This is a genomic window from Variovorax sp. P4_B11, assembly GCF_056402355.1.
In genome coordinates this window covers 54747-166888 of the sequence record NZ_JBFUHO010000006.1, presented here as the reverse complement: position 1 = coordinate 166888, position 112142 = coordinate 54747, and the positions used below count along the sequence as shown (strand labels likewise).

General features: G+C 68.8%; 101 protein-coding genes, 2 tRNA genes, 1 pseudogene and 1 riboswitch (2 of these 105 cut by a window edge). Of the genes and pseudogenes, 52 read left to right on the top strand and 52 right to left on the bottom strand.

Annotated features, from left to right (window positions below):
* The 4 genes from AC1DYD_RS08955 to AC1DYD_RS08940 all read left to right on the top strand — a co-directional run.
* Positions 1–139, top strand: the final stretch of a protein-coding gene (locus AC1DYD_RS08955) for an MFS transporter (RefSeq protein ID WP_478172388.1). The gene continues 1553 nt to the left of window position 1, outside the view; only the last 139 of its 1692 coding nucleotides appear in the window; its start codon lies beyond the left edge, outside the window; its stop codon occupies positions 137–139.
* 241 nt (positions 140–380) lie between these two features.
* On the top strand, positions 381–6179 hold the full coding sequence (gene uvrA, locus AC1DYD_RS08950) for an excinuclease ABC subunit UvrA (RefSeq protein WP_478172387.1): 5799 nt from the start codon (positions 381–383) through the stop codon (positions 6177–6179).
* 500 nt (positions 6180–6679) lie between these two features.
* Positions 6680–7726, top strand: a complete 1047-nt coding sequence (locus tag AC1DYD_RS08945; RefSeq protein ID WP_478172386.1) for a histone deacetylase family protein — start codon at positions 6680–6682, stop codon at positions 7724–7726.
* Between the two features lie 107 nt (positions 7727–7833).
* Positions 7834–8790, top strand: coding sequence for a Bug family tripartite tricarboxylate transporter substrate binding protein (locus AC1DYD_RS08940; RefSeq protein ID WP_478172385.1), 957 nt, complete (start codon positions 7834–7836; stop codon positions 8788–8790).
* Between the two features lie 9 nt (positions 8791–8799).
* Here AC1DYD_RS08940 and AC1DYD_RS08935 read toward each other — a convergent pair whose 3' ends face one another.
* The gene (locus AC1DYD_RS08935; RefSeq protein ID WP_478172384.1) at positions 8800–9642 is read right to left on the bottom strand and encodes a GNAT family N-acetyltransferase; all 843 of its coding nucleotides are present in this window, start codon (positions 9640–9642) and stop codon (positions 8800–8802) included.
* A gap of 51 nt (positions 9643–9693) precedes the next feature.
* On the opposite strand from AC1DYD_RS08935, the gene AC1DYD_RS08930 reads away from it, so the two are divergent.
* Positions 9694–9912, top strand: a complete 219-nt coding sequence (locus AC1DYD_RS08930; protein WP_478172383.1) for a SlyX family protein — start codon at positions 9694–9696, stop codon at positions 9910–9912.
* A gap of 88 nt (positions 9913–10000) precedes the next feature.
* A complete protein-coding gene (locus AC1DYD_RS08925; RefSeq protein ID WP_478172382.1) occupies positions 10001–10858 on the top strand; it encodes a DUF4399 domain-containing protein in 858 nt (285 codons plus the stop codon).
* Here AC1DYD_RS08925 and AC1DYD_RS08920 read toward each other — a convergent pair.
* The 3 genes from AC1DYD_RS08920 to AC1DYD_RS08910 form a co-directional block, all read right to left on the bottom strand.
* A complete protein-coding gene (locus tag AC1DYD_RS08920; protein ID WP_478172446.1) occupies positions 10845–11633 on the bottom strand; it encodes an HAD-IIB family hydrolase in 789 nt (262 codons plus the stop codon). The genes AC1DYD_RS08925 and AC1DYD_RS08920 overlap by 14 nt on opposite strands.
* 86 nt (positions 11634–11719) lie before the next feature.
* Entirely contained in the window at positions 11720–13345 is a 1626-nt protein-coding gene (locus tag AC1DYD_RS08915) for a peptide chain release factor 3 (protein WP_478172381.1), read from the bottom strand.
* A 96-nt stretch (positions 13346–13441) separates the two neighbouring features.
* A complete protein-coding gene (locus tag AC1DYD_RS08910) occupies positions 13442–14080 on the bottom strand; it encodes a hypothetical protein (protein ID WP_478172380.1) in 639 nt (212 codons plus the stop codon).
* Positions 14081–14175: 95 nt separating this feature from the next.
* Positions 14176–14245, top strand: a riboswitch (S-adenosyl-L-homocysteine riboswitch).
* A 63-nt stretch (positions 14246–14308) separates the two neighbouring features.
* Here AC1DYD_RS08910 and ahcY point away from each other — a divergent pair.
* The 4 genes from ahcY to AC1DYD_RS08890 are packed head-to-tail and all read left to right on the top strand — an operon-like array spanning position 14309 to position 18015.
* Complete coding sequence (gene ahcY, locus AC1DYD_RS08905; protein ID WP_478172379.1) at positions 14309–15748, top strand: adenosylhomocysteinase; 1440 nt, start codon at positions 14309–14311, stop codon at positions 15746–15748.
* 8 nt (positions 15749–15756) lie between these two features.
* Positions 15757–16554, top strand: coding sequence for a TlyA family RNA methyltransferase (locus tag AC1DYD_RS08900; RefSeq protein WP_478172378.1), 798 nt, complete (start codon positions 15757–15759; stop codon positions 16552–16554).
* Positions 16532–17365: a methylenetetrahydrofolate reductase [NAD(P)H] gene (gene metF, locus AC1DYD_RS08895; protein ID WP_478172377.1), complete on the top strand. Its 834-nt coding sequence runs from the start codon at positions 16532–16534 to the stop codon at positions 17363–17365. Before AC1DYD_RS08900 ends, metF begins: the two co-directional genes overlap by 23 nt.
* A complete protein-coding gene (locus tag AC1DYD_RS08890) occupies positions 17362–18015 on the top strand; it encodes a septal ring lytic transglycosylase RlpA family protein (protein WP_478172376.1) in 654 nt (217 codons plus the stop codon). Before metF ends, AC1DYD_RS08890 begins: the two co-directional genes overlap by 4 nt.
* Here the strand turns inward: AC1DYD_RS08890 and AC1DYD_RS08885 are convergent.
* A complete protein-coding gene (locus AC1DYD_RS08885; protein ID WP_478172375.1) occupies positions 18012–18962 on the bottom strand; it encodes a 23S rRNA (adenine(2030)-N(6))-methyltransferase RlmJ in 951 nt (316 codons plus the stop codon). The two genes, AC1DYD_RS08890 and AC1DYD_RS08885, sit on opposite strands and share 4 nt — an antisense overlap.
* Positions 18963–19203: 241 nt before the next feature.
* On the opposite strand from AC1DYD_RS08885, the gene rplM reads away from it, so the two are divergent.
* From rplM to erpA, 3 genes are all read left to right on the top strand, one after another.
* Positions 19204–19635 carry a 50S ribosomal protein L13 gene (rplM, locus tag AC1DYD_RS08880; RefSeq protein WP_158723893.1) on the top strand — a complete coding sequence of 144 codons (432 nt, stop codon included), beginning with the start codon at positions 19204–19206 and terminating at the stop codon, positions 19633–19635.
* Between the two features lie 12 nt (positions 19636–19647).
* Entirely contained in the window at positions 19648–20040 is a 393-nt protein-coding gene (rpsI, locus tag AC1DYD_RS08875; RefSeq protein WP_162569459.1) for a 30S ribosomal protein S9, read from the top strand.
* A gap of 117 nt (positions 20041–20157) precedes the next feature.
* Positions 20158–20529 carry an iron-sulfur cluster insertion protein ErpA gene (gene erpA, locus AC1DYD_RS08870; RefSeq protein WP_478172374.1) on the top strand — a complete coding sequence of 124 codons (372 nt, stop codon included), beginning with the start codon at positions 20158–20160 and terminating at the stop codon, positions 20527–20529.
* 226 nt (positions 20530–20755) lie between these two features.
* Here the strand turns inward: erpA and AC1DYD_RS08865 are convergent, their stop codons facing one another.
* Together AC1DYD_RS08865 and AC1DYD_RS08860 are read right to left on the bottom strand one after the other, a co-directional pair.
* A complete protein-coding gene (locus AC1DYD_RS08865) occupies positions 20756–21862 on the bottom strand; it encodes an anhydro-N-acetylmuramic acid kinase (RefSeq protein WP_478172373.1) in 1107 nt (368 codons plus the stop codon).
* A gap of 39 nt (positions 21863–21901) precedes the next feature.
* Entirely contained in the window at positions 21902–23254 is a 1353-nt protein-coding gene (locus AC1DYD_RS08860; RefSeq protein WP_478172372.1) for a peptidoglycan DD-metalloendopeptidase family protein, read from the bottom strand.
* 157 nt (positions 23255–23411) lie between these two features.
* Between AC1DYD_RS08860 and tyrS the strand changes: the two genes are divergently transcribed.
* Entirely contained in the window at positions 23412–24644 is a 1233-nt protein-coding gene (tyrS, locus tag AC1DYD_RS08855; protein ID WP_478172371.1) for a tyrosine--tRNA ligase, read from the top strand.
* Between the two features lie 135 nt (positions 24645–24779).
* Here the strand turns inward: tyrS and AC1DYD_RS08850 are convergent, their stop codons facing one another.
* Entirely contained in the window at positions 24780–25388 is a 609-nt protein-coding gene (locus AC1DYD_RS08850) for an OmpA family protein (RefSeq protein ID WP_478172370.1), read from the bottom strand.
* Positions 25385–25888 (bottom strand): FecR family protein, encoded by a 504-nt coding sequence (locus tag AC1DYD_RS08845; protein WP_478172369.1) that lies wholly within the window; start codon positions 25886–25888, stop codon positions 25385–25387. Before AC1DYD_RS08845 ends, AC1DYD_RS08850 begins: the two co-directional genes overlap by 4 nt.
* A gap of 140 nt (positions 25889–26028) precedes the next feature.
* Here AC1DYD_RS08845 and AC1DYD_RS08840 point away from each other — a divergent pair, with 140 nt between their 5' ends.
* Positions 26029–26949, top strand: a complete 921-nt coding sequence (locus tag AC1DYD_RS08840) for a cation diffusion facilitator family transporter (protein WP_478172368.1) — start codon at positions 26029–26031, stop codon at positions 26947–26949.
* The gene (gene dtd / locus AC1DYD_RS08835; protein ID WP_478172367.1) at positions 26946–27383 is read left to right on the top strand and encodes a D-aminoacyl-tRNA deacylase; all 438 of its coding nucleotides are present in this window, start codon (positions 26946–26948) and stop codon (positions 27381–27383) included. The genes AC1DYD_RS08840 and dtd overlap by 4 nt, the downstream gene beginning before the upstream one ends.
* Before the next feature lie 57 nt (positions 27384–27440).
* Here the strand turns inward: dtd and ybeY are convergent, their stop codons facing one another.
* Positions 27441–27893 carry an rRNA maturation RNase YbeY gene (ybeY, locus tag AC1DYD_RS08830; protein WP_478172366.1) on the bottom strand — a complete coding sequence of 151 codons (453 nt, stop codon included), beginning with the start codon at positions 27891–27893 and terminating at the stop codon, positions 27441–27443.
* A 1-nt stretch (position 27894) separates the two neighbouring features.
* Positions 27895–28842: a PhoH family protein gene (locus AC1DYD_RS08825; RefSeq protein WP_478172365.1), complete on the bottom strand. Its 948-nt coding sequence runs from the start codon at positions 28840–28842 to the stop codon at positions 27895–27897.
* Positions 28843–28878: 36 nt separating this feature from the next.
* Here AC1DYD_RS08825 and ruvA point away from each other — a divergent pair, with 36 nt between their 5' ends.
* Complete coding sequence (gene ruvA / locus AC1DYD_RS08820) at positions 28879–29451, top strand: Holliday junction branch migration protein RuvA (RefSeq protein WP_478172364.1); 573 nt, start codon at positions 28879–28881, stop codon at positions 29449–29451.
* A gap of 181 nt (positions 29452–29632) precedes the next feature.
* Here the strand turns inward: ruvA and AC1DYD_RS08815 are convergent, their stop codons facing one another.
* Complete coding sequence (locus tag AC1DYD_RS08815; protein ID WP_478172363.1) at positions 29633–30067, bottom strand: hypothetical protein; 435 nt, start codon at positions 30065–30067, stop codon at positions 29633–29635.
* Positions 30068–30153: 86 nt separating this feature from the next.
* Here AC1DYD_RS08815 and ruvB point away from each other — a divergent pair, with 86 nt between their 5' ends.
* Entirely contained in the window at positions 30154–31209 is a 1056-nt protein-coding gene (gene ruvB, locus AC1DYD_RS08810; protein WP_286525515.1) for a Holliday junction branch migration DNA helicase RuvB, read from the top strand.
* A gap of 12 nt (positions 31210–31221) precedes the next feature.
* Here the strand turns inward: ruvB and AC1DYD_RS08805 are convergent, their stop codons facing one another.
* Positions 31222–32943 (bottom strand): lysoplasmalogenase family protein, encoded by a 1722-nt coding sequence (locus AC1DYD_RS08805; protein ID WP_478172362.1) that lies wholly within the window; start codon positions 32941–32943, stop codon positions 31222–31224.
* A 112-nt stretch (positions 32944–33055) separates the two neighbouring features.
* On the opposite strand from AC1DYD_RS08805, the gene AC1DYD_RS08800 reads away from it, so the two are divergent.
* Complete coding sequence (locus AC1DYD_RS08800) at positions 33056–33934, top strand: UDP-2,3-diacylglucosamine diphosphatase (protein WP_478172361.1); 879 nt, start codon at positions 33056–33058, stop codon at positions 33932–33934.
* A complete protein-coding gene (locus tag AC1DYD_RS08795) occupies positions 33931–35100 on the top strand; it encodes a glycosyltransferase (RefSeq protein ID WP_478172360.1) in 1170 nt (389 codons plus the stop codon). Before AC1DYD_RS08800 ends, AC1DYD_RS08795 begins: the two co-directional genes overlap by 4 nt.
* 82 nt (positions 35101–35182) lie before the next feature.
* Here the strand turns inward: AC1DYD_RS08795 and AC1DYD_RS08790 are convergent.
* Positions 35183–36888, bottom strand: a pseudogene (locus tag AC1DYD_RS08790) (PhoX family protein).
* A 609-nt stretch (positions 36889–37497) separates the two neighbouring features.
* Here AC1DYD_RS08790 and AC1DYD_RS08785 point away from each other — a divergent pair.
* Positions 37498–38592: a hypothetical protein gene (locus AC1DYD_RS08785; protein WP_478172359.1), complete on the top strand. Its 1095-nt coding sequence runs from the start codon at positions 37498–37500 to the stop codon at positions 38590–38592.
* 288 nt (positions 38593–38880) lie between these two features.
* On the opposite strand, the gene AC1DYD_RS08780 is transcribed toward AC1DYD_RS08785, so the two are convergent.
* A tRNA-Met gene (locus AC1DYD_RS08780) sits at positions 38881–38957 on the bottom strand.
* 59 nt (positions 38958–39016) lie between these two features.
* Here AC1DYD_RS08780 and AC1DYD_RS08775 point away from each other — a divergent pair.
* Positions 39017–40564, top strand: coding sequence for a sigma-70 family RNA polymerase sigma factor (locus AC1DYD_RS08775; protein WP_478172358.1), 1548 nt, complete (start codon positions 39017–39019; stop codon positions 40562–40564).
* A gap of 3 nt (positions 40565–40567) precedes the next feature.
* Here AC1DYD_RS08775 and AC1DYD_RS08770 read toward each other — a convergent pair whose 3' ends face one another.
* The 4 genes from AC1DYD_RS08770 to AC1DYD_RS08755 are packed head-to-tail and all read right to left on the bottom strand — an operon-like array spanning position 40568 to position 45033.
* On the bottom strand, positions 40568–41347 hold the full coding sequence (locus AC1DYD_RS08770; RefSeq protein ID WP_478172357.1) for an enoyl-CoA hydratase: 780 nt from the start codon (positions 41345–41347) through the stop codon (positions 40568–40570).
* Between the two features lie 38 nt (positions 41348–41385).
* The gene (locus AC1DYD_RS08765) at positions 41386–43179 is read right to left on the bottom strand and encodes a M61 family metallopeptidase (RefSeq protein WP_478172356.1); all 1794 of its coding nucleotides are present in this window, start codon (positions 43177–43179) and stop codon (positions 41386–41388) included.
* The gene (locus AC1DYD_RS08760) at positions 43179–43901 is read right to left on the bottom strand and encodes a DsbC family protein (protein ID WP_478172355.1); all 723 of its coding nucleotides are present in this window, start codon (positions 43899–43901) and stop codon (positions 43179–43181) included. The genes AC1DYD_RS08765 and AC1DYD_RS08760 overlap by 1 nt, the downstream gene beginning before the upstream one ends.
* Before the next feature lie 16 nt (positions 43902–43917).
* Entirely contained in the window at positions 43918–45033 is a 1116-nt protein-coding gene (locus AC1DYD_RS08755; protein WP_478172354.1) for an FAD-dependent monooxygenase, read from the bottom strand.
* A gap of 75 nt (positions 45034–45108) precedes the next feature.
* On the opposite strand from AC1DYD_RS08755, the gene AC1DYD_RS08750 reads away from it, so the two are divergent.
* Positions 45109–45990, top strand: coding sequence for an MOSC domain-containing protein (locus AC1DYD_RS08750; RefSeq protein ID WP_478172353.1), 882 nt, complete (start codon positions 45109–45111; stop codon positions 45988–45990).
* A gap of 19 nt (positions 45991–46009) precedes the next feature.
* On the opposite strand, the gene rbsD is transcribed toward AC1DYD_RS08750, so the two are convergent.
* From rbsD to AC1DYD_RS08720, 6 genes are all read right to left on the bottom strand, one after another.
* Entirely contained in the window at positions 46010–46408 is a 399-nt protein-coding gene (rbsD, locus tag AC1DYD_RS08745; protein ID WP_478172352.1) for a D-ribose pyranase, read from the bottom strand.
* Positions 46405–47364 (bottom strand): ribokinase, encoded by a 960-nt coding sequence (gene rbsK / locus AC1DYD_RS08740; protein ID WP_478172351.1) that lies wholly within the window; start codon positions 47362–47364, stop codon positions 46405–46407. Before rbsK ends, rbsD begins: the two co-directional genes overlap by 4 nt.
* Complete coding sequence (locus AC1DYD_RS08735) at positions 47361–48446, bottom strand: LacI family DNA-binding transcriptional regulator (protein ID WP_478172350.1); 1086 nt, start codon at positions 48444–48446, stop codon at positions 47361–47363. The genes rbsK and AC1DYD_RS08735 overlap by 4 nt, the downstream gene beginning before the upstream one ends.
* Before the next feature lie 166 nt (positions 48447–48612).
* Positions 48613–49614, bottom strand: coding sequence for an ABC transporter permease (locus AC1DYD_RS08730; protein ID WP_478172349.1), 1002 nt, complete (start codon positions 49612–49614; stop codon positions 48613–48615).
* Positions 49611–51194: a sugar ABC transporter ATP-binding protein gene (locus AC1DYD_RS08725; RefSeq protein WP_478172348.1), complete on the bottom strand. Its 1584-nt coding sequence runs from the start codon at positions 51192–51194 to the stop codon at positions 49611–49613. The genes AC1DYD_RS08730 and AC1DYD_RS08725 overlap by 4 nt, the downstream gene beginning before the upstream one ends.
* A gap of 25 nt (positions 51195–51219) precedes the next feature.
* Positions 51220–52173, bottom strand: a complete 954-nt coding sequence (locus AC1DYD_RS08720; protein ID WP_478172347.1) for a substrate-binding domain-containing protein — start codon at positions 52171–52173, stop codon at positions 51220–51222.
* Between the two features lie 203 nt (positions 52174–52376).
* Between AC1DYD_RS08720 and ychF the strand changes: the two genes are divergently transcribed.
* Both ychF and AC1DYD_RS08710 read left to right on the top strand, forming a co-directional pair.
* Positions 52377–53468 carry a redox-regulated ATPase YchF gene (gene ychF, locus AC1DYD_RS08715; RefSeq protein WP_478172346.1) on the top strand — a complete coding sequence of 364 codons (1092 nt, stop codon included), beginning with the start codon at positions 52377–52379 and terminating at the stop codon, positions 53466–53468.
* An 8-nt stretch (positions 53469–53476) separates the two neighbouring features.
* Positions 53477–54151 (top strand): glutathione S-transferase, encoded by a 675-nt coding sequence (locus AC1DYD_RS08710; RefSeq protein ID WP_478172345.1) that lies wholly within the window; start codon positions 53477–53479, stop codon positions 54149–54151.
* Positions 54152–54158: 7 nt separating this feature from the next.
* Here AC1DYD_RS08710 and AC1DYD_RS08705 read toward each other — a convergent pair whose 3' ends face one another.
* Positions 54159–54632 carry a YqaA family protein gene (locus AC1DYD_RS08705; protein WP_478172344.1) on the bottom strand — a complete coding sequence of 158 codons (474 nt, stop codon included), beginning with the start codon at positions 54630–54632 and terminating at the stop codon, positions 54159–54161.
* Between the two features lie 167 nt (positions 54633–54799).
* Here AC1DYD_RS08705 and dusB point away from each other — a divergent pair, with 167 nt between their 5' ends.
* The 3 genes from dusB to purH are packed head-to-tail and all read left to right on the top strand — an operon-like array spanning position 54800 to position 57725.
* A complete protein-coding gene (dusB, locus tag AC1DYD_RS08700) occupies positions 54800–55858 on the top strand; it encodes a tRNA dihydrouridine synthase DusB (RefSeq protein WP_478172343.1) in 1059 nt (352 codons plus the stop codon).
* A 52-nt stretch (positions 55859–55910) separates the two neighbouring features.
* On the top strand, positions 55911–56147 hold the full coding sequence (locus tag AC1DYD_RS08695) for a Fis family transcriptional regulator (protein WP_028249493.1): 237 nt from the start codon (positions 55911–55913) through the stop codon (positions 56145–56147).
* Positions 56148–56153: 6 nt separating this feature from the next.
* Positions 56154–57725: a bifunctional phosphoribosylaminoimidazolecarboxamide formyltransferase/IMP cyclohydrolase gene (gene purH / locus AC1DYD_RS08690; protein ID WP_478172342.1), complete on the top strand. Its 1572-nt coding sequence runs from the start codon at positions 56154–56156 to the stop codon at positions 57723–57725.
* Here the strand turns inward: purH and AC1DYD_RS08685 are convergent.
* The 3 genes from AC1DYD_RS08685 to thiD form a co-directional block, all read right to left on the bottom strand.
* On the bottom strand, positions 57722–58195 hold the full coding sequence (locus tag AC1DYD_RS08685) for a hypothetical protein (protein WP_478172341.1): 474 nt from the start codon (positions 58193–58195) through the stop codon (positions 57722–57724). The genes purH and AC1DYD_RS08685 overlap by 4 nt on opposite strands.
* Positions 58196–58200: 5 nt before the next feature.
* Positions 58201–59487 carry a glutamate-1-semialdehyde 2,1-aminomutase gene (gene hemL / locus AC1DYD_RS08680; protein ID WP_478172340.1) on the bottom strand — a complete coding sequence of 429 codons (1287 nt, stop codon included), beginning with the start codon at positions 59485–59487 and terminating at the stop codon, positions 58201–58203.
* A 258-nt stretch (positions 59488–59745) separates the two neighbouring features.
* Positions 59746–60711, bottom strand: a complete 966-nt coding sequence (thiD, locus tag AC1DYD_RS08675; RefSeq protein WP_478172339.1) for a bifunctional hydroxymethylpyrimidine kinase/phosphomethylpyrimidine kinase — start codon at positions 60709–60711, stop codon at positions 59746–59748.
* Positions 60712–60822: 111 nt separating this feature from the next.
* Here thiD and AC1DYD_RS08670 point away from each other — a divergent pair, with 111 nt between their 5' ends.
* The 6 genes from AC1DYD_RS08670 (at position 60823) to AC1DYD_RS08645 (ending at position 70835) form a co-directional block, all read left to right on the top strand.
* Entirely contained in the window at positions 60823–60993 is a 171-nt protein-coding gene (locus AC1DYD_RS08670) for a rubredoxin (protein ID WP_081781356.1), read from the top strand.
* A gap of 76 nt (positions 60994–61069) precedes the next feature.
* Positions 61070–61465, top strand: coding sequence for a response regulator (locus tag AC1DYD_RS08665; RefSeq protein ID WP_286370044.1), 396 nt, complete (start codon positions 61070–61072; stop codon positions 61463–61465).
* Entirely contained in the window at positions 61465–61830 is a 366-nt protein-coding gene (locus AC1DYD_RS08660; RefSeq protein WP_028249487.1) for a response regulator transcription factor, read from the top strand. The genes AC1DYD_RS08665 and AC1DYD_RS08660 overlap by 1 nt, the downstream gene beginning before the upstream one ends.
* Positions 61831–61849: 19 nt before the next feature.
* Positions 61850–62392 carry a chemotaxis protein CheW gene (locus tag AC1DYD_RS08655; protein ID WP_478172338.1) on the top strand — a complete coding sequence of 181 codons (543 nt, stop codon included), beginning with the start codon at positions 61850–61852 and terminating at the stop codon, positions 62390–62392.
* Positions 62393–62431: 39 nt separating this feature from the next.
* On the top strand, positions 62432–64753 hold the full coding sequence (locus AC1DYD_RS08650) for a methyl-accepting chemotaxis protein (protein WP_478172337.1): 2322 nt from the start codon (positions 62432–62434) through the stop codon (positions 64751–64753).
* Positions 64754–64769: 16 nt separating this feature from the next.
* Entirely contained in the window at positions 64770–70835 is a 6066-nt protein-coding gene (locus AC1DYD_RS08645) for a hybrid sensor histidine kinase/response regulator (RefSeq protein ID WP_478172336.1), read from the top strand.
* 127 nt (positions 70836–70962) lie between these two features.
* Here AC1DYD_RS08645 and AC1DYD_RS08640 read toward each other — a convergent pair whose 3' ends face one another.
* The 8 genes from AC1DYD_RS08640 to AC1DYD_RS08605 all read right to left on the bottom strand — a co-directional run bounded on the left by AC1DYD_RS08640 (position 70963) and on the right by AC1DYD_RS08605 (position 79297).
* Positions 70963–71634 carry a GntR family transcriptional regulator gene (locus AC1DYD_RS08640; protein WP_478090393.1) on the bottom strand — a complete coding sequence of 224 codons (672 nt, stop codon included), beginning with the start codon at positions 71632–71634 and terminating at the stop codon, positions 70963–70965.
* 44 nt (positions 71635–71678) lie between these two features.
* Positions 71679–72962 carry an FAD-dependent oxidoreductase gene (locus AC1DYD_RS08635; protein ID WP_478172335.1) on the bottom strand — a complete coding sequence of 428 codons (1284 nt, stop codon included), beginning with the start codon at positions 72960–72962 and terminating at the stop codon, positions 71679–71681.
* Between the two features lie 154 nt (positions 72963–73116).
* Complete coding sequence (locus AC1DYD_RS08630) at positions 73117–73383, bottom strand: (2Fe-2S)-binding protein (protein WP_478172334.1); 267 nt, start codon at positions 73381–73383, stop codon at positions 73117–73119.
* Complete coding sequence (locus AC1DYD_RS08625) at positions 73380–74483, bottom strand: NAD(P)/FAD-dependent oxidoreductase (protein ID WP_478172333.1); 1104 nt, start codon at positions 74481–74483, stop codon at positions 73380–73382. Before AC1DYD_RS08625 ends, AC1DYD_RS08630 begins: the two co-directional genes overlap by 4 nt.
* A gap of 10 nt (positions 74484–74493) precedes the next feature.
* The gene (locus AC1DYD_RS08620) at positions 74494–75429 is read right to left on the bottom strand and encodes a 4-hydroxyproline epimerase (protein ID WP_478172332.1); all 936 of its coding nucleotides are present in this window, start codon (positions 75427–75429) and stop codon (positions 74494–74496) included.
* Positions 75430–75440: 11 nt separating this feature from the next.
* Entirely contained in the window at positions 75441–76574 is a 1134-nt protein-coding gene (locus tag AC1DYD_RS08615; RefSeq protein ID WP_478172331.1) for a branched-chain amino acid ABC transporter substrate-binding protein, read from the bottom strand.
* 47 nt (positions 76575–76621) lie between these two features.
* Positions 76622–77536, bottom strand: a complete 915-nt coding sequence (locus AC1DYD_RS08610) for a dihydrodipicolinate synthase family protein (protein ID WP_478172330.1) — start codon at positions 77534–77536, stop codon at positions 76622–76624.
* Between the two features lie 240 nt (positions 77537–77776).
* Complete coding sequence (locus AC1DYD_RS08605) at positions 77777–79297, bottom strand: cryptochrome/photolyase family protein (protein ID WP_478172329.1); 1521 nt, start codon at positions 79295–79297, stop codon at positions 77777–77779.
* On the opposite strand from AC1DYD_RS08605, the gene AC1DYD_RS08600 reads away from it, so the two are divergent.
* From AC1DYD_RS08600 to AC1DYD_RS08575, 6 genes are all read left to right on the top strand, one after another.
* Complete coding sequence (locus tag AC1DYD_RS08600) at positions 79296–79895, top strand: YqgE/AlgH family protein (protein WP_478172328.1); 600 nt, start codon at positions 79296–79298, stop codon at positions 79893–79895. The genes AC1DYD_RS08605 and AC1DYD_RS08600 overlap by 2 nt on opposite strands.
* Positions 79896–80021: 126 nt before the next feature.
* Positions 80022–80459 (top strand): Holliday junction resolvase RuvX, encoded by a 438-nt coding sequence (gene ruvX, locus AC1DYD_RS08595; RefSeq protein ID WP_478172327.1) that lies wholly within the window; start codon positions 80022–80024, stop codon positions 80457–80459.
* Positions 80456–80953 (top strand): bifunctional pyr operon transcriptional regulator/uracil phosphoribosyltransferase PyrR, encoded by a 498-nt coding sequence (gene pyrR / locus AC1DYD_RS08590; RefSeq protein WP_478172326.1) that lies wholly within the window; start codon positions 80456–80458, stop codon positions 80951–80953. The genes ruvX and pyrR overlap by 4 nt, the downstream gene beginning before the upstream one ends.
* Before the next feature lie 248 nt (positions 80954–81201).
* The gene (locus AC1DYD_RS08585) at positions 81202–82164 is read left to right on the top strand and encodes an aspartate carbamoyltransferase catalytic subunit (RefSeq protein WP_478172325.1); all 963 of its coding nucleotides are present in this window, start codon (positions 81202–81204) and stop codon (positions 82162–82164) included.
* A gap of 138 nt (positions 82165–82302) precedes the next feature.
* A complete protein-coding gene (locus AC1DYD_RS08580) occupies positions 82303–83574 on the top strand; it encodes a dihydroorotase (protein WP_478172324.1) in 1272 nt (423 codons plus the stop codon).
* The gene (locus AC1DYD_RS08575; RefSeq protein ID WP_478172445.1) at positions 83571–84317 is read left to right on the top strand and encodes a lysophospholipid acyltransferase family protein; all 747 of its coding nucleotides are present in this window, start codon (positions 83571–83573) and stop codon (positions 84315–84317) included. The genes AC1DYD_RS08580 and AC1DYD_RS08575 overlap by 4 nt, the downstream gene beginning before the upstream one ends.
* Before the next feature lie 168 nt (positions 84318–84485).
* On the opposite strand, the gene AC1DYD_RS08570 is transcribed toward AC1DYD_RS08575, so the two are convergent.
* A complete protein-coding gene (locus AC1DYD_RS08570) occupies positions 84486–85550 on the bottom strand; it encodes an NUDIX domain-containing protein (RefSeq protein ID WP_478172323.1) in 1065 nt (354 codons plus the stop codon).
* A 119-nt stretch (positions 85551–85669) separates the two neighbouring features.
* Between AC1DYD_RS08570 and AC1DYD_RS08565 the strand changes: the two genes are divergently transcribed.
* Positions 85670–85978 (top strand): cell envelope biogenesis protein TolA, encoded by a 309-nt coding sequence (locus AC1DYD_RS08565; RefSeq protein ID WP_478172322.1) that lies wholly within the window; start codon positions 85670–85672, stop codon positions 85976–85978.
* Between the two features lie 411 nt (positions 85979–86389).
* On the opposite strand, the gene AC1DYD_RS08560 is transcribed toward AC1DYD_RS08565, so the two are convergent.
* The 13 genes from AC1DYD_RS08560 to AC1DYD_RS08500 all read right to left on the bottom strand — a co-directional run bounded on the left by AC1DYD_RS08560 (position 86390) and on the right by AC1DYD_RS08500 (position 100806).
* Positions 86390–86842, bottom strand: coding sequence for a chromate resistance protein ChrB domain-containing protein (locus AC1DYD_RS08560; RefSeq protein WP_478172321.1), 453 nt, complete (start codon positions 86840–86842; stop codon positions 86390–86392).
* Positions 86839–87753 carry a Fe-Mn family superoxide dismutase gene (locus AC1DYD_RS08555; protein WP_478172320.1) on the bottom strand — a complete coding sequence of 305 codons (915 nt, stop codon included), beginning with the start codon at positions 87751–87753 and terminating at the stop codon, positions 86839–86841. Before AC1DYD_RS08555 ends, AC1DYD_RS08560 begins: the two co-directional genes overlap by 4 nt.
* A gap of 10 nt (positions 87754–87763) precedes the next feature.
* Positions 87764–89122, bottom strand: coding sequence for a chromate efflux transporter (chrA, locus tag AC1DYD_RS08550; protein ID WP_478172319.1), 1359 nt, complete (start codon positions 89120–89122; stop codon positions 87764–87766).
* Entirely contained in the window at positions 89119–90063 is a 945-nt protein-coding gene (locus AC1DYD_RS08545) for a chromate resistance protein ChrB domain-containing protein (RefSeq protein WP_478172318.1), read from the bottom strand. The genes chrA and AC1DYD_RS08545 overlap by 4 nt, the downstream gene beginning before the upstream one ends.
* Positions 90064–90232: 169 nt before the next feature.
* Positions 90233–90547, bottom strand: a complete 315-nt coding sequence (locus AC1DYD_RS08540; protein WP_478172317.1) for a hypothetical protein — start codon at positions 90545–90547, stop codon at positions 90233–90235.
* 80 nt (positions 90548–90627) lie between these two features.
* Positions 90628–90702: transfer RNA gene (locus AC1DYD_RS08535), tRNA-Arg, on the bottom strand.
* Positions 90703–90873: 171 nt separating this feature from the next.
* A complete protein-coding gene (locus AC1DYD_RS08530; RefSeq protein ID WP_478172316.1) occupies positions 90874–94947 on the bottom strand; it encodes a translocation/assembly module TamB domain-containing protein in 4074 nt (1357 codons plus the stop codon).
* Positions 94948–96831, bottom strand: a complete 1884-nt coding sequence (locus tag AC1DYD_RS08525) for an autotransporter assembly complex protein TamA (RefSeq protein WP_478172315.1) — start codon at positions 96829–96831, stop codon at positions 94948–94950.
* Between the two features lie 60 nt (positions 96832–96891).
* The gene (locus tag AC1DYD_RS08520) at positions 96892–97800 is read right to left on the bottom strand and encodes a 2OG-Fe(II) oxygenase (RefSeq protein ID WP_478172314.1); all 909 of its coding nucleotides are present in this window, start codon (positions 97798–97800) and stop codon (positions 96892–96894) included.
* 113 nt (positions 97801–97913) lie between these two features.
* On the bottom strand, positions 97914–99101 hold the full coding sequence (locus tag AC1DYD_RS08515; RefSeq protein WP_286525477.1) for a vWA domain-containing protein: 1188 nt from the start codon (positions 99099–99101) through the stop codon (positions 97914–97916).
* A 6-nt stretch (positions 99102–99107) separates the two neighbouring features.
* Positions 99108–99719: a GNAT family N-acetyltransferase gene (locus AC1DYD_RS08510; protein ID WP_478172313.1), complete on the bottom strand. Its 612-nt coding sequence runs from the start codon at positions 99717–99719 to the stop codon at positions 99108–99110.
* 2 nt (positions 99720–99721) lie between these two features.
* A complete protein-coding gene (locus AC1DYD_RS08505) occupies positions 99722–99967 on the bottom strand; it encodes a hypothetical protein (protein ID WP_478172312.1) in 246 nt (81 codons plus the stop codon).
* Complete coding sequence (locus AC1DYD_RS08500) at positions 99964–100806, bottom strand: AAA family ATPase (protein ID WP_478172311.1); 843 nt, start codon at positions 100804–100806, stop codon at positions 99964–99966. Before AC1DYD_RS08500 ends, AC1DYD_RS08505 begins: the two co-directional genes overlap by 4 nt.
* Positions 100807–100936: 130 nt before the next feature.
* Here AC1DYD_RS08500 and AC1DYD_RS08495 point away from each other — a divergent pair, with 130 nt between their 5' ends.
* Positions 100937–101617 (top strand): c-type cytochrome, encoded by a 681-nt coding sequence (locus AC1DYD_RS08495; protein WP_478172310.1) that lies wholly within the window; start codon positions 100937–100939, stop codon positions 101615–101617.
* A 326-nt stretch (positions 101618–101943) separates the two neighbouring features.
* On the opposite strand, the gene AC1DYD_RS08490 is transcribed toward AC1DYD_RS08495, so the two are convergent.
* Positions 101944–102378: a DUF1841 family protein gene (locus AC1DYD_RS08490; RefSeq protein ID WP_478089330.1), complete on the bottom strand. Its 435-nt coding sequence runs from the start codon at positions 102376–102378 to the stop codon at positions 101944–101946.
* Between the two features lie 337 nt (positions 102379–102715).
* Here AC1DYD_RS08490 and AC1DYD_RS08485 point away from each other — a divergent pair, with 337 nt between their 5' ends.
* The 10 genes from AC1DYD_RS08485 to AC1DYD_RS08440 all read left to right on the top strand — a co-directional run.
* Entirely contained in the window at positions 102716–103666 is a 951-nt protein-coding gene (locus AC1DYD_RS08485; RefSeq protein ID WP_478172309.1) for a LysR family transcriptional regulator, read from the top strand.
* Between the two features lie 149 nt (positions 103667–103815).
* Positions 103816–104325, top strand: a complete 510-nt coding sequence (locus AC1DYD_RS08480) for a cupin domain-containing protein (RefSeq protein WP_478172308.1) — start codon at positions 103816–103818, stop codon at positions 104323–104325.
* A gap of 18 nt (positions 104326–104343) precedes the next feature.
* Entirely contained in the window at positions 104344–105351 is a 1008-nt protein-coding gene (locus AC1DYD_RS08475) for a hydroxyquinol 1,2-dioxygenase (RefSeq protein WP_478172307.1), read from the top strand.
* A gap of 58 nt (positions 105352–105409) precedes the next feature.
* Positions 105410–107152: an FAD-dependent oxidoreductase gene (locus AC1DYD_RS08470; protein ID WP_478172306.1), complete on the top strand. Its 1743-nt coding sequence runs from the start codon at positions 105410–105412 to the stop codon at positions 107150–107152.
* Entirely contained in the window at positions 107149–107523 is a 375-nt protein-coding gene (locus AC1DYD_RS08465; RefSeq protein WP_478172305.1) for a c-type cytochrome, read from the top strand. Before AC1DYD_RS08470 ends, AC1DYD_RS08465 begins: the two co-directional genes overlap by 4 nt.
* Positions 107524–107539: 16 nt before the next feature.
* Positions 107540–108010, top strand: coding sequence for a nuclear transport factor 2 family protein (locus AC1DYD_RS08460; protein WP_478172304.1), 471 nt, complete (start codon positions 107540–107542; stop codon positions 108008–108010).
* 76 nt (positions 108011–108086) lie between these two features.
* The gene (locus tag AC1DYD_RS08455; protein ID WP_478172444.1) at positions 108087–109550 is read left to right on the top strand and encodes an aldehyde dehydrogenase family protein; all 1464 of its coding nucleotides are present in this window, start codon (positions 108087–108089) and stop codon (positions 109548–109550) included.
* A gap of 5 nt (positions 109551–109555) precedes the next feature.
* On the top strand, positions 109556–110623 hold the full coding sequence (locus AC1DYD_RS08450; protein WP_478172303.1) for a maleylacetate reductase: 1068 nt from the start codon (positions 109556–109558) through the stop codon (positions 110621–110623).
* Positions 110624–110681: 58 nt separating this feature from the next.
* The gene (locus tag AC1DYD_RS08445) at positions 110682–111941 is read left to right on the top strand and encodes an ABC transporter substrate-binding protein (RefSeq protein ID WP_478172302.1); all 1260 of its coding nucleotides are present in this window, start codon (positions 110682–110684) and stop codon (positions 111939–111941) included.
* A 5-nt stretch (positions 111942–111946) separates the two neighbouring features.
* Positions 111947–112142, top strand: the 5' end (the start) of a protein-coding gene (locus tag AC1DYD_RS08440; RefSeq protein ID WP_478172301.1) for an ABC transporter ATP-binding protein. 524 nt of this gene lie beyond the right edge of the window; the window shows 196 of its 720 coding nt (coding positions 1–196); its start codon is at positions 111947–111949; its stop codon lies off the right edge, out of view.

Sequence of the window (112142 nt, the reverse complement as noted above, 5' to 3'; positions counted from 1 at the left end):
CGCCTTCGCGATCGTGGCCAGCACCGGCAACATGTACAACGGCCTCTGGTACCCGATCGTCATCGCCGCGATGACGCTGGTGGTCGGCACGATCTTCGTTCGCGAGACCAAGGACGTGGACATCTACGCGAACGACTGACCGTTCGCAGGCTCGAGGGCCTCGGCCCTCGGTTCAACAAAGAGGCTTCCCGCCCACCCGGCGCGAGGCCTTTTTCTTGAACAGCGCAGGAGACTCGATCCTGCGAAACAGCCCGGCCTGTTTCCGCATGTAAGTGGATCGTCCGCGCCGGAAGTCCCTGCGCCAGCGTGGACCATCCGGGGCTGGGCGCCCCGGCCCCGCCGGTGTTCCTAGAATGTCTGCCCCACCCCCCAAGGCATTCATGACACAGGGCTCCATCCGGATTCGCGGTGCACGTCAGCACAACCTCCAGAATCTCGACCTCGACATCCGCACCGGCGAGATGACGGTGGTCACCGGGCCGAGCGGCTCGGGCAAGTCGAGCCTGGTGTTCGACACCCTCTACGCCGAAGGCCAGCGGCGCTACGTCGAGACCTTCTCGGCCTACGCGCGCCAGTTCCTCGACCGCATGGACAAGCCGGCGGTCGACAAGGTCGAGGGCGTGCCGCCCGCGATCGCCATCGACCAGACCAACCCGGTGCGCTCGTCGCGCTCGACCGTCGGCACGATGACCGAGCTCAACGACCACCTGAAGCTGCTGTTCGCGCGCGCGGCGCAGCTGTTCGACCGCGAGACCGCCTTGCCGGTGCGGCACGACTCGCCCGATTCGATCTATGCCGAACTGCTGGCACGCGCCGCCGCGGCCGGCGATCCGCGCGTGGTGCTGACTTTCCCGGTCGAGCTGCCGGCCAGCACCACGACCGAAGAGGTGACGCAGTGGTTGTCTGCCAGCGGCTTCACGCGGGTGCAGGCCGAGCGCGAAGTGGCGACGCCGACTGGCCCGCGCAAGGTGCTCGATGTGGTCGCCGACCGCTTCCGCATGGCCAACGCCGAGCGCGCGCGCGTGGTCGAGGCGATCGAGGTGGCGCTGAAGCGCGGCAGCGGACGGCTGACGGTGTATGCGTTGCCTGCGCAGGAGGGCGCCGAGCCCGAGATATGGAAGTTCTCCACGGGACTGCATTGCCCCGAAAGCGACATCCGCTACGCCGACCCGATCCCGTCGATGTTCTCGTTCAATTCCGCGGTCGGCGCCTGCGAGACCTGCCGCGGCTTCGGCCGCGTGATCGGCGTCGACCTCGGCCTGGTGATCCCGAACGAGAAGCTCACCCTGCGCGCCGGCGCGATCAAGACCATCCAGACACCGGCCTGGAAGGAAGCCCAGGACGACCTCATGCGCCACGCCGAGGCTGCCGGCATTCCGCGCGACACGCCATGGAACAAGCTCACGCCGGAGCAGCAGCACTGGGTGATCGAGGGCTCGCCGAACTGGAAGGGCAAGTGGAACCAGCAGTGGTACGGCGTGCGCCGCTTCTTCGCCTACCTCGAGAGCAAGGCCTACAAGATGCACATCCGCGTGCTCTTGTCGAAGTACCGCAGCTACACGCCGTGCCCGGCCTGTGCGGGCGCGCGGCTCAAGCTCGAGAGCCTGCTGTGGCGCATCGGCAGCAAGGAAGACGCCGACGCCGTGCTGGCGCCGGAGAAGCGCTTCATGCCGGTCGGCGTGAAGTGGTCGCGCGAGCAGTTGGAGGCGCTGCCGGGCCTCTGCCTGCACGAGCTGATGCTGCTGCCGATCGAGCGATTGCGGCGCCTCTTCGACGGCATCGAGAGCCATGGCAACAGCAGCACCGCGAGCGAAGGCGACGTGCAGGCGCTCAAGCTGCTGTTCGATGAGATCACCACCCGCCTGCGCTACCTGCACGATGTCGGCATCGGCTACCTCACGCTCGACCGCCAGAGCCGCACCCTGAGCGGCGGCGAGGTGCAGCGCATCAACCTCACGACCGCGCTCGGCACCTCGCTGGTCAACACGCTGTTCGTGCTCGACGAGCCCAGCATCGGCCTGCATCCGCGCGACATGAACCGCATCACCGAGGCGATGCTGCGCCTGCGCGACGCCGGCAACACGCTGGTGGTGGTGGAGCACGACCCGGCCGTGATGCTGGCCGCCGACCGCGTGATCGACATGGGCCCGGGGCCGGGCGTGCGCGGCGGGCAGATCGTGTTCGATGGCAGCACCGACGCGCTGCGCGACGCCGACACGCTGACCGGCCAGTACCTGGGCGGGCGCAAGCAGATCGGCATGGGCTTCCGGCGCATGGTGAGCGACAACACGCCGCGGCTCATCCTCGAGGGCGTGCGCGAGCACAACCTGCAGGACATCACGGTCGAGCTGCCGCTGTCGCGGCTGGTCTGCATCACCGGCGTCAGCGGTTCGGGCAAGTCGACCCTGGTGCAGGACGTGCTGGCGCCCGCCCTGATGCGCCACTTCGGCAAGGCGACCGAAAGCCCGGGCGCGCATGACCGCATGCTCGGCGCCGATCACCTGAGCGACGTGGTCTTCGTCGACCAGTCGCCGATCGGCAAGACGGCCCGCTCCAATCCCGCGAGCTACGTCGGCGCCTGGGACGCCATCCGCGAGATCTTCGCCACCGCGGCGCTGTCGCGGCAGCGCGGCTACACGGCCTCGAAGTTCAGCTTCAACAGCGGCGACGGCCGCTGCCCGACCTGCGGCGGCTCGGGCTTCGAGCATGTCGAGATGCAGTTCCTGTCGGACGTCTACCTGCGCTGCCCGGACTGCGACGGCAAGCGCTACCGGCCCGAGATCCTCGAGGTGACGATCGAGCGTGCCGAGCGCAACCTGAACGTCGCCGACGTGCTCGACCTCACGGTGGCCGAGGCGGCCGCGGCCTTCGGCAACGACCGCGAGGTGCTGCGCGTGCTGCAGCCGATCGTCGACGTCGGTCTCGACTACGTGAAGCTGGGCCAGCCGGTGCCGACGCTCTCGGGCGGCGAGGCGCAGCGCCTCAAGCTCGCGGGCTTCCTGGCCGAGGCCGCCAAGAGCGGCAGTGCCAGCAAGCAGCCGCTGGCGCGCAAGGGCACGCTGTTCCTGTTCGACGAGCCGACCACCGGGCTGCACTTCGACGACATCGCGCGCCTGATGCGGGCGCTGCGCAAGCTGCTCGACGCCGGCCACTCGCTGGTCGTGATCGAGCACAACCTCGACGTCATCCGGGCCAGCGACTGGATCATCGACCTCGGCCCCGAAGGCGGCGAGGGCGGCGGCCAGGTGGTTGCGATCGGCACGCCCGAGCAGGTGCGCGAGAACCCGGTCTCGCTGACCGGCGCGGCGCTGGCCGACTACGAACTGGCGGTCGGTCCGGGCGCCTACAAGGTGGCCGAGCGCGCCGCCCGCAGCTATGCGGCGCGGGTGCAGCCGCAGCAGGGGCGCGAGGCGATCCAGATCGTCAATGCGCGCGAGCACAACCTCAAGAACCTCTCGGTCGACATCCCGCGCGGCAAGTTCAGCGTGGTCACCGGCGTGAGCGGATCCGGCAAGTCGACGCTGGCCTTCGACATCCTGTTCAACGAAGGGCAGCGGCGCTACCTCGAATCGCTCAACGCCTATGCGCGCAGCATCGTGCAGCCTGCGGGCCGGCCCGAGGTCGACGCGGTCTACGGCATTCCGCCGACCGTCGCGATCGAGCAGCGCCTGTCGCGCGGCGGCCGCAAGAGCACCGTCGGCACCACCACCGAGGTCTGGCACTTCCTGCGGCTGCTCTACGTCAAGCTCGGCATCCAGCACTGCATCCACGACGGCGCGGCGGTGCAGCCGCAGACGCCCGACAGCATCGCCGCGCAGCTGCTGAAGAACTTCAAGGGCCAGCACATCGGCCTCCTGGCGCCGCTGGTGAGCAACCGCAAGGGCGTCTACACCGAGCTGGCCGACTGGGCGCGGCCACGCGGCTTCACCCATCTGCGGGTCGATGGCGAGTTCCTGCCGACCACCGGCTTCCCCCGCATCGACCGCTTCAAGGAACACAGCATCGAGCTGCCGGTGGCCAGCCTCGACGTGCTGCCGGCGCAGGAGACCGAACTGCGCCAGGCGCTGACCCGCGCGCTCGAACACGGCAAGGGCGTGGTCCACGTGCTGAGCAACCTGACCGGCCTGCGCGCGGCGATGATGGCCGGCGCGCCGACCGTCGGCATCGGGCACGCGCACGTGTTCTCGACCCTGCGCGCCTGCCCGGTGTGCAGCACCAGCTACGCCGAGCTCGATCCGCGCCTGTTCTCCTACAACAGCAAGCACGGCTGGTGCCCCGATTGCGTGGGCACCGGCGTCAAGCTCACGAAGGAGCAGCGCAAGGTCTACGACGACTCGGTGATGGCCGACGACCAGAAGGGCCGCGAACAGACCTTCGCCGAGCCCGAGGCGGAAGACGTGGGCGAGGTCGTGTGCCCGACCTGCGAAGGAACGCGGCTCAATGCGACCGCGCGTGCCGTGCTGTTCGGCGAGGGCGGCGGCATCGGGATCACCGAGCTGGCGCGCATGAGCGTGACCGACATCCGCGTCTGGTTCGAGAACGTCGTGCTGAGCGGCCGCCAGGCAGAGATCGCGCGCGACCTGGTGCCCGAGATCAAGAGCCGGCTCGAGTTCCTCGAAGAGGTCGGGCTGGGCTACCTCACGCTCGACCGCGGCGCGCCGACCCTGAGCGGTGGCGAGGCGCAGCGGATTCGGCTCGCGGCCCAGCTCGGCAGCAACCTGCAGGGCGTCTGCTACGTGCTCGACGAACCGACCATCGGTCTGCACGCGCGCGACAACCAGATCCTGCTCGACGCACTGCACAAGCTCGGCGACAAGGGCAACACGCTGGTGGTCGTGGAGCATGACGAGGACACGATCCGCCGCGCCGACCACATCATCGACATCGGTCCGAGCGCGGGCAAGCGCGGCGGCCGGCTGGTCGCCGAGGGCAGCGTCGCCGACATCGAGGGCGCGAGCGATTCGCAGACCGGCCGCTACCTGCGCGACGCGATCCGGCATCCGCTGCAGGCCCGGCGCAACGTGCCGGCGCCGGAGCCCGGCGCGCCCGATTGGCTCAGCGTGCGCGGCGCCGACCTGCACAACCTGAAGGATGTCGCGGTCTCGCTGCCGCTGCACCGGTTGGTCGCGGTCACCGGCGTCAGCGGCTCGGGCAAGTCGACCCTGGCGCGCGACGTGCTGCTGGCCAACGTGTATGCGGTGGTGGTGCAGCGCATGACCAAGGCCGGCCGCGATGCCGATGCCGCGGGCAAGCATCCGAAGTGGGTGGGTTGCAGCGCGGTGGATGGCTACGAGACCATCGACCGGGTGCTCGAGGTCGACCAGACGCCGATCGGCAAGACGCCGCGCAGCTGCCCGGCGACCTACATCGGTTTCTGGGACACGATCCGCAAGCTCTTCGCCGACACGCTCGAAGCCAAGGCGCGCGGCTACGGCCCGGCGCGCTTCAGCTTCAACACCGGCGAGGGCCGCTGCCCGGGCTGCGACGGCGCCGGCGTGCGCACCATCGAGATGAGCTTCCTGCCGGATGTGAAGGTGCCGTGCGAGGTCTGCCACGGCGCGCGCTTCAATCCCGAGACGCTGGCCGTCAGCTGGCGCGGCAAGAGCATCGGCGACGTGCTGCAGATGGAAGTCGACGAGGCGGTGGCGTTCTTCGCCTCGATGCCCAATATCAGCCATCCGCTGCAGCTGCTGAAGGACGTCGGGCTCGGCTACCTGACGCTGGGCCAGCCCTCGCCGACGCTGTCGGGCGGCGAGGCGCAGCGCATCAAGCTGGTGACCGAGCTCAGCAAGGTGCGCGACGACGTCACGCGGCGCGGCAACAAGGCGCCGCACACGCTGTACGTGCTCGATGAGCCGACCGTCGGCCTGCACATGGCCGACGTCGAGAAGCTGATCCACGTGCTGCACCGGCTGGTCAACGGCGGCCACAGCGTGGTCGTGATCGAGCACGACCTCGACGTCATCGCCGAGGCCGACTGGCTGATCGACCTGGGGCCGGAAGGCGGCAACGGCGGTGGGCGTGTGGTCGCGGCGGCGCCGCCTGAAGAGGTGGTGAAGCTGGGGACGCACACGGGCGTGGCGCTGGCGTCGGTGCTGGCGCGTTCGCGGGAACGGCATGAGGTGCTGACGCTGCCGGTGCGCGAAGCGAAGTCGGAGCCGAAGCGGCGCGAAGCGTGATTGCGTCGGCTTGTTCGTTCGGGGGCGCCCGGCACGCGGTACGGGCCGGTCGACCCCACTGCGCCGGCCCTTCGGGCTGCCTTGCGGTGCTCGCTTCAGGCGGGGTCCGCGCAAACTCGCTGCGCTCAAACACGCGCGGCCCTTGATCCGCCTGAAGCTGCGCTCCTCAGCGGTGCAGAGGGGATCGCCCGTCCCGCACCGCATGCCGGGCTTCGGGGTGTGCGAGCAGCCCCCTGCGCTTCCAGCGTCGCAATGCAACCCCAACCTGTCCACGGCGGTGGGCGGTATGCCCCGGGCCGGCCGTTGAGGCACCGCCGAGCAGCGCAGCGGTACGCGGATCAGGGCTCGCGACTGTTTGAGTGGAGCGCAGCGGAGCGAGTTTGAGCGAGACCCCGCGTACCGCGAGCAGCGCAGGGAAGCCCGAAGGGCCGGTGACGTCGGCCGGCCCGGGGCATACCGCCCGCCGCCGCCCCCACGCTCTTCCGCGTTACCCTAGCGCCATGCTCACGATCTACAACGACCGCCACGCCCTGCACCACGGCAAGGTCGAGATGTTCCGCGGCGAACTCGTGCCTTGCTTCGAGGTCCCTGCGCGTGCCGACTATGTCCTGCAGGAACTCAAGCAGCGCAGGCTCGGCGCGATCGAAGCGCCTGAGGCCTTCGACGACGCCGCGATCGCGCGCGTCCATGCGCCGCGCTACCTCGATTTCCTGTCGACGGCATGGGACGAATGGGTCGCACTCGACCCGGCCAACGCCACACGCGACGCGCTGCCTTCGTACTGGCCGATCCGTACCTTCCGCTCCGACGTGCTGCCCGCGAGCTTTCCCGCGCGCATGGGCCTGTTCTCGTACGACGCCGGCACGCCGCTGACCGCGGGCACCTGGACCGCGGCGCGCGCGGGCGCCTGCTGCGCATTGACCGCCGCGGCACGCGTGCTGCAAGGCGAGCGTGCCGCCTTCGCGCTCACGCGCCCGCCGGGCCATCACGCGGGCACTGACTTCTTCGGCGGCTACTGTTTCCTCAACAACGCGGCGATCGCCGCACAGAGCCTGCGCGATGCCGGCATCGACCGCGTCGCCGTGCTCGACATCGACTATCACCACGGCAACGGCACGCAGGCCATCTTCTACGAACGCGCCGACGTCCAGTTCACCAGCCTGCATGGCGATCCGCACACCGAGTACCCGTACTACCTCGGTTATGCCGACGAGCGCGGCACGGGAGAGGGCCTGGGCTTCAACCACAACCTGCCGCTGGCGCGCGGCAGCGGCTTCCCGCTCTGGCGCGAAGCGCTGGCGACCGCGCTGCGGGGCATTGCGGACTTCAGGCCCGGCGCACTGGTGGTCTCGCTCGGGCTCGACACCTTCGCGGGCGATCCGATCGCCGGCTTCACGCTCGCCACGCCCGACTACCTGCGGATCGGCGAGGACCTTGCCCGCGCCGGATGGCCCACAGTGTTCGTCTTCGAGGGCGGCTACGCGGTGGCCGAGGTCGGCGCCAATGCGGTCAACGTGCTCGACGGCTTCATGCAGCAGGCCGGCTGAGGGAGCGCGCTGACGCACCGGCGACTCGACCGGGGAGATACCCGCTTGCCCCGCGAAAGTCCCTGCGGCCCAATGCGGCCATTCGAATCCGTTCCGGAGTGCTTCCCATGTTTCGTCGTTCCCTCCTGTGTGCCGCGCTGCTCGGCGTGGCCGCCACCGCGGTCCACGCCCAGACCTTCCCGACCCGGCCGATCAAGCTGATCGTCGCCTTCCCGGCCGGCGGCCCGACCGACATCACGATGCGGCAGCTGGCCGACAACGCCTCCAAGATCCTCGGCCAGCCGATCGTGGTCGACAACAAGCCGGGCGCCGGCGGCACGCTGCCCGCGCAAGCGCTGCAGACCGCGCCGGCCGACGGCTACACCATCGGCCAGATCCCGCTCGGCGTGTTCCGCCTGCCCTACACGACCAAGATCAACTGGGATCCGGTCAAGGACATCAGCTACGTGATCAACGTCACCGGCTACGCCTTCGGCATCGCGGTGCCGGCCGACAGCCCCTTCAAGACCTGGAACGATTTCGTCGCCTATGCCAAGGCCAATCCGGGCAAGCTGACCTACGGCTCGACCGGCAATCTCACCAGCCCGCACCTGACCACCGAACTGGTGGCGCAGCAGCTCGGCATCCAGTTGCAGCACGTGCCCTACAAGGGCAGTGCCGACCTGGCGCAGGCGGTGCTCGGCAACCACCTGATGGCGATCGCCGATTCGACAGGCTTCGCGCCGCTGGTGGAGTCCGGCAAGCTGCGGGTGCTCAACACCTGGGGCGAGAAGCGGCTGGCCAAGTTCCCCGACGCGCCGACGCTGAAGGAACTGGGCATCGACATCGTGCAGAACTCGCCCTTCGGCATCGGCGCGCCCAAGGGCACGCCGCCCGCGGTCGTGAAGAAGCTGCACGACGCTTTCAAGCAAGCCATGGAAGAGCCCAGCTATGTGGCCGCGCTGGGCCGCTACGACATGCTGCCGATCTACATGAGCTCGGCCGACTACGCGAAGTTCGCGCAGACCACCTTCACTCGCGAGAAGGCGCTGATCGAAAAGCTCGGGCTGGGCAAGCCGCAATGAGCGGGCGGGCTACCCGAGCTCGAAGCTCGTGAGCCCGTAGACCCGCTGCAACTCGCAGGCCGGCGCAGCGCCGGCGTACATGCGCGCGGTCTCGAACACGCTGCGCATTCCCGCGGCCTGCGCCATGGCCACTGCCTCGGCGTTCGGCAGCGGGACGTCGAGGTAGACCGCGTCGCCTGCCGGCACCGCCGCGCACAAGGCCACGAAGAGGGCGTGTGCGACCTTCGGGTCGTCCGCGACCAGTGGCGCGATCTTGTGGCCCTCGCGGCAGCGCCGGATCAGACCCCATCCCGCAAGCCGGCCGCCGTCGAGCCAGGCCAGGCCGATCGCATCGGGCACGCGGATCCAGGCGCGCAGGAAGGCTTCGCGCGCTGCCGGGAACACGCGGCGGTCGTCGGCCTGCAGCAGGGCGTCGTCGACGCTGGCCAGCGGGGCGACCTGCGGCGGCGTGGCGCTGCCGCCGCGGGCCACGCCAGCGAAGCGGGCGTTGTTCCAGGCCAGTTCGAAGCCGCTGCGGCGGTAGTTGTCCTGCTGTGCGGGCACGCCGTCGAGTCCGACCACCTGGCCAGCGAGCCGCGCCATGCCCGCGCGCCAGAGGCGGATGCCGAAGCCCCGGCCGCGCCAGGCCGGCGCCACGATGTAGAGGCCGATGAAGCCGAAGCGACCCGCATACGACACTGCGCTGATGCAGCCCACCGCCTCCCCGCGATGCTCGGCGACCAGGAACCCGCCGGGGTCCGCGGCGTGGAAGCAGGCGGCGTCGTGCAGGCCGGGGTTCCAGCCTTCGCGGGCGGCCATCTCGGTCACGAGCGGCATCTGGTCGAGGTCGAGCGGGCGAATCGCGAGGTCCATGCGCGGCATTCTGGCCGATGCGCGCGTCGGCTTCCTGTCCAATAGCGCCCCATGGACACCTCGCAAGACACGCAACGCCGGCTGACCGACCTCGAGATCAAGGCGAGCTTCACCGAAGACCTGCTGGACCAGCTGAACCTGACCATCTACCGCCAGCAGGAGCAGATCGACAGCCTGCTGCGCCAGGTCGCGCAACTGCGCCAGCAAAGCCCCGATCCGGGCGCAGGAGGGGCGCGCAGCCTGCGCGACGACTTGCCGCCGCACTACTGAAGACCTATTTCACGCCGCCGCCATTCATGCCATCCTCGTCGCTGTACGTCCTGAAACACAATTGAACAAAGCACTGAAGGAGTGGGGAATGCGACATCCAGAGCGTCACCGAAGGCGGGCCGCGGGCGTGGCGGCGGCTGCCGCGCTGCTGCTAGGGGCGGGTGGCGCCGGCGCCCAGGCGTCCGATGCGCCGCCGGCCTCCGCCGCCGCGCCGGCCGACGGCACGGCCCTGGCGGTCCACCCCTGGGTGGTCCCGCCGCCCAATTGGTCGCCCGAGGCCTACTTCACCAACCTCAAGGACGGCAGCACGCTGGAGGCTCCGTTCGTGGCGCGATTCGGTCTCTCGATGCGTGGCATCGTGCCGGCCGGCAGGTCCGCGGGCACGGCGGGCCACCACCATCTGCTGATCGACCAGCCGCTGCCGCTCGATTTCACCAAGCCGCTGCCTTTCACCGAGCACTACATCCACTTCGGCAAGGGCCAGATGGAGACCGTGGTCGATCTGCCGCCGGGCAGCTACACGATGCGGCTGGTGCTGGCCGACCAGGGCCACATTCCCTATTTCGTCTATAGCAAGCCGCTCAAGTTCACGGTCAGCAAGCAGAGCAAGGGCATCACGCCGGCCGTCCTGCTTGGGACGCCGCGCATCGAACTGCTGAGCCCCGCGGACCGGAGCACGGTGCAACTGCCGTTGCGCGTGCAGTTCCACGCCAGCGGCCTGAACATCTCGAGCGCCGCGCCCAAGGTGCCGGACACCGGCCACTTCCGCCTGGTGCTGGAGCGCCAGGGCCAGAAGACCGAGGTGATCGAACTCGATGGCGGCCAGACCGAGCTGTGGCTCCATCCGCCCAAGGGCAGCTACAACGCGCGGCTCGAACTGATGAGCAACACCGCGGCCGGCAACGTGGTCGCCCGCGCCAGGCCGGTCGCCTTCACCGTGCCCTGAGCACCGCGGCCGCCACCTCGGCGAAGCCGGCGCCGCGCTCCTGCTGCGTGACATAGCGCGGCAGGTGGGACAGGGCGGCCTCGAAGCGGCGGACATTGGCGACGCCGATGCTGTGCTCGAAATGCTCGAACATCAGCGCATCGTTGGTCGAGTCGCCGACATAGGCCCAGCGCGGCATCTCGTCGTCGAGCCGGCGGCCCCACAGCGCGCGCACGATCCAGCGCGCGCCCTCGAGCTTGTCGTGCTCGCCGTACCAGCCGTTGACGTGGATGCTGCTGACGGTGGCGTGCATGCCCTCGCTGCGCATCAGGGCGGCCACGGCGGCGATCTGCGCGTCGTCGAGCCGCGTGAATTCGCTGTGGTCGATCGCGATGTCGCACTCGCGGCCCGCCGAGTCGGTGGCGCGCCGGGCGCCGGGGATCTCGCGCTCGATGCGGTCCAGCACGGCCTGCATGCGGGCGAAGTTGCGTGCGCGCGTGGACGCGTCCTGCTGGTAGCGCTTCTCGATCGCGCCACCGGGCAAGGGCAGCAGCGCGACGGCGCCGTTCTCGGCCACGATGGCGTCCACCGGCCAGACGCTGGCGAAGGGCTCGCTCCAGCCGACCGGGCGCCCCGTGATCGCCACGCGATGCAAGCCCGCGGCTCGAAGGTCGGCGAGACCCGCGAGCGCATCGGCGCTGATCGCGCCCTCGGTCGTCAGCGTGTCGTCGATGTCGGTGAAGACGCCGACCAGCGCGCGCCGCGCCGCCGGCGGCCACTCGGTCAGGGCCTGCATCAGCTGGCCGCCGGGCCGCCCCAAGGGCGGCTGCGCCCCCTCGGGGGGCAGCGAGGACACGTCAGTGCCGAGCGTGGGGGCGGACATCAGGACGTCTGAAGCGACAGCCCCGCATGCTCGCGCAGCGGATGGAAGTGGATCTTCGGGAAGCGCTCCTGCGCCAGCCGCACGTCGTAGGGCGAGGTGCACAGGTAGGCCAGCGTGTTGGCGGCGTCGAGTGCCATGCGCTGCGGATAGGCATCGACGAAGGACCGCAATTCGGCCGGCGTGTCGGCCGTGATCCAGCGCGCGCCGGTGTATTGGCAGCCCTCGAGCCGGATGTCGGCGTCGTACTCGGTCTTGAGCCGATGCTGCACCACTTCGAATTGCAGCTGCCCGACCGCGCCGAGCAGCATCGGGCCGCCGACCTCGGGCCGGAACACCTGGATCGCGCCTTCTTCGCCGAGCTGGGCCAGGCCCTGCTGCAGCTGCTTGGTGCGCAGCGGATTCTTCAGGATCACGGTCATGAAGAGCTCGGGCGCGAAGAAGGGCAGGCCGGTGAACTGCAGCGAGGCACCATCGGTGATGGTGTCGCCGAGCTGCACGCCGCCGTGGGTCGTGAAGCCGACGATGTCGCCGGCATAGGCTTCCTCGACCGCCTCGCGCCGCTGGCTCATGAAGGTCACGACGCTGGTCGGCCGCAGCTCTTTCGCGGTCCGCTGCACGCGCAGCTTCATGCCCGGCGTGTAGCGCCCCGAGGCCATGCGCACGAAGGCGATGCGGTCGCGGTGGTTGGCATCCATGTTGGCCTGCACCTTGAACACCACGCCGGCGAAGTCCTTGTCCTCGGGCTGGATTTCGCGCACCACCGGCTGCCGGTTGACCATCGTGGTGCTGGTGCGCGGCTGCGGCGGCGGTGCCAGGTCGACCAGCGCGTCGAGCACTTCCATCACGCCGAAATTGTTGACGCCGGAGCCGAAGAACACCGGCGTCTGCTTGCCGGACAGGAAGGCCTCGCGGTCCCAGCTCGGCGAGGCGCCGGTGGCCAGTTCCATGCTCTCCATCGCGTGGTCGAACTCGCGGCCGAAGCGCTTGTTCAGCGCCTCGCGGTTGGTCAGCGGGATGGTCTCGAAGTCCTGTGGCAGCTTCTCCTGGCCCGACTCGAACACCGTCATCGCCTGCGTGCGCAGGTTGATGATGCCGCCGAAGGTCTTGCCCTGGCCGACCGGCCAGGTCATCGGCACGCAGGGCATGCCGAGCTCGCGCTCGATCTCGTCGAGCAGCTCGAGCGGCTCGCGCACCTCGCGGTCCATCTTGTTGACGAAGGTGATGATCGGCGTGTCGCGCTGCCGGCAGACCTCGATCAGCCGCCGGGTCTGGGCCTCGACGCCGTTGGCGGCATCGATCACCATCAGCGCCGAGTCGACCGCCGTGAGCACGCGGTAGGTGTCTTCGGAGAAGTCCTTGTGGCCGGGCGTGTCGAGCAGGTTGATGACGTGGTCGCGGTAGACCATCTGCATCACCGACGAGGCGACCGAGATGCCGCGCTGCTTCTCGATCTCCATCCAGTCGGAGGTGGCGTGGCGCGAGGCCTTGCGCGCCTTCACCGAGCCGGCGATCTGGATCGCGCCCGAGAACAGCAGCAGCTTCTCGGTCAGCGTGGTCTTGCCGGCGTCGGGGTGGGAGATGATCGCGAAAGTGCGGCGGCGTTTGGTTTCGGAGGCGAAGTTCATGGTGAACGCGGTGCGCGCTCACGGGCGCGGGCTGCTGGAAGCAAAGCCCGCAATTTTACCGGCCGTGCCGCCGCCGTGCCGGCCGGCCCCTTCGATTCACATCGGCGGCGTGAAGCCGTTGCGGCCCACCAGCACGCTCGAGGCGGTCGGCTTGCCGTCCTTGACCCGGGCCGTGACCACGACCTGGGCGCCCTGAACCACCAGCGCCGCCTGGTCGTCCTGCGCCGGGTTGAAGGCGACGATCGGCGTGCCGCGCGGAACGATCAAGGTCTGTTCGCCGCCCTTGTACCTGAGCACGATCTTCCGTCCGCCGGGCGTCGACGCAGGCGCCGCCGCGAGCGTGGCGACGGTGGCGTTGGTCATCGTGCCGTTGGGCACCGTGTCCCAGGCACGGAAGCCCTCGCCGGTGCCGCGCATGGCCTCCGGAAACACATGGACTTCCACCGCGCGCTGGCTGCCGTCGGGCTGCGGCGTCGCGCCGGCGCCGATGAAGCTGTGGGGCTTGATGTCGCTGAGGCTGATCGGCCGTACTTCGGTGACCCGCATGTCGGTGGGGCGCGCCATCGTGACGACTTCGCCGCTGCGGTCCTTCACGGTCAGCGAATCGGCATCGACATGCGCGATGACGCCACGCACGCGTACCGGCGGCGCATCGGCTTGTGCCGCGGCGCCGGAGGACAGCGCGACCGACGTGGCCGCCGCGAGTGAAAGGGCGAGGATTCTGGCTTTGGGCATGGCGGGGATGCGGTGCGGCGGTGATGGGAAGGGCAGTCTAGGGCGATCCGCCGGACCCTGCTGGCGGGCCGGCCGCGCGACGCGCTAAAATGCCCCGTTCCGAGGAGCGTTGCAGCGCCGACAGGCGTGAGGCTCGGACCATCATCGCAACCACGCTCACCCGCTGTTCTCGCGGTGAGTCTCTTCCCCGAACGCAGTGGCCACTGTCAAACCTGCTTTGGAGCCAACATGAGCGCTGTTCTCAAACCGTCCCCCGTTTCGACCGCCGACCAGGCGATCGCCGACCTGTCCCTGGCCGCCTGGGGCCGCAAGGAAATCCGGATCGCCGAAACCGAGATGCCCGGGCTGATGGCGATCCGCGAGGAGTTTGCCAAGGGCCAGGCCCTGAAGGGCGCGCGCATCACCGGCTCGCTGCACATGACGATCCAGACCGCGGTGCTGATCGAGACGCTGCAGGCGCTCGGCGCCACCGTGCGCTGGGCCTCGTGCAACATCTTCTCGACCCAGGACCACGCCGCCGCCGCCATCGCCGCCAGCGGCACGCCGGTGTTCGCGATCAAGGGCGAGTCGCTGACCGACTACTGGGACTACACCCACGCCATCTTCGAATTCGGCCCCAAGGGCGCGAAGGACGAAGGCCCGAACATGATCCTCGACGACGGCGGCGACGCCACGATGCTGATGCATCTGGGCCAGAAGGCCGAGAAGGACCTGGGCGTGCTGGCCAACCCGACCAGCGAAGAGGAGCGCATCCTGTTCGCCGCGATCAAGGCCAAGCTGGCGGTCGATGCCACCTGGTACAGCCGCAAGTCGGCCCAGATCATCGGCGTGACCGAAGAGACCACCACCGGCGTGCACCGCCTGAACGAGATGTCGGCCAAGGGCACGCTGCAGTTCCGCGCCATCAACGTCAACGACTCGGTCACCAAGAGCAAGTTCGACAACCTCTACGGTTGCCGCGAATCGCTGGTCGACGGCATCAAGCGCGCCACCGACGTGATGATCGCCGGCAAGGTCGCCTGCGTGGCCGGCTACGGCGACGTCGGCAAGGGCTCGGCCCAGGCCCTGCGCGCCCTGAGCGCCCAGGTCTGGGTGACCGAGATCGACCCGATCAACGCCCTGCAGGCCGCGATGGAAGGCTACAAGGTCGTGACCATGGAGTACGCCGCCGACAAGGCCGACATCTTCGTCACCACCACCGGCAACCGCGACGTGATCCGCCACGAGCACATGGCCGCCATGAAGGACCAGGCGATCGTCTGCAACATCGGCCACTTCGACAACGAGATCGACGTCGCCTCGATCGAGAAGTACGAGTGGGAAGAGATCAAGCCGCAGGTCGACCACATCACCTTCCCCGATGGCAAGAAGATCATCCTGCTGGCCAAGGGCCGCCTCGTGAACCTGGGCTGCGGCACGGGCCACCCGAGCTTCGTGATGTCGTCCTCGTTCGCGAACCAGACCATCGCCCAGATCGAGCTCTTCACCAAGCCCGATGCCTACCAGGCCGGCCGTGTCTACGTGCTGCCCAAGCACCTCGACGAGAAGGTCGCGCGCCTGCACCTGAAGAAGGTCGGCGCCATGCTGACCACGCTGACCGACACGCAGGCCGCCTACATCGGCGTCGACAAGAACGGCCCTTACAAGCCGGACACCTACCGCTATTGAGGAGCGCTTTGCGCGCCGATCAATTGCTCGTCGAACGCGGCCTGGCCGCATCCCGCTCGCAGGCCGTGCGGCTGATCGCGGGCGGCCTGCGCTGGCGCGACGGCGCCGACTGGCGCGTCGTGGGCAAGAACCGCGACGAGATCCCCGAGGGCGCCGAGCTCGAGTTGCTCGATGCCGCGGAGGCGCGCTACGTCTCGCGCGGCGGGCTCAAGCTCGAGGGCGCGCTGGCCGCGACCGGCATCGACCCGCGCGGCCGGCGCTGCCTCGACGTCGGCCAGTCGACCGGCGGCTTCACCGACTGCCTGCTGCAGCAGGGCGCCGCGCACGTGGTGGGCGTCGACGTCGGCCATGGCCAGTTGCACGCGCGGGTGCGGGACGATGCGCGCGTGACCGCGATCGAAGGCGTCAACGCCCGCACGCTCGACGCCGCGGCCTGGAGCGCCGAGTCGCCCGAGGACGCGGACTTCGGCCTGATCGTCGGCGACCTGTCCTTCATCTCGCTGACGCTGGTGCTGCCCGCGCTGGTGCCGCTGCTGCAGCCGCAGGGCGAGCTGCTGATGCTGGTCAAGCCGCAGTTCGAGCTGCAACCGGGGCAGGTCGGCAAGGGCGGCATCGTGCGCGATCCGGCGCTCTACGCCGTGGTCGAGCAGCGACTGCGCGATGCCTGCGCGGCATTGCAGCTGCGCGTCGTGCATTGGCTCGACAGCCCGATCGCCGGCGGCGACGGCAACCGCGAGTTTTTCATTCATGCCGTCCGAGCGGACGGCGAACCAGGAGCCGGCCGTGCGCCTACCGCTCAGCTTTGAGTTCTTTCCGACCAAGACGCCCGAAGGTGCCGTCAAGCTGCGTGCCGTGCGCCAGCAGCTCTATGCACAGGAGCCCGAGTTCTGCTCCGTGACCTACGGCGCCGGCGGCTCGACGCACGATGGCACCTTCGGCGCGGTGCGCGAGATCCTGTCCGAAGGCGTGGCCGCGGCCTGCCATTTTTCCTGCATCGGCGCCACCAAGGCCACCGTTCGCGCGCAACTGGCCGAACTCAAGGCGATGGGCGTCAAGCGCCTGGTCGCCCTGCGCGGCGACTTGCCGAGCGGCTACGGCCTGGGCGGCGAATTCCACTATGCGAGCGATCTCGTGGCCTTCATCCGCGAGGAGACCGGCCGCGACTTCCACATCGAGGTCGCCTGCTACCCCGAGGTGCATCCGCAGGCCCGTTCGCCCGAAGCCGACCTGCAGGCCTTCGCGACCAAGGTGCGGGCCGGCGCCGACTCGGCCATCACGCAGTACTTCTTCAGCCCCGAGGCCTACTGGCGCTTCGTCGACGATGCCCGCGCGCTGGGGCTCGACACGCCGATCGTGCCGGGCATCATGCCGATCACCAGTTCCACCCAGCTGATGCGTTTCTCGGATGCGTGCGGGGCGGAGATCCCGCGCTGGATCCGCTTGCGGCTGCAGAGCTTCGGCGACGACACGGCCTCGATCAAGGCCTTTGGTCTCGACGTCGTTGCGGCCCTCTGCGATCGGCTCAGCGCGGCCGGCGCACCGGCGCTGCATTTCTACACGATGAACCAGTCGGTGGCCACGCTCGGTGTGCTGCAGCGGCTGGGTTGGGCTGCATGACATTGCGCGGCGGCCTCGCGGCGTTGCTCGCGGCCGGGCTGCTCGCGGCCTGCTCGGTGCAGCCGCCCTCGCAGGGCCAAGCGGCCGGCGATGTCCCGCAGGGGCGCTTGCGCCCGCTGGCGAAGCAGCCGGCCCTGCCGCCCGGCGCGCCGCCGCGCTCCGCGGTGCCTTCGGTGCGCTACGACCTCGCGGCGTCGGGCACCGGCGAGCCGGACGACGGATTTCCCGGTGACCAAGGTCGCGAAGTCTTCGAGCGCGGCGGCGCCTCCTGGTACGGCATCCAGTTCCATCAGCGCAAGACCGCGAGCGGCGAGCGCTTCGACATGACGGCCCTCACGGCGGCCCACAAGACGCTGGCCTTCAACACCCGCGTCTGCGTGCGCAGCCTGGTCAACGGCCGCGAGGTGCTGGTGCGCATCAACGACCGCGGGCCCTATTCCTCGGGCCGCGTGATCGACCTGAGCCGGGCCGCGGCCGAAGCGATCGGCATGCTCGGCATGGGGATCAAGACGGTGGCGCTATCGGTCGTCGACAACGAGACCGATCGCTGCGGCGGAAGCGAGGCGGGCCCGGCCGAGACCCCGCCTCAGGCAGCGCCGGAGGCGGCGCAGAAGCCCACCCCGAAGGTCACGCCGCGCAAGCGCCGCTAGCCTCCGCTGTCGAGCGAGAAAGTGGCGTTGCGGTCCTGCGCCAGGCGCAAGGCCATCTGCGGCAGGGCGGCCGCCAGCAGCGGTTTGAGCGTGTAGGGCGGGTTGATCAGGAACATGCCGCTGGCCGGCAGCCCCGGCCGGTGCGTGGCGCCCGTGGCATCGGTCGTGATCTTGCTCGACTTGACCGTCAGCGTGGCGTGCAGCCACGACTTGCCGGCCTTGGTCGCCATCGTCTTGAGCCGGCGCGGCAGGTCGTGCGCCTCCGGCCGCGGGATGATCGGGTACCAGACGGCGTAGGTGCCGGTGGCAAAGCGCTTGAGCGCCTCGGCCACGAAGTCCAGCACCCGGGCGTAGTCGCTCTTGATCTCGTAGCTCGGGTCGCATAGCACCAGCGCGCGGCGCGAGGGCGGCGGCAGGAACTTGGTGGCACTGCCGAAGCCGTCGTCGCGCAGCACCGCGATCTGGCGGCCGGCCTCGAGCTGGGCGATGTTGGCGTCGAGGGTCCGGGCGTCGGTCGGATGCAGCTCGAACAGCTTGAGCTTGTCGTGCTCGCGCAGCAGGTGGTGCACGATGAAGGGCGAGCCCGGATAGATCTTGGCGCCGCCCTTGGGGTTGAAGTCGCCGACCACCTGGAGGTAGCGGGCGAGGGCGTCGGCCAGTGGCGCCTCGGGTGCCGTGGCGGCGGATTTGGGGGGGCTGCCGCCTCCCGGCGCGGCCGCCGGGGCTGCCTTCGGGGGCGCCAGCAGGCGCAGGATGCCCTCTGCCGCCTCGCCGCTGGTGCCGGCGTAGTCGCCGTCGAGCCGGTAGAGGCCGGCGCCGGCATGGGTGTCGACCACGGTGAGGGCGGTGTCTTTCTCGAGCAGGTGCTCGAGCGTGGCAATCAGCACCGTGTGCTTGAGCACGTCGGCGTGGTTGCCGGCGTGGAAGGCGTGGCGGTAGCTGAACATGCCCCCGATGGTAACGGCCCCTCGCCCCGAAAAGGGCGCCGGATTGCGGCGCAGGCGCCTTTCTTCGTATAATGGAGGGCTTCGCAGCGCTTTTGTGGCCCCGCGGCGAAGAACGATGCCCGCTTCGGCGGGGGTCAGACCACCACCTAAGAGATTCCCGCCAGAGGAACGCCGACCGTGGAAAAGGGCCAGACGTTCGCGGGCTCACGTGGGGCCCGCCAAACCCTCGAAAGAGAAACTCATGACCAAAACGTTCAGCGCCAAGCCCGCTGACGTGACGCACGAGTGGTTTGTGATTGACGCGACCGACAAGGTCCTCGGACGAGTAGCCAGCGAAGTTGCTCTCCGTTTGCGCGGCAAACACAAGGCCATTTACACGCCTCACGTCGATACCGGTGACTTCATCGTCATCATCAACGCAGCCCAGCTGCGTGTCACCGGCGCCAAGCCGATCGACAAGGTGTACTACCGTCACTCGGGCTACCCGGGCGGCATCAGTGCCACCAACTTCCGCGACATGCAAGCCAAGTTCCCGGGCCGTGCCCTGGAAAAAGCCGTCAAGGGCATGCTGCCCAAGGGCCCGCTCGGCTATGCGATGATCAAGAAACTCAAGGTGTACGGTGGTGCAGAGCACCCGCATACCGCCCAACAGCCCAAAGTGCTGGAACTGTAAGGAGCCTTGAGAATGATTGGTGAATGGAACAATGGCACCGGCCGTCGCAAATCGAGCGTCGCCCGCGTGTTCATGAAAAAGGGCACCGGCAAGATCACGGTCAATGGCAAGGACATCCAGGCTTATTTCGGCCGGGAAACCTCCATCATGATCGCCAAGCAGCCGCTGTTTTTGACGAACAACGTCGAAGCTTTCGACATCATGATCAACGTCGCTGGCGGCGGTGAATCGGGTCAGGCCGGCGCGGCGCGCCACGGCATCACCCGTGCCCTGATCGACTACGACGCGACGCTCAAGCCGGTGCTGAGCCAGGCCGGCTTCGTGACGCGCGATGCGCGTGAAGTCGAGCGCAAGAAGGTCGGTCTGCATTCCGCACGCCGCCGCAAGCAGTTCTCGAAGCGCTAAAGCGCTTTGGGCTTACCGCTCGCAATGTCAAGAAACCGCCCTCGGGCGGTTTTTTGTTGATTGAAGTAGCATTCGTCGATCGGCCGCATTGTTCGGCCCCACAGGAGTCCCCTCACAATGAGCGCCGTTGCAGAAACCCTCCAGACCCCGGCCATGATGCCCGAGCCGATCGTCTTCACCGACAGCGCGGCCGCCAAGGTCGCCGACCTGATCGCCGAAGAGGGCAACCCCGATCTCAAGCTGCGCGTGTTCGTGCAGGGTGGCGGCTGCTCCGGCTTCCAGTACGGCTTCACCTTCGACGAGATCACCAACGAAGACGACACCACCATGACCAAGAACGGTGTCTCGCTGCTGATCGACGCCATGAGCTACCAGTACCTGGTCGGCGCCGAGATCGATTACAAGGAAGACCTCCAGGGCGCCCAGTTCGTGATCAAGAACCCGAACGCGACCAGCACCTGCGGCTGCGGTTCGAGCTTCTCGGCCTGACGTCCTTCAGGCGCGTGCCTCCACGAAGCCGCCTCCGGGCGGCTTTTTGCTGCCCGCCCTCTGATCGATTGCCCGCGCGCAGCCGACAAACCCTGGGACTTCGGCCGGCGCAGCCAGGCCCGCCGGTGAAACACCGCGGAACCGGCTCCGCCGGGCCGCCGGTGTTGCCCCCGGTAGGGGGTGGGCGCCCGACACGAAGTGCGGGCAACCTGGGGGCGAGCCAAATTCAGGGGTAGATGGCGCCGAGCACGCGGGCGCCGCGGGCGCCCGTGACGCTGGCGAGATTGCCGGCTTCGCCATTCAGCGTGGCGCGCGCCAGCCAGGCGAAGGCCGCCGCCTCGACCTCCTGCGGCGGCAGGCCGCGCTCCGCCGAGGACACCACTTCGATGGCCGGCAACAGCGCGCGCAAGCGCGCCAGCAGATGCAGATTGAGGGCGCCGCCGCCGCAGACGATCAGCGTCTGGCTGTCGGCGCCATGGCGTAGCAGGTCCATCGCGCAGGTGCGGGCGGTCAGTTCGGTCAGGGTGGCCTGGACGTCGACCGGGCTTGCTGTCGACGTGCCGAGGTGGGCGGCCAGCCAGTTCGGATGAAACAGGTCGCGGCCCGTGCTCTTCGGCGGCGCCTTGGCGAAATAGGCCTCCGCGAGCATGCGCGAAAGCAGGTCGGGGAGCACCCGGCCACCCGCGGCCCACTGGCCTGCGGCGTCGAAGGGCTGGCCGTTGTGCGTCTGGCTCCAGTGATCGATGAGGGCGTTGCCCGGCCCGCAGTCGAAGCCCAGCACGGTGCCGGTGCCGGCCGGCAGGATGCTCAGGTTGGAGATGCCGCCGATGTTCAGGACCGCCACCGCCCGGTCGTCGCGGGCGAACAGGGCCCGGTGGAAGGCCGGCACCAGCGGAGCGCCCTGGCCACCCGCGGCCAGGTCGCGGCTGCGAAAGTCGGCGACCACCCGGATGCCGGTCAGTTCGGCGAGCAGCGAGGGGTTGTTGATCTGCAGGGTGTAGCCGACCTCGTCGAATTCGCCGGGCCGGTGCCGGACGGTCTGGCCATGGGCGCCGATGGCGGCGATGGCATCGGGCGCCAGTCCGGCGTCGTCCAGCAACTGCTGCGCCACCCGGGCGTACACGCGGGCCAGTCCGTTGCCGGCCAGCGCGGCCCGATGCAGTTCGTTGCTGCCCGCGGTGTTGAGCGCCATCAGCTCGGCGCGCAGGCTCATCGGGAAGGGGGCGGCCGCGTAACCCTGCACGGCGATGCCGCCGTTCGAGAAATCCGCCAGCACGCCATCGACGCCGTCCAGCGAGGTGCCCGACATCAGGCCGATGAACAGTTCAGCCATGGGTTCGGGGTGTTGGGAGCGGGGCCTGTCGGCCGTTCGTCAGTCGGCGCTGGCCTGGACCACCGAGAAGGCGGCCGACAGCTCGTTTCGGGTGGCGAGCGCGAGGCGCTCGAAGGCCGGGCGGGAGGCCGCGGTGATCGGAACGCCGCCGTCCTGCTGGGCGATCGTGGCCGGGTCGTGGTACTCGCCATTGACCCGGAACTCGAAATGCAGGTGCGGGCCTGTGGCCCAGCCGGTCGAACCGACGGCGCCGAGCGTCTGGCTCTGGCTGATGCTCTGGCCGGCCCTGACGTCGACCCGGCTCAGGTGGGCGTAGGCGGTTTCCTGGTTGTTGCGGTGCTTCAGGACCACGATGTTGCCGTAGCCGTTCTGCGTGCCGGCGAACTCGACCGTGCCGTCGCCGACCGCGCGCACCGGCGTGCCGGTCGGGGCCGCGAAATCGATGCCGTGGTGCTGGCGCCAGCTGTTCAGGATCGGGTGCATGCGCATCGCGAAGCCGCTGGTCACGCGCGAGAACTCGACCGGCGAGCTCAGGTAGGCGCGACGCAGGCTGTCGCCGTTGGGGCGGTAATAGCCGCCCTTCTGGCCGGGCTGCTGGAACCACAGCGCCTGGTAGAGCTTGCCATTGCTCTCGAACTCGGCCGACAGCACGCGGCCGGTGCGCAGGGTCTGGCCGTCGGCATCCTGCGTCTCGTAGACCACCGCGAAGCGGTCGCCCTTGCGCAGGGCGCGGAAGTCGACGTCGCCCGAGAAGATGTCGGCCAGCTGGCTGGCCACCGGGTCGGGGATGCGAGCGTCGTCGGTGGCGGCGAACAGCGATGTGCGCACGATGCCGCTGGCGAGCCGGGTGCCCGGCGTCAAGGCGTCGGTTTCGGTGCGGGCGCGGAAGCCGGTGGGCGTCTTTTCGACCACCAGGCGCTTGAAGCCGCCGTCGCCATCGGGAATCCAGCGGGCGCTGAGCTTCTTCAGTGCGTTTTCCTGGGTCGCTTCGGCGGTCACGGTGCGGCCGGGACGGCTCAGCAGCGCGGCCCGGGCCTCGGCATTGCCGCGCACGAAGGCGGCCGCGGCCGGATCGGACAGGCCGAGGCGCTGCAGCAGGGCCTCGGCGGTGTCGCTCGAGCGCGTGAATTCGGTCCGGAACAGGGTGAAGCTGTGGGCGTCCAACGCTTCGAGCTGGTCGGCGAAGGAGGTGGAAGGGGCGACGGCCTCGAAGACCTGCTTGACGGGAAGCTCGGCCGCATCGGGCCCGAGGGAGGCGACGGCGAAGGCACCACCGCCGGCGAACAGCAGCACGGCGGCGATCGCAGCCGTGATCTGCTTGGGATAGGTCCGGAATGTGTGAGCCACGCGCGAAGCAATCAGCTCCTCGGCGGCAAGAATGCCGTTGATCAAACTTCGAAATCCAGCTCAGGTTCAGCAAATCCGTACTGCGAGGGCCGTGTCGGACGGGCGGCAGGACGGTGCGGTCGCAGCGCCGCTTAGAATCCGGCGCTTGGAAAAGTCGGGCTGAGTATAGCTTCGGCCATACAAAATTTAGCCAAAAAGCCCAATGAACCCCGGTTTTGTTACATCCACAAGTCTGTCTGAAGTTGTAGGACAGGCCCTCGAAATTTCACTCCGTGGAACTGACGAGCTGCTCCCGCAGGACGAGTGGGTGCGCAAGCTCCAGCGCTCCGAGGCCACCGGGGCGCCGCTGCGCATCAAGCTGGGCCTGGACCCGACCGCGCCGGACATCCACATCGGCCACACGGTGGTGCTCAACAAGATGCGCCAGCTGCAGGACCTGGGCCATACGGTGATCTTCCTGATCGGCGACTTCACGACCACCATCGGCGACCCGTCGGGGCGCAACAGCACCCGGCCGCCGCTGACCCGCGAGCAGATCGAGGCCAACGCGCAAACCTACTACAAACAGGCGAGCCTCGTACTCGACCCGTCGAAGACCGAGATCCGTTACAACTCCGAGTGGAGCGATCCGCTCGGCGCCCGCGGAATGATCCAGCTGGCCGCCAAGTACACGGTGGCGCGGATGATGGAACGCGACGACTTCAGCAAGCGCTTCAAGGCCGGGCAGTCGATCTCGGTGCACGAGTTCCTCTATCCGCTGATGCAGGGCTACGACTCGGTGGCGCTCAAGTCCGACCTCGAACTTGGCGGCACCGACCAGAAGTTCAATCTGCTCGTCGGGCGGCATCTCCAGCAGGAATATGGCCAGGAACCGCAGTGCATACTCACTATGCCACTGCTGGAGGGGCTCGATGGCGTCGAGAAGATGTCGAAGAGCAAGAACAACTACATCGGCATCAGCGAGGATCCGAACACCATGTTCGCCAAGGTGCTGTCGATCTCCGACACCCTCATGTGGCGCTGGTACACGCTGCTGAGCTTCAAGTCGCTGGCCGAGATCGCGGCGCTCCGGGCCGAGGTCGATGCGGGGCGCAATCCGAAGGATGCCAAGGTCGCGCTGGCCAAGGAGATCACGGCGCGCTTCCACAGCGCCGCGGCGGCCGAGGCGGCCGAGCAGGATTTCATCCACCGCAGCAAGGGCGGCGTCCCCGACGAGATCCCGGAAGTCGCGCTGGCCGGCGCCCCCCTGGGCATCGCCCAGTTGCTCAAGCAGGCCGGTCTTGCCCCATCGACCTCCGAGGGCAACCGCCTGATCGACGGCGGCGGGGTCCGCGTCGACTCGACGGTGATCAGCGACAAGGCGCTCAAGCTACCTGCCGGCACCTACGTCGTCCAGGTCGGCAAGCGCAAATTCGCCAAAGTCACCCTGACCTGACCGACCGGACAGGGGCCGGCGCAGCCCGGCCCCGTTGGTGAAACACCGCGGATCTGGCTTTGCCAGTCCGCTGGTGTTGCCCCCGGTAGGGGGTGGGAGGGCTACACGAAGTGAGCCCGACCTGGGGGCGAGCAACTACCTGACTTCGATGGTCACCCTGCGGTTGCGCGGCTCGTCGACTTCATCGGCCGTGCGCACCGCGAGCTCGCGTTCGCCGCGGCCCACGGCTTCGATGCGGTTCGGCGGGAAGTCGCGCGCGAGGAAGAGCTGCCTGATTTCCAGTGCGCGGGTGAGCGACAGGGTGTCGTTGCGCGTGAGCGTGCCGACCGTGTCGCTATGGCCCGTGACCACGATCTCGCCGCCGCTGCGCGCCAGGGCGGTGGCCAGTGCTTCGTTCATGGCGACCTGCGACGCCGCGGTGAGCACGATGCCGCCGGCTTCGAAATACACGGTGTAGCGTTGCGCCGGCGGCGGCATCAGGTCGAAGAGCGCCTTGTAGTCGCGCTTCAGGCCCTCGGGATCGACCTTGTCGATCGCCGGCGCTCCGTGGGCGCCTCGCTGGGCTGTCGCGCGTTCGTAGGGCTGAGACAGCGTCTCTTCGCCCGCCTCCGTGCGCACCACCACGGCGGACGGCTTGCCGTCGGCCTGGGGCAGCAGCACCACGCGGGTACCGGGTGAGGCGCAGGCCGCAAGCAGCGCGGAAGAAACAACGACCAGCAGAAGGAGAAGACGGCGAACTGTCACGGCTGCGGATCTGCCTCGACGATGAAATCGGTGCCGCGGATGCCGATCACCGCGGTTTGCGTCTCGACACGCACGGCATCGGGGTGGGTCCTGCCAATGAGTCCGGTGACCATCCGCAGGGTCCCGCGCAGCAGCGAGACCAGCATGCTCCCGTCCTGCGTGGTCGAGTCGAAATGGAACTGCTTGAGGTCGACCCGCGACGACGGACCGACCACCAGCGTCGTGCCGTCGCGCAGCACCACGCTGGCGCCCGACTCGGCACCGGTCTGGAGGCGGTCGATGGGCGCCACGGCGTCGCCGGCACTCGCGGCCCGCGGCCTGCCATCGCTACCGAGCAGCTGGACGTCACCGCGCACGGATTTCACGATGCCGGCGCGTTCCTCGCTTGCCGTGGGCCTTGGCGCTTCGGCCGAAGGGGCGCTGCCTGCACTTGTCTGGGCCGCCGCACCGGAGGCGGCAAGGGCGAGGCCGCACAGGACCAGGGTTGATTTCTTGTTCACGAGCACGCTTCCGCAACGATTGGGGACCTTGCGGTCGATGGTATGCGAGGGCAGGTGGACCGCGATAATTCGGCAGCGCCGCGTCTGCGCCATTGTTCGCACTTTGCGCTTCAGTTACCTTTTTAGTTACCTTTCATCCCTTGAAATTCGCCGCGCTGAGTCCTGCCCAACTGCTCCGGGCGTCGATCGGGGTCGCCGTGGTCACGATCCTTCTCAAGGGTGCGGCAGGCTACGTCACCAACTCCATGGGGCTCATCTCGGACGCCATGGAGTCGTTCGTCAACCTTGCCAGCGCCACCTTCGCGCTGGCGATGGTCACGGTCGCGGCGCGCCCGGCCGACGATGACCATCCCTACGGCCATCACAAGGCGGAGTATTTCTCGTCCGGCTTCGAGGGCATCCTGATCATCGGCGCCGCGATCGCGATCATCTGGGTGGCGGTGCTGCGCCTGCTCTCGCCGCAGCCGCTGGAGCAGCTCGGCTGGGGGCTGGGGCTGTCGATCCTGAGTTCGGCCTTCAACGGGGCGCTGGCCTTCACGATGTTCCGGGCTGCGCGCACGCACCGCTCGATCGCGCTCGAATCCGATGCGCGCCATCTGGTCACCGACGTCTGGACCTCGGCCGCGGTGGTGGTCGGGATCGTGGCGGTCAGCTTGACGGACTGGCTCTGGCTCGACCCGGTGCTGGCCATCGGCGTGGCGCTGAACATCGTGCGCGAGGGCGTGAAGCTGGTGTGGCGCGCCTCGCAGGGGCTGATGGACGAGGCGCTCGAGCCTGAATCGCTGGCACAGCTGCAGGCCACGCTGGAGCGCTTTGCGGCCGAGGTGCCGGAAGGCGCGCAGCTGCGCTTCGATGACGTCGTCACGCGCCGTGCCGGCCAGCGGCGCTTCGCCGATCTCCACATGCACGTGCCGGGCGGCTGGTCGCTGCAGCGCGCCGCGGGCCTGCGCGATGGCCTCGAGCAGGCGCTGATGGATGCCTTGCCCGGCCTGCGCGTGACCATCCAGTTGCTGCCGCTGGGCATGGAAGCGCGGGCCACCCGGAAGGACGAGGCCGAATGAAGGCGCTGCTGCAGCGCGTGCGCAGCGCGCGGGTCGATATCGCCGGGCACACCGTGGGTGCGATCGACGCGGGGCTGCTGGTGCTGCTGTGCGCCGAGCGCGGCGATGCCGACGCGCTGGCCGACCGGTTGCTGGCGAAGATCCTGAAGCTGCGTATCTTCGCCGACGATGCCGGCAAGATGAACCGCAGCCTGCAGGACGTCGGCGGCGGGCTGCTGGTGGTGAGCCAGTTCACGCTGGCGGCCGATGTGAGCGGCGGCAACCGGCCGAGCTTCACGCAAGCGGCGCCGCCCGACGAAGGGCGGCGGCTCTATGCGTACTTCGTGGCCCGGGCGCGCGAAGCGCATCCGGTGGTGGCGACCGGCGAGTTCGGCGCCGACATGCAGGTGTACCTGGTGAACGACGGGCCGGTGACGATCCCGCTGCAGATTTGATCAGTTGGGGACAGAGCAAGAACTGCTGCGCAGTTTGTTGGTCTGTCCCGCAAGGTATCAGTAGGGGTTGCGGATGCCGAGACCGGCCAGGATCTCGATCTCGCGGGCTTCCATCGCCTCGGCGTCTTCCTCGCCGGTCTCGTGGTCCCAGCCCTGCGCATGCAGCGTGCCGTGGACCAGCAGATGGGCGTAGTGCGCGGCCAGCGTCTTGCGCTGTTCCTTCGCCTCCCGGGCGACGACCGGCGCGCACAGCACCAGGTCGGCCATCACGATCGGGGACTGCGCGTAGTCGAAGGTCAGCACGTTGGTCGCGTAGTCCTTGCCGCGAAACTCGCGGTTGAGCTGCTGGCCCTCGTCGGCATCGACGATGCGCACGGTGATCTCGCCGTCGGCATCGAGCGCGTGCCGGATCCAGCGCACGACGCTGTGCCGCGGCAAGGCGGCACGATGGCGCTCGACGCCCTTGAAGCGGGCGAACTGCAAGGACAGCGACAGGTCTGCGAGCGCCATGTCAGCGGCTCGCCGTGCGCTTGCGCGCGTTGTCGTACGCATCGACGATGCGCGCGACCAGCGGATGGCGCACCACGTCGGCACTCGTGAAACGCGTGACGGCGATGCCGTTGACGCGCTTGAGCACGCGCTCGGCGTCGATCAGCCCGCTGGGCTGGGACTTCGGCAGATCGATCTGGCTGACGTCGCCGGTCACCACCGCCTTGGCGCCGAAACCGATGCGGGTCAGGAACATCTTCATCTGCTCGACCGTCGTGTTCTGCGCCTCGTCGAGGATCACGAAGGCGTTGTTGAGGGTGCGGCCGCGCATGAAGGCCAGCGGCGCGATCTCGAGCGCATTGCGTTCGAAGGCCTTCTGTACGCGATCGAAGCCCATCAGGTCGTACAGCGCGTCGTACAGGGGCCGCAGGTAGGGGTCGACCTTCTGCGTCAGGTCGCCGGGCAGGAAGCCGAGCCGCTCGCCGGCCTCGACCGCGGGACGGGTCAGCACGATGCGCTGCACCGCGCTGCGCTCGAGCGCGTCGACCGCGCAGGCCACCGCCAGGTAGGTCTTGCCGGTGCCCGCCGGTCCGATGCCGAGCGTGATGTCGTGGTTGGCGATGTTGTCCAGGTAGACGCTCTGGTTGGGCGTGCGCGCGCGCAGGTCGGTGCGCCGCGTGGCCAGCATGATGGCGCCATCCTCGGCCTCGGCCATCGAGCCGTCGCTGGCCAGGGTCAGCTGGACCACCGCCGGATCGATCACGCGCTGGGCGATCTCGTAGAGCGCCTGCAGCACTTCCATGGCGCGCTCGGCCTTGACCTTGGGCCCGTCGATCTTGAATTGCTCGTGGCGGTGCGCGATCTTGACGTCGAGCGCCTCCTCGATGCGCCGCAGGTTGGCGTCGAGCGGGCCGCAGAGGTGGCCCAGCCGCGTGTTGTTGGGCGGAGCGAAGGTGTGTCGCAGAATCACGCGGAATTCATTTTCATAAAAGCGAGAAGGGCACCCATGATAGGCAAACTCACCGGCATCCTGGCCGAACGCAATCCGCCGCAGGTGGTGGTGGACTGCAACGGGGTCGGCTACGAGGTCGATGTGCCGATGAGCACCTTCTACAACCTGCCGGCGGCCGGCGAGCGGGTGTCTCTGCTGACGCACTTCGTGGTGCGCGAGGATGCGCAGATTCTTTATGGCTTCGCCACCGCGCAGGAGCGCGCCGCATTCCGGCTGCTGATCAAGATCTCCGGCGTCGGGCCGCGCACCGCGCTGGGCGTGCTGAGCGGCTTGAGCGTGGGCGAACTCGCGCAGGCGATCACGCTGCAGGAGGCCGGCCGGCTGGTGAAGATCCCGGGCATCGGCAAGAAGACCGCCGAGCGGCTGCTGCTGGAGTTGAAGGGCAAGCTGGGCGCCGACATCGCGGTGCCCGCGCATGCCGCCACCGACGCCCAGGCCGACATCCTGCAGGCGCTGGTCGCGCTGGGCTACAGCGACAAGGAGGCCGCGGCCTCGCTCAAGGCCCTGCCGAAGGACGTGGCGGTGGGCGAGGGGATCAAGCTGGCGCTGCGGGCACTGGCCAAGTAGGCGGCTCAGGCCGGCGCCGGGCCGCCCCAAGGCGGCCTGCGGCCCCCTCGGGGGGCAGCGACACACGCAGTGAGGAGCGTGGGGGCGATCAGGCCGGCGCCGGGCCGCCCCAAGGCGGCCTGCGGCCCCCTCGGGGGGCAGCGACACACGCAGTGAGGAGCGTGGGGGCAATTCCCCCCCTTCAGCGCGAATCCTGCAGCGCGAGGGCCAGCGCGAACAGCACGGTCTGGAGCACCACCACGAGGCCGTGGCGCTGCATGGCCAGCCGCGCGGCCGTGACGCGATCGGCCAGCGGGCGCGGGACATCGGCGCCGCGTCGAAGGCCCAGCTTGTCGAGCGTGCCGTCGAGCACCGGCAGCGTGGCGATGGCGCCGTGCGCCAGGCCATCGAACAGGGCCATGTCCAGCCGCAGCCGCAGCGTCAGGTAGCGCTCGGGCAGCCCGGCCAGCGCGATCGCCGCGAAGCTCGCCCATGACACCGCCGGCAGCGAGCGGCCGGTCAATGCCAGCACCAGGCCCGCGATCAATGCGAGCGCCAGTCCCCAGACCGCGATCGCGCCGCTGGCGCGCAGCAGGCCCGCGGTGGCGGCACAGAGCGCACGGTCGTTGTCGTTCATGGGCGGATCGGCCTCCTTTCGCTGGCGCATTCTGCCGCAGCGGGGCTGCGGCAAGCTCTAAACTGCGTCCTCTTCCGATTCGCCCCATGACCATCCAGACCGACGACTTCGCCCCGGCCCCGCAACGCGTGGTGTCGGCCGCACCCGCTTCGCCCAACGAGGAGGCGATCGAGCGTGCGCTGCGGCCCAAGCTGCTCGACGAGTACGTCGGCCAGGCCAAGGTGCGCGAGCAGCTGGAGATCTTCATCGGCGCGGCCCGCCATCGCGCCGAGGCGCTCGACCACGTGCTGCTGTTCGGCCCGCCCGGCCTCGGCAAGACCACGCTGTCGCACATCATCGCGGCCGAGCTCGGCGTCAACCTGCGCCAGACCTCGGGCCCGGTGCTCGAGAAGCCGAAGGACCTGGCGGCGCTGCTGACCAACCTCGAGCGCAACGACGTGCTCTTCATCGACGAGATCCATCGGCTGTCGCCGGTGGTCGAGGAGATCCTCTACCCGGCGCTGGAGGACTACCAGATCGACATCATGATCGGCGAGGGCCCGGCCGCGCGCAGCATCAAGCTCGACCTGCAGCCGTTCACGCTGGTCGGCGCCACCACCCGCGCCGGCATGCTGACCAATCCGCTGCGCGACCGCTTCGGCATCGTGGCGCGGCTGGAGTTCTATACGGCGGAAGAACTCGCGCGCATCGTGCGGCGCAGCGCCGGCCTGCTCGGCGTGCCGATGGACGACGAGGGCGGCCTTGAGATCGCGAAGCGTTCGCGCGGCACGCCCCGGATCGCCAACCGGCTGCTGCGCCGCGTGCGCGACTACGCGCAGGTCAAGAGCGACGGCCGCATCACGATCGATGTCGCGCACAAGGCACTGGCGATGCTCGACGTCGATCCTCAAGGCTTCGACCTGATGGACCGCAAGCTGCTCGAGGCCGTGATCCACCGCTTCGACGGTGGACCGGTCGGCCTCGACAACATTGCCGCCAGCATCGGCGAGGAGTCGGGCACGATCGAGGACGTGATCGAGCCCTACCTGATCCAGCAGGGCTACCTGCAGCGCACGCCGCGCGGGCGGATCGCGACGCTGGCGGCGTACCGGCACCTCGGAGTGGCGCCGCCGCAGCGGGATGGGGACATGTTCGGCAGTTGAGCCGCGTTGCCCTCAGCGTGCACGCACCTTCGCCGCGATCAGCCACTGCGCCGCGTAGTAGCTCGCCAGCACCCACAGCGACGCCACCGGCAGCGGCTGGACGAAGCGGTGGGTCGCCAGCAGCGCATCGCTGACCATGAAGAGGCAGGCGCCGAGCGCGACCTGCCGGGCCGCCGCGTCGCCCAGCACCGCCGCGCGACCGAGCGCCTGGGCCGCCATGCAGGCAATCACCACGACATAGATCCCGACCGGGATCCGCAGGCCGGCGGGCAGCCCGCCCCACCACAGGAAGCCATACATCAGGACGCCGACCGCCAGCGTGGCGGCCAGCGCGCGCCGGCGCGGAAAAAGGCCCACGCCGTTGGCGAACAGCGCGATATAGGCCAGGTGCGCGAGGAGGAAGGCCACCAGTCCCGGAACGAAACGCTGCGGCCACATCAGGAGCACGTCGCCGCCCAGCGATGCCGCCAGGCCGGCGAGCAGCACCAGGGCGAAGCGGCCCGGCATGGCGTCGGTGCGCGCGCGCATCGATGCGAAGGCGATCAGGATCGAGAGCGCCAGCGGCTTGGCGACGAAGTGCAGGCCGGAGAGCCCGAGCGCGCCGCTCGCGGTCGCCAGGGCGGCGGCATCGACGAACAGCACGCCGATCACCGGCAGCCGGCCCTGCAGCACCGCGCCGGTGGCCCAGAGCCCGGCGGTCAGCGCACCGAGCCAGACCAGCGAGGTGACGAAGGCGAGCGTGTCCGAAAACCACAGGAAGGCGGTGGCGCCGCCCAGCAGCAGGACGAACTGCAGCGCCGCGAAGGCCTGCACGCGGCCCGAGGCCGGTGGCTCGTAGCGCTGCACTTGCTGGATGTCGAAGGCCGGCTTCGGATCGCTGGCCGACAGGTCGGCCGGCTGCCAGCCCGGCGGCTTGAACCAAAGCCGCAGCTTGTCGCTCCAGCGCCGGGTGCGCCAGCTGTCGCGCGCGAGCGACGCATAGACCTCGGCATTGGCCCACACCGGGTCCCAGCTCTGCAGCGGGCTGCGGGTGCCGTAGACGCAGCGCTCGTCTTCTTCCTTGAAGGTGCCGAACAGGCGGTCCCAGACGATCAGCACGCCGCCGTAGCTGCGGTCGATGTAGCGGTCGTTGACCGCATGGTGCACGCGGTGGTTGGAGGGCGAGCAGAACCAGCGGTCGAACCACCCGAGCTTGCCGACCTGCTCGGTGTGGACCCAGAACTGGTAGAGCAGGTCGGCCAGCGCTACCACGCCGAAGACCAGGGGCGGCACGCCGGCGATCGCCATCGGCAGGTAGAAGATCCAGCCGAACAGCACGCCGCTGGAGGTCTGGCGCAGCGCGGTCGAGAGGTTGTAGTGCTGGCTCTGGTGGTGCACCACGTGCGCCGCCCACAGCAGCGCGCTCTCGTGGCCGAAGCGGTGCAGCCAGTAGTAGCAGAAGTCGTAGAAGACCAGCGCCAGGAGCCAGCCGTACCAGCGGGTCCAGAAGTCCAGGTCGGGGAACAGCGCGAAGGCCGACCAGCAGGCGGTGTAGATGCCGATGCGCAGCAGCCCGGTGAGGGCGGCGCTGATCTGGCTCAGCATGCCCAGGCCGATGCTGTTGAGCGTGTCGGGCAGGCGGTAGGTGTCGTGGCCGCTGCCGCGCCGTGCGCGCAGCCGGCCGACCCAGAACTCGATGCCGATCAGCAGGAAGAAGACGGGGGTGGCGAGGACGATGATCTGGCCAGGTCGCATGAACGGGATTCTCGGCTGGGCGACCGTCGAAACACCCCCAGGCTTCCCCTGTCACCGGGGCGTCACCGGGGTGCCGCAGGCGCGTCATGCAGGACTGCGATCGTGCCCGTCCATGCAACGCGACGACGCTTTCCTCCGCGCATGGCGCGACACGACCGGTGCGGCCAGCGGCGTGACCGACGACGAAGTCACCCGGCCTGCGCAGATCTACCGCACCCTCTGGATCTCCGACCTGCACCTGGGCACGCCAGGCTGCCAGGCACGGGCACTGCTCGATTTCCTGAAGCACACGGAATGCCAGACCCTGTTCCTGGTCGGCGACATCATCGACGGCTGGCAGCTGCGCCGCCACTGGTACTGGCCGCAGGCGCACAACGACGTGATCCAGAAGCTGCTGCGCAAGGCCCGCAAGGGCACGCGCGTGATCTTCATCCCGGGCAACCACGACGAGTTCGCGCGCAAGTACCTGCAGCACAACTTCGGCGGCATCGATGTCGCCGAAGAGTGGATCCACGAGACCGCCGACGGCCGCAAGCTGTGGGTCATGCACGGCGACCTGTTCGACGGCGTGATCCAGTGCGCCAAGTGGCTGGCCCATGTCGGCGACTCGCTGTACGAGTTCACGCTGAAGCTGAACCGGCACCTCAACTCGCTGCGGGCGCGCATGGGCCTGCCCTACTGGTCGTTGTCGAAGTACCTCAAGCTGAAGGTCAAGCGCGCGCTCAGCTATGTCGGCGACTTCGAGACGGCGGTGGCACGCGAAGCCCGCCGGCGGGGCGTGCAGGGCGTGGTCTGCGGGCACATCCACCATGCGGAGCTGCGCGATATCGATGGCATCCTCTATGCCAACGACGGCGACTGGGTCGAGAGCCTGACGGCGCTGGCCGAGCATGCCGACGGCTCGCTCGAGATCCTGCACTGGGCCGGCCAGATGCCGGCTCGGTCCGGCGCCGCAACGGCGGCCGCGCGGCGTGTGCCGGTGCACGCATGACCGGGACGGCCGGCGCGCGGACCGTCGACCTCGTCTACTTCAATGCCGGCGGCGGGCACCGCGCCTCCGCGCTGGCGCTGGAAGCGGCGATCTGGCGCGCCGGCCTGCCGTGGACCGTGCGGCGGGTCAACCTGCGCGAGGTGCTGGACCCGAAGGACAGCTTTCGCAAGCTGACCGGGATGGACCCCGAGGATGTCTACAACAAGCGGCTCGCGCGCGGCTGGACGCTGGGCCTGGCGCAGGAACTCAAGCTGCTCCAGGGCATGATCCGATGGAGCCACGCCGCGCTGCTGCGGCCCTTGCAGCAGCACTGGCTGGCGACCGAGCCCGACATGGTCGTGTCGCTGATTCCGAACTTCAATCGTGCGCTGTGCGAGTCGCTGGCTTCGACCTTGCCGGGCGTTCCCTACGTGACCGTGCTGACCGACCTGGCCGACCACCCGCCGCATTTCTGGATCGAGGAGGGCCTGGACCAGCACCTGGTGTGCGGCTCGCCGAAGGCGGTGCAGCAGGCCCGATCGGCCGGCTATGCGGACGATCGGATCCATGCCAGTTCCGGCATGCTGATGCGCTCGGCCTTCCATGAACCGCCTCCGATCGACCGCGCCGCGGAGCGCTCGCGGCTGGGTTTGGAGGCGGGGCGGCCGACCGGCATCGTCCTGTTCGGCGGCCAGGGCTCGAAGGCGATGCTCGGAATCGCGAAGCGCCTGCCCGAGACCCCGCTGATCCTCGCCTGCGGCCACAACGCGGCGCTGGCCCGGACCCTGCGCGCATTGCCGGCGCGCGCGCCGCGGCTGGTGCTGGAGTTCACGCCCGACATCGCGCGCTACATGCAGCTGGCCGACTTCTTCATCGGCAAGCCCGGGCCGGGCAGCCTGAGCGAGGCGGTGCAGATGCAGTTGCCCGTGATCGTGGTGCGCAACCGCTGGACCCTGCCGCAGGAACGCTACAACGCCCAGTGGGTGCGCGAGCAGGGCGTCGGGTTGGTGTGCGGCAGCTTTGCCGGGGTGGCGCAGGCGGTCGACGCCCTGACCGGGCAGCTGGGCCGCTACCAGGCGGCGACGCGCCGGGTGCGCAACCGGGCGATGTACGAGTTGCCCGGGATCCTGGAGGAAATCCTGGCGCAGGCCGAGGCGGTGAAAAAAGAAAGCCTGCTATCGGTTTGAAGCTCAGCCGCTTGGACCCAACCGGGTCCTTCGTCCCAGCCCCGGCCGGCCAGCGTCGGCAAGACCCCTGCAGTCGCGCGCATCAGGTCCCGATCACGCCGCCATCGTTTCTGGTGATGACCACCGTCGCCGAACGAGGCCGGCCGGCGCCATCGGGCCACTTCGACACCGCCAGCGGGCGGTCGGGGTCGCTGCGCTCATTGGCGGGTTCACCCGGATGCTGGATGTTGATGAACAGGCTGCGCAGGTCCGGCGTGGCCGTCAATCCGGTGATCTCGCAACCCGCCGGCCCGACCAGAAAGCGGCGAATCTCGCCCTTGGTCGGGTCGCAGGCCAACATCTGGTTGTTCGGCAGGTTGCTGTATTCGCCCTTGCCCAATGTGGAAGTCGACACGTCGGTCTGGATCCACAGCACGCCGCGCGCGTCCACTGTCAGGCCGTCGGGACTGCCGAAGGTGTCGCCCTTGATGTTGCCTCGCGCTTCCCAACGGCCTTGCTTCGGGTCTCCGGCCAGCAACAGGTGGTTCCAAGCGAACTTCGTAGCGTCCAGATCACCGCTTTCCTTCCAGCGAATGATCTGACCCATGGTGTTGTTGGAGCGTGGATTGGCAGCGTCCATGAAAGCCTGGCCTGCGGCGCCCCGGTTGGTGTTGTTGGTCAGCGAGCAGTAGACCTCTTTGGAGATCGGGTCGACGGTCGTCCACTCAGGCCGATCCATCTTGGTGGCACCCAGCGCATCGCTGGCCTGGCGTGCCTTGATGAGTACGTCGCCCTGGCTCGCAAAGCCCTTGTCGGCGGTGAGCGGACCGGCGCCCTGCGTGAGCGGCATCCATTCGCCGGTGCCATCGACGTCAAAGCGCGCGACGTACAGCGTGCCGTAGTCCAGCAATTCACGGTTGGCCGCAAACCCGCCAGGCTTGACGCGGTCGCGGCTGACGAACTTGTAGATGTACTCGAAGCGCGAATCCCGCCCATGTAGATCACTGCCCGGCCGTCGGCCGTGAGCGCGGTGGCCGCGCCTTCATGCGCGGCGCGGCCGAGTGCGCTGCGTTTGACGGGGGTCGAAGAGGGATCCTGCGGATCGATTTCAACGACCCAGCCGAAACGGTTGGCTTCGTTGGGGTGCTTGGCGACCTCGAAGCGCTCCTCATGCTCGTGCCAGCGGTACTTCTGACCGTTGCCCTTGCGCATACCCCAGCGGCGCTGGTGCGAATCGGGGTTGTCGACGCCTTCGAAGTAGTCGGCGAAGTTCTCTTCGCAGGTCAGGTAGGTGCCCCAGGGCGTGTGGCCGTTGGAACAGTTGTTGAAGGTGCCCAGCACGCGCGTGCCGCTGGGGTCGGCGGCGGTCTTCAGCATCGCATGGCCGGCGGCCGGGCCGGTCACGATCATCGGCGTCAAGGCGGTGACGCGGCGTGCAAACTTCGAGGGGACTACCTGCGTCCAGGCATTGCCTTCGCGCTGGATCTCGATCACCGAGACGCCGTGCGCGGCCATGGACTTGCGCACCTTGTCTGCGGTCCAGGTCTTCATCCCGTCTGGGTGCAACAGGCCATCGTCCACGTATTCGTGATTCACCACGAGCAGGCCATGCCCGGACGAGTTGTCGAGAGGGAAGAAGGCCATGCCGTCGTGATGCATGCCGGCCTGCAGCGCCTGGTCGGCTGCGCTGTTGGAGGCGTCGAGCCTGAAGGCCGGCATCTGGCCGGCCACCCCCACCGGATCGCCCCAGCGGTACAGCACCTGGGCGCTGTAGCCTTCAGGCACCGCCACGCTGTCAATGGCTGCCATGGGGATGCTCTTGAAGGAGATCCCGCGACCCAGCGACGCCGCGTTGGCGCCGCCGCTGCCTCTGGGGGCGATGGCGCAACCGGTCAAAGAGCCAACGGCCATCGGTCCTAGAAGGCCTGCCACCGTCGCAGCGAAGCCGCCGCTCACGAAGATGCGGCGTGTGCGATCCGACACCTCGTGAATGCTGGGATTGAGGCTGCGGTTGGAATCTTCCATCTGGGCGTAGTCTTTGGCCATGTCTTCTCTTGCGGTCCTGTTCGTTACCACTCGAATGCTCCGCAATCTTCGTGAAGGCTGCGTGACGTTCGCCTGAAAAGTGGGGTGGCCACCAAGAAGGTCCTGTCTCGGAAGGGCAAGCCGGCGCCCCCGCCTCGAGAAGCACGCCAATTGACGGCAGCGAGCCCCGCGCCGAAAAGCAGAAGGCCGAGAGCATGAGTGGCCGATGCGGACTGTCGGTGCGGCAGACAAACCCTGAGGACTCTGCGCAATGAAGCCCGGAGGGCCGTGGAGCGCGGTCACCAAACTGCCACATTCCGGGCGTCCACTGTCGAGTTCAACCCCAACCCGCCAGTGCAAAAGGAGCCCTTCATGGGAATTCGCAGGAACCTCTTGACCGTGATCTTCGCGATGACCCTGTCGTCGCTGCCGCTCATTGCGTCGGCCGACCAGGAAGGCAACGACGACCAGGATGGCGGAGGAAGGACGACATACGCCGTAGGCCTTTGGGGCGACCTGCCCTATTCAGATGTGCAGGCCCTCACCGGGGTTCCCAATCTCATTGCCGACATGAACAGGCAAGATCTCTCGTTCACCGTCCATGACGGAGATCTGAAGGCCGGCAACGGGACGCCCGGTTCGGTCACGCCGACGACATGCAGCGATGCCATGTATGTTCAGGCGCTGGGCTACTTCAACGCGCTGAAGGCGCCTGCCATGTTGACCCCCGGCGACAACGATTGGACCGATTGCGATCGTCCGTCGAACGGCGGGTTCTCTTCGCGAGAACGGCTCGATCACGAGCGACAGGTGTTCTTCGGAACGCCGTATTCATTGGGTCAGCGGCGCCTTCGCCAGGAAGTGCAAACCGGGGCGCCGCTGTGCCTCGGCGTGAACGGCCCGACCGCATGCGTCGAGAACCGCCGATGGACTTTTGGCGGCGTCACCTATGTCACGCTGAATGTTCAGGGCTCCTGCAACAACCTTTGCGACACAGCGCCGGATCCAACGGAATGGGCCGCGCGCAATCAGGCCAACATCGCGTGGCTGAGGGAGTCTTTTCGCTTCGCGGCAGCGCGGCAATCGGCGGCGATCATGATCATTGCCCAGGCCAATCCGGGTTGGGACGCGACCGACGGAACACGGGCGCCCTTGCGCGACGCAAAGACGCTCGCCGAAACCGATGGTCAGCCGGACGGGTTCCAGGAATACCTGCTCGCGTTGCGCGAGGAAACCATTGCATTTCGAAAGCCGGTGGCATACGTGCACGGCGACTCGCACTACCACAGAGTCGACAAGCCGCTGCTGGATGCTTCCGGGCGAAGGCTCGAGAACTTCACGCGAGTCGAGACGTTTGGCGATAACCAGGCAAACGGCACGAACGACGCGAACTGGCTGAAAGTCAACGTCGACGTTCGAAGCCGCGAAGTCTTTGCATACCAGCCGCAGATCGTCCCCGCGAATCGAACCGCGGTCCCGGCGCCTTGAGGGGGTTGGCCAGGGCTTGCCGGCGCTTTGCTCCAGCGTTGCGGCAAGCGCTGCGGACCAACGTGGGTGCGGGGCAGGCATCTTCGTCCGATCGCGCGCCACGGCGAGGCCTGTTGGCCGGCGCAGGGGCATCATCAGGGGGTAGCGTGCAGCAATCGGTCGCGGGTCCTCTTGACGAGTCCGACGGTCACGACGCAAGGACCTTGTCTACTGGACGGCACGCAGCTACATGAAAAAAGCCGGCAGCGCTATGTGAGTAGACGCTTACCGGCTTTGCCTCGGAGTGTATGGTGGCTCTTCACGGACTCGAACCGCGGACCTGTGGATTATGATTCCATCGCTCTAACCGACTGAGCTAAAGAGCCGAGCCCAGGATTATAGCTGTTCTGGCGGCGACTTCAGCCGCGTCCCCGAAAATCTGCCGATGCCTTCGTCCGCCGCGAACCCCGATCGCCTCGACGCCCTGCCGGACGACCAACTGATGCTGGCCTATGCCGCCGGCGACACCCAGGCCTTCGACGCGCTCTATGCGCGGCACGAAAGCGCGTTGTTCCGCTTCGTGCGCCGCCTGCTGGGCATGCGGCTGGCGGCCGAGGTGGACGAGGTGTTCACGGCGACCTGGATGCGCATCGTCTCGGCGCGCGACAGCGTCTCGCCCCAGGGCGCCAGCTGGCGCATCCGGGCCTTCACGACGGCCCACGACCTGGCGATGGACCGGCTGGCGATCAGCGGCCGGCAGGTCGCGTTCTATGCGCACGACGAGGATGGCGACGGTCTCGAAGCCGCGCGGCTCTTCAGCCGCGGCTTGCTGCGCGATGGCGCTGCGGCCCGCGATGCCGCGCATCCGTCGGCGGAGGAACTGGCGTTCTGGCAGGCGGCCGGCCGGCGATTGCTGGCCTGCCTCGACGAACTGCCGGACGCGCAGCGCGCGGCCTTCCTGCTGCACCACGAGGAAGGCTTCACGGTCGAGGCGATGGCGGCCGCCGTCGGCACCGACGCCGAGACGGTCCGCAACCGCCTGCGCGCCGGCCTGAAGAAGCTGCACGGCTGCATGGAACGCTATCTGTCGGTGCCGGGGCTGCGCATGCACGCCGCCGACGATCTGCCTGACGCCCCTCTGCGGCGTGCGCTGGCGCATGCGCCCGACCAGGGCGCGCTGCCGGACTGGCGGCTGGGCAAGGCGATCCGGAGGCAAGCGCACGACGCCATCGGCGCGACCGACCCGGACACCGATTCGGCCGAGCTGGAGCGCGCGGCGCGCCCGCGATGGCGCTGGAAAGCGGTCTTGGCGGCCACCCTCGGGGCATTGCTGATCGGCGTGCTCTGGTGGCGCGCATCGGCGCCCGGTCACAAGCTCGAGGCCCGGATATCGCAGAGCGAGCCCGTGCCTGCGTCATCCGCGCCGTCTGCTCCGCCGGCGAAGCCAGCAGCGGCGCCAGTCCCGCCAGCGCAATCCGTTTTCCCGCCGGCGCCATCGTCGCCGCCACCAGCGCCGCTGCCGCCGCCGCCGCCGCTGCCCTTCGTCATGGACATCGTCCCGCCTGCACCGCCTCCGGTCCCGGCCCCCAAGGCCGTGCCGACGGTGCGCACCGACGAAACGGAGCCCCCCACTTTCGAGGCGCTGTCGACCTGGACCCGCCTCACGGTCAGCCGCCGCGGCGGCGAGAGCCGCAGCCTGTCCCGGGCCGAGGCGCGCGAACTCAACGCCCTGCTGGGCTCCGCCGCGCTGTCGGCGGTCGGACCCCGGCCGCTCGGCGGCGTGCCCGAGTGGCGCGTGACGCTGGAGCGCGGCGCCGAGTCGCTGGCGGTGTTCGAGATCGCCGGCGCGCAGGTGCGTTGGCGCGAAGGCCGGATGCCGCCCGCCACGGGCGTGCCGTCGGCGCAGGCGCTGGCGGCATTGCGCCAGGCCCTGCAGGCGGCGGTGCAGCCCCCCGAAGCGGCCCTGCCGCCGGAGCGGCCGCGCAATCCCTAGCGCCTACTGGTGCTTGAAGTCGGGCGTGCGCTTGGCCAGGAAGGCGTCCATGCCTTCCTTCTGGTCGGCGGTCGCGAACAGCGCATGGAACAGCCGGCGCTCGAACATCACGCCGTCCGACAGCCCGCTCTCGAAGGCCCGGTTGACCGATTCCTTGGCCGCCATCACGGCGATCTGCGAGAAGCTCGCGATGGTCAGTGCGGCGCCCAGTGCCTCCTCGGCCAGTTTGTCGTAAGGCACGATGCGGCTCACCAGCCCGGCGCGCTCGGCCTCGGTGGCGTCCATCATGCGGGCCGTCAGCGCCATGTCCATGGCCTTGGACTTGCCGACCGCGCGCGGCAGCCGCTGCGTCCCGCCGGCGCCCGGGATGACGCCGATCTTGATCTCGGGCTGGCCGAACTTCGCGTTGTCGGCCGCGATGATGAAGTCGCACATCATCGCCAGCTCGCAGCCGCCGCCCAGCGCGAAGCCGCTCACCGCGGCGATCACCGGCTTGCGGATCTGGCGGATGGTCTCCCAGTTGCGCGTGATGTAGTCGCCCTTGTAGGCGTCAAGGAAGCTGTACTTGGCCATCGCCGCGATGTCGGCGCCGGCGGCGAAGGCGCGCTCGCTGCCGGTCAGGATAATGCAGCCGATGGCCGGGTCGGCGTCGAAGGCCTTGAGCGCCTGGCCCAGTTCGGTCATCAGCGCGTCGTTGAGCGCGTTCAGCGCCTTCGGTCGGTTCAGCGTGATGATGCCGACCTTCTCGGCCTCGATGCGCACTTCGATGTTCTCGTAGCTCATGCGTGTCTCCTTGAAACGAACAATGGGGGATGCGCCGGCTACTGCGGATGCAGCCAGGCGGCCAGCTTCGCGGGATCCTGTGCGAACAGGCGCCAGGTCGTGACGCCCGCGGGCAGCGTGAGCGGCAGTCGCAGCAGGCGGCGGTCGCGGGCGACCAGGGCGGTGGCCTTGCGCAGCGGCCCGAGATAGAGCGCGAGGTCGTCGAGCCGCGTCAGGCGCCAGCCCTGCGCCGGCCGGCCCCTGGCCGCCGGCAGCTCGATGCCGAGCCACTCGTCGTTGGCCGAGAAGCCCGCCTGCTCGGCGGCGCCGCCGCGCAGCACCACCTTGATCTGCACGCTGCCGCTCGTTTCGGCGACGCGCACGCCCAGTTCCTGCGCGCGCTGCGCCGGATCGTCGAGTGCCGCCACGCCGTGGGCGCGCAGCAGGTCCGACAAGGGCAGTTCGTCGGTCGAGTGGACCCAGCTTGCGATCTCCTGCGCGAACGATCGGCCGCCGACCGTCTCGAGCGCGTCGGCGATGTCGGCTTCGGCGATCGGCCCCCCGCCGGTCTGCTGCCAGAGCAGGCGCATCACGTCGTCGAGCGTGCCCTTGCCTTCGGAACGCAGCGTGAGGTCGAGGCACATCGCGACCAGTGCGCCCTTGGTGTAGTAGCTGACCGTGGCATTGGGCGTCTGCTCGTCCTGGCGGTAGTACTTGATCCAGGCGTCGAAGCTGGCCTGGGCCACCGACTGCAGCTGCCGGCCCGGCGTCTGCAGCACCTGGTTGATGGTCTTGTTGACGAGGCGCAGGTAGGTGGCGTCGTCGACGCGGCCGGCACGACGCAGCAGCAGGTCGTCGTAGTAGCTGGTGAAGCCCTCGAAGAACCACAGCAGCCCGGTGTAGTTCTCGCGCCCGTAGTCGTAGCGCGCGAACTCGACCGGACGCAGCCGCTTCACGTTCCAGGTGTGGAAGTACTCGTGGCTGACCAGGCCCAGCAGCGTCGTATAGCCCTCGGGCTGCTTGCGGGCCTCGCGCTGCGGCAGGTCGCGCCGGGTGCAGATCAGCGCCGTCGAATGGCGGTGCTCGAGCCCGCCGTAGCCGTCGTCGACCGCGTTGAGCATGAACACATAGCGGTCGTGCGGCGGCTTCGGCCCGCCGCGCTTGCCGACCTTGTCGCCGTGCCAGAAGCGCATCTGCGCCTCGCAGATGGCGCGGGTGTCGGCGATCAGCCGCTCGCCGTCGAAGGAGGCCGGCGCGCCCGCGACCACGAAGCGGTGCGGGACGCCGCAGGCCTCGAACTCGGCGCTCCAGAACGGCCCCATCTCGACCGGGCTGTCGGCCAGTTCGTCGTAGTGGGACGCGAGGTAGCTGCCGAAGCCATGGCGGTCGACGCGCGAGGGCTGCAGCGCGGTGGCGCAGGACCAGCGCGCGCCGTCCGCGACCGCCGGCGGTGCCACCACCTCGAGCAGGTGCGGCGTGTCGGCCTGGCCTTCGACCTGCAGGCACACGCTGGTGCCGTTGAAGAAGCCGCGGTCGGCGTCCAGCCAGGCGGTGCGCACCGAGTTGTCGTAGGCGCAGATCTCGTAGCGCAGCACCAGCGGCTTGGCCGGCGTGCAGTCGACCTCCCAGCCGGCCTTGTCGAGCTGGCGCACCGCCAGCTTTCGTCGTCCCTGCTGGGCCCGCAGCTGCTGGAGGTTTTTCGAGAACTCGCGCAGCAGATAGCTGCCCGGGATCCAGGCGGCGAGCGTCACGCGCTGCAGCACGGCCGGTTCGGCGACGGTCAGCGTGATCGCGAACAGGTGCGCCTTGCGGTCCGCGCACTCGACACGGCAGTGGATGGCCGGCGTGGCCATCAATTGAGCGCGGCGAGTTGCTTCTCGACCTGCGCAGCCGGGATCGCGCCCGGTGTGCGCGTGCCGTCGCTGAAGATCAGCGTCGGCGTGCCGGTGATGTTGTACTTCTGGCCGAATTCGCGGTTGCGCGTGAGCGCCGCGGTGTCGCACTCGGCGGCTGCGGGGGCGACGCCGCGCTGCATCCAGTCGTCCCACGACCTGGCCTTGTCCTTGGCGCACCAGATGTTGCGCGCCTTGACCACCGAATCGGGTCCCAGCACCGGATAGAGGAAGAGCTGGATCGTGATGTTGTCGACCTTGGTCAGATCGCGCTCGAACTGCTTGCAATAACCGCAGTTGGGGTCGGCGAACACCGCCAGCCGGCGCTTGCCGTTGCCGCGCACGATCTTGATCGCGTCCTTGGCCGGCAGCTTGTCGAAGGCCACCTGGCTGAGCTTCTCGATCCGCTCCTCGGTCAGGTTGCGGCGTTCCTTGACGTCGATCAGGTTGCCCTGCAGCAGGTAGTTGCCCTGCTCGTCGGTGTAGAAGATCTCGAAGCCGTTGACCCGCACTTCATAGAGGCCGGGGATCGGCGCCTTCGTGATCTCGTCGATGTTGGCGAACTGAGGGATCTTTGCGGCGAGGTTCTTGCGGATCTCCGCCTCGCCGGCCGTCGCCGTCAGCGCCGTTGCGAACATCAGGATGGCCAGGGCGGCGAAGAGGGGGCGGGCAGGGTGCTTCATGGTGTGTTCCGGGAATTCACTGCAGGCCCATGGCCTGGCGTGCGATCCAGTTCTTGACGAGCCGCGTGCGGTCGAAACCGCGCATGCCCCAGTTGCGCAGCGCCGGCAGGGGGTCCGCGCTGTGGGCGAAGAGTTGCTGCAGGCCGTCGGTGGCCAGGCTCATCGACAGCACGTCAGTGCGGCGCGCGCGCTCATAGCGCCGCAACAGCCGGGCGTCGCCCACGCTGCGCCAGTAGTCGCGGGTCCGGATGACCTCGGCCAATGCCGCGACGTCGGCCAGGCCGAGGTTGAGGCCCTGGCCGGCCAGGGGATGGACCGTGTGGGCGGCGTCGCCGGCCAATGCCCAGGCCGTGCCGTCGTCGAAGCTGCCGGTCCAGCGGTCGGCGATGGCGCGTTGCAGCGGCCAGCCCGAACGCCCGCTGGTGAGCTTGAAGGCGCCGAGCGCATCGTGGCTGGCTTCGCGCAGTGCGGTGCTGAATTCGTCGGCCGACTGCGCCAGCAGGGCCGGCGCCCGGAACTGGTCGACCGACCAGACGAGCGCCAGCGATCGATCGGTGTCGCCCAGTGGCAGCAACGCCAGCACTTCGCCCTTGTCGTTGAACCATTGACGCGCAATGCCGTCGTGCGCCTGCTCGGCCTCGAGCCGGGCCGCGATGGCGTGCTGCGCATAGCGGGTGACTTCATAGCCGACACCGAGTGCGTCGCGGGTGGCGCTGATGCGGCCTTCGCAGACCACCGTCAGCGCTGCCGGCACCGGCGCGGTCACGACGTCGATCCGGGGCTGGAAGCGCACCGCATCGCCGAGCTGCTGCTCGAGCGCGGGCACATCGACGATCCAGGCCAGCGCATCGACCTTCTGGCGCGCGGCCGAAAACTGCACCCGGCCGCCTTCGTCGCCATGCACCAGCATCTCGCGCACCGGCGTGGCGTGCGCGGCATCGGGCCAGGCGCGAAGCGATTCGAGCAGGGTCTTCGAGGCGGCGTTGAGCGCGTAGGCGCGGACGTCCTGGCCGGCCGGCTGCGCGGCCGGCGCCACCAGCGCCACGCGCACGCGTTCTCGGGCCAGCAGCAGCGCCAGCGTGCGGCCGACGATGCCCGCGCCGCGAATGCAAACCTCAGGAGGGAGAGCCATCGCCGGATTGTAGGAGCAGGCTCGGCCGGCGGCGGGGTGCGGGACAATCGCGCTTCTTGAAAAAGGATCCAACCCGTGAATGTTGCCGATTTCGACCTCCAAGCCACCATCGCCCGCCTGTTCGTCTACCCGGTCAAGTCCTGCGCCGGCGTCGAGCTCGACGAGGCCCTGCTGATCGAGACCGGCCTGGAGTTCGACCGCGCCTGGATGGTGGTGGATGCGGCGGGCGAGTTCGTTACCCAGCGCGAGCTGCCGCGCATGGCGCTGATCCGGCCGCAGCTGAAGCAGTCCGAAATGGTGTTGCGTGCGCCGGGCATGCTGGCGCTGCACATCGCCTTCGACCGGGTCGAGCAGCCGACGCGGGTCAAGGTCTGGCAGGACGAGGTGGCGGCCTACGACATGGGCGACCTCGCCGCCCAGTGGTTCAGCGACTTCCTGTCGGAGCCCGGCCACCCGCGGCCATTGCGCATGGCGAGGTTCGACCCGGAGCAGCAGCGCCTGTCGGGCCTGAAATGGACCGAGGGCGTCGAGGCGCCGAACCAGTTCGCCGACGGCTTCCCGCTGCTGGTGGCGAGCGAGGGCTCGCTGGCCGAGCTGAACGCGAAGCTGGTCGCGGCCGGCCACCCGGCGGTCGGCATCGAGCGCTTCAGGCCCAACCTCGTGCTGGCGGGCGTGGAAGCGCACGACGAGGACCGGGTCGAGACGATGCACATCGCCACGGCCGAGGGCGAGGTGCTGCTGCGCCCCGTCAAGCCCTGCTCGCGCTGCCCGATTCCCGACATCGACCCGAAGACCGCGGTCAGCAGTCCGGAGGTGGGCGACATGCTGCGCACCTACCGTTCGGATGCGCGGGTCGGCGGCGCGATCACTTTCGGCATGAACGCGATCGTGCTGCAGGGCGTGGAACACCAGCTCAGGCGCGGGCAGGAAGTGCGGGCGAACTACCGGTTCGAGTGAAGGCGCCCGGCGCCGGGCTCTAGAAGATCACGCCGGCGCATAGCACGATGTTCGCGTAGGGCGTGCATTCGCCGGTGCGGACGATCGCCTTCGCTTGGGCGCTCAGTCGCTTCAGCTCCTCGTGCGTGAGGGTCTCCGGCACGACGTCCAGCTGACCCGCGCACCAGTCGGGCAAGGTGCCGGCCGGCAGCTGCGCGACGGCTTCCCGCGCCAGCCACGCGCGCTCCACCTGCATCTCGGACAACACCGCCTTGAGCACGTCGGCCAGCCGCGGCACGCCGGGGGTCAGCGCCAGGTCGATGCGACGCGGACCCTCGGGAATCGGCAGGCCGGCGTCGCCGATGACCAGCATGTCTCCGTGGCCGAGGGAGGCGATGACCTGGGAGAGTTCGGCGTGCAGCAGGGGCGAGCGTTTCACAGCGCAATCCAGTCGGGTGGCAGCGGACTCCGCAGCACGGCGTCGCGCTGCGGAATGGAAGGCTGGGCACCGGGCTGCGTGATGCACAGCGCGGCGGCCCGGATGCCGAGGCGCACGGCCTCGTCGAACGACCGGCCTTCGCCCAGCGCGACGGCCAGCGCGCCGAGAAAGGTGTCGCCCGCCGCCGTGGTGTCGACCGCCTGCACCTTGGGCGCCGGATGGTGGCGCGCGCCATCGGCGTCGACCGACACGGCGCCCAGCGCGTCGAGGGTGACGACCACGCGCACCGGCCCGCGCGCCCGCAGCGCTTGGCCCGCCGCAGCGGCTTCGTGCGGACGGGCGACGGGCAAGCCGCTCAGCGTCTGCGCCTCGATCTCGTTGACCACCAGCGTGTCGATCCGCTGCCACATCGGCTCGGGGATGGCCTCGACCGGCGACGGATTCAGCAGCACCTTGCAGCCCGTCTCGTGCGCCACCGCGATGGCGTGCTCGACCTGCGCCATCGGCGTCTCGAACTGCGCCACGAGAAAGTCTGCGCCCTGCAATTGCTGGCGCAGCGCCGCCGCGTCGATCTCGACCCGCCCATTGGCACCCGCGATCAACACGATGCGGTTCTGGCCGCTGTCCTCGACCATGACCAGCGCCGTGCCCGTCGGCTCCGATGGATCGGTGCGCAGCGCGGCGGTGTCGATGCCGTCGCGCTGCAGCGCATCGCGCAGCGCCTGGCCATGCGCGTCGGCGCCGACGCAGCCGATCATGCGCACGCGTGCGCCTTCTCGCGCGCAACTCACCGCCTGGTTGGCGCCCTTGCCGCCGGGAATCGTGGCGATCGAACGACCGGGTAGGGTTTCGCCCGCGGCCGGCGCGTGCGGAACGCGCAGTACCAAGTCCATGTTGAGACTGCCGAGCACCACGATCAGTGGCGGCGGATGGTTGGAAGATGGCGAGGAGCTCACGGGGTGCGGGACCTGGATGTCGGAATTGAAGAGGAGGGTGCGTCGCTCGGCCGCGTGGGTTTCTCGTGGACTGCACGCGGCGCGGTCGACGCGCGCACGCGCAACTCGGGCTGCAGCACCACCTTGCGGGCATCGCGGCGGCGGCCGCCCACGCGCTCGAGCAGCATGTCGACCGCCAGCGCGCCGATGCGCTCCTTGGGCTGTGCCACGGTGGTCAGCGGCGGGCTGGTGTAGGCGGAGAGCTCGATGTCGTCGAAGCCCACCACCGAGAGTTCGTCGGGCACCCGCACGCCGCTCTCGTGCGCGGCGCGCAGCGCGCCGATGGCCATCAGGTCGTTGCAGACGAACACCGCCGACGGCGCGCTCTCGGTGCGCAGAATGGCATGCATCGCCTCGTAGCCGCCCTGGCTGGTGAAGCCGCCGCGCCAGAGCAGGGTGTCGGCCTTCGCGATGTCGGGCGTGGCGCCGGCTTCGGCGAGCGCCATGCGCCAGCCTTCGATGCGTTGCTCGCTCGGCATCACGCCGGCCGGTCCACCGATGCAGGCGATGCGCTTGTGGCCCAGCGACAGCAGGTGCCGAACCGCAAGCAGGCCGCCCTGCATGTGCGCGGTCTCGACCAGGTCGCAGCTCGGGTCGGCGATCTCGCGGTCGACCAGCACGGTGGGGATCCGCAGGCCGCGCAGCTGCGTCACGAGCGAGTCGTCGTCGCCGGTCGACACCACGATCAGTCCATCGATGCGGCGCTCGGCCAGCACCTTCAGGTAGACGCTCTGGCGATGCGACTCGTCGTCGGTGTTGCACAGCACCAGCGTGTAGCCGGCGCCGAAGCAGCGGTCTTCGACGACCCGCACGATCTCGGCGAAGTAGGGGTTCGAGCTGTTCGGAATCAGCATGCCGAGGGTCGAGGTGGTGTTGCTCTTCAGGCTGCGCGCGACCGCGCTCGGCACGTAGCCGAGTTCGCGGATCGCGAGCTCTACGCGCTCGCGCCCCTTGGCGCTCACGTGGCGGGTGTCGTTGACCACGTGCGAGACGGTGGTCACCGAGACCCCGGCGTGCAACGCGACATCCTTGATCGTGGCCATGCGTTTCGTTCCCTTTCTTTAGTTGCTCCACCGCGCTTGGCGCGACCCGCGATGCATGAGACCGGCACAGTCCGAGACCAGGGATACCGCGGAACCGGCTTTGCCGGGCCGCTGGTATCGCCCCCTTGAGGGGGAGGCGCCGCAGGCGCTTCGGGGGTGCTTCATTTCAAGCTTGACGGCGTTCCGCGCGGCGCTGGCGCAGTGTGTCGATGATGACTGCGGCGACGATCACGGCGCCGGTGATGATGCGCTTGCTCGGCTCGCTCGCGCCGACCTGCGCCAGGCCGGCCTCGAGCACCGCGATGATCAGCACGCCGAAGAAGGTGTTGACCACCGAGCCGCGTCCGCCCATCAGGCTGGTACCGCCGATGACCACCGCCGCGATCACCTGCAGCTCGATGCCGACGCCCGCATTCGGGTCGGCCGCTTCGAGTCGGGCCGACTGCATCAGACCCGCGAGGCCGGCCATCAGCCCGGTCAGCGCGAAGACGATGATCCGGATCGGCCGCGGATCGATGCCCGCCAGGCGCATGGCTTCCTCGTTGGTGCCGATGCCCACCACGTAGCGGCCGAACACTGTGCGCGTGAGTACGACCTGGCCCACGATCACCAGCAGCACCGCCAGCACGAAGGCCGCCGAGATGCCGCCGATCCACGGCGCCGCGAGGCCCGAGATGGCGTCGCCGACGTACTGCGTGCGCGAGCCGGTGACCAGGTAGGCGCCGCCGCGCACCGCCTCGAGCATGCCGAGCGAGACGATGAAGCTCGGCAGCCGCCAGGCCACCGACACCGCGCCGGTGATGGCTCCGCAGGCCAGGCCGGTGGCGAGGCCGAGCGCCGCGGCAGCCGGCACCGGCAGCTTCCATTCGAGGATCGCGGCGGCCGCGACTGCCGCGCTGAGCGCGAGCACCGAGCCCACCGACAGATCGATGCCCGCGATGATCAGCACGAAGGTCATGCCCACCGCCATCACCGCCAGCGCGGGGATCTCGTTGGCGATGGTGACGAAGGTCTCCACCGTGAGGAAGTATTCGCTCAGGCTGCCGAACAGAGCGATCATGCCGGCCAGCACCACGGCCAGGCCGATGTAGGTGCCGAGCTGTCCGCGCAGCGAGCCGGCGGCGGACCCGGAGGGCACGCTCGGAGGGACGGTGGTGTTCGTGGTCATGAGAGAGAAGAGGAAATGGAAGGGGCGGCGTGGCGGCCGGCCTCGGAGCCCGCATCGCCGAAAGCCGCGGCCAGCAGCGATTGCTGGTCCCAGCCGCCGCGCTCGAACACCGCCACCAGCCGCCCCGCATGCATCACGCCGATGCGGTCGCACATGGCCATCAGTTCGCGCAGGTCGCTCGACACCATCAGCAGCGCGCGGCCGGCGTCGGTCATGCGGTCGAGCTCGGCATACAGGTCGGCGCGCGCACCCACGTCGACGCCGCGTGTCGGCTCGTCGAGCAGCAGAACCTTGCAGTCGCGATGCAGCCAGCGCGCGAACACCACCTTCTGCTGGTTGCCGCCGCTCAGCGTGGCAACGACCTGTTCTTCGCTGCGCGAGCGAATGCGCAGCGTCTGCACCAGCCGGCGCGCAATGCCGCGCTCGCGCGCGTTGTGCAGCCAGCCGCCGCTCGACAGCGCGCCCAGGTCGCTCAGCGTGGCGTTGACGCGGATCGACTGCGGCATCAAGAGGCCCTGCGACTTGCGGTCCTCGCTGACCAGTCCGATGCCGGCGCGAATGGCTTGCATCGGCGAACGCCAGCGACCGCTGCCGGCATCGGGCGAACGCGCGCCGGGCCAGTGGAGCGTGATCGCGCCCCGGTCCGCGCGGTCGGCGCCGAACAGCAGGCGCACCAGCTCGGTCCGGCCCGAGCCGACCAGGCCGGCGATGCCCATGATCTCGCCGGCGCGCAAATCGAGATCGACGTCGCGCACCACCTGGGCACGCCCGATGCCGCGGGCGCTCATCAGCACCGCGCCGCCGACCCGCCGTGGCCGGCCTTCGTGCTCGTGCACCGCGCGGCCGACCATGCGTTCGACCAGCTCGGATTCGCGCACGCCGGCCATCGGGCGCACGTCGACCAGCCGGCCGTCGCGCAGCACCGCCACCCGGTCGGCGATGCGCTGCAGTTCCTCGAGCCGGTGAGAGACGTAGACGATGCCCACGCCGCGCGCCTTCAACCGCTCGATCTGCTCGAACAGGTGCGAGGTCTCGCGCGGCGTGAGCATCGCCGTCGGCTCGTCGAGGATCAGCACGCGCGTGTCGTCCTGCAGGTTGCGCGCGATCTCCACCATCTGCTGCTGGCCGATGCCCAGCCGCGACACCGGCGTCGCGGGGTCGATGTGCGCCATGCCGATCTTGGCCAGCTGCAGCCGCGCGGCCTCGTGCAGCGGCGCCCGGCGCAGCCAGCCCAGGCGCTGCGGCAGGCGATCGAGCAGCAGGTTCTCGGCCACCGACAGCGTCGGCACCAGGCCCAGTTCCTGAATCACCATGCGCACGCCCTGCGCTTCGGCCGCGCGCCGCGAGCCGGGCGCGAACGCCTCGCCGCCGAGCCGCATGTGGCCGCGCGTGGGCGAGACCAGCCCGCAGACGATCTTCGACAGCGTGCTCTTGCCCGCGCCGTTCTCGCCGGTGAGCGCCAGCACTTCGCCGGCCCCCAGTGCCAGGCTCACGCCCTCGAGCACCGGCGCGGCGTAGTCCTTGCCGATGTCGTGCAGCGCCAGCAGCGCGGGCCGGCCGGCGGGCGTGGCTTCGGTCATGGCGGCGAATCCGAAGATGCCTGGCCTACTTCGAGTCCTTGGTGACCAGCACCACGTCGGTCTTGATCACGGCCGGCATGGCCGATTGAGGCTGCTTGTCGGCCAGCGCCTTGAGGGCGGTCTCGATGCCGAACACCGCCTGCTTGGCGGCGAACTGGTCGGCCGTGGCCAGCACCCGGCCGTCGGCCAGCATCGGCTTGATGGCGCCGATGTTGTCGTAGCCCACGACCAGCACCTTGCCGGTCTTGCCGGCGGCCTTGACCGCCGCCACCGCGCCCAGGGCCATGCTGTCGTTGCCGGCCAGCAGCGCCTTGAGGTCGGGATGCTCGCGCAGCATGCCGGCCGCCACCGTGTTGCCCTTGTCGATCTCCCACTGGCCCGACTGCACGCCGACCACGGTCACGCCCGCGGCCTTCATCGCGTCCTGGTAGCCCAGCGTGCGCTGCTGTGCGTTGAAGGTGGTCGACACGCCTTCGATGATGCCCACCTTGTCGCCGGCCTTCAGGCTCTTGGCGAGGTAGTCGCCGACCAGCTTGGCGCCGGCGCGGTTGTCGGGGCCCACGAAGGGCACCTGGATGTTCTTTTCCTTCAGTGCTGCGGCGTCCAGCTGGTTGTCGATGTTGACGACCAGGATGCCCTTGTCGATGGCCGCCTTGACCGCCGGCACCAGCGCCTTCGAATCGGCCGGCGCGATCACCAGCGCGTTGACCTTCTGCGCCGCCATCTGCTCGACCATCTTGATCTGCGCGGCGGTGTCGGTCTCGTCCTTGATGCCGTTGGCCATCAGCGTGTAGTCCGAGGCATGGGCCTTCTGGTGCGCCTTGGCGCCGTCTTCCATCGTCAGGAAGAACTCGTTGGCCAGCGATTTCATGACCAGCGCGACCTTGGGCTTGTCCTGCGCGAAGGCGGGCGATGCGGCGATGGCGCCCAACAGCGAGAGGACGGCGGCGCTTTGCAGGGTGCGGCGGGTGAACTTCATGGTGTTTGTCTCCTGGGGTTGTGAATCGATGACCGATCTTCCGGCCCGCGCTGATATTAGGTGACGAAAACGTTTGCGCAAACGATTGCTAATCGGGTTTAACCCTGAGTCTTGCGCTGCGGCGGCCGACCGGCCAAAGGCCTGCCGGACCGGCCGCGGGCCGTGCTCGCCTAAAATGCCCGGTTGACCTGAGGACACTCCCAATGAGTTTGCAATGCGGCATCGTCGGCCTGCCCAACGTCGGTAAATCCACCCTTTTCAACGCCCTGACCAAGGCCGGCATCGCGGCCGAGAACTATCCGTTCTGCACCATCGAGCCGAACGTGGGCGTGGTCGAGGTGCCCGATCCCCGGATCGCCGCATTGAGCGAGATCGTCCAGCCCGAGCGCGTGGTGCCGGCGATCGTCGAGTTCGTCGACATCGCGGGCCTGGTGGCCGGTGCCAGCCAGGGCGAAGGCCTGGGCAACCAGTTCCTGGCCCACATCCGCGAGACCGACGCGATCGTCAACGTGGTGCGCTGCTTCGAGGACGACAACGTGATCCACGTGGCCGGCAAGGTCGACCCGATCTCCGACATCGAGGTGATCCAGACCGAGCTCTGCCTGGCCGACCTGTCGACGGTCGAGAAGGCGCTGCACCGCCACACCAAGACCGCCCGCTCGGGCGACAAGGAGGCCATCAAGCTGGTGGCCCTGCTCGAGAAATGCCAGGCGGCGCTGAACCAGAACAAGCCGGTGCGCGCGATCGAGTTCAGCAAGGAAGACAGGCCGCTGGTCAAGCAGTTCTCGCTGATCACCGCCAAGCCCGCGATGTTCGTCGGCAATGTGGCCGAAGACGGCTTCGAGAACAATCCCTTCCTCGATCGCCTGCGCGAATACGCGGCGGCGCAGAACGCGCCGGTGGTCGCCATCTGCGCCAAGATCGAGGCCGAGCTGGCCGACATGGACGACGAGGACCGCGCCATGTTCCTGGCCGAGATCGGCCAGGAGGAGCCGGGCCTGAACCGCCTGATCCGCGCCGCCTACACGCTGCTGGGTCTGCAGACCTACTTCACGGCCGGCGTCAAGGAAGTGCGCGCCTGGACGATCCACATCGGCGACACCGGCCCGCAGGCGGCCGGCGTGATCCACACCGATTTCGAGAAGGGCTACATCCGCGCCCAGACCATCGCCTTCAACGACTTCATCGCCTTCAAGGGCGAGCAGGGCGCCAAGGACGCGGGCAAGATGCGTGCCGAGGGCAAGGACTACGTCGTCAAGGACGGTGACGTCATGAACTTCCTGTTCAGCTCCTGAGCGGCCCCATGATCAAGGTCCATCACCTCAACAACTCGCGCTCGCAGCGCGTGCTCTGGCTGCTCGAGGAACTCGAACTGCCCTACGAGGTCGTGCACTACCAGCGCGACGCCCAGACCATGCTCGCGCCGCCCGAGCTCAAGAAGGTGCATCCGCTCGGCAAGTCGCCGGTGGTGACCACCGACGAGGGCCTGACGCTGGCCGAATCGGGCGCCATCATCGAGACCCTGGTCGAGCGCTACGGCGACGGCCGGCTGGCGCCCGCGGCCGGAACACCCGAGGCTCTGCGCTATCGCTACTGGCTGCACTACGCGGAAGGCTCCGCCATGCCGCCGCTGCTGCTCAAGCTGATGTTCGACCGGGTCGAAAACGCGAAGATGCCTTTCTTCGCCAGGCCGATCGCGCGGGGCATCGCGCAGAAAGCCAAGGCCGCCTTCATCCTGCCGAACCTGAAGACGCACCTCGATTTCATGGAAGGCGAACTCGGCAAGAACGAATGGTTCGCCGGCGAAGCGTTCAGCGGCGCCGACATCCAGATGAGTTTTCCGGTCGAAGCCGCGCGGGCCCGCGGCGGGCTCGACGCCGCGCGGCCGAAGCTGATGGCCTGGCTCGAGCGCATCCATGCGCGGCCGGCCTACCAGCGGGCGCTGGAGCGCGGCGGCCCCTACGGCCTGCTGAGTTGAGGCCCGCTCAAGTGTTGGGCCAGATGTACAGCAGCGCCACCGTCATCGTCACGTAGCGCGCGAACTTGCCGATCGCCATGTAGAGCACGCAGGGCCAGAACGGCAGCTTGAGCCAGCCGGCGACTGCGCAGAGCGGATCGCCGACGACCGGCAGCCAGGCCAGCAGGCAGGCCTTGGGCCCGAGCCGCTCGAGCCAGCCCAGCACGCGCAGGTGGTGCTTGGAGTGCGAGTACTTGTCGGCCACCTTGTGGGCGCCGTAGCCCATCCACCAGTCGACCACGCCGCCCAGGGTGTTGCCGATCGTGGCCACGACGACGGCCGACCAGAACATGTCGGGGTTCAGCTTGAGCAGGCCGAACAGCACCGGCTCCGACCCGACCGGCAGCAGCGTCGCCGACACGAAAGCGGCGATGAACACCGTGCTGAGCCCGTACTGCGGAAGCGCCAGGAGCGCAAGGAAGGAGTCGAGCCAGGCTTGCATGTGTGCGCGGAGTATAGAAAGCTACCGATCGCTTCTGCCGTAGGCGAGAACCCTCGGTACGGCCGTCGAGGAGGCGCGAAGGGTGCAAATCGTTTCAGCCGAAGGGGCGGCACGCCGCTACAATCGTGCCTCATTTTTCAGCAGCCCAGCGCTCGCCACCTTCCTCCATGACCCTGCAGATCGGCCACATCGCGCTGGAAAACAGCCTGTTCGTCGCCCCGATGGCGGGCGTCACGGACCGGCCGTTCCGGATGCTGTGCCGCGAACTCGGCGCCGGCTATGCGGTCAGCGAGATGGTCACGTCGCGCAAGGAATTGTGGGGCACGCTGAAGACCTCGCGCCGCGCCAACCACGAAGGCGAGCCGGGCCCCATTTCGGTGCAGATCGCCGGTACCGACGCGGCGATGATGTTTGAGGCAGCGCAATACAACATCGAGCGCGGTGCGCAGATCATCGACATCAACATGGGTTGCCCTGCCAAGAAAGTCTGCAACAAGTGGGCTGGGTCGGCGTTGATGCGCGACGAGCCGCTGGCCCTCGAGATCGTCGAGGCCGTGGTGCGCGCCGCGCTGCCGCACCGGGTGCCGGTCACGCTCAAGATGCGCACCGGCTGGAGCGAGGACCGGCGCAACGCGGTGACGCTGGCGCGGCGCTTCGAGGCCGCCGGCGTGCAGATGCTTACGGTGCATGGCCGCACGCGCGAGCAGGGTTACAAGGGCCAGGCCGAATACGACACCATCGCGGCGGTCAAGGCCGCGGTGCGGATCCCGGTGGTCGCCAATGGCGACATCGTGTCGCCCGAGAAGGCGCGCGACGTGCTTGCCGCGACCGGCGCCGACGCTGTGATGGTCGGCCGCGCGGCACAGGGCCGGCCATGGATCTTCCGCGAGATCGCGCATTTCCTCGCCACCGGCACGCACCTGGCGCCGCCGCTGGTGGCCGAGGTGCGGCGCCTGATGCTCGACCACCTGCAGCAGCACTATGCGCTGTACGGCGACTACAGCGGCGTGCGCACGGCACGCAAGCACATCGGCTGGTACGTGCGGGCGCTGCCGGGCGGCGAGGCGTTCCGCAGCGAGATGAACCTGATCGAGGACTGCGACGCGCAACTGCGCGCGGTGGCCGGCTTTTTCGACACGCTCGCGGGACGCATGGACCGCATCCCGCCGGCCTCGGCGGATGCGCTCGAAACCCTGGACGAGCCATCGGCCGACGCGCTTGCGTGATGCCGGAGAGAACACGAGAGAAGGCAGAGCAAGAGGAGAAAACAAGAAGATCATGAGCAAGAAACATATCGAAGACTGCGTACGCAGCAGCCTGGACAGCTATTTCCGCGACCTCCGCGGCACCGAACCCGACGGCATGTACGAGATGCTGGTGCGCGTCGTCGAGAAGCCCCTGCTCGACGTCGTCATGACGCGCGCCGAGGGCAACCAATCCAAGGCCGCGCAATGGCTCGGCCTCAACCGAAACACCCTGCGCAAGAAGCTGGTCGAACACAAACTGTTGAAGTAACCCCTGATGAACGCACTGATCTCCGTATCCGACAAGACCGGCATCCTCGAATTCGCCCAGGCGCTGCACGCGCTCGGCATCCAGCTGCTGTCCACCGGCGGCACTGCCAAGCTGCTGGCGGATGCCGGCCTGCCGGTGACCGAAGTCGCCGACCACACCGGCTTCCCCGAAATGCTCGACGGCCGCGTCAAGACCCTGCATCCGAAGGTGCACGGCGGCCTGCTGGCGCGGCGCGACATGCCGGCGCACATGGCGGCCTTGAAGGAACACGGCATCGACACCATCGACCTGCTGGTGGTCAACCTCTATCCCTTCGAAGCCACGGTCGCCAAGCCCGGCTGCACGCTCGAGGATGCGATCGAGAACATCGACATCGGCGGCCCGGCGATGGTTCGCAGCGCGGCCAAGAACTGGAAGGATGTCGGCGTGCTGACCGATGCCTCGCAGTATCCGCAGGCGCTGGCCGAACTCAAGGCCGAGGGCAAGCTCAGCGACAAGACCAAGTTCGCTTTCTCGGTGGCCGCCTTCAACCGCATCAGCCAGTACGACGGCGCGATCAGCGACTATCTCTCGGGCATCCAGGAGGACGGCACGCATGCGCTGTTCCCGGCGCAGAGCAACGGCCGCTTCGTCAAGCTGCAGGACCTGCGCTACGGCGAGAACCCGCACCAGCAGGCCGCGTTCTACCGCGACCTGTATCCGGCGCCGGGCTCGCTGGTCACTGCCAGGCAGTTGCAGGGCAAGGAGCTCAGCTACAACAACATCGCCGATGCCGATGCCGCGTGGGAATGCGTGAAGAGCTTCGACACGCCGGCCTGCGTGATCGTGAAGCATGCCAACCCCTGCGGCGTCGCCGTCGGCAAGGACCCGCTCGAGGCCTACAGCAAGGCCTTCAAGACCGATCCGACCTCGGCCTTCGGCGGCATCATCGCCTTCAACCGGCCGATGGACCGGGCCGCGGCCGAAGCAGTCAGCAAGCAGTTCGTCGAGGTGCTGATGGCGCCGGGCTACTCGGCCGAGGCGCTCGAGGTTTTCAAGAGCAAGGTCAACGTGCGCATCCTCGAGATCGCGCTGCCGCCGGGCGGCAAGACCGACTGGGACAACGGCCGCAACGCGGTCGACGTCAAGCGCATCGGCTCGGGCCTGCTGATGCAGACCGCCGACAACCGCGAGCTGGCCATCGACGAGCTCAAGGTCGTCAGCAGGAAGCAGCCGACGCCGCAGCAGCTGCAGGACCTGCTGTTCGCCTGGAAGGTCGCCAAGTTCGTCAAGAGCAATGCGATCGTGTTCTGTGCCGACAGCATGACCATGGGCGTCGGCGCCGGTCAGATGAGCCGGCTCGACTCGGCGCGCATCGCCAGCATCAAGGCCCAGCACGCGAACCTGTCGCTGGCCGGCACCGCGGTCGCGAGCGACGCCTTCTTCCCGTTCCGCGACGGCCTCGACGTGGTGGTCGATGCCGGCGCCACCTCGGTCATCCAGCCGGGCGGCTCGATGCGCGACCAGGAAGTGATCGACGCCGCCGACGAGCGCGGCGTCGTCATGGTTCTATCCGGCGTCCGCCACTTCCGGCATTAATCGCTGCCGTCGGAAAAGCGGTACTTCAGCTGGAAACTGATGGCGCCGTAGAGGCGGTCCTTGATGCTGGGGATGATCGCGATGTTCAGTCCCCAGTGCTTGCCCTCGATCGCCGCGGTCGGGATCAGTGCCGCGAACCAGCCGCCGTTGTTGGTCATCTGGTAGCCGTCGAAGCCGCCCACCACGGCGCCCAGCTTCACGCCGTGGAACTCGAAGGGCATCACGTACAAGCCGATGTAGTGCGAGAGGTCGCGGTCGCTGTTGCGAAACGCGCCGGCCGTGATCGAGTAGGTCTGGTCGATCGGCCACTCGATGCCGATGCCCGGGTTGGCGTCTTCCAGTCCCTTGTCGCGATCGAAGTGCAGCGAGTAGAAGCCCGGGTTGACCCAGACCTGGCTGATATCGACCTGCGCGAGCGCCAGGCCTGGCAGCAGCAGGCTCGCGCCTGCCAGGAGCGATCGCAGCTTCACGGCGCCTACAGCGTCTGGAAGACCTGGCGTGCCGCCTCGACGGTGGCGGCGATGTCGTCCTCGCTGTGCGCGGCGCTCACGAAGCCGGCCTCGTAGAGCGCCGGCGCGATGTAGACGCCGCGCTCCAGCAGGCCGTGGAACAGCGCGTTGAACTTCGCGCCGTCGCTCTTCATCACGGCCGTGTAGTTCTGCGGCAGCGCGTCGAGCAGGAAGAAACCGAACATGCCGCCCTCGCTGTCGGCGCTGAAGGGCACGCCTTCGGCGGCTGCTGCCGCCTTCAGGCCGTCGACCAGCGAGCGGGTCTTCGCAGCCAGCGCTTCGTAGAAACCGGGCCTGGCGATCTCCTTCAGGGTGGCGAGCCCGCAGGCGGTCGCCACCGGATTGCCCGAGAGCGTGCCGGCCTGGTAGACCGGCCCCATCGGCGCCAGCTGTTCCATGATCGCGCGCGGGCCGCCGAAAGCCGCCAGCGGCATGCCGCCGCCGATCACCTTGCCGAGCACCGTGAGGTCGGGCGTGACGCCGAGCACGCCCTGGGCGCCGCGCAGCCCGACGCGGAAGCCGGTCATCACCTCGTCGAACACCAGCAGCGCGCCGTACTGCGTGCACAGCTCGCGGCAGCGCTTCGCGAAGGCCGCGCTGGCGCGCACGAAGTTCATGTTGCCGGCGATCGCCTCGATCATCAGGCAGGCGATCTCGTGGCCGTGCAGCGTGAAGGCTTCCTCGAGCTGCGCGAGGTTGTTGTACTCGAGCACCAGCGTGTGCTGCACCACCTCGGGCGGCACGCCGGCCGAGGTCGGATTGCCGAAGGTCGCGAGGCCCGAACCGGCCTTGACCAGCAGGGCGTCGGCGTGGCCGTGGTAGCAGCCTTCGAACTTGATGATGTACTTGCGGCCGGTGGCGCCGCGGGCCAGGCGCAGCGCGCTCATCGCGGCCTCGGTTCCCGAGCTCACGAGCCGCACCATCTCCATCGACGGCACCAGCGCGAGGATGGCTTCGGCCAGCTCGATCTCGCGCTCGGTCGGGGCGCCGAAGGAGAAGCCCTCGGTGACGGCGCGCTGCACCGCCTCGACCACCGCCGGATGGCCATGGCCGAGGATCATCGGGCCCCAGGAACCGATGTAGTCGATGTAGCGCTTGTCGTCGGCGTCCCAGAAATAGGCGCCCTGTGCGCGCTTCACGAAGCGCGGCGTGCCGCCGACCGCCTTGAAGGCCCGCACCGGCGAATTCACGCCCCCGGGGATGACGGCGCGGGCGCGCTCGAAGAGGATTTCGTTCTGGTCAGTGGCGTTCATGGCGTTTGCGTTCATTGTTCATGTGCGTTCGATCCTGCGCGGCCGGCGCAGTCCGGCCGCCCTTCGTGAAACACCGCGGAACCGGCTCCGCCGGGCCGCTGGTGTTGCCCCCGGCAGGGGGTGGGCGGGCTACACGCAGTGAGCCCAACCTGGGGGCGAGCAACATTGTCACCGCGGAACCGGCTTTGCCGGGCCGCTGGTGTTGCCCCCGGCAGGGGGTGGGAGGGCTACACGCAGTGAGCCCGACCTGGGGGCGAGCTAATGCCTGGTGTCGTGCGGGGGAAGGGCGAAGTCGGTCGGCGACGCGAGGTCGTCATTGTCCTCGCCCTCGTCCTCCTCCGGCTGGGCCCAGAACAGGCGGTCGGGCAGCACATGGCCCATGCCGGGACGGAAGCCGGCGTCGAGGCAGCGGTCCATGTAGCTCAGCGCCTCGCTGGTGGCAGCGACGAGGTCGGTGCCGCTCGCGAGCAGCGCCGCGAGCGCGGCCGACAAGGTGTCGCCGGCCCCTGCGAACACGGCGTCGAGCCGCTCGTACTTCTCGCTCGCGAGCACCGCCTGCGGCGAGGCCAGCACGTTGTCGATGAACTGGTCGGGCAGCATCAGTCCGGTGACCAGCGTGTAGGGCACGCCGACCTCGCCCGCGGCCATCGCGATGTCGCGCGCGGTGGGCGGCCGCTCGCCGGTCCAATCGGGCAGCAGCCAGCGCCACAGCGTGCTGTGGTTGCCGACCAGCACCGTGGTCTGCGGCAGCACCAGTTCGCGGAAGGCGTCGAGGTAGGCCTCGATCTCGGCGTCCTCCCACCACGAGAGGTTCGGCATGTAGGCGACGACCGGCACCTCGGGGTAGTCGGTCGCGGTCTCGGCCACAGTGCTGAGGTTCTCGGGCGAGCCGACGAAGCCGACCTTGATCAGTTGCACCTCGACGTCCTCGAGGATCGAGCGCGCCTGCTCGGCCACCGCCTCCTCGTCGAAGGCGAAGTGATCGAAGATCTCGGCCGTGTCGCGTGCATACGCGCCGGTGACCACCGCCAGCATGTGGGCGCCGACCGAGGCCATGGCCAGGGCGTCGCCGCCCAGGCCGCCGGCCCCGCTCGGGTCGCTGGCATTGAAGACCAGCACGCAGGGCGGATTCAAATCGCCTTCCGCGACTTCTTCCTCGTCCGAGGGGTCGCTAAGATCACTGGTTTTGCGATCGTGCTCTGGTGGTAGTAGGTAAGTTTTCATACTCAAATCAGGGCTCACTGGATGGTGGCATATCTGAGACGCTTGTCACGTGATTTGCTGATACGTTTGGATACGATCGTTGCATTTGATGAACAGGGACCTTAAGCTGCGATGAATACGAAAACCTGGATGTGCCTGATTTGCGGGTGGATCTATGACGAATCGGTCGGTGTGCCGGAAGATGGTATTGCGGCCGGCACGGCATGGGCGGATGTTCCGATGAACTGGACCTGCCCGGAATGCGGGGCACGCAAGGAAGATTTCGAGATGGTTGAGATCTGAAGCATGGCATAGGGCCGCGCTTCCTGTGCCTCTGATGGGTACAGCGGTCGACAAGTGTCACAAGGAGCGGTGCGAAATGAGCGCGAATGGATCTGGCTACAAGGTGCTCGTCATCGACGACAGCAACACCATTCGGCGCAGCGCCGAGATCTTCCTCAAGCAGGGCGGCCACGAAGTCCTGCTGGCCGAAGACGGCTTCGACGCCTTGTCGAAGGTCAACGACCACAAACCGCACCTGATCTTCTGCGACATCCTGATGCCGCGGCTCGACGGCTATCAGACCTGCGCCATCATCAAGCGCAACGCCACCTTCTCCAACGTCCCTGTCGTCATGCTGTCCTCCAAGGATGGCGTCTTCGACAAGGCGCGCGGTCGCATGGTCGGCTCGCAGGACTACCTCACCAAACCCTTCACCAAGGACCAGCTGCTGCATGCCGTGCAGCAGTTCGGTCTCGTTCAGGAAGCCCAGTAATGGCGATTCGCAAAGTGCTCGTGGTCGACGATTCGAAGACGGAACTGGTGTTCCTGACCGACCTGCTCCAGAAGAACGGCTTCTCGGTCAAGACGGCCGAGAACGCGGACGACGCCATGCGCCGGCTCGAGGAAGAGCAGCCCGACCTGATCCTGATGGACGTCGTGATGCCGGGCCAGAACGGCTTTCAGCTCACGCGCGCCATCGCCCGCAACCCGCAGTACGCGGCGGTGCCGATCATCCTGTGCACCAGCAAGAACCAGGAAACCGATCGCGTCTGGGGCATGCGCCAGGGCGCGCGCGATTACATCGTCAAGCCGGTGAACGCCGCCGAGCTGATGGCCAAGATCAGCGCCCTGGCCTGATCGATCGATCCGTTCGCCCATGGCCAACCGCGACGCTCTCCGCGCTTTCCAGTCCCGGCTCGCCAGCCGCCTGCAGGCCGCGCGCACCTCGGATGTCTCTGCCTCGTGGCTCGCGGTGGAGGCGGGCGAATCGAAGTACCTGTTTCCGCTCGGACACGCCGGCGAGATCTTTCCCTGGGTGGCGCCGCAGTCCGTGCCCTACACCGAGCCCTGGTTCCTCGGCGTGGCCAACCTGCGCGGCGGGCTCTACGGCGTCGTGCAGCTGGCGGGCTTCGCCGCCGGTGCCGCCGGTGCCGCCGTGGCGCCGGTGTTGAACGAAGCGACCCGCGCCCAGTCCCGGCTGGTTGCGCTCAACGAGATGCTGGAAGTCAACTGCGCCCTGCTGATCGACCGCCTGGTCGGCCTGCGCGGCGTCGACGCCTTCGTCGCCTCCGAGGCGCCGCGGGACGAATCCCCGCCCTGGCTCGGACATTCGTACACCGACGCCGCAGGCGGCCACTGGCAGGAAATCAACCTCCAGGCGCTTTCGCAGCATCCCCAGTTCCTGAGCATCGGCGCCTGAAGGCCAGCCGAGCACCGTTTACAACCTGAAGGACCGACCGTGAGCTCGATCGCCGACAAGTTCAAGAAATTCCTGCCCCAGGGCGGCAACAGCGTGGCCGTGGGTGGCGACAGCGCAGCCACCCTGTCGCTGGACAGCATCGAAACCGTGCAGACGGGCGAGGACAGGGTCGAGCCCCTGCGGCGCGACGCCATGGCCGAGCCCGAGGCTGCGCCGGTGGCGCAGGCCGCCGACGTCGCGGTGCAGAGCGCGGAAGCCGTGCCGCCGGAGGGCGACGCGGGCGTGGTGCCGCCGCCGGTCGCGCGTTCGAGGCGGTCGCAACGCGCCAGCCCGGCGCGCCAGCAGCGGATTCTCGCGCTGGCCCTCGCGGGCGTGGTGCTGCTGCTGCTGCTGGTCGCCGGCTCCGCCATCCTGCGCGCCGAACGCCTGGCCCAGCAGGTGGCGGCCACCGGCCAGTCGCTGATGCAGTCGCAGCGCCTTGCCAAGTCGGTGTCGCAGGCGCTGGTCGGCAACGTCGCCGCCTTCGCCGAAGTGCGCGACAGCGCCGACGACCTGACCCGCCGCGTGCAGGGCCTGTCGAACGGCGACGATGCGCTCAAGCTGGAGCGCGTCGGCAGCCAGTACGACTCCGAGCTCGGCAAGATCGCACCGCTGGTCGACCGCGCCGACAAGAGCGCCAAGGCCGTGCTGGCGCAGCAGAAGATCCTGACGCAGGTCGGCACCGCGCTGCGCGACATCAACCGCCAGTCGTCGGACCTGCTCGAGATGGCCGAGACCGTGGCCTCGCTCAAGATGCAGCAGAGCGCGACCATTCCGGAGATATCGGCCGCCGGCCAGCTCGTGATGCTGACCCAGCGCATCGGCAAGTCGGCCAACGAGTTCCTGACGGTCGAAGGCGTGAGCCCCGACGCCGTGTTCCTGCTCGGCAAGGACCTGAACAGCTTCCAGGAAATCACCCGCGGCCTGCTCGACGGCAGCCCGCAGCAGCGCCTGCCGGGCACGCGCGACGCGCAGACGCGTCAGCAGCTCGAAGCGATCCTGAAGACCTACGAATCGACCCGCACGCAGGCCGGCGCCATCCTGGGCAACCTGCAGGGCCTGGTCGCCGCGCGCGAAGCGCAGGCCGCGATCCTGGCCGACAGCGAACCGCTGCGCACCGCGCTCGGCGACCTGCAGGAAAAGCTCTCGGCCCGCACCGGTCTCGGCGCCGGCACGGTGGTGATGCTGTTCGTGCTGTCGCTGGCCGCCCTGGCGCTGGCCGGCGCGATCGGCTTCGTGCAGGTGCGCGAAGGCCGCGAACGTGCCGCCGCGGCGGAGCGCGACCGGGTCGAGGCCGAGCGCGTGAGCGAGGACGCGAGCCGCGTCAACGCCGCCAACCAGGCCGCCATTCTTCGGCTGATGAACGAATTGCAGACGGTGGCCGAAGGCGACCTGACGCAGGAAGCCACGGTGACCGAGGACATCACCGGCGCGATCGCCGACTCGGTGAACTACACGGTGGAAGAACTTCGCCTGCTGGTCGGCAACGTGCAGAACACGGCGACCCGCGTGGCGCAGACCACCTCGCAGGTGGAAAGCACCTCGACCGAGCTGCTGGCGGCCTCGACCGAACAGCTGCGCGAGATCCGCGAAACCGGCCAGTCGGTGCTGACCATGGCCGAGCGCATCAACGGCGTGTCCTCGCAGGCGCAGGAATCGGCCACGGTGGCGCGGCAGTCGCTGCAAGCCGCCTCGTCGGGCCTGCAGGCGGTGCAGAACGCGATCGGCGGCATGAACTCGATCCGCGACCAGATCCAGGAAACCTCCAAGCGCATCAAGCGCCTCGGCGAATCCTCGCAGGAGATCGGCGAAATCACCGAGCTGATCTCGGACATTACCGAACAGACCAACGTGCTGGCGCTCAACGCCGCCATCCAGGCCGCCTCGGCCGGTGAAGCCGGTCGCGGTTTCTCGGTGGTGGCGGAGGAAGTGCAGCGGCTGGCCGAACGTTCCGCCGACGCGACCCGCCAGATCTCGGCGCTGGTGAAGGCGATTCAGACCGACACCCAGGATGCGGTGGGCGCCATGGAGCGCTCCACGCAGGGTGTGGTCGAAGGGGCGAAGCTGTCCGACAACGCCGGCACCGCGCTGTCGGAGATCGACCGCGTGTCGCGCCGCCTCGCCGAGCTGATCGAGCAGATCTCGCAATCCGCCTCCCGCGAAGCCGATTCGGCCAACGTGGTGGCGGCCAACATCCAGCACATCTTCGCCGTGACCGAGCAGACCGGCGAGGGCACGCGAACCACCGCGCAGCAGGTGCGCGAGCTCTCGCACATGGCCGAAGAGTTGCGCCAGTCCGTGTCTCGTTTCAAGATTGCCTGAACGCCGAGCGCCCAACGTGTCGATCCAAAGCCCCGCCACCGCCCACACAGCCGGCAACGCGCCGGCCACCGAGGATCTTGGGCCACTGGCCTGGGTATTGGGAGAAATCCAGAAGACGCTGGACGGTGTCGGCAAGACGCTGCACCGCTTCGCCCGCGAAGCCGCCACCGCGTTGCCGGGTTCCGAGCTCGACACCGCGCCGCTGCGCCAGGCGCGCCTGCACCTGCACCAGGCGGTCGGCGCGCTGCAGATGGTGGGCCATACGGCGCCGGCCCTGGTGCTGGGCGCGATGGAGTTCGCGGTCCAGAGCTTCGCCACGGAGCCCTTGCGCTGCACCGAGGCCGCGGTCCAGAAGATCGATCGCGCCGGCTTCGCGGTCGCCGACTTCCTGAACGCGATGATCGCCGGCAAGGTGGTCTCCTCGGTGGCGCTGTTCCCGCAGTACCGCGAGGTGCTCGAACTGGTCGGCAACGAGCGGGTGCACCCGGCCGACCTCTGGAGCATGACCTGGCGCTGGGTCGAGATCAAGCCGGCGCCGACCCAGACCGCGCTGGTCTATGACCCGGCCGTCCGCTCCAAGCTCGACCGCGAAGTGCTCAAGGTCGTCAAGAGCGGTGACGACCATGCGGCCCGCCGGCTGCAGGCCCTGTGCCTCGGGCTCGGGCGTGGTGCGTCGATTCCGCGCGTCGCGAGTTTCTGGACCCTGGCGGCCGGCTTCTTCGAAGCGCTGGCGCTGGCGCTGGTTCCGGCCGACGCGCACGTCAAGCGCGCTGCCTCGCGCGTGCTGCTGCAGTACGCCACCCTGGCGCGCGGCGACAACACCGTGTCCGACCGGCTGGGCCAGGACCTGCTGTTCTTCTGTGCGCAGGCCGTGCCGGGCCCGCGCGACGAGGCCGCCACGCTGCGCGCCGTGCGCAACGCCTGGGGGGTTGCCAACGAACAGACCGTCGACTACACGATCGAGCAATTCGGCCGCTTCGACCCGGTGGTGCTGGCGCAGGCGCGCAAGCGCATCGAGTCGGCCAAGGAAATGTGGTCTGCGCTCTCGGGCGGCGACGTGGGCCGCACGCGGCAGGTCGCCGACACCTTCGTCCAGCTGGGTGAATCGCTGCAGAAACTGCACCCGCCGAGCGCACCGATGGTGCAGGCGCTCAACAACGCCGTCGAGGCCTCGCTGCGTTCGGGCCAGCCGCCGGCGACCGAACTGGCGATGGAAGTCGCGACCTCGGTGCTGTATCTCGAGGCGGCCTTCGAGGACCTCGATCCGCACGACCGCCAGCTCACCGCCCGCACCGTTCAGCTTGCGGGCCGCATCGAGCGGGCCCGAGAAGGTGGCCGTTCGGAGCCGCTCGAGCCCTGGATGGAGGAGCTCTACCGCCGCGTCAGCGACCGCCAGACGATGGGCACCGTGGTCGGCGAGCTGCGCAGCCACCTGAGCGAGCTCGAGAAGTCGCTCGACCAGTTCTTCCGCCGGCCGGCAGAAAAGGGCCTGCTGCGCACCGTGCCGACCCAACTGCTGCAGATGCGCGGCGTGTTCTCGGTGCTCGGCCTCGACCAGGCCGCGCAGACCGTCCAGCGCATGCGCGAAAACGTCGACCAACTGCTGGCCGAGGAATCCCCGGCCGACGAGATCCGCGCCTTCGATTCGCTCGGCAACAACCTGGGCGCGCTGGGCTTCCTGATCGACATGCTGAGCTACCAGCCGGCGCTGGCCAAGCGGCTGTTCGTGTTCGATGCCGAACTCGGCGAGCTCAAGCCCCTGATGGGACGCCAGGGCGCCGAGGCCGGCGCGCCGGAAGCCGCCGCGGCGCCGGTGTCCTTCGCCTCGGCCTCGGGGCCGGTCGCCGTCACCGAGACCGTGCTGAGCGTCGAAGAGGTGGATGCGCAGATCGCCGCCAAGCTGGCGGCGCTCGCGGCCCCGGGCAGCCGCAGCAAGCCGGCGCCGTCGCCGCTCGAGGAATTCAGCCGCGCGACCGCCAACTGGACCGCGAAGATCACCGGCCCGGCGCCGCTCGAAGGGCTGCTGCCCGACACCGAGGTCACCGAGCTCGAGGAGGACGACCTCCAGAACATTTTCCTGGACGAGGCGCGCGAAGTGCTGCACAACGGCCTGGCCGCGGTGTCGGCGCTGTCGTCCCGTCCGGACGACGACGGCGAACTGACGGTGCTGCGCCGCGCCTTCCACACGCTCAAGGGCAGCTCGCGCATGGTCGGGCTGATGGATTTCGGCGAAGCCGCCTGGTCCTTCGAGCAGGTGCTCAACACCTGGCTGGCCGACCAGCGGCCGGCCACGCCGGAACTGGTCGCCGGCACCCGCAGTGCGCTGACGGATTTCGCGAAATGGGTGGAAGCGATCGCCGCCAAGCAGCCGCACGGCTGGCATTCGGCGCCATTGCGCAACATGGCCGAGGCGCTGCGCACCGGCGAGCCGCTGATGGCCGCGCCGCGCGTGGCCGATGCCGACACGCTGGTGGCGGCGGCTCGCCACATCGCCGCCGAAACGCTGGCGGAGGCGCCGCCGCCGGCCGCGGCGCCCGCGGTGCTGCCGCCGCTTCCCGATCTGGAACTCGGTCCGATCGCGCTCGACCTGCCGCCGGCCGAGGAGCCGGCAACGGCAACGCCGTCCGCCGAAGCGCCCGACGCCGGAGCGATCCTGAGGGAGCCCTCTCGCGAGGCGCTGGAGGCAGTGCGCGTGCCGGACGACTTCGTCTCGACCGACTTTCTCGATTTCGACGGCAGCCCGGCGCCGGAAGAAGCGCCGGTGGACCTGGGCGCGCTCGAGGAGGTCGATTTCCTCGAGACCGCGCACACCTCGCTCGAGCCCGCGGCCTACGCGCCGCAAGTGCAGTCTGAACCGGCGGCGGTGCCGGAACCGGAAGCGCCGCGGGAAGCCGAGCCGGCCCTGGACTTCTCGTTGCGGCTGGAACCCGAAGCCCCGGCCGAGGCACCGCAGGCCGCGCATGTCGAGGTCGAGGTCGAACCGGTGATCGAAGGGTTGGCGCTGGCGCCGGTCGCGGAAGCGGCCGAAGAAGAGCTTCGGCCGGAAACCGAGCCCGAACCGGTAGCGGACGCAGAACCAGAACCAGAACCAGAACCTGTCGCCGCGTCCGTGGTGGCTGCGATCGAGCCACCGGCCGCCGTGCCGCCGCTCGAGTTCGAGCCCGAACGCCCGGCCCTGCCGAGCGCCGAGGAGCAGGTCAAGGTCATCGGGCCGCTGCGCATCGGCATCGCGCTCTACAACGTCTATCTCAACGAAGCCGACGAGTGGTCGCGCCAACTGGCCACCGAGGTCGGCGAATGGGCGCTCGAATCGCACCAGCGGGTGTCCGACTCGACGATCGGGCTGGCGCATTCGCTGGCCGGCAGTTCGGCGACGGTCGGATTCCACAGCCTGTCGGGCATGGCGCGCCTGCTCGAGGCCGCGCTGCAGCACCTGCAGATGCAGGGCCGCGGAACGCCCCAGCAGGGCGCGGTGCTGGTCGGCGCCGCCGAGGAGCTGCGCCGCTTGCTGCACCAGTTCGCGGCCGGTGTCCTCAAGGATCCGGTCGAAGGCACGCTGCGGGCGCTGCGCGAGGTCGCGGCCTCGATGCTGCCGGCTGAAGCGGCCGAGGCCCGTCCGCCCTATCCGCACCTGGTGCGCGACGCCATGGCCGACGTGGCGCTCGACGACGGCGAGGATGCCATCGACGTTGCCGACGCGGTCGACGTCGATCTGTTCCCGATCTTCGAGGAAGAGGCGGCCGAGTTGCTGCCGGCGCTCGGTGCCGCATTGCGCGAATGGGCGCAGCATCCCGAGAATCCCGCGCCGCGCGCGTCCATGCTGCGGACCCTGCACACGCTCAAGGGCAGTGCCCGGCTGGCCGGCGCGATGCGCCTGGGCGAGCGCGCGCACCGCATGGAATCGGAGATCGAATCGCTCGGCGCCATGGGCGCCGACCGGGCGTCGATCGAGCAGCTGCTGACACGCTTCGACACGCTGCAGGCGACCTTCGATGCGCTGCGCGCCGCCGACGACGCGATCCAGACCGAGCTGGTGCAGCGTGCCGTCGCTGCGCCGCCCTTGCCGGTCGCGCCCAGGATCGAGCAAGCGCTGCCCGCCGAAGTCGCGAAAGCCGTGCCGCCGGAAGCGGCCGTGGCCGAGGCCGGACCGGTCGCCGCGCGCGGCACGGTGGCCGTGCCGTCGCCATCGGCGCTGACGCCGCTGCGCGCCGTTTCGAGCCAGGCGGTGCGCATCCGCACCCACCTGCTCGATCGGCTGGTGGCGCAGGCCGGCGAGGTCATCATCACGCGGTCGCGGCTCGAAGCCGAGATCGGCCAGCTGCGCAGTTCGCTCAGCGACCTGACCGGCAACCTCGACCGCCTGCGTCAGCAGCTGCGCGACATCGAAGTCCAGGCCGAGAGCCAGATGCAGTCGCGGCTGGCCCAGGCCAAGGACTCGCAGCAGGGCTTCGACCCGCTCGAGTTCGACCGCTTCACGCGGGTGCAGGAACTGACCCGCATGATGGCCGAGTCGGTCAACGACGTGGCGACCGTGCAGCGCACGCTGCAGAAGACGGTGCAGGCGACCGAGGACGACCTCAGCGCCCAGGCGCGCCAGACACGCGAATTGCAGCGCGGGCTGCTGCGTACGCGCATGGTGGAGTTCGAGGGCATTTCCGAGCGGCTCTACCGCGTGGTGCGCCAGGCTTCCAAGGACACCGGCAAGCAGGTGCGGCTGGACATCACCGGCGGCTCGATCGAGATGGATCGCGGTGTGCTGGACCGCATGACGCCCGCCTTCGAGCACCTGCTGCGCAACTGCGTGGCGCACGGCATCGAGGATGCGGCGGTGCGCGAACGGGCCGGCAAGGACGCCAGCGGCCTGATCGTCATCGAGCTGCACCATGAAGGCAACGACGTCTCGGTGAGTTTCCGCGACGACGGCGCCGGCCTGAACCATGAGCGGATCGTGGCGCGCGCCCGGACGCTCGGCCTGGTGGCCGAAGGCCAGCAGCTGAGCCCGGCGGAAGCCGCCGAACTGATCTTCCAGCCGGGGTTCTCGACCGCCGAACAGGTGTCCGAGCTGGCCGGCCGCGGGATCGGCATGGACGTGGTGCGGGCCGAAGTCGCCGCGCTCGGCGGCCGCATCGAGACCCACAGCCAGCCTGGCCAGGGCACGGTCTTCAAGCTGGTGCTGCCGCTGACCACCGCGGTGACGCACGTGGTCATGCTGCGCGCCGGCGGCACCACGATCGGCGTGCCTTCCAATCTGGTCGAGCTGGTGCTGCGCGCGAGTGCCTCGGACCTCGAGTCCGCCTACCTCGACCAGCGCTATCCCTTCGGCGGCGAGCAGGTGCCCTTCTACTGGGCCGGGGCGCTGCTGCGGTCCTCGGCCCGCAGCGAGCGGGCACCGGCCAAGGCCAACACCATCGTCATCGTGCGAAGCGCGGCGCAGCGCGTCGCCCTGCACGTGGACGAAGTCCTGGGCAACCAGGAAGTGGTGGTCAAGAACCTGGGCCCGCAGCTGTCGCGGCTGCCGGGCATGGCCGCCATCTCGGTGCTGGCCTCGGGCGCGGTGGCGCTGATCTACAACCCCGTGGCGCTGGCCGCGGTGCATGGCGAGAAGGCGCGCGAATTCCAGGCCGCCGCCCGCCGCCAGCCGGCGGTGCGCGGTGCCGAGCCCGTGGCCGCGCTGCCGCCGCTGGTGCCGCAGGTGCCGCTGGTGCTGGTGGTGGACGACTCGATCACGGTGCGGCGCGTCACGCAGCGCCTGCTGCAGCGCGAAGGCTACCGCGTGGCGCTGGCGGCCGACGGCCTGCAGGCGCTCGAGCGGCTGCAGCAGGAGCGGCCGGCGGTCGTCCTGTCGGACATCGAGATGCCGCGCATGGACGGCTTCGATCTGGCGCGCAACATCCGCGCCGACCGGTCGCTGGCCGACCTGCCGATCATCATGATCACCTCGCGCATCGCCGAGAAGCACCACGACCACGCGCGGGCGCTGGGCGTGAACCACTACCTCGGCAAGCCCTACTCGGAAGACGAACTGCTGCGGCTGGTGCGCAGCTACACCGGGGTCGAACTGCCGGCGGTGCTGGCGGCCTGAGCAAGGCCGGTCACAAGACCTGCACGCCGGGCAGCCTGCGCCCCGGGCGTCGTGCCGTGCTCGGCCAACATGGCATCGATGCGCTTGCTCCGGGCTGGAGCATCGTCAAGCCGAGGAAATCGGCGCGCTACTTGTCGATCACCCGACGCGCGAATCGCTCCAGGTAGTCCATCAGCCGATTGGCGCCGGCGACCGCCGCCGCTTCGTCGCAGGTCGCAATCCCCTGGGCAAGCTCCATGTGCGCGTTCGCGCCTTCGGTGATGTCGCCTTCATGCTGGTAGGCATACCAGAAGCGCCGGCACTGGACGATCAACGGCACGACGGCCTTCACCGCGGAGTCGTTGTGGCTCGCCCGATGATTGGCTTGGTCGAGTTCCTGGTCGGCCAGCATGTAGTCGTCGAGGTTGCCGCGCGCGGCCGCTTTCACCATTCGCTCGGCGCAGCGCACGATTTCCTTGCGCTGGACGACGGTGGCGCGGCGCGCCGAGCAGGCGGCGATCAGGTTTTCGAGCACCCTGCGTGTCTGGACCACGTCGAGATGGTCCGCCAGAACGATCTGGGAGACCAGCAGTCCGCGTCGGGGCTGCTGCACGATGAGGCCGATCGAGATCATGCGCAGCAGCGCTTCGCGCACCGGGGTGCGGCCGAGACCGGTGGAGTCGGCGATGTCGGCTTCGACCACCGGGCTGCCGGGCTCGAGTTGCAGTGTCGAGATCAGCGTCTCGATGGCGTCATAGGCCAAATCCGCCGCGCGCCGCTTGGGTGCGGTCGCTTGGGACGATTTCAAGGCGAGGGGCATGGTCGGAGGCGGCGTGCTGTGGGAGTTTGCGGGGAATTGTCCGTCTATCCCTCGGCGTCGGGATTCGACATGCCCGCCAGCGTCGCAATGCGGGCCGGCGAGAACGGGGGGCGCGGTTCGGGCGCTGTCCAGCCGAAGAGAAACTGCGCCGCCGCACCGCAGACACGGCCCTGGCATGCGCCCATGCCGCAGCGACTGTGCACCTTGGCTTCGGTCCAGCCGGCGCAGGGCGCCAGTGCCGCAAGCGGCACGTCTTCGCAGCGGCAAACGAGCGTGTCGGGAGTCGGCAAGCGCTTGAGTACGGGGGACAGCGCAAAGCTGCGCTGCAACTGCGCGGCGAAGGCGTTCCAGCGCGCGCGTTCGGGCCCGCAGGCTTGCGCCGCGGCGACATGGCCGACAGCCGCGTGACCGGCGATCGAGCCCTGCACCAGCGCGCGCTCGCTGCCGCCGATGCCGGTGCACTCGCCCGCCGCGTAGATGTCGGCGACCGAGCACTGCTGCATGCCATCGACTGCCAGCGCCTGCATGCCGCCCGCGACCGGCGCCAGGGCGCAGCCCAACGCCCGGCCGAGCTCCGTGTTCGGCACCAGACCGAAGCCGCAGGCGATGCGTTCGCAGGCCATGTCCGTCTGGCGGCCGCCGCGCTGGATGCGCGCTGCGCGGACCCGGCCGCTGCCCAGGGCCGCGACGACCTGCGCGTCGGTTCGGTATTGCCGGTCGACCAGGGGCAAGGCCTGCACGGCTTTGCCCGGCCAGCCGGCCAGCCGCAGCGCGAACCCGGCGACCGCTGCGAAGCCGGCTTGTTCGGCAATGCGCACGACCTGCGCGCCGGCCTGGCGGGCGGCGGCTGCGGCGGCCAGCAGCAGCGGGCCGCTGCCGGCCACCACGATGCGCTCGCCCGCCACGGGCAAGCCGGACTTGATGAGGGCCTGCAGCGCGCCCGCACCGGTCACGCCGGGGAGCGTCCAGCCCGGAAACGGCAGCAGCAATTCGCGGGCGCCGGTGCACAGGATGAGCTTCTTCCATCGCAGCCGCCAGCCGCGTTGCGCATCCTCCAGCAACAGTTCGTTCGGCGCGGTCGCGGCGACGATGCGCGTCCCGCTGCAGATTCGCACGTGGGTGCAACGGGAGACCGCGTCGCGCCATTTCACGCCTGCCGCAGGCCGGTGCGCGCCGGGTCCGTCGCGCCAGATCTGGCCGCCCGGCGCCGGGTTGTCGTCGACCACCACGATGCGGGCGCCGCTGGGCGCTGCGGCCACGGCCGCGGCCATGCCAGCCGGCCCTGCGCCGATGATCAGCACGTCGCAGTGCTCGGTCAGCGCGCTCATCAATTTTCCACCATGCGATCGCGTGACCCGCGACGCATGAAACCGGCGCAGCCAGAGGCCAGGAACACCGCGGAACCGGCTCCGCCGGGCCGCTGGTGTTGCCCCCTTGAGGGGGAGGCGGCTACACGAAGTGAGCCAGCAACGGGGGTGGGTTTCATCGCAGCGTCTCCACCCGCATGCCCTCGGCACAAGCGGTCTGGCAGGCCAGGCGTCGCCGGCCATCGATGTCGACCCGGCATTCCTGGCAGATGCCCATGCCGCAGAAAGGCGCACGAGCCTCGCCCCGCACCGAATGGCGCGCGGTTCCCAGGCCGCAGGCGTCGGCGATGCGCAGTGCCGACGCGACCGAACTGCCCGCGGGTACGGACACCGGCCAGCCATCGATGTGCAGGGCCAGCATGGCTGGCGCCGTCGTCGTCATGCGGCCTCCAGGAAGCGCGTCGGGGCGTAGGGCGCGGGGTCGAAAGCCGGCGCGCCTCCGGTCATGAGAGCGGCCAGCAGATCGGCGCTGCCGGTGGCCGTGGTGACGCCCAGTCCTTCATGGCCGACGGCCAGCCAGAGCCTGTCATGCCGGGGATGCCGGCCCAGCAGCGGCAGTCCGTCGGGCGTGGCGGCGCGCAGCCCGGTCCAGGCGCGGATCGCGTTGAGTTCCGCCAGGCCCGGCATGTAGCCCAGTGCGCGCTGCAGCATCTGCGCCAGCATGGCCGCTTCCACGGCAGGGTCTGTGGTGTCGAACTGGCGCGAGGAGCCCAACAGCAACTGGCCGGTGGGTCGGGGTTGCAGGTTGAACGCGACCGAAGGCCCCTCGCTGTGGTGGGCGCTTGTGACGTAGCCCAGTTCGACCAGCTGGTGGTGCACGGTGCTGGGGTAGCGGTCGGTGATCAACAGGTGGCCCTTCTTGGGCCTGATCGGCAGTTCCGGGCACAGCGTGGTGGCCTGGATGCCGTTGGCCAGCAGGATGTGGGGCGCATGGCGGCGGCTGCCGTCGGCGAGCCGGACGCCGTCCTCTTCGATCGCCACCACCTCGGCGCGTTCGACCTCGACGCGGCCGTCGGTGTGCGCGAGCAGCCAGCGCGCTGCGTTGGGCGCATAGACGATGCTGTCGCCGGGCACCTCGAGTGCGCCCGCCAGACCGGAACGCAGCGCGGGCTCGGCCGCGGCCAGCGCGTCGGCCCCCAGCATGCGGCAGCCGACGCCGTGATCGGCAAGGCGCGTGCGCTTGTCCTCGGCTGCCGCCATTTCGTCGTCGTTGGCGGCCAGCCAGAGCGTGCCGCAGCGCGTGAACGCGCAGTCGCTGCCCATCCGCGGCGCCAGCGCATGCCACAACGCGAGCGAGTGCCGGCAGAGTGCGAGTTCGGCCGGGTTGTCGTCCATCAGCACCAGGTGGCCCATGCCGGCGCCGGTCGCTCCGCCCAGGCCGGCATCGACCACTCTCACCTGAAGGCCGGCCTGAGCCAGTGCATGGGCACAGGCCGCGCCCACGATGCCGGCGCCAATGACAAGAACGTCGTCGGCTTTCATCTGCGCGTCTTCAGAGTTGAATGCCCCAACCGAAGAGGTCGTCATCCTCGATCAGGAGCGTGGCTTCGGCGCTGATGTGGGCGCGGCCGCGAATGGTCGGAACGACCCGCCCATCGGCCAGTTCGTAGCTGGCCTCGAAGCGGCTGCCGATCACGCTGGCCTGGCGCCAGACTTTGCCGGGTGCGAGCTTGCCGTCGGCTGCGAGGCAGGCGACCTTGGCGCTCGTGCCCGTGCCGCACGGCGAGCGGTCATAGGCCAGGCCGGGACAGAGCACGAAGTTGCGGCTGTCTGCGCCCTGGTCGTCGTCGGCGAACAGCTCGATGTGGTCGATCTCCGCGCCATCGGCGCCCTGGATGCCCTGCGTCGCCAGTGCATGACGCAGCGCCGACGCGTAGGTGGTGAGCGCGGCCAGGTTGTCGCTCGCCACGCGCTGCCCATGATCGCTCGCCAGGAAGAACCAGTTGCCGCCCCAGGCCACGTCACCGTGCACCGTGCCATGGCCCGGCACGGCCACCGCGACCTGATGCAGGTGCCGGTAGGCGGCGACGTTGCGCACGCTGACCTGGCCGTCGTCGTGCAGCGTCGCCGTCACCGTGCCCACCGGCGTCTCGATGCGGTGGCTGCCGGCGCCGATGCGGCCCATGTGCGCCAGGCTCGCGACCAGGCCGATGAGGCCGTGCCCGCACATGCCGAGATAGCCCGCGTTGTTGAAGAAGATCACGCCCGCCGCGGCATCGGATGCCACGGGCTCGCACAGCAGCGCGCCGACCACGACGTCGCTGCCGCGCGGCTCCAGCACCGTGGCGCGGCGCCACGCGTCGTGCGCGCCGGCCAGCAGCGCGCGGCGTTCGGCCATGGTGCCGCTGCCGAGAGCGGGAAACCCGCCGATGACCAGCCGCGTGGGCTCGCCGCCCGTGTGTGAGTCGATGACCTGGATGCGTTGCATGGCCGTGGTCCTCAGTAGCTGTCGAGCGGCACCGGCGCGGCGTTCCTGAAGGTGAACACCGTGATGGGCGCCTGCTTCAGGTTGCCCTTGTCGTCGTAGCTGTAGCTGGCAGCCACGCCCTTGTAGGTCGCCTTGTAAAGCTCCGCGCCCACCTTGTCGGGGTCGACGGAGTTGGCCTTCTGCATGGATTCGCCGATGAACATGAGCTGGTCGTAGTACGAGGCCGCATAGGCGTCGGCATCGACATTGAAGCGCTTCTTGAACTTCGCCTTGAAGGCCGGGCCGCTCACCGCCTTCTCGAGGATCGAACCGCCCTGGGCGCAGAAGACGGTGTCGTTGACCGCATCGCCGCCCAGCTTGCCCATTTCCGGACTGCACAGCGTGTCGCCGCCGAGCAGCTTCGCGGCGATGCCGAGCTGTTTCATCTGGCGCGCCATGGGTGCGCCCTGCGGTGCATAGCCGCCGAAGAAGATCGCTTCGGGCTGCCTGGCCTTCAGGTTGGTCAGGATGGCGGTGAAGTCGACCGCCTTGTCGGTGGTGAACTCCTGCCGCACCATGCTGAGGCCCTGCGCCTTCGCCTCCTTGGTGAACTCCTCGGCCAGGCCCTGGCCGAAAGCGGTGCGGTCGTCGATCACGCCCACCGTCTTCACCTTGAGTACCTTGGCCGCATAGACCGCCATGGCGGAGCCGATCTGGTTGTCGCTCGCGATGATGCGGTAGAGATTCTTGTAGCCGCCCTGCGTCACCTTGGGGTTGGTGCCCACGGTGGACAGCAGCACACCCCCGTCGCTGTAGACGCGCGAAGCAGGAATGGCCACGCCTGAACAGTAGGGCCCCATGACGAACTTGACGCCCTCGTCCGCGAACTTCTGAGCGACGCTGACGCCCGTCTTGGCGTCGCACTGGTCGTCCTCGGAATGCAGCTCGAACTTCAGCGTCTTGCCGCCGACCACGATCTTCTTCGCGTTGAGCTCCTCGATGGCGAGACGCGCGCCGTTTTCGTTGTCCTTGCCCGCATAGGCGTTGGGGCCCGACAGCGGACCGCTGTGGCCGATCTTGACCACCTGCTCCTGGGCCTGCGCGGGACCCGCGAGGGCGAGTGCGGCGAGGCCGAGAAGCGGAATCGTGTGTGCGACGGTCTTCATGCTTTTTCCTTGGGTGGGAGGCGGTGAATGGGCGGCTTGGAACGGATTCAGCTGACCGACCGGTACTCGGGCGGCCGTGTCGCGAGCGCTTGGCTGACGACCTTTTCGATGAACGCCCGCTCTTCGCCGACCAGCGGCAGGCGCGGGCGGCGCATGTGCTCGGTGCCGACACCGGCCAGCAGATCGATCAGCTTGAGGTTTTGCACCAGCTTGGTCGAGACGTCCAGGTGCAGCATCGGCGTCATCCACTGGTACAGCTTGAGCGCTTCGGCAAAGCGGCCCGCCTTCATCAAATCGTAGAGCGCCACGGTTTCGCGCGGGAAGGTGCAACCGACGCCCGCCAGCAGGCCATCGCAGCCCAGCGCCAGGCCTTCGAAGGCCAGGTCGTCGACGCCGAGGAACAACTGGTAGCGGTCGCCCAGCAGGTTGCGCAGGTCGGTGATGCGGCGGGTGTCGCCACAGCTTTCCTTGATGGCGACGATCCATTCGCAGTCGGCCAGTTCGGCCATGTGCGCGGGCAACAGGTCGACCCGGTAGGCGATCGGGTTGTTGTAGACCATCACCGGTTGTTGCGCTGCGTTGGCCATGGTGCGCACGTTCAGCATGGCTTCGCGCGCGTCGGCCACGTAGATGACCGAGGGCATCACCATGAAACCGGCCACGCCGAGCTTGTTGGCGCCGTCGATGTAGCGCAGCGCTTCGCGCGTGCTGGTCTCGGAGACGTTGGCCAGCACCGGCACGCGGCCATCGCTCGCGTCCAGCGCGATCCTCGCGACGTCCAGCTTTTCCTCGAGCGTCAGGGTGCTGGCTTCGCCCAGCGACCCGCAGGTGACGATGCCGTGGACGCCGTTGCGGATCTGGAAGTCGATGTGCTTCGCGGTGCCTTCGGCATCGATGCGCTCGTCGGCGTGGAACTTGGTGGTGACGGCAGGGAAGATGCCTTGCCAGCGGGGATGGGTCATTGCGGTGCTCCTGCAAATGGTGAGGGGGCGAAGTGAATTGTTAATATATTAGAAAGATATTTGAAATATCTTCTCAGGGTTTCCATCAGCTTGATGGATGGGGGCTTGCGTGAATGGCGAGGAGTGGGGCGGCCACAGTCCGGGCGCTCCAAAAGCACAAAGCCCGCAGCGAGCGGGCTCTGGACAATCACTCGAGGAATGGAAGTCGGCGAGCGGCTGCGGGCTCGCCCGGGACCTGTCCTATGGCCGGAGCCGACCGGTTCCCGCCGCGCGCTCCCCCTGTCGCACCACCCCATAGCGCTGCAGCGTGCGCTCGCGTGCCTCGGCATGGTCGACCACCGGCTTCGGGTAGTTCACGCCGAGTTCGACGCCCGCCGCCAGCAGTTCGACCGGTTTGGCGGTCCAGGGTGCATGGATCGCGCCATCCGACAGCTTCGCGAGCTGCGGCAGGTAGCGGCGGATGAACTTGCCCTCGGGGTCGAAGCGTTCGCTCTGCGTGACCGGGTTGAAGATCCGGAAATAGGGCTGGGCGTCGCAGCCGCTCGAGCTTGCCCATTGCCAACCGCCGTTGTTCGAGGCCAGCTCGAAGTCGTTCAGGTGCACGGCGAAATAGCGCTCGCCGCGCCGCCAATCCAGCCCCAGGTCCTTGCAGAGAAAGCTCGCGACCACCATGCGCAGCCGGTTGTGCATGTAGCCGGTCTGGTTGATCTGCGCCATGGCCGCGTCGACCAGCGGATAGCCGGTGCGGCCCTGGCACCAGGCGTCGAACAGCTGGTCGGCGTGCTTGCCGTGGTGCCACTGGATCCTGTCGTACTCGGGCCGGAAGCTGCGCGATTCGCCGCCTTCGGCCACGCGCGGGTGGTGGGCCAGGATCTGGAAATAGAAGTCGCGCCAGATCAGCTCGCCGAGCCAGGTCGCCGCGCCGCCATTGCCCTGCTGCGACAGCGGGTATGCCAGGCCCGCGAGCTGGCGGATCGAGACGGTGCCGAAGCGCAGATGGACGCCGAGGTAGCTCGGGCCGCGCACCGAGGGGAAGTCGCGCGCCGTGTCGTAGCGGTCGATGCGCTGCAGGAAGTCGCCCAGCAGCGCGGCGCCGCCCTGGCTGCCGGTCGGGATCTCGAGTCCGGACAGGTTGGTCTTCTCGCAGCCCAGCGCGGCCAGCGTCGGCACCGGCGCGCGCAGCGCGTGGGGCGGCGGCGCCAGCGCCTCGGCGTGGCTGCGAACCGGATACGGCTTGAGATAGAAGGCGTCGACCTTGGCCAGCCAGGCGCGCTTGTAGGGCGTGAACACGCCGTAGGGCTGGCCGGACTGGGTCAGCAGCTCGTCGCGTTCGAAGATGGTCTGGTCCTTGTAGACGTGGAAGGCCACGCCGGCGTTCGCCAGCGAACCCAGCACCCTGGCATCGCGGGCCAGGGCGTCGGGCTCGTCGTCGCGGTTCGCGAACACCGCCTGGGCGTCGAGCGAATGCGCCAGCCGCGGGATCTCGTCCTCGGCCACCGCATGGCGCACGACCAGCCCGCCGCCCAGGGCCTCGAGCTCCGCCTGCAGCTCGACCAGGGACTCTCGGATGAACTCCACCCGCCGGTCGACGCGCGGCAGCGGGTCGAGGATCGCACGATCGAAGACGAACACGCAGACCACCTGCCGGCAGGCGCGCAGCGCCTGGTAGAGCGCCGCGTTGTCGTCCACGCGAAGATCCCGTCTAAACCACATCACTCCCTTGGGATAGATCTTGTCGACGGCCAGTAAAATCGGGGGCATGGCACTTGATTCTGCACCGATGAACCTCACGCATCATTTCCTGATCGCGATGCCGGGGCTCGAAGACAAGGCCTTCAGCCGCAGCGTGGTCTACCTCTGCGAGCACAGCGAGCGCGGCGCGCTCGGGCTGGTGATCAACAAGCCCAGCGACATCAATCTCGGCGCGCTGTTCGAGAAGATCGAGCTGCACCTGTCGCGCCCCGAACTGGGCAATGCGCCGGTGTTCCAGGGCGGCCCGGTGCAGACCGAGCGCGGCTTCGTGCTGCACGAGCCGGTGTTCGCGGACGCCGACAAGCCCAACGAATCCGTCTACGCATCGACCATGACGATCCCGGGCGGCCTCGAGATGACCACCTCCAAGGACGTGCTCGAGGCGCTGGCCACCGGCGCCGGCCCGCGCAAGGTGCTGGTGTCGCTCGGTTACTCGGCCTGGGGCGAGGGCCAGCTCGAATCCGAACTGGCCGAGAACAGCTGGCTCACCGTGGGCGCCGACCCGGCCGTGATCTTCGACACCCCGGTCGAGCAGCGCTACGACAAGGCGCTCTCGCTGCTGGGCCTGGAGGCCTGGACCCTGTCGCCCGATGCGGGGCATGCATGAGCGCCGCGCCGGGCCGCCCCAAGCAAGCTCGCACCGCAGTGCCCAGCACGGAGGTCTTGCAATGAGCGCCGCGCCGGGCCGCCCCAAGCAAGCTCGCACCGCAGTGCGAAGCACGAAGGTTACTCAATGAGCGATCCGGCGATGCCCGACCGCAGCATGCCTTCCCCTTCCGTCCCTGCCCATTTCCAGAGCTTCCTGGCCTTCGACTTCGGCCAGAAGCGCACCGGGGTCGCCAGCGGCAACAGGCTGCTGCGCACGGCCACCCCGCAGGCCACCATCAAGGCCGAGGGCGATGCCCGCTTCGCGCAGGTCGAGGCCCGGATCCGCGAGTGGCAGCCCGACGCGCTGGTGATCGGCGTGCCCTGCCACCCCGACGGCGCGCCCCACGAGAACACCCGGGCGGCCCAGCGTTTCGCGCGGCAGCTCCACGGGCGCTTCCACCTGCCGGTGTACGAGGTCGACGAGCGCTACAGCACCACCGAGGCGCTGGCCGGCGGCGCCCGCGACGCCGATGCCGCCTCGGCCTGCATCATCCTTGAACAGTTCCTGAGGAGTCTCCCGTGAACGCAATCCCCGACGCCGAAGCGCTCTATCTCGAGCTGCTGCGCGGCGTGAAATCACTCATGCGCCCCGACACCCGCCTGGTCGGCATCACCTCGGGCGGCGCCTGGCTGGTCGAGCGGCTGCAGAAGGACCTGGGCCTGGCCGGCGCGCCCGGCGTCATCTCCTCGGCGATGCACCGCGACGACTTCGCCCGCCGCGGCCTGGCCGCCAGCGCGCAGACCACGCTGCCCTTCGACGTCAACGGCGCCGACGTGCTGCTGCTCGACGACGTGCTCTACACCGGCCGCACCATCCGCGCGGTGCTCAACGAGCTGTTCGACTTCGGTCGTCCGGCCTGCGTGAGGCTGGCGGTGCTGATCGACCGCGGCGGCCGCCAGCTGCCGGTGGCGGCCGATTTCGCGGCGCAGAAGCTGGAACTCCCCGCGACGCAATTGCTGGCCCTGGCCCGCAGCGACGGCGGCGCCTTCGCCTTCAAGGTGGAGGAAAGCAAATGAACCCCCACGCTCATCACTTCATGTATTCGCTGGACGAGTCGGCGCCAGAGGCGCCGGCCCTTCGGTCCGTCCAAACTCGCGCAGGCGAGTTTGGAGCCGCGGACCTCAGCCCCGAGGGGGCGCAGGCCTCCCTTGGGGCGGCCCGTCGGGAGGCCTGAAATGAAAAGCCCCCACGCTCATCACTTCATGTATTCGCTGCCCCCCGAGGGGGCGCAGGCCTCCCTTGGGGCGGCCCGTCGGGAGGCCTGATGCTCTACAAACGAAACCCCCAGCTCAACAAGAACGGCGAGCTGATCCACCTGCTGTCGATCGAGGGCCTGCCGAAGGACATCGTCACCCACATCCTCGACACCGCGGCCAACTTCACCAGCGTCAGCGACCGCGAGGTCAAGAAGGTGCCGCTCTTGCGCGGCAAGAGCGTGTTCAACCTGTTCTTCGAGAACTCGACCCGCACCCGCACCACCTTCGAGATCGCGGCCAAGCGCCTGTCGGCCGACGTCATCAACCTCGACATCGCGCGCTCCTCGGCGACCAAGGGCGAGTCGCTGCTCGACACCATCGCCAACCTGAGCGCCATGGCCGCCGACCTGTTCGTCGTGCGCCACAGCGAGTCGGGCGCGCCCTACCTGATCGCTCAGCATGTGGCGCCGCACGTCCACGTGGTGAATGCCGGCGACGGCCGGCATGCGCATCCGACGCAGGGGCTGCTCGACATGTACACGATCCGCCACTACAAGAAGGACTTCTCCAACCTCACGGTGGCGATCGTCGGCGATGTGCTGCATTCGCGCGTGGCGCGCTCCGACATCCACGGGCTGACCACGCTGGGCTGCGCCGAGGTCCGCGTGGTCGGCCCCAAGACCCTGGTGCCGAGCGACATGGCGCAGATGGGCGTGCGCGTATGCCACACGCTCGAGGAAGGCATCAGGGACTGCGACGTGGTCATCATGCTGCGGCTGCAGAACGAGCGCATGAGCGGCGCGCTGCTGCCGTCGTCGCAGGAGTTCTTCAAGACCTTCGGCCTCACGCCCGAGAAGCTGCAGCTCGCCAAGCCGGATGCGATCGTGATGCATCCGGGACCGATCAACCGGGGCGTCGAGATCGACTCGGCGGTGGTCGACGGCCGCCAGAGCGTGATCCTGCCGCAGGTCACTTTCGGCATCGCCGTGCGAATGGCGGTCATGAGCATCGTCGCAGGTAACGAAGCATGAAATGGCGGGTGCTCGGCTACTGCGCGGCCCGATCTCGCGCCTGCGCTGCTCGCCGTGCGCGAGCGCTGCTCGACGCGACCTCGGGCCGCTCGCTACGCCGCTCCCCCGCCATTTCCCGTCGCTGAGTAGAGAACCAACATGAATATTCTGATCGTCAATGGCCGCGTGCTGGACCCGGCCTCCGGCCTCGACCGGCAGGCTGACATCGCGATCGCCGACGGCCTCGTGCAGGCCATCGGCGATGTCTCGCCCGAGTTCCGGGCCGAGCGCACGCTCGATGCCCAGGGCTGCCTCGTCGTGCCCGGCCTGGTCGACCTGGCGGCGCGGCTGCGCGAGCCGGGCTACGAGCACGAGGGCATGCTCGAGAGCGAGATGGGCGCGGCCGCGGCCGGTGGCGTCACCAGCCTGGTCTGCCCGCCCGACACCGATCCGGTGCTGGACGAGCCGGGGCTCGTCGAAATGCTCAAGTTCAGGGCCGAGAAGCTGCAGCGCGCGCGCCTGTTCCCGCTCGGCGCGCTGACGCGCGGGCTGGCCGGCGAGGTGCTGACCGAAATGGCCGAGCTGACCGAGGCCGGCTGCATCGGCTTCGGCCAGGCCGAGGTGCCGCTGGGCAACACGCAGGTGCTGCAGCGTGCGCTGCAGTACGCGAGCACCTTCGGCTACACGGTGTGGCTGCGGCCGCAGGAGCGCGACCTCGGCCGCGGCGTCGCCGCCAGCGGGCCGCTGGCGACCCGGCTCGGGCTGTCGGGCGTGCCGGTCGCGGCCGAGACCATCGCCATCTTCACCATCGTCGAGCTGATGCGAAGCACCGGTGCACGGGTCCACCTGTGCCGCCTGTCGAGCGCGGCCGGGGTCGCGCAGGTGCGCGCGGCCAAGGCCGAGGGCCTGCCGATCAGCTGCGACGTCAGCATCAATTCGCTGCATCTGGCCGACACCGACATCGGTTTCTTCGACAGCCGCGCGCGCCTCAACCCGCCGCTGCGCCAGCAGCGCGACCGCGATGCGCTGTCGGCCGGCCTGGCCGACGGCACCATCGACGCGCTGGTGTCCGACCACACGCCGGTGGAAGCGGATGCCAAGACGCTGCCCTTCGCCGAAAGCGAGCCCGGCGCCACCGGCCTCGAGCTGCTGCTGCCGCTGGCGCTGAAGTGGGGCGAACAGAGCGGCGCCGGCCTGCGGCGCGCGATCGAGATCGTGACGGCCACGCCCGCCCGGCTGCTGGGCGCTCCGGGCGTCGGCCAGCTCGCCGCGGGCGCAGCCGCCGACCTCTGCGTGGTCGACCCGACGCACGAATGGCAGGTCACTCCCGAGGCGCTCCAGAGCCAGGGCAAGCACACCCCCTTCGGCGGCTACGCCATGCGCGGACGGGCCCGCCACACGCTCATCGGCGGCCGGGTGGTGCACGGCTGATGCAGTCCCTGTCGGCCGGCTGGAGGCTGCTGCGCGCGACCGCGCATGTGCTTTTGGGCTGGTGGACCATCCGCAGGCGCTTCCCGCAACTGTCGCCGGCGCAGCGCGAGCTGCGCGTCCAGCAATGGGCCGAGCGCATGCTGAGCCTGATGGGCATCCGGCTCACGGTGCTCGGCACGCCGCCCGCGCAGGGGCCGGTGCTGGTGGTGTCCAACCACCTGTCATGGCTGGACATCCTGACGATCCACGCGGCGCGGCATGTGCGCTTCGTCTCCAAGGCGGGGGTGGGCCACTGGCCGTTGATCGGCACCTTGTCCACCGGCGCCGGCACCCTCTACATCGAGCGCGAGCGCCGGCGCGACGCGGTGCGCGTCGTCCACCACATGACCGAGGCGCTGCGCGCGGGCGACGTGATCGCGGTCTTTCCCGAGGGCACGACCAGCGACGGCCACGGCCTGCTGCCCTTCCATGCCAACCTGTTGCAGGCGGCGATCTCGTCCGGCGCGCCGGTGCAGCCGGCCGCGCTGCGCTTTGCCGATGCGGCCACCGGCGAGACCAGCCATGCCGCGCGCTATGTCGACGACGACAACCTGCTGAGTTCGCTGTGGAGCACGCTGAAGGCGCCGCCGTTGCTGGCGATCGTCCGATTCGGCGAGCCCCAGCCCTCGCTGGGTCGCGATCGCCGAGGCTGGGCGAAGAGCCTGCACGCCGACATCCAGGCGCTGCGGCGCGAACTCAAGTAGCGCCTGCGGGCAAAAAAGCAGCGCCCCGAAGGGCGCTGTGCAACGGCGCCGGATGGCGCCGGGAGGAGGAATCGTTGCTTGTCTCCGGTCGCTGGGTGTGCTTGCACGATAGGCGAGCGCAGGCCCGCCGCCTGCCGGAGAAGGCAATGCAAGCGCGTGGGCGACTGCCTACAGGCCGGCCGGTGCCGGCAGCAGGCCCAGGTAGTGGTCGAGCATCTGGAAGTGGTCGTCCAGGAGCCGGCCTTCCAGCGCGCGAAGTTGGTCGATCGGGGTCCATTCGGCGGCCGCTGCGTCGTCGTCGGCCCGCAGTTCCGGCAATTCGAGGTCGCCCAGGTCGAAGAAGTGGCCGTGGGTGATGGTGCGGCCGCGCGCGCTGCGGTCGGGGCGGTCGAAGACGTCGGTGGCCTTCAGGCAGGCGCGCAGCGTGGCCGGTGGCAGCGCGAGATGCGTTTCTTCCTCGAGCTCGCGCAGGGCGGCCTGCTGCGTGGTCTCGCGCTGTTCCAGGAAGCCGCCCGGTACCGCGAACAATCCCTTGCCGGGGGCCTGGCCGCGGCGGATCAGGAGAACATGGCGGCCGCACTTCACGACGCAGTCGACCGTGACGAGGACCGGCGGATAGGGCGCCGAAGCCCAGGAGGCCTCGTACTGGCGCAGCATCTCGGCCTCCTCGGCCAGGGCCTCGAAGAGCGGCCCGGTGCGCCATGCGCGCAGGAAATCGATGCTGCCCGGCGGCAGTTCGCCGGCCAGCTCGACCAGCGCCGTCGCCGGCGCCGCGAACAGCGCGTCGCGCATCCGGCTGGTGCGCCGCACCGGCACGTTGGCCGCCCGCCGCAGGGTCCAGTCCGGAAAGGCTTCGAGGTAGTCGCGGGTGGCATCCCTGGGGTGGCCGACCAGCGTCACCGTCGGCGACCCGGTCGTTTCGGCGCCGCCCGGCGCGTGCGCCACGGCATGGCGCACGTCAGCGATCCAGCGGGCGTCGTCGAAGTAGTCGCGCACCGGCAGGCAGTGCAGCCGCTGTCGCTCGGCTTCCGGGAACGCCAGCCGGACCATCTCGGCGCGCTCCGCCCAGGTGAAAGGATGCTTGGGCGAGCGTGCCTGGAAGGCCGAGCCGATCACCACGACGACGCGCGGGGCGGCGTCGAGCGCCAGCTTCACGAGCGACAGGTGGCCGTTGTGGAAGGGCTGGAAGCGGCCGATGACGACGGCGACACCGGGAGAGTTGTGAATTTGCACTGACAGGCCTGAAATGTCGGGTTACTTGACTCATTGCACCAAATGCGTATATCCAGAGGGCGCTCCTCCCTTTATGCTGGCTCCCGGATTCTTTCCTAACCATCCATCAAGGAACGCCAATGAGCAAAATTCTCGCCATCATGATTGCCGGCCTCTTCGCCGCAGGTGCCTACGCGCAAGCCCCCAAGGGAGCCTCCTCGGAGAGCTCTCCGATCATGAACAGCAAGCCCCAGGAACGCGCCGAAGCCAAGGTCGAAGCCAAGCCGCAGGGCAAGGTGAAGGCGGCCGGCGGCGACACGCTGAAGACCGGTGAAAGCGATGCGATCGGCACCGGCAAGGCCGCCGACGCCGGCCAGAAGAAGGAAGCGACCCGCACTGCGAAGCATCCGAACCGCAAGCAGAACCCGCAAGGCGGCACGCCGAACTGATGGGGCGCTCGATAGCGGTGAGCTATCGAGTATCGTCTTTCAGCGCTGGCTGACCGGGACATCCTCGCGGAAACCGGCAGCGCGCGAGCCTTCCCGTCCGGCGCGCCCGGACGAGGTCTCCCCCTCGAAAGGCGCAGCGGGATCAGCAGAACATGAACGCCAGGATGGCGGCGTCGTCGGCCCAGTTCAGGAGTGCGTACCCAGCCAGCCGGTAGGCCAGAACCGTCGCCTGGTCGATCAGGGATTGCGCGCGCATTGGGAGTGCCTTCGTGCTTCGCACTGCGGTGCGAGCTTGCTTGGGGCGGCCCGGTGCCGCGCTCATGCTGCGATTGTCGCCGAGCCGAGTCGACTGTCTCTTCGGGGCGGTCGGGCCAACGGCATGCATCGAGGCGCGCCACGTCCTGTCCGGCATCACATATTCGGTGGCCAGTTGTGAGCTTCCTCCTGGCAGTCTTTGCACCACGCATAGAACGCGTCGTACATCACCATCCCGTGCTCGAGCATCTCGTGGTCGTCGCTGAAGTTGCGCGACAGACCGAGCGATAGCGCATACAGGCCCGCCGACTGCGGAGTCAAATCGAGCCGAGAGGTGTCTGCGCCTCGCACGATGGCCGCCAACTGCTGCAAGGCAGGCTCCCGCAGGTCGTATTTCTCGAGGAACGCGTCAAAGCTGCAAAGGTCTCCGACGTGCGTCATCTCGACGCCCGGGATGTCGTACGGCACGGCGCCTGTCCGCTCGGCCGTCGCCAGGACTTGGTCAGCCGGGACGTAAAGGAACTGAGGTGCGTCGTCGATGAAGCGCGCGATGAGCCACGGGCATGCAATGCGGTCGATCTTGGGCCGCTCACGAGTCACCCATTTCATGATGCTGCTCCTTTGGGTTCCACCGCCAGACCTGCAGCCTGCCAGCCGTCGATGCCGCCGCGCAGGTAGCGCGCGCGCAGACCCGCCGCACGCAGGCGCAGTGCGGTCGCACGCCCGACCTCGTGTCCATAGACACAGTAGACGACCACCTCTCGGTCGGATGGCAGGTCGGATGCCCACCGGTCGACAGCGGCCGGGTCGCGCCAGGCGGCGCCGCACAATCGACTGGCCGCGTCGTTGAAGACGCCGGAGCGGCGCACGTCGACCACCACGGCACCGGCAATCTCATCCTGTGCCGCCCCGAAAGGTTCGCTGGCACCGTGGACGGCGAGCTGATAGCGCGCGTACGCCTTCGCCCAGTCGATGTTCTCCATGAACGCATCGACGTAGCTGCCCGCGGCGGCGCCGAAGTCCATGTGGTACGCGTGCTCGTACATGTCCAGTGCGAGGAGGGGGATGCCGCCGGCCAACGCGTGCGCATGGTCCGCAGCCCATTGGTTCACGAGGGTCCCGTCCCGCGGTTGAAACACGAGCAGAACCCAGCCCGACCCGCCACCCAACGCCTTGCCCATGGCGACGAATTCCTCGCGCCAACGGGCGAGGCTGCCGAAGTTCGCCTGCAGCGCCAGTTCCATGGCCGGCGTCATGGTCTGCCCGTCGCCACCGAGGCTGCCGAAGTACAGCTCATGCAAGAGCATGGCGTTGTTCGCGACGAGCTCTTCACGCTTCAAGCCGTTCAGCTGGAAGCCCGGCATGGTTGCAGGCGACAGGGCGGCCAGTTCCGAGCGGATGGCGTTCAGCCGCTGGACCGCGCCGCCATAGTTGTTCTGGTGATGGCTGCGCATCAGCTTCTCGGACAAGCCGCGCAGCGCCGCAGGATCAAAGGGCAAGTCCTGGATTCGGTTTTCCATGGGGAACCTCTCATGCCAACAGGGGCCGCAGAAAGGTCAGCGCCAGCCCGGCCAGGCCGCAGGCCAGGACCACCGGGATGACGCCGACCCTGAATCGGAACAAGGCAGCGGCCGCCGCGAGGCCGATGAGCGCCGAGGGCCACTCGAAGGGGCCGGAAGGCCCCCGTGGCCAGAGCACGTGGTACGCGAAGAAGACGGCCAGGTTCACGATGACGCCCACCACGGCGGCCGTGATGCCGGTCAGCGGCGCCGTGAACTTGAGGTTGCCGTGCGTCGACTCGATGAAGGGTGCACCGAGCAGGATGAAGAAGAACGAGGGCAGGAAGGTGAAGAAGGTCACCACGGTGGCGGCCACGGCGCCCGACAGGAAGAGCGCGTCCGGGCCGAAGACAGCCTTCGTCCAGCCGCCGAGGAAGCCGACGAAGGACACCACCATGATCAGCGGGCCGGGCGTCGTCTCGCCGAGCGCCAGTCCGTCGATCATCTGCGGCGCGGTCAGCCACTGGTGGTGCTCGACCGCGCCCTGGAACACATAGGGCAGCACCGCATAGGCGCCGCCGAAGGTCAACAGCGCCGCCTTGGTGAAGAACCACGCCATCTGCGTCAGCACGGCATCCCACCCGAAGAGCGCCGTCAAGGTCCCGATGGCGGCGAACCAGAGCGCGAGGCACACCGCCAGCACGCGGCCGAAGCGGCGCCAGGTGAACAGCGCATGCTCGGGCGTCGGCGTGTGGTCGTCGATGAGGGCCGGGCCGAGCGACGTGCTCGCCTTGCCGTGCCCGCCGCCTGCCGTGAACTTCGCCGGCGCGAAGCGGCCGCCGACATAGCCGATGACGCCCGCGGCCAGCACGATCAGCGGGAACGGCAACTGCAGCGCGAAGATGGCGAGGAAGGCCGCCACGGCGATGCCCCACAGCCACGCGTTCTTCAAGGTCCTGGAGCCCACGCGCCAGGCCGCATGCACCACCAGCGCAGTGACGGCGGGCTTGATGCCGTAGAACAGGCCGGCGATGGCCGGCACGTTGCCGTACGCCATGTAGACCCACGACAGGCCGACGAGGATGAACAGCGAAGGCAGCACGAAGAGGGCACCCGCGACGATGCCGCCCCAGGTGCGGTGCGTCAGCCACCCGATGTAGGTCGCCAGTTGCTGGGCCTCGGGGCCGGGCAGCAGCATGCAGTAGTTCAGCGCATGCAGGAATCGGCTCTCCGATATCCAGCGACGACGCTCGACCAGGTCCTCATGCATGATGGCAATCTGCCCGGCCGGCCCGCCGAAGCTGATGAAGCCCAGCTTGAGCCAGTAGACGAAGGCCTCGCCAAAGGTCAGCCGCTCGGGTGCGGCGGCGATGAGGGTGTTCGTGGTCACTGGCGTACCTTCATGGCGGCGTAGAGCGTGTCGAACAGGCCAAGCGAAGCAGCGAGCAGCGCATCATCCTTGTCGTGCAGCGCCTGGAGGCCGCGCACGATGGTTTCGACGCCGGCCGCCTCGTCGACAGGAATCCCGCCGACATCGATGTAATGCACGAGTTCTCCGACACGGCGGATGCCCGGGTCGTCTGCCAGGCCGAAGGTGTGCGCCACGACCTCGAAGGTGACCTTGTCGCCCACGTGCGTGAACGCCGCACCATCGAAGTCGAAGCCAAGAGCGCCTTTCGGGCACTTGCCCGGGTCCGCCAACCAGACGAAGCGCGGGGAGGAATCGACGAAGCGCTGAATCAACCAGCCCGTCGCGAGCCGGTCCACCCAGGGGCGCTTGCGCGTGGCCCACGTCCTTCCCCGGAAGGCCTCGCGTGAAAGTCTTTCGATCGTTCCCGATGCGGCCATCGGCTCACCAGGGGAGAGCTTGCGTTCAATCTCCGCCCGGAGCGTTTCCAGGCCCGCCGTCGCCCCGGCTGCGCTCTTGCCCGGGAAGAAGTCCGTCGCCTGGATGGCACGGAGCTGTTGGTCGAGGCCGCGAAGCGACTTGCGCAGGTCTGGTTCTTCAGCGGATTCGAGCGCATGTCGGGCCTCCTTCAGCGCTTGCGCAAAGTCGGCGTATGGCTCGGAGCGGTCGAACAGGGCGAGGAAGGTTTTCTCCTGCGCTTCGTCGCGGGCCTTGAGGACCAGCATGTGGGCGTCGGCACCGCCGTCCTGGATTGCCTTTTCGATGGCCCACAGGTCGTTCGCTGACGCTGCGGTCGAGGGCAGGATGTAGACGCCGTCCCGCAGGGTTCCACAGCCCGTGGCCTTGAGCGAGCGCCAGATGCGAACCCGCAGGCCGCTGGGCGACGTGGGAAGCGATGCGGCAAGGACCAGCCAGTCATTCATGTAGCAAGTATCTCACTGTGTGATACTTGCTACAAGTGCATGGCTTTCAGGGCATGCCTTCAGACCTGACGCGGTTGAATTCCACGGCCCCGCGCCTGCGGCGAAGGCGCGAACGAGGGCTGTGTCCGGCCACCCGGGCCGGCAGGCCGCTGCCCTGGTACGGATGGTTTTACGGCAGAGGGAGTTCGCGCATGAGGTTGCTGCGCACCCACGTGAATGCGCCGGACTGGACGTTGTTCGCTTGCCAGCGGCGGAATTCGGGATCGGCTGACAACGGATCCGTGACCTTGGCGTACGCCGTCGCGTTCTCGAACTGCACGGTCAGGACATAGTTGCCCAGTTCGCCTGCGGCCACGCTCCACAGCTGCGGGTCGGGCGCGCCATGCTTTTTCCAGAGCGCCGCGCCCACCTTCAAGGCGTCGATGACGGCGCCGAGATCGGCTCCGGGGTTGGGTCGAAGGACATATCGCGCTTCGTAGGCCATGGAAGTCTCCTTCGTCACAGCAGGAGCCGACATTGAAGCACTCGAGCGCTTGTGGGGCAACCGTCAATTGCCGCGGTTGCTGGTGCCCTCGACAGGAATCGAACCTGTATCTGAGTCTTAGGAGGACCCCGTTCTATCCATTGAACTACGAGGACGAGCGCGCCCCGAACTTTACCATTCGGCTCCGCCGTCTCCGCCGGCCGGCGCCGCCAGGCCCGCCGATGAAACACTGCGGATCTGACGCCGCCCGTCCGCTGGTGGTGCCCCCGGCAGGGGGCTGAGGCGCCCGGACACGAAGTGCCGGGCAACCTGGGGGCGAGCAACATCTAATCGAATTGGACGGTGTAGATCAGGTCGATCGCGCTCTGCTGCCCCGCCTGCGCCCGCAGCGTCAGTCGCCGCGTCAGGTCGTAGAAGATGAAGAAGGTGCCCAGCGTGCCGCCCAGGCCTTGCTCGTAGGTGATGTAGAAATCCCGCGCGACGCGTTTGCCGACCGTGACCGCGGAGCCACGCACGTCGCCGCCGCTGCCCGGGCCTTTGAAGCCGATCTCGTCGAGGCCGAAGCGGCTCGCCAGCCCACCCCCGCCGCTGCCGCCGAGGCCGCCGAGCAGCGCCAGCGCGGCCTGCTGCAGCAGCACCGACTCGCTGCCGCTGGTGGCCGACGCCCGCCCCAGCACCAGCCAGGTGAGGGTTTCCTGGTCCGACAGCTGCGGTTCCGAATAGAGGCGCACGCGCGGCGACTGCGCGGTGCCGGTGATGGCGACGCCGGCGCGCTGCGAGATGTTCGGCCGGATCGCCAGGATGTCGAGCTGCGGATTGTCGAAGGGGCCGTTGAAGCGTGCGATGCCGGTCTCGATGTTCAGCGCCTGCCCGTAGGCGCGGTACTGCCCGGCGACGGTGCGGACCTCGCCCGTGATGCGCGGCGGGGCGCCCAGGCTGGCGCTGCGGATGTCGAGCTTGCCCGCCAGCCGGGTCGTGATGCCGCGCCCCTGCACCGCGAAATCGGTGCCGAGGTCGAAGCTCACTGCGATGTCCGGCGGCTTCGCGGTCTCCGCCCGGGCGACGTCGGTCTGGTTCTCGGCCGCCCGGCGCTTCGCCTCTTCGGCGGCTTCGCGGTCGATCGCCGCCGAGCGCACCACCACGTCGCTGCCCAGGCCGGGCGCGGTCTCGTCGGGCAGGATGATGACCGCGCGGTCGGTCTTGATGTCGCCGCGCAGCGTGAACTGTCCGCCGGCGAGCCGGGCTTGCAGGTCGCCCGACAGCGTGACCTGCCGATCGGCACGCACCAGCACCCGCAGCGCGCGCAGCTGGGCCTGGACCGACATCCGGATGCCGCTGCCGGCCCCGGCAACCGGCGCGGCGCCCCAGGCCAGCTCGCCGCGCGCCGACAGCGTGCCGCCGTCGCGTGCGGCCTCGCTGGCCGCGGTACTGAGGCTGCCGCCCTGGCCCGGGATGCGGGTCTGCGCGCCGGCACCGCCCTTCAGCGTGAATTCGGTGATCTCGACCCGGTTGCCCGCGAGCGTGGCACGCAAGCGGCCATCGCGCAGGTCGAGCCCCTCGACCAGGGCCCGCAGGGCCAGCTGGTCGGCGTTCAGGGTGCCGTTCCAGCGCGGGTCGCCACGGTGGCCGGCCAGGGTGGCGTCGGCCTCCAGCGTGCCGGCCATGCGCCAGCCCGGCGGCGCCAGCATCGACCAGACGCCCAGGTTCGGCATCCGCGCGGTGATGCGGCCCGCCAGGGGTGCGTCTTCGGCCCATTGCCAGCCGCCCTGGCGCTGCTGCACCCGCGTGCTGGCCGCGACCCGGATCTCGCCGGCCCGTTCGCTGTCCCAGGCCAGGTTGGCGCGCACGGTGTCGCCCTCGGCGTCGAGCGTGAGCTCGGCGCGGCGCAGGCCGGCCGGCGTGCTGGTGCCGGTGCCGGCGGCGGCATCCATGGTGCGTTCGCTGGCGGTGCCGGTGCCGTGGCTCTTGATGCGCGTCACCAGCGCGGCCTCGCCGGCCTGCACCCGCAGATCACCGCTTTCGCGCACCAGCCGCGCCTTGGCGCGCAACGTGTCGCCGGCGTCGATGTCCCACTCGCCGTTGAACATCAGGTCGCCGCTGAAGCCGACCTGCGCCAGCGTGTTGCCGTTGCCCAGCAGTTCCGCCCAGGCCATCGGCAAGTCTTGCAACCGGCCCTTGGACTGCAGCCGGAAGGCGCTCCGCGCCCCGGTGCCCGTGCGGCTGAAGCGCAGCGGCTGCCAGTCGATCTTCACCGTGCCGGCTGCCGGACCCTTGAGCGTCGCCGCCGCCGCGGAGGCTTCGATGTCGAGGCGCGGACTGTCGCCCGGGACCCTGCGCACCTTGGCGCTGACGGGACTGCCGAGCGCCAGCACCCATGGCGCGGCGTCGGGCTTCGCCGTGTCGAGCACCTGCACGCGCAGGCTGGCGAGGGCCGCATTCCATTGGTTCGGGCGCTCGATGCCGCCGCTGGCATGCGCATCGAGGCCGATCTTGCGGCCGCCCGCGACGGCTTCGCCCTTCAGGTCCAGCGTGGCCCGGGCGAGGCTGCCGGAAAGGTCGGCGCGGACGCCGTTCAGCTGGATCGCGCTCGAGGGGCCCGGCTCGGACGGCGGCCGTGTCCATTCGAGCTTGGGCACGGTCAGCGTGGCCTGCAGCGTGGGCTCGGCCGCGCCGCGCGGAGCCGGTTCGTTGGCATTCTGCAGCCGGCGCTGGACCGCCTGCCAGCCCCCCTTCCAGCTGGCGTCGAGCCGCGCGTTGCCCTGCAGCGTGCTGCCGGCGAAGACGGCGTCGAGTTCGGGCAACCCTTCGATCCAGCGCTGCAGTGCCGTCGCATCCTCGACCCGGGCCTGGATCTCGCCGCTGCCCGCGGCCGGTGCCAGGCGGCCGTCGATCAGCGCCGTGGCGCCCGGCACGATCAGGTTCAGCCGGCCGCTGGCGGCCTCGTCGTCGATCCGCAACTGCAGCCGGCCGTCGATGCTGGCGCCATGGGCCTCGATCCGCAGGCTGCGCAGGTCGAGGACCTGGTCCTGCCACCGGCCCTTGGCTTGCGCACGCTCCAGTCGCAGGCCCTGCAGTTCGCCGCTTGCACCGGCGCCGCCTTGCGCCTGCAGCGCGACGTCGAATTGCAGTGCATCGCCGGCCTGCTCGGCCTGGATGCGGCCGCTGACCGGCGCGCCGTCGAGCCGGGTGTGGAGCGCGCCGGGCTTGACGTTTCGCACCGTGGCGTTGACCTTCCAGGGCGCCGGCGCCGGGCTCCAGCTGCCTTCGGCGTCGATGCGGCCGCCGCCGGCGCGCACGCTGGCTTCAGGCAGGGTCCAGGTGCTGCCGTCGAAGCGGGCGCGGACATCGAGCTGTTCGACCGGCAGCCGGGCTTCGTCCCAGGGGCCCGGTTGGGCGTTGCGCACCTGGGCGCTGGCCTGCCAGAGTTGCTCGCCGGCGGTCGCCGCCGGATCCGGGCCGGCCTCGATTTCGCCGCTCAGCAGCGTGGCCGGCGCCTCGGGCCAGAGCCGGGCCAGGTCGATGTTCTGCAGTTCGGCCTTGGCGTCGATCACGGGCTGAGGCGCCCAGGGTGCCAGGTTCGCCTGCAGCTGCGCCTGCATCGGGTTCTCGGCGCCCTCGTCCACCGGATGGAGCTCTGCCGCCACTGCCAGCCGCGCATCGGCGCCGGCCAGCGTGCCCTTCACGCTGGCCTCGGCGCGCACGTCGAGGCTGCGATCCTGCGCCAGCAGCGCGCGCACCCGGCCGTTCAGGGTGGCGCCGATCGCCATCGGGGCCGGCCCCTGCAGGCGCAGCTGGGCGCCATAGTGGCCGTCGGCGATGTCGACGCCGGCGATCTCGAGCTGGTGGTGGTCGTCGCCGTAGCGGTAGCTGCCTTCCAGTTTCGTCGCCTGCAGGGCCGGCGGCCCGGCCCAGCGCAGGTCGTCGATCCTGAAGGGCAGTTCCACCTCCACCGGCAACACGATCTGCGCGAGTGGTTCGAGCGGCTTGCTTTCCGCGCTCGGGCGTGGCTCGATCAGCACCTGCGCCGCATGCACTTCGCCGAGCTGCACCCGGCGCCGAAGCAGCGGCGCCAGCTGCCAGCCGATGCGGGCGTCGTGCACCTCGACCGCCAGGCTCTCGCTTTCCCAGCGCAGCCAGCCGATGCGTCCGCCGGCGCGCAGCGACCCGGTGACGTCGCGGCTTTCCAGCGATTGGCCCGCCGGCAGGTAGCGCGCCGTGCGCGCCAGCGCGAAGGCCAGCGACTGGTCGGAGCCCAGCCACCACCAGGCGCCGGCGCCCAGCATGAGCACCAGCGCGACCAGGCCGGTGACGCTCCACGCCAGGGCCCGCAAGGCGCGCCGCCCGCGCGAGCGCCGCGCCGGTGCGGCGGTCGTGGTGTCGGCCGGGTCTTCGGAAGTCATCTAGAAGGTGAAACCGAGTCGAAGATGGAAGCGGAATGCGTGGACGGCGATGCCGTAAGCCAGGTCCATCTGCACCGGCCCGATCGGGCTGGCCCAGCGGGCACCGACGCCGACCCCGACCTTCGCCTGCAGGTCGGCGGGCCGGTCGGCCACCGCGCCGGCGTCGACGAAGACGGTGCTGTCCCAGGCGGTCAACTGGCCGTTGTAGACGAAAGGGCGCTGCCATTCGATGCTGGCGACGCCGAGGTAGCGGCCGGCGACCACCTGGGTGTCGGGCTCGACCGCGCCGATCGACCGGTAGGCGTAGCCGCGCACCGTGGTGTCGCCGCCGGTGAGGAAATTCAGGGTCGCGGGGATCTGGGCGCGGTCGGCGGCGCTCACCGCGCCGGCCTCGGCGCGCAGCTGGATGCGGGCGTTGCGGCGCTGCGTCCCATCGGCGTTGCTCACGGTGCCGGCCGGGACGAAGCCCACCCAGCGCACATAGGTGCGCGTGAAGGGCAGTTGCTCCCCCGTCAGGGTGTAGCCGGCGGCCAGCTCGAGCGCGACGCCTTGGCCGCGCGTGGGAGCCGCCGCGTTGTCGAAGTAGCGGCCGGTCCAGCCCCAGTTGACAGTCAGCGCCGAGGCCGAAGGCGGCGGGGCGAAGCCGTGGTTCTGCGCGTAGTCGTACTGCAGGAAGTAGCTTCGGTCGATGTGATCGCCCCCCTGGCTGCGGCCGCCGCGCAGGCGCCCGCTGTCGACCGTGAAGCTGCCCGAGACTTCGCTCTTCAGCAGGCCCGAGGCGAAGGAGCGCCAGCCGCTGTCGTCGGGGATCGCGCTCCATTCGGTGCCGAGCGATTGCTTGTCGCGGTCGAGCGAGAGTTTCGACACGGCGCGCCAGCCGAGCAGCGGCATGTCGTTGTGGGAGTGGTCGATCGACAGGCGCGCGCCGCTGTCGGTGGTGAAGCCGACGCCGACCACCACGCGCTGGAGCGGCGCCTCGCGCAGCTGGGCGATCACGGGGGCGGCCAGCGGATCGGACTGGGTGTCCAGCGTCAGGAACACCGAGTCGAAGTAGCCGCTGCTCGCCAGCCGCTGCTGGGCGTCGAGCAGCAGCTGCTGGTCGTAGTCGGCGCCGAAGGGCACGCGCGCCAGCCGGCGCACGTTGTCGGCGGGGTAGCGCTGGCTGCCGTTCACGACCAGTGGCCCGAAGCGGAAGGCGGGACCGGAGGCATAGGTCGCGCTGAGCTTCGCTTCGCTGCGGTCGGCGTCGATCTGGGCCTGGCTGGTGAGCAGGCTGCCGGTCGGGAAGCGCCGGGCCGTGAGGGTGCGCAGCGCGGCCGTCTTGGCGTTCTCCCAGGCCTGCTGGCTGAAGGGCTGGCCCGCGCGCAGCGCCCAGCCGGTGCGGATGCCGTCGCGCTGCGACTCGGCGCGGGGGTCCTCCGCGATCGGCCCGCTGAAGTCGATCTGGACATTGCTCACCTGTGTGACCGGGCCTGGGTCGACCGTGATCCGGACCTCCCGCGGCGCCTTGCCGCCGGGCGTTTCCCGGAGCTCGAGCGTGAGGGTGGGCGTGAAGTAGCCGAGGGTGTTGAGCAGCTCGCGCGCGTTGGCTTCCGCGGCCACCATCAGCCGCGAGATCTCGATCGCGCCGAGATCGTCGACTGCGCGAAAACGCTGGATCTCCAGATGGCGTTCGAGGTATTCGCGCACCTTGTCGGGCGCCTGGATATCGACCGTGAAGGCCTCGCCGGCCGAGCGGCCCTCGCTGGCCACGGCGCTGGGGGGCACGTCCGATTCTGCTGCGTCCTTCTTGGGCAACAGACTGCAGCCTGACAAAAAGAGAACGGCTGCAAACAAAAACGCCGGCGACCACGCCGGCGCATGAGATCGGACCACCCAAAGCATGCGGGCATTTTGACAGCTTGGGCAGGCCCGTCCGCGGGCGTGCCCGGCGTCCCGCCTCGCTTAGCCCTTGATCTTTCGCGCCAGTCCCCAGAGCACCGGCGGGGTGATCATGCGGGCCAGCGACTTGAGCTGGTCGATGCGATGCTGCTGCATGAAGACGGTACGGGCCTCCACGCCATGCTGCCTGCCGGCCGGTTCGCTGGTGTAGAAGTACGCCGCCACCGAACGGCGGGGGCGGCCATCGGGCGCCTGCAGCGGCTGCGGGTGTCCGTGGTAGCTGTTGGGGCCGTGCGGCAGCAGGATGGTGCGGCCGAACTCGGGCTGAACGGTCTCGACGCAGTGCTTCTTGTCCCAGAGTTCCAGCCCCGAACCCCAGTCGGGCTCCCACCCCTTGTTGAGGTAGGTGATGAAGACCATCTCGTTCTTCAGCCCCAGGTGCGGGTGGCGATTGAAGTCCCGGTGTACCGCGAAGGTCGCGCCGGTCCTGGTCTCGTGCAGGCCGCCGCCGAACAGCCTCGGATCGGGCAGCAGGTAGGGGACCCCGATGATCGATGACAGCCAGTCGCCGAACCAGCCCGAATTGATCAGGTCGAAGTAGAGCTGCGTGGCCTGGCCGAGCCGGACGTTGAAGCCGGAGCGCCGAAGCCGCTCGTACTTGCTCTGGACGTCGGCCCAGCTCGTTTGCTCCAGCAGATCGAACTCTTCGACCACCAGATCCAGCAGCGCCGGATGGAAGAGGCCGTCGACGACCACGTGCGGATAGGGCTTGGCGTCGCGCAATTGCTGCTGAAGGCTCGCACGCGCCTCCGCGCCGAGAAATGCGGGGTTGACGAGCTCGTCCAACGGCAGGCGCACACCCCGGATGCTGAGGAAGTCCCCCGAAGACGCCGGCAGGGGGGCTGGAGACTCCGGCGACGACGCTTGTTCGCGAACCGGCGGCTCGAACTCATGCGACAACAGGGCGGACATGGCTCCCTCCAAGAATTGAGGGCCATTATGAATCGTTAAGTGTTAGCAGTAACCGAGCGATGCGATCTTTTGTCACATTTTTTGGGGCTTTCCGTGCCCGGCAATGATGCTACTTACTTGGACAGCATGCGCATGGCGTCTTCGAGCCCGCGCAGCGTCAGGGGATACATCCGGTGCGACACCAGCTGCTGGATCACCGCGATGCTCTGGCGGTACTGCCAGACGCCCTGGGGTTCGGGGTTGATCCAGGCGAACTTGGGGAAGGCGTGGGTCAGGCGCTGCATCCATTCGGCGCCGGCTTCCTCGTTGTTGTATTCGACGCTGCCGCCCGGCTGCAGGATCTCGTACGGACTCATCGTGGCGTCGCCGACGAAGATCAGCTTGTAGTCCTTGTTGTACTTTCGAATGATGTCCCAGGTGGCGAACTTCTCGGAGAAGCGGCGCCGGTTGTTCTTCCACATGAAGTCGTAGACGCAATTGTGGAAGTAGTAGAACTCCAGGTGCTTGAACTCGGTCTTGACGGCCGAGAACAGCTCCTCGACGCGCTGGATGTGCTCGTCCATGGTGCCGCCGACGTCCATCAGCAGCAGCACCTTGACGTTGTTGTGGCGCTCGGGCCGCATCTTGATGTCGAGGTAGCCGGCGTTGGCGGCGGTCGAATGGATGGTGTCGTCGAGGTCCAGTTCTTCTTCATGCCCCTCGCGCGCGAACTTGCGCAGGCGCCGCAAGGCGATCTTGATGTTGCGGGTGCCGAGTTCCTGGCTGTCGTCGTAGTCCTTGTAGGCCCGCTGGTCCCACACCTTGACCGCGCTCTTGTTCTTGCCCGCGCCGCCGATGCGCACGCCCTGCGGGTTGTAGCCGCCGTGGCCGAAGGGCGAGGTGCCGCCGGTGCCGATCCACTTGTTGCCGCCCTCGTGGCGCTCCTTCTGTTCCTCGAAGCGCTTCTTGAGCGTCTCCATGAGCTCGTCCCAGCCCATCTTCTCGATCTTGGCCTTTTCCTCGGCCGTGAACTCGCGCTCGAGCGTCTTGCGCAGCCAGTCGAGCGGCACTTCCTTGGTGAAGTCGGCCAGCATCTCGACGCCCTTGAAGTAGGCGGCGAAGGCGCGGTCGAACTTGTCGTAGTGCTTCTCGTCCTTCACCAGCGCGGTGCGAGACAGGTAGTAGAAGTCGTCGAGGCCGTAGGCGCCGTCGGAATTGGGGCCGACCACGTCGGCCTGCAGCGCCTCCAGCAGGGTCAGGTATTCCTTGACCGACACCGGCAGCTTGGCCGAACGCAGCGTGTAGAAGAAGTCGATCAGCATGGCGAATCACTCCTGGGAGGAAAGGGCGCGGGGCTTGTCCAGCAGGTAGAGGAGCTGGGCCCGAACCTCGGGCCATTCGCCCGAGCGCAGGCTGTACATCACGGTGTCGCGGATGGTGCCGTCGCGGCGCAGCGCATGGCCGCGGATCACGCCGTCCTTGCGGGCGCCGAGCCGCTCGATCGCGCGCTGCGAGGCGTGGTTGAAGTTGTCGGTGCGCCAGCCCACCACGTGGCAGCCCAGGGCTTCGAAGGCGTGCGTGAGCATCAGCAGCTTGCAGGTGGTGTTGACGTGCGTGCGCTGGCAGCGCCTGGCGTACCAGGTGTAGCCGATCTCGACGCGCTTCACGGTCGGCAGGATGTCGTGGAAGCTGGTGCTGCCGAGCACCGTGCCGCTGGCTTCGTCGGTGACTGCGAAGGCGAAGCGGTTGCCGTCCTCGCGCATCTTCAGTGCCGCCTCGATGTAGCTGCGCGTGTCCTCGGGCTCGGGCACCGAGGTCACTCGGAGGTTCCAGAGCTCGCCGTCGGCGGCCGCGGCGCGCAGGCCGTCCTCGTGGGCCAGAGACAGCGGCACCAGCGCGATGCCGCGCGACCGCAATGTGGCAGGCTCGACGAATGCCATCCTCAACTCCTGGGGTTGCCGTACTTGCGCACGTACCAGGCGCGCGCGAGTTGCGCACCGGCGCCACCGCCGAGGCCGATCAGCAGGATGCCGAAGATCGCGTTGTGGGTGTAGCCGCCCGGACCGAAGGCATCGAGCCCCAGCGCCAGGCCGAGCCAGCGGCCGAGCAGCGCGCCGGTGATGAACAGCACCGCCTGCGCGACGCCCAGCAGCATCAGCTGTTTGGTCGGATGCCGCCCAGCGTTCATCGGTTGTTGCGCTGCATGAACACGAGCTTCTCGAACAAGGTCACGTCCTGCTCGTTCTTGAGCAGTGCGCCGACTAGCGGCGGCACCGCGACCTTGTCGTCCTTGCTCTGCAGCGCCTCCAGCGGGATGTCCTCGGCGACCAGCAGCTTGAGCCAGTCGAGCAGCTCGGAAGTCGACGGCTTCTTCTTGAGGCCGGGCAGGTTGCGCACGTCGTAGAAGGTCTTCATGGCGGCCGTCAGCAGCTCTTGCTTGAGGCCGGGGAAGTGCACCGCGACGATGCTCTTCATCGTGTCGGCGTCGGGGAACTTGATGTAGTGGAAGAAGCAGCGGCGCAGGAAGGCGTCGGGCAGCTCCTTTTCGTTGTTGGAGGTGATGAACACCACCGGCCGGTGCTTGGCGCGGATCAGCTCGCGGGTCTCGTAGCAGTAGAACTCCATGCGGTCGATCTCGCGCAGCAGGTCGTTCGGGAATTCGATGTCGGCCTTGTCGATCTCGTCGATCAGGAGCGCGACCGGCTGGTCGGCCGTGAAGGCCTGCCACAGCACGCCCCTGACGATGTAGTTGTGGATGTCCTTGACGCGCTCGTCGCCCAGCTGCGAATCGCGCAGGCGGCTCACGGCGTCGTATTCGTACAGGCCCTGCTGCGCCTTGGTGGTCGACTTGATGTGCCACTGCAACAGCGGGAGATCGAGGGCCTGGGCCACTTCCTCGGCCAGCATCGTCTTGCCGGTGCCGGGCTCGCCCTTGACCAGCAGCGGGCGCTTGAGCGTGATGGCGGCATTGACCGCGAGCATCAGATCCTGAGTGGCAACGTAGTTGTCTGAACCCTTGAATTTCATGGATTGGCTTGAAGCGGAGGGTGGTTGAAAGAACACAACATCGATTCTTCGTCCGCGGGGGCTCCGACGAGCCCCCATATAATCAAATGTTGATTTGAAACAAGTTTCTCCACGAGATTGTGCGCGCAAAATGAACAAGCTGTTGACCACGATGTTTGCCCTCGCTGTCGCCTGCGTGACGGTCTCGGCCCAGGCCCAGAAGATCACCGGCAACGCCGAGGCTGGCGCCAAGAAGACCGCCATGTGCGTCGGTTGCCACGGCATCCTTGGTTACCAAGCCAGTTTCCCGGAGATCCACAAGGTGCCGAAGATCGCCGGCCAGAGCGCCAGCTACATCGTCTCGGCCCTCACGCAGTACAAGGGCGGCGAGCGCAAGCACCCGACCATGCGCGCCATCGCCGACTCGCTGAGCGAGCAGGACATCGCCGATCTCGGCGCCTACTACAGCCAGCTCGGCCTGAAGGAAGGCGACGCACCGCCGGCCACCGCCCCCGCGCCCGGCGACACTGTGCAAGCATTGATCTCGCGCGACAAGGACAACGCCTGCACCAAGTGCCACGGCGCCAACTTCAACACCCCGAATGACGGCACCGTGCCGAAGCTCGCGGGCCAATACGCCGACTACCTGTATGTCGCGCTGAAGTCGTACAAGACCCAGAGCCACACGACGCTCGGCCGTTCCAACGGCGTGATGGGCGGCCAGGCCAAGAAGTACAGCAACCCCGAGATCAAGGAACTCGCCACCTACATCAGCTCGCTGCCCGGCGAACTGAAGACGGTGCCGGAGTCGCGCTTCCATCACGCCGACTGACCGCCTTGCTTCCCCTGACGAAGCCCGCTTTCAGCGGGCTTCGTGCTTTCTGGTGCGACTGCACGAGGTGATCAGGCCGGCGCCGGGCCGCCCCGAGGCGGCCTGCGGCCCCCTCGGGGGGCAGCGAGTACACGAAGTGACGGAGCGTGGGGCTCAGCCAGGCCGGCGCCGGGCCGCCCCAAGGCGGCCTGCGGCCCCCTCGGGGGGCAGCGAGTACACGAAGTGACGGAGCGTGGGGGCTCAGCCAGGCCGGCGCCGGGCCGCCCCAAGGCGGCCTGCGGCCCCCTCGGGGGGCAGCGGGTACACGAAGTGACGGAGCGTGGGGGTCAGTCCCTTGTCGCGCGGCGCTGGACGCAGGCCACGTAAGCCTCGCCGTCGGGCGGACGGCCTGCGCGCTGGCTCTCCCACATCATCTGGCCCAGGCACTCCATGGCCTCGTGGTGGGCATCGAGCAGCGAGTCGCGGCGCGCCGCCAGCAGCTCGACCGCCTGGCGGATGCCGCGCGGCTGGTCGATCGAGCACTGCTCGCTGATCGACAGGTGCATCGACAGGTGCAGGAAGGGGTTCTCGCGCCCGTCCTTGCCGTCGTAGACGCGTGCCACTGCGGCGTCGGCGTCGGCCAGGTCGGCGTGGTATTCGGGGTGCTCGTCGATCCAGCGGCTGGCGATGATCTCAAGCGCTTCCATCGGCTCGCCGCGGCGGCTCTTGGCGAAGACGTCGCAGAAGAAGCGACGTACTTCCTCTTGGGAGGGATTGAACATCCGCCGAGCATAACTGGCCCCCACGCTTCCCCACTGCGTGTGGGTCGCTGCCCCCCGAGGGGGCTGCAGGCCGCCTTGGGGCGGCCCGGCGCCGGCCTGGCCCSCACGCTTCCCCACTGCGTGTGGGTCGCTGCCCCCCGAGGGGGCTGCAGGCCGCCTTGGGGCGGCCCGGCGCCGGCCTGGATCGCCCCCACGCTCCCCACTGCGTGTGGGTCGATGCCCCCGAGGGGGCTGCAGGCCGCCTTGGGGCGGCCCGGCGCCGGCCTGGCCCGCACGCTTCCCCACTGCGTGTGGGTCGATGCCCCGCGCCGTCGCCGTGCCGCTACATTGCTGGACCATGGACCGACTCGAAAACATAGAGACATTCGTACGCGTCGCACAGACCCAGAGCTTCGCCGAGGCCGCGCGGCAGATGCGGGTGTCGAAGTCGGTGGTGACCAGCCGCGTGAAGCAGCTCGAGGACCACGTCGGCGCGCCGCTGTTCCACCGCAGCACGCGCGTGGTGCGGCTCAGCGACGTCGGCCAGGCCTTCCTGCGCGACTGCACCGAGCTGGTCGGCCGGGCCAACGACATCATGGACCAGATGCGCGATGCCAAGGCCGGGCCCACCGGCACCTTGCGCGTCCATGCGTTGACCGGCTTCGTGCTGGGCCACTTCGCGGCCCTGCTGCGGGCCTTCCAGGTCAGCTTTCCCGACATTCACCTGGAGCTGATCGTCAGCGATGCGGTGGTCGACCCGGTCAAGGCCGGCGTGGATTGCGCACTGCAGATCTTTCCGGCCGCGTCCACCGAACTGGTGTCGCGGCCGCTGTTCCCGGTCCGACGGGTGTTCTGCGCCACGCCCGAGTACCTGCGCGCGCACGGCACGCCGGCGAGTCCGCGCGAGCTTCACAAGCACACGCTGGGTCTCTATTCGGGCTACCCGACGCGGGACCGCTGGACCTTCCACCACGCCGGCGAGCAGGTGACCCTGTACATGAGCGCCGCCCTGCTGACCAACAGCGTGCATCTGCTGCGCGAGTACGCCATGGAGCATGCGGGCATCGTCTGCCTGCCGACGCTGGTGGCCGGCGACCCGATCCTGCGCGGCGAACTGCAGGTGGTGCTGCCGGAGCACCAGCTGTCGTCCTTCTCTCTCAGCGCGGTTTATGCGGAAACCTCGCGCAATGCGTTCAAGCTCCGGCTCTTCATCGAGCACCTCACGGCGGCTTTCGCGAAAGTGCCGCCGTGGGACGCGGCGATGATCGAGCGGGGCTTGCTGCCGGCCGGGCTGATTGCGGACGCTTAGCGAATCGATTGCGGGTAAACCCTGCGCATTGACCGGACTTGCCGAACAATGCGGCCCGGATTTGAGGTCTACCGGAGCCGCCCGCCGTTTCTTAAAGTGCAGACACCGCAGCCCATCGCTGCACTGTCCGGCACCTGAGGAGACAACCCATGACCGCTGCCTACCAGACCCGCTTCGGGTCGCTCAAGCATTTCGAGAAAGGCCACGTCGAGCCGATCGACGACGACGTCCGCCACTACGCGATGTCGAACTGCTTCGACATCGCCAGCAGGAGCAAGCCCTACGAGAAGGTGGTGTTCGGCCAGAACCAGATCTACGTGCTGGAGACGCTGCGCGCCGAGGGCACTTCGCCCTGGTACACCAGCGCCCATGACGAATTCGCGCTGGTGATGGATGGCGAGGTCGAGGTCCACCTGGTCAAGCTCGAGGCCAGCCAGACCGTGGCCGATGAGCAGAAGAACGGCGCGGTGCTCGTGAAGGGCGAACCGAAGGGCCCGAAGATGGGCTGGATGAAGCTCTCGCGCGGCCACCAGGGCCTGCTGCCGAAGAACACCGCCTACCAGTTCCGGACCGCGGGAGCGCCCGGCGTGATCGTCCTGCAAACATGCAAGGGCGACCTGTCGGTAGAGAAGTGGGCAGACATCTGCCAGACGCACTGAGCCACGAGGAGCACCACCATGAACGCACCCGCAGAACTCGCCAAGGTGATCGCGTCGCAGCCCGACGCCACGCTCGGCTACAAGGATTTCTCTCTCGGCAGCTTCGGCTTCCGCCGCGACGAGTACTTCGCCCACATCACCTGGAAGACCCGCGACGGCCGCCCGATGAGCCACACGATGGACGTCGGCAACTACCTGCGCGCCCTGATGCGCGACGTCGCCTGGGGCTTCTTCTACGGCTGGGTCAATTTCGACGACGTGGTCGGCACGGTCAACCACTACCAGTCGGTCGACCTCTATGCCGGCAGCTTCAACGGCACCATGAAGGACGCCGGCATCGACCTGCTGGAGAACTTCCCGACCGCCCAGATCCGCGCCACCTTCGAGGCCATGCTCGACGACTGGACCAACGAGAGCTTCGATCCGTTCTCGGCGCCGCAGGAAACCGGCTCGCCCTACGGCCGCAAGAAGGGCAACAACACCGCCAAGATCACGCGGGCCCGCGAGCTCGCCACGCGCTGCGTCGGCCTCAAGGGCGACCTCGACCTGCGCAGCGATGCCCGCGGCGCGCCGGTCAACCGGGCCTTCGTCGATGTCGACCAGGCGCAGCCCGAGCTGCACCCCGAGCCCGGCTTCGAGAACGAGGTGCACGCCTTCAATCTGTTCGGCTTCCTGAGCCGCTCGCAGGTGACGTGGAATCCGAGCTTCACCTCGGTCGTCAAGCACAGCTACATGTGCCCGACCACCGAAGAGCACATCCTGCCGATCATCCACGGCAACGACCGTGTCGAGTGGTTCTTCCAGATGACCGACGAGATCCACTGGGACTGCGGCGACAAGAACACCGGCCGGCCGATGGCGCGCGTGATCATGAAGGCCGGCGACATGGCCGCCATGCCGGCCTACTGCCGCCACCAGGGCTTCAGCCCGAAGCGCTCGATGCTGCTGGTCTGGGAGAACGGCTCGCCCAGCCTCGTCTACGAGATCCAGAAGGGCGAGAGCCCCGAGATCCCGGTCCAGTTCTAAGCCGCATCCCGGTGCCGCGCGGCGAGGCCGCGCGGCACCTCGACAAGGAGACATCTTCATGGCAGACCCCGTCCGGTCCGGTGCCGGTGCAGCTTCGCGCCGCCGCTTCATTCAACAGGCCGGCGCAGGCTCGGCGGCCGTCGCGGCCACGACCCTCGGCCTGACGGTCCAGCAGGCCGAGGCCGCACCGGCCTTCGACGGCACCTACGATGTCGTGGTCTGCGGCAGCGGCTGCGGCGGCCTGGCCTCGGCGCTGTTCGCGCGCTGGCTGGGCAACAGCGCCGTCATCCTCGAGAAGGCGGGCAGCATCGGCGGCACGACCGCGAAGGCGGCGTTCTGGTACTGGGTGCCCAACAACGAAGCGATGAAAAAGGCCGGCATCGCAGATCCGAAGCCCGACTTCCTCAAGTACGTGGCCCGCCTGTCGAACCCGCAGGGCTATGACCCGGCGCATCCGCGTTTCGGTCTCACGCAATGGGAATACGACATGTGCGAGGCCATCTATGACAGCGCCTCCCCGGCCGCCGAACTGCTGGCCGCCAAGGGCGCGCTGCCGTACCGCCATGTGGCCGATGTTCCGGATTACTTCGCCGAACTGCCGGAGGACAAGGCGCCCAAGGGGCGGGTGCTGGTGCCGGCGGGGGCGATTCCCAGCATGGCCGACGGCGGCCTGGTCGCCATCCGCACCCTGTCCACCAAGGCGCGGCAGGAGGGCATACCGATCCGCACCGGCATGCGGGTGCGCAAGATCCTGCAGAACCCGGCCGGCCGCGTGATCGGCGTCGAGGCCGAGGACGAGTTGGGTGCGACCGTGCGACTGCGTGCGAAAAAGGCGGTGATCTTCGCGACTGGCGGCTTCACGCACAACGTCGAACTGCGCAAGAACTTCCTCAATGGCCCGATCTATGGCGGCTGCGCGGCGCCGAGCAACGAAGGCGACTTCGTTTCGATGGCCGGCGCGCTTGGCGCCCAGCTGCGCAACATGAACTACGCCTGGAGCTGCCCGATTCCGCTCGAGAAGGCGGTCGCCAGGGACGGTTCGATGTCGGGCATGTTCTCGGTCGCGGGCGATTCGATGCTGTTCGTCAACAAGTACGGCCGTCGCAACGTCAACGAGAAGCTGCAATACAACGAACTCGCGCAGACTTTCTTCGAGTGGGACGGCGCCAAGGCCGAGTACCCCAACCTGGTCCGCATCGCGGTCTGGGACCAGCGCTCGCAGCAGCATTCGGCCAGCGCCGAGTACGGACGGTTGATCGTGCCGCCGGGCACCGACGATCGGCATGTGATCAAGGGCGCCACGCTCGCCGAACTGGCCCGCGCGATCGACGAGCGCCTTGCCAAATACACCGGCGTGACCGGTGGCGCGAGCTTGTCTGCGGACTTCCTGCCCAACCTCGAGGCATCGATCGCGCGCTTCAACGGATTCGCGAAGACCGGCAAGGACCTCGACTTCAAGCGCGGGGAGCGGGTCGTCGAACAGCTCTTCAACGGCGACGTGAAGGAAGAGCCGGGCAGGGCCAATGCCACGATGTGGCCGCTCGCCGATACCGGTCCGTACTACGCCGCCCTGGTCGTATCGGGCACGCTCGACACCAAGGGCGGACCGAAGACCGACACGCACGGCCGCGTGCTCAATGCCCGGAACCAGCCGATTCCCGGTCTCTATGGCGTCGGCAACTGCGTCGCCTCCGCCTCGGGTCGCGCCTACTGGGCGGGCGGCGCGACGCTGGGGCCGATCATCGCGTTCTCGTATCGCGCGGCGAATGCGGCGAACGACGAGGGAAGGAGCGCGCCGTGAAACGCCCGCTCGCACCCTTGCTGATGCTGGCGCTGCTGTGCGTCGGCGCAGCCTCTTCCCAGGCGCAGTCGGCCGGCGAGCGTCTCGCCAAGAGCAGTTGCACCCAGTGCCACAGCTTCGGCAAGGGGGAGCCGAACGGCGTCGGGCCCAACCTGTTCGGGCTGCTGGGCCGCCAGGCCGCGAGCAGTCCCGGCTTTGCGTATTCGAAGCAGTACGTCGAGGCGATGAAGGGCAAGACCTGGGACCGCGCCTTGCTCGAACGCTGGCTGACCGATACCCAGGCGGTCGCGCCGGGCAACACGATGGTCTATTTCCAGGACGACCCGAAGAAGCGCGCAGCGCTGATCGAGTACATGCAATCGCTCAAGTGAAAGAAGGAGACTCACCATGGCCCTCACCCGTCAAACCATGACCGACGAGCAACGCAAGTCGGTGGCCCTCGAATACCTCAAGGCCTACGACAACGGCGGCGTCACCTCCACCGGCGGCTCGATCCTCGACCTGTTCGCCGACGACGCGCAGGTCTACTTCCCCAAGTGGGGGCTGGCGACCGGCAAGGAGCAAATCGGCAAGCTGTTCGGCGAGGTCGGCAGCCGCGGCAAGTCCATCCGCCACGACTACGCGGGCTTCAACTGGATCTTCTCGGGCTCCGACCTGTTCGCGTGCGAAGGCACGAGCCATGGCGAGCACGCGGACGGCCCCTGGCGTGCCGGCGTGCCCGAATGGGGCGCCGGTCGCTGGTGCGATGTCTTCGAGGTCCGCGACTGGCTGATCCAGCGCTGCTTCATCTACCTGGACCCCGACTACGCCGGAAAAGACACGGCGCGCTACCCCTGGCTGGCCGGCCAGACCCAATGACCATTGCAACGAAACGGCACGGAGCCCGTCCATGACCCTCACAGACATCCAGCAGGCCGCCGGCCTGAAGACGCCCATCCGGCGCCAGCTCTTCATCGACGGGCGCTTCGTCGAGGCGGAATCGGGCGAGACGCTGGCGACGCTGAATCCGCACGACAACTCCACCATCGCCGACGTGGCGCTGGCCGGCAAGGCCGATGTCGACCGCGCGGTGGCTGCCGCGAAGCGCGCCTTCCCGGCCTGGAGCCGCATGGCGGCTGCCGATCGCGGGCGCATCCTGCTCAAGCTCGCTGACCTGATCGAGGCCAACGGCGAAGATCTCGCGCGCCTCGAATCGCTCGACACCGGCCACCCGATTCGCGATTCGCGCAAGCTCGACGTGCCGCGCACCGCGGCCTGCTTCCGCTACTTCGGCGGCATGGCCGACAAGTTCCAGGGCGAGACCATTCCCGTCGAGGCCGGCTTCCTCAACTACACGCTGCGCGAGCCGGTCGGCGTCGTGGGCCAGATCGTGCCGTGGAACTTCCCGCTGATGTTCACCAGCTGGAAGATGGCGCCGGCGCTCGCCGCCGGCAACTGCATCGTCATGAAGCCGGCCGAGATCACGCCGCTGAGCTCGCTCAAGATCGTCGAACTCATGGCCGAGGCGGGCATGCCCGACGGCGTGGTCAACATGGTGCCGGGGCTGGGGCATGTCGTGGGCCAGTACATCGCCGAGCATCCCGAGATCGCCAAGGTCGCCTTCACCGGCAGCACCGCGACCGGCCGCCGCGTGGTGCAGGCCAGCGCCGGCAACCTCAAGAAGGTGCAGCTCGAGCTCGGCGGCAAGGGCCCCAACATCATCTTCGAAGATGCTTTCCTGCCGGCCGCGATCAACGGCAGCGCCTGGGCCATCTTCCACAACCAGGGCCAGGCCTGCATCGCCGGTTCGCGCCTGATGCTGCACGAGAAGATCGCCGATGCCTTCCTCGACCAGTTCATTCCGCTGGCGCAGTCGATCCGGCTCGGCAACCCGCTCGACGATGCGACCGAGATGGGCCCGCTCACGAGTGCCCAGCATCGCGAGCGCGTGCTGCAGTACGTCGAGGTGGCGAAGGAGCAGGGCGGCGAGCTGCTGGCCGGCGGCACGGCACCGGGCGGCGACCTGGCGCGCGGCTGCTATGTGCAGCCGACCGTGGTGCGGGCGAAATCCTGGCGCGACCGCATCGCGCAGGAAGAGGTGTTCGGTCCCTTCGTGACCGTGCTCACCTTCAAGGACGACGAAGAGGCGATGGAAATCGCCAACGGCACCGACTACGGCCTCGGCAGCGGCCTGTGGACCCGCGACCTGCAGCGCGCCCACCGCGTGGCGCGCGACCTGCACGCGGGCATGGTCTGGATCAACAGCTACAAGCGCGTGAATCCGGGCTCGCCCTTCGGCGGCGTCGGCCAGAGCGGCTACGGCCGCGAGATGGGCTTCGACGCGATGCGCGAGTACACGCAGGTCAAGAGCGTATGGGTCAACGTCGACGCCCAGATCCCGCCGCACTTCGTGCGCTGACTGCCATGCACGACTTCATCTACACCAGCCATGCCCAGCGCGTCGTGTTCGGCGCCGGCTCGCTCGCGCACCTGGCCCGCGAGATCGACGCGCTGGGCGCGCGCCGTGCCCTGGTGCTGTCGACGCCCGAACAACGCGGACAGGCCGAGCGCGTGGCCGCGATGCTCGGTGCGAAGGCGGCCGGTGTCTTCGATCGCGCCGTGATGCACGTGCCGATCGAGACCGCGCGCGAAGCCCGCGAGCTGGCGCGCAGGCTCGACGCCGACTGCGCGGTCGCGATCGGCGGCGGCTCGACCACCGGCCTCGGCAAGGCGATCGCGCTCGACTCGGGCCTGCCGATCCTGGCGATTCCGACCACCTATGCCGGCAGCGAGATGACGCCGATCTACGGCCTCACCGAAGGCGGCCTCAAGAAGACCGGCAAGGATGTGCGCGTGCTGCCGCGCACCGTGATCTACGACCCCGAGCTGTCGCGCACGCTGCCCGTGGGCCTGAGCGTGACCAGCGGCATCAATGCGATCGCGCATGCGGCCGAAGGGCTCTATGCGCAGGACAGCAACCCGGTGATGGACCTGATGGCGCGCGAGGGCATCGCCGCGATCGCGCGTGCCTTGCCGGCGATCCGCAAGCGGCCCGACGACATCGAGGCACGCGCCGATGCGCTCTACGGCGCCTGGCTTTGCGGCAGCGTGCTCGGCAGCGTCGGCATGGCGCTGCACCACAAGCTCTGCCACACGCTGGGCGGCAGCTTCAACCTGCCGCACGCCGAGGTGCACACGGTGGTGCTGCCGCATGCGATCGCCTTCAACGCGCAGGCCGCGCCGCGTGCGATGAACGACATCGCGCAGGCGCTGGGTGCGGCTTCCGCGCCCGAGGGGCTGCAGGCGCTGGCCCGCGACAACGGCGCGCCGGTGGCGCTCAAGGACATCGGCATGCGCGAGGCCGACCTCGACCGCGCGGCCGATCTCGCGGTCGGCAACCCCTACTGGAATCCGAGGCCCTTCGGCCCCGCCGAGCGCGATGCGATCCGTGCGCTTCTGCAACGCGCGTACGACGGCGATCCGCCGCGCTGACGGACGCCGTTCGACACCGGTTTGTGCAAAGAAGAGAAGACAGAAGAAGGAGACAACCATGACCCTCAATCGCAGGCAGTTCACCCAGGCCGCGGCCGCCCTGGCCGCCAGCGGCGCGGCGCCGCGGGTGTTCGCGGCCGACACGCTGAAGATCGGCTACGTGTCGCCGCAGACCGGGCCGCTGGCGCCCTTCGGCGAGGCCGACAAGTGGGTCATCGACCAGATGAAGACCGCCTTCAAGGACGGCATCAGCGTCGGCGGCAAGAAGGTCGCGGTGCAGATCGTGCTGAAGGACAGCCAGTCGAATCCGAACCGCGCCGGCGAGGTCGCCAACGACCTGATCCTGAAGGAGAAGGTCGCGCTGGTGCTGACCGCCGGCACGCCCGAGACCGCCAACCCGGTCAGCGATGCCTGCGAGCTCAACGAAGTGCCCTGCATCTCGAGCGTGGTGCCGTGGCAGCCCTGGTTCTTCGGCCGCAAGGGCGATCCGGCCAAGGGCTTCGCCTGGACCTATCACCTGTTCTGGGGGCTGGAGGATGTCATCGCCAACTTCACGAGCGGCTGGAAGTCCATTCCGACCAACAAGAAGGTCGGCGGGCTGTTCCCCAACGACGGCGACGGCAATGCCTGGGGCGACAAGGAGCTCGGCTTCCCCAAGCCGCTGTCGCAGATGGGCTTCACGCTGGTCGACCCGGGCCGCTTCCAGAACGGCACGCAGGACTTCAGTGCCCAGATCGCGGCCTTCAAGAAGGACGGCGTGGAGATCGTCACCGGCGTCGTGATTCCGCCCGATGCCAAGACCTTCCTGACGCAGGCGCGCCAGCAGGGCTTCCGGCCGAAGATCATCACGCTCGGCAAGGCGCTGCTGTTCCCGGGCGCGATCGATGCGCTCGGCGATCTCGGCGATGGCTTGTCGACCGAAGTGTGGTGGAGCCCGTCGCATCCGTTCACTTCGAGCCTGACGAAGCAGAGCGCCAAGGCGCTGGCCGAGGCCTACGAGACCGGCGCCAAAAAGCAGTGGACGCAGCCGATCGGCTTTGCGCACGCCCTGTTCGAGGTGGCGGCCGATGCGCTCTCCCGCGCCAAGTCGCAGAAGGCCTCGGACGTGCGCGACGCCGTGGCGGCGACCTCGCTGGCCACCGTGGTCGGGCCGGTCAAGTGGGGCGGGCAGGGCCCGTTCCGGAACGTCAGCAAGACGCCGCTGGTGCTCGGCCAGTGGGGCAAGGGCAAGAAGTACAAGTACGAGCTGACGATCGTCAACAACGAGGCGGCGCCGGACATCCCTGTCGGCGGCACGCTGCGGCCGATGCCGGGCTGAACAGCATGACGCTGCTCTCGCTGCAGGCCGTCAGCAAGTCCTACGGGGCGCTCAAGGTCACCGACGACATCACGCTCGCGGTGGCCGAGGGCGAGACGCTCGGCATCCTCGGGCCCAACGGCGCGGGCAAGACCACGCTGTTCAACCTGATCTCGGGCGACGTGCGCGTGGATGCGGGCCGGGTCGAGTACGAAGGGCGCG

What these genes read in the sequence shown, in the direction of transcription:
- AC1DYD_RS08520 (WP_478172314.1), bottom strand. Translation starts at nt 97,800, where the DNA reads ATGTCCGCCCTGTTGTCGCATGAGTTCGAGCCGCCGGTTCGCGAACAA.
- AC1DYD_RS08635 (WP_478172335.1), bottom strand. Translation starts at nt 72,962, where the DNA reads ATGAGCGCGCTGACCGAGCACTGCGACGTGCTGATCATCGGCGCAGGG.
- AC1DYD_RS08865 (WP_478172373.1), bottom strand. Translation starts at nt 21,862, where the DNA reads ATGGCTGAACTGTTCATCGGCCTGATGTCGGGCACCTCGCTGGACGGC.
- AC1DYD_RS08890 (WP_478172376.1), top strand. Translation starts at nt 17,362, where the DNA reads ATGACATTGCGCGGCGGCCTCGCGGCGTTGCTCGCGGCCGGGCTGCTC.
- AC1DYD_RS08935 (WP_478172384.1), bottom strand. Translation starts at nt 9,642, where the DNA reads ATGGACCTCGCGATTCGCCCGCTCGACCTCGACCAGATGCCGCTCGTG.
- erpA (WP_478172374.1), top strand. Translation starts at nt 20,158, where the DNA reads ATGAGCGCCGTTGCAGAAACCCTCCAGACCCCGGCCATGATGCCCGAG.
- AC1DYD_RS08920 (WP_478172446.1), bottom strand. Translation starts at nt 11,633, where the DNA reads ATGCAGGCCCTGACCGAGTGGCCGCCGGCGGCGCGGCGCGCGCTGGTC.
- AC1DYD_RS08470 (WP_478172306.1), top strand. Translation starts at nt 105,410, where the DNA reads ATGGCAGACCCCGTCCGGTCCGGTGCCGGTGCAGCTTCGCGCCGCCGC.
- AC1DYD_RS08445 (WP_478172302.1), top strand. Translation starts at nt 110,682, where the DNA reads ATGACCCTCAATCGCAGGCAGTTCACCCAGGCCGCGGCCGCCCTGGCC.
- AC1DYD_RS08915 (WP_478172381.1), bottom strand. Translation starts at nt 13,345, where the DNA reads ATGAACTTCGCCTCCGAAACCAAACGCCGCCGCACTTTCGCGATCATC.
- AC1DYD_RS08480 (WP_478172308.1), top strand. Translation starts at nt 103,816, where the DNA reads ATGACCGCTGCCTACCAGACCCGCTTCGGGTCGCTCAAGCATTTCGAG.
- AC1DYD_RS08930 (WP_478172383.1), top strand. Translation starts at nt 9,694, where the DNA reads ATGGACACCTCGCAAGACACGCAACGCCGGCTGACCGACCTCGAGATC.
- AC1DYD_RS08610 (WP_478172330.1), bottom strand. Translation starts at nt 77,536, where the DNA reads ATGACCCATCCCCGCTGGCAAGGCATCTTCCCTGCCGTCACCACCAAG.
- purH (WP_478172342.1), top strand. Translation starts at nt 56,154, where the DNA reads ATGAACGCACTGATCTCCGTATCCGACAAGACCGGCATCCTCGAATTC.
- AC1DYD_RS08725 (WP_478172348.1), bottom strand. Translation starts at nt 51,194, where the DNA reads ATGACCGAAGCCACGCCCGCCGGCCGGCCCGCGCTGCTGGCGCTGCAC.
- AC1DYD_RS08735 (WP_478172350.1), bottom strand. Translation starts at nt 48,446, where the DNA reads ATGGCCACGATCAAGGATGTCGCGTTGCACGCCGGGGTCTCGGTGACC.
- AC1DYD_RS08515 (WP_286525477.1), bottom strand. Translation starts at nt 99,101, where the DNA reads ATGCTGATCGACTTCTTCTACACGCTGCGTTCGGCCAAGCTGCCGGTG.
- AC1DYD_RS08500 (WP_478172311.1), bottom strand. Translation starts at nt 100,806, where the DNA reads ATGAAATTCAAGGGTTCAGACAACTACGTTGCCACTCAGGATCTGATG.
- AC1DYD_RS08800 (WP_478172361.1), top strand. Translation starts at nt 33,056, where the DNA reads ATGCAACGCGACGACGCTTTCCTCCGCGCATGGCGCGACACGACCGGT.
- ruvA (WP_478172364.1), top strand. Translation starts at nt 28,879, where the DNA reads ATGATAGGCAAACTCACCGGCATCCTGGCCGAACGCAATCCGCCGCAG.
- AC1DYD_RS08720 (WP_478172347.1), bottom strand. Translation starts at nt 52,173, where the DNA reads ATGAAGTTCACCCGCCGCACCCTGCAAAGCGCCGCCGTCCTCTCGCTG.
- AC1DYD_RS08765 (WP_478172356.1), bottom strand. Translation starts at nt 43,179, where the DNA reads ATGGCCACGCCGGCCATCCACTGCCGTGTCGAGTGCGCGGACCGCAAG.
- AC1DYD_RS08640 (WP_478090393.1), bottom strand. Translation starts at nt 71,634, where the DNA reads ATGCCCCTCGCCTTGAAATCGTCCCAAGCGACCGCACCCAAGCGGCGC.
- AC1DYD_RS08580 (WP_478172324.1), top strand. Translation starts at nt 82,303, where the DNA reads ATGAATATTCTGATCGTCAATGGCCGCGTGCTGGACCCGGCCTCCGGC.
- AC1DYD_RS08560 (WP_478172321.1), bottom strand. Translation starts at nt 86,842, where the DNA reads ATGAAATGGGTGACTCGTGAGCGGCCCAAGATCGACCGCATTGCATGC.
- uvrA (WP_478172387.1), top strand. Translation starts at nt 381, where the DNA reads ATGACACAGGGCTCCATCCGGATTCGCGGTGCACGTCAGCACAACCTC.
- ybeY (WP_478172366.1), bottom strand. Translation starts at nt 27,893, where the DNA reads ATGGCGCTCGCAGACCTGTCGCTGTCCTTGCAGTTCGCCCGCTTCAAG.
- AC1DYD_RS08770 (WP_478172357.1), bottom strand. Translation starts at nt 41,347, where the DNA reads ATGAGCTACGAGAACATCGAAGTGCGCATCGAGGCCGAGAAGGTCGGC.
- AC1DYD_RS08710 (WP_478172345.1), top strand. Translation starts at nt 53,477, where the DNA reads ATGATCAAGGTCCATCACCTCAACAACTCGCGCTCGCAGCGCGTGCTC.
- AC1DYD_RS08660 (WP_028249487.1), top strand. Translation starts at nt 61,465, where the DNA reads ATGGCGATTCGCAAAGTGCTCGTGGTCGACGATTCGAAGACGGAACTG.
- AC1DYD_RS08885 (WP_478172375.1), bottom strand. Translation starts at nt 18,962, where the DNA reads ATGTTCAGCTACCGCCACGCCTTCCACGCCGGCAACCACGCCGACGTG.
- AC1DYD_RS08760 (WP_478172355.1), bottom strand. Translation starts at nt 43,901, where the DNA reads ATGAAGCACCCTGCCCGCCCCCTCTTCGCCGCCCTGGCCATCCTGATG.
- AC1DYD_RS08630 (WP_478172334.1), bottom strand. Translation starts at nt 73,383, where the DNA reads ATGACGACGACGGCGCCAGCCATGCTGGCCCTGCACATCGATGGCTGG.
- AC1DYD_RS08625 (WP_478172333.1), bottom strand. Translation starts at nt 74,483, where the DNA reads ATGAAAGCCGACGACGTTCTTGTCATTGGCGCCGGCATCGTGGGCGCG.
- AC1DYD_RS08460 (WP_478172304.1), top strand. Translation starts at nt 107,540, where the DNA reads ATGGCCCTCACCCGTCAAACCATGACCGACGAGCAACGCAAGTCGGTG.
- AC1DYD_RS08475 (WP_478172307.1), top strand. Translation starts at nt 104,344, where the DNA reads ATGAACGCACCCGCAGAACTCGCCAAGGTGATCGCGTCGCAGCCCGAC.
- AC1DYD_RS08620 (WP_478172332.1), bottom strand. Translation starts at nt 75,429, where the DNA reads ATGCAACGCATCCAGGTCATCGACTCACACACGGGCGGCGAGCCCACG.
- AC1DYD_RS08555 (WP_478172320.1), bottom strand. Translation starts at nt 87,753, where the DNA reads ATGGAAAACCGAATCCAGGACTTGCCCTTTGATCCTGCGGCGCTGCGC.
- AC1DYD_RS08490 (WP_478089330.1), bottom strand. Translation starts at nt 102,378, where the DNA reads ATGTTCAATCCCTCCCAAGAGGAAGTACGTCGCTTCTTCTGCGACGTC.
- AC1DYD_RS08540 (WP_478172317.1), bottom strand. Translation starts at nt 90,547, where the DNA reads ATGGCCTACGAAGCGCGATATGTCCTTCGACCCAACCCCGGAGCCGAT.
- AC1DYD_RS08450 (WP_478172303.1), top strand. Translation starts at nt 109,556, where the DNA reads ATGCACGACTTCATCTACACCAGCCATGCCCAGCGCGTCGTGTTCGGC.
- AC1DYD_RS08530 (WP_478172316.1), bottom strand. Translation starts at nt 94,947, where the DNA reads ATGACTTCCGAAGACCCGGCCGACACCACGACCGCCGCACCGGCGCGG.
- AC1DYD_RS08485 (WP_478172309.1), top strand. Translation starts at nt 102,716, where the DNA reads ATGGACCGACTCGAAAACATAGAGACATTCGTACGCGTCGCACAGACC.
- hemL (WP_478172340.1), bottom strand. Translation starts at nt 59,487, where the DNA reads ATGAACGCCACTGACCAGAACGAAATCCTCTTCGAGCGCGCCCGCGCC.
- AC1DYD_RS08705 (WP_478172344.1), bottom strand. Translation starts at nt 54,632, where the DNA reads ATGCAAGCCTGGCTCGACTCCTTCCTTGCGCTCCTGGCGCTTCCGCAG.
- thiD (WP_478172339.1), bottom strand. Translation starts at nt 60,711, where the DNA reads ATGAAAACTTACCTACTACCACCAGAGCACGATCGCAAAACCAGTGAT.
- tyrS (WP_478172371.1), top strand. Translation starts at nt 23,412, where the DNA reads ATGAACCCCGGTTTTGTTACATCCACAAGTCTGTCTGAAGTTGTAGGA.
- ruvX (WP_478172327.1), top strand. Translation starts at nt 80,022, where the DNA reads ATGAGCGATCCGGCGATGCCCGACCGCAGCATGCCTTCCCCTTCCGTC.
- AC1DYD_RS08670 (WP_081781356.1), top strand. Translation starts at nt 60,823, where the DNA reads ATGAATACGAAAACCTGGATGTGCCTGATTTGCGGGTGGATCTATGAC.
- AC1DYD_RS08585 (WP_478172325.1), top strand. Translation starts at nt 81,202, where the DNA reads ATGCTCTACAAACGAAACCCCCAGCTCAACAAGAACGGCGAGCTGATC.
- AC1DYD_RS08505 (WP_478172312.1), bottom strand. Translation starts at nt 99,967, where the DNA reads ATGAACGCTGGGCGGCATCCGACCAAACAGCTGATGCTGCTGGGCGTC.
- AC1DYD_RS08495 (WP_478172310.1), top strand. Translation starts at nt 100,937, where the DNA reads ATGAACAAGCTGTTGACCACGATGTTTGCCCTCGCTGTCGCCTGCGTG.
- dtd (WP_478172367.1), top strand. Translation starts at nt 26,946, where the DNA reads ATGAAGGCGCTGCTGCAGCGCGTGCGCAGCGCGCGGGTCGATATCGCC.
- AC1DYD_RS08600 (WP_478172328.1), top strand. Translation starts at nt 79,296, where the DNA reads ATGGCACTTGATTCTGCACCGATGAACCTCACGCATCATTTCCTGATC.
- ychF (WP_478172346.1), top strand. Translation starts at nt 52,377, where the DNA reads ATGAGTTTGCAATGCGGCATCGTCGGCCTGCCCAACGTCGGTAAATCC.
- AC1DYD_RS08805 (WP_478172362.1), bottom strand. Translation starts at nt 32,943, where the DNA reads ATGCGACCTGGCCAGATCATCGTCCTCGCCACCCCCGTCTTCTTCCTG.
- AC1DYD_RS08565 (WP_478172322.1), top strand. Translation starts at nt 85,670, where the DNA reads ATGAGCAAAATTCTCGCCATCATGATTGCCGGCCTCTTCGCCGCAGGT.
- AC1DYD_RS08945 (WP_478172386.1), top strand. Translation starts at nt 6,680, where the DNA reads ATGCTCACGATCTACAACGACCGCCACGCCCTGCACCACGGCAAGGTC.
- ahcY (WP_478172379.1), top strand. Translation starts at nt 14,309, where the DNA reads ATGAGCGCTGTTCTCAAACCGTCCCCCGTTTCGACCGCCGACCAGGCG.
- rpsI (WP_162569459.1), top strand. Translation starts at nt 19,648, where the DNA reads ATGATTGGTGAATGGAACAATGGCACCGGCCGTCGCAAATCGAGCGTC.
- AC1DYD_RS08545 (WP_478172318.1), bottom strand. Translation starts at nt 90,063, where the DNA reads ATGAATGACTGGCTGGTCCTTGCCGCATCGCTTCCCACGTCGCCCAGC.
- AC1DYD_RS08940 (WP_478172385.1), top strand. Translation starts at nt 7,834, where the DNA reads ATGTTTCGTCGTTCCCTCCTGTGTGCCGCGCTGCTCGGCGTGGCCGCC.
- AC1DYD_RS08795 (WP_478172360.1), top strand. Translation starts at nt 33,931, where the DNA reads ATGACCGGGACGGCCGGCGCGCGGACCGTCGACCTCGTCTACTTCAAT.
- AC1DYD_RS08815 (WP_478172363.1), bottom strand. Translation starts at nt 30,067, where the DNA reads ATGAACGACAACGACCGTGCGCTCTGTGCCGCCACCGCGGGCCTGCTG.
- dusB (WP_478172343.1), top strand. Translation starts at nt 54,800, where the DNA reads ATGACCCTGCAGATCGGCCACATCGCGCTGGAAAACAGCCTGTTCGTC.
- AC1DYD_RS08615 (WP_478172331.1), bottom strand. Translation starts at nt 76,574, where the DNA reads ATGAAGACCGTCGCACACACGATTCCGCTTCTCGGCCTCGCCGCACTC.
- AC1DYD_RS08665 (WP_286370044.1), top strand. Translation starts at nt 61,070, where the DNA reads ATGAGCGCGAATGGATCTGGCTACAAGGTGCTCGTCATCGACGACAGC.
- AC1DYD_RS08510 (WP_478172313.1), bottom strand. Translation starts at nt 99,719, where the DNA reads ATGGCATTCGTCGAGCCTGCCACATTGCGGTCGCGCGGCATCGCGCTG.
- AC1DYD_RS08730 (WP_478172349.1), bottom strand. Translation starts at nt 49,614, where the DNA reads ATGACCACGAACACCACCGTCCCTCCGAGCGTGCCCTCCGGGTCCGCC.
- AC1DYD_RS08605 (WP_478172329.1), bottom strand. Translation starts at nt 79,297, where the DNA reads ATGCCCCCGATTTTACTGGCCGTCGACAAGATCTATCCCAAGGGAGTG.
- ruvB (WP_286525515.1), top strand. Translation starts at nt 30,154, where the DNA reads ATGACCATCCAGACCGACGACTTCGCCCCGGCCCCGCAACGCGTGGTG.
- AC1DYD_RS08695 (WP_028249493.1), top strand. Translation starts at nt 55,911, where the DNA reads ATGAGCAAGAAACATATCGAAGACTGCGTACGCAGCAGCCTGGACAGC.
- AC1DYD_RS08925 (WP_478172382.1), top strand. Translation starts at nt 10,001, where the DNA reads ATGCGACATCCAGAGCGTCACCGAAGGCGGGCCGCGGGCGTGGCGGCG.
- AC1DYD_RS08775 (WP_478172358.1), top strand. Translation starts at nt 39,017, where the DNA reads ATGCCTTCGTCCGCCGCGAACCCCGATCGCCTCGACGCCCTGCCGGAC.
- AC1DYD_RS08910 (WP_478172380.1), bottom strand. Translation starts at nt 14,080, where the DNA reads ATGCCCAAAGCCAGAATCCTCGCCCTTTCACTCGCGGCGGCCACGTCG.
- AC1DYD_RS08525 (WP_478172315.1), bottom strand. Translation starts at nt 96,831, where the DNA reads ATGCTTTGGGTGGTCCGATCTCATGCGCCGGCGTGGTCGCCGGCGTTT.
- AC1DYD_RS08755 (WP_478172354.1), bottom strand. Translation starts at nt 45,033, where the DNA reads ATGGCTCTCCCTCCTGAGGTTTGCATTCGCGGCGCGGGCATCGTCGGC.
- rplM (WP_158723893.1), top strand. Translation starts at nt 19,204, where the DNA reads ATGACCAAAACGTTCAGCGCCAAGCCCGCTGACGTGACGCACGAGTGG.
- AC1DYD_RS08655 (WP_478172338.1), top strand. Translation starts at nt 61,850, where the DNA reads ATGGCCAACCGCGACGCTCTCCGCGCTTTCCAGTCCCGGCTCGCCAGC.